Below are 115,343 nucleotides of genomic sequence, written 5' to 3'. Positions count from 1 at the left end.
GAATTAATTGGCGAAGATATTCCGGAAGGCCAGGTGATCATTCAGTCATTCGATAAATCCAGTTTATTGGAAGTAAAAGACCATGAACCATCGATTCCATTGATCAAACTATTAAATTACCGGGATGAAGAAGCAGTATTATCAGAGGAGGAATTGGATGAAATCAAAGGTTATGCGGTCGGCATTGGTGTAAACCATGCATCGTTAACGAAGGAGTTCGTAGAAAAAGTCCGGCGGGAAGGTCTGCTCATTCACCCCTATACCGTGAATGAGAAAGATGACATGGAGCGGCTTATAAGCTGGGGCGTCACAGGCATTTTTACCGATTATCCGGATCGTTTGGAAACAATGCTTGAAAACTACCGCAGCCGGGAAGATTAAAGCAGAAAATAAGGAATGGTTTTATTAAGGTTCAGCCTAAGAGCAATAAACAGCCTGATTATAATACAGGGCAGGCTGCCGGCTAACCGCGGGCCTTACCCTGCCATTCAAGGAGTGATCCTTTGAGTTTATATTTCCAAATCTGTTCAAGTGTGCTCAAAAAGAACTTCATGTTAGCCGTAATGGCAGCGGTGTTATTAGTGATAACCTTCTTTATCTGGGCTGGAGTACCTTTTTTTATAATTGGGAGTACAGTGGCAGAATTAACCTCTAATTTAGCCATCATCCATCTTAGTATTTCCTTTTCAGGAGGACTCCTGTTTTCTTTGTATTTCGTACCCATCAATCTAAAAGTTGCGAAAAAGATTGCTGATTTAAAACAGCGAAGTGTAATGCATTACTTTATACGTATAGAATTAATGGGGGTATTGCTGTGTTCTTCTATTTTTCAAATCATATTAAGTATTTTGATACAACTATAGAATTTAATAGTAGAAATCTTTTATTTGCATTGCTGCACTCCCCTGATGCTGCTCTTATACGCTAAAGAAAAGACCGGTCTTACAGATTATTCAATATATCACCAATGGCTTCTTCGCCAAATTCCTGCCATTTGCTCTTATCACGGATATAGCCGTCCTTATCCAGCGGTTTCTGGAATTGATTCAGTCCGCCGGCTGCAGTGAGCAGGGAATGTTCATCCGTATCCAGCCCTTCATTAACTACATGTTTGATAACAAAAGGCTTTTTAAATTCAATCCATGCATCTCTTCTGTCCAGTTCTCCTTCAAGCACATGAAAAGGCATCCGGATATAATAGGTTTCTCCGCCTTCCCGATGCATCACCCCATCAAACATGCCCCTGTCATAATCCCAATTTCCGCCAATATGAAAACCAAACTTTTTTAATGTCTCCAGGGCATAGCCAAAAGACATTTGCTTTCCTTCCATATCTGTATCCAAATGCAGCATAAAATCGCTCCTTTACCTGTTTTTTCATAGTATAAACAATAATTGGGAATACATACATTCTTATCAATAAAAAATGGAATGGAGCCACTGAAGGAAGCTGTAAAGCAGCGGAATGGTCACCAGGCAAAGCAGGGTTGTAAGCATCACGCCAAATGAAGCAAAGGAAGCATCTCCACCATACTTTTTTGCATAAACAGAGATGGTGGGAGCACTCGGCATGGCAGCTGTCAGCACAGCAACAACAATTAAAGGGTATGGAACAGGGAGAAAGAAAAAAACAAACAAAAATGACGGGAGGATAAGTAATTTACAGGCCGCTGCTATCCATACATATACGTGTTTACTGTATTGCTGAAAAACATGCCAGCGGATTTCCGCCAGGAGGCTGCCGATCAATATCATGGATAAGGGAATCGTCATTTTTCCGACATCTTCAAATGTGTTCAGCAGCGGTAGAGGCCAATCAAACGGAAGAAACAGCATGCATAGGCCGATCAGCGTCGATAAAATGCCTGGATTAAGAAACAGGGCTTTCCAGTTTGTACTTGATTCATTTTTGGTAAAAAGAAAGATCCCATATGACCAAATCAATATTAAGTAACAAACATTAAACAAGGTTAAGTACATAATTCCTTGTTCTGCCATTAAAATATAACTGATGGCAAAACCGATAAAACCCTGGTTCCCGAAAATGATCAAGCTTTCGTATACACTTTTTTGCTTTACAGGCAGTTTGGCTCTTCGCCTGAGCAAAAAACCGGCTAAAACCGATATGCTAAGTATGAAGATGGACATGGCAACCAGCCAGGCGAAATCTGTTAGAATATCACGGGAAAGGGTGGTGTTCAATGAATATAAAATCAATGCCGGTAAAGTGATATACAGCAAGAGCTGGGTAATAACCTGTGTGGCGCTCGAAGGAAGTATTCTCATTTTTCTGCTGGCAAAACCAATGATTGCCATAATAAAAAGGGGGATCATTGCTTGTAAAAATGCACCAGTGGACAACAATGGCCTTCTCTCCTTTCCATAATCAGGGTATGATTCAGAAGCGGAGATGGTACCATATTGACAGGCGATCCACATTTTTGAAGCCTTAGTAAAAACAATGATAGTTCCGGAAGTACCATACCAGTTAAATTGCAAATTGGGCCGCATGCAAGCAGTTCCCATGGGACACAGCCGGATAATGATGATGGCGAAACACGGTCATCTGCCTGTTTGGCGGACCCGGAAAATATAATGGAAAGGTAAGGTAGAAGAAAATGCTTTTTCGATGCATCCGGTTTTTCTAGGAACCTATGGTTTATATTATATAAAAATACCCATAATGCTAAGGAATATATATAAAGGTGGTTATAATAATATGGGTATTTCCGAATTGCTCTTAAGAATTACAATCGGCTTCGTCGTCCTGTTTGTGCTTACCCGTATAATGGGGAGAAAAGAGATCAGCCAAATGACCTTTGTTAACTTTGTATCAGCGATTTCGATCGGTTCGATCACTGCGAACCTTGTCGTCAATCAAAATCTCAGTATACTAAATGGCGTCATCGCATTAACGGGCTGGACTGTTTTCACCTTAGTCCTTGCATTTGTCGAAATTTTTTCGATAAAAGGAAGAAAGGTTGTCAGCGGTGATCCGGTGATAGTCATCAAAGACGGGAAAATTGCGGAAAAAGCATTGCGGATCCATCGGCTTGACCTGGATACTTTAACTTCCATGCTGAGACAAAAAAATATATTTTCCATTTCCGTTGTGGATTATGCGATATTCGAGACAAATGGCAGGTTAACTGTATTGCTGAAAGAGAACAAACAGCCGGTAACGAAGTCGGATATGAATATTTCTTCGGAAAGCAAAGTATATCCCATTCCAACTGAGATCATTGTGGATGGAAAGGTTCTTCCTGATAGTCTGGAAAAACTGGACCTTGATATTGATTGGGTAAACAGTGAGTTGAAGCAGCATGGAGCAGACTCGGCTGCAGAGGTGTTTTTTGGCCAGGTTCAGACTGACGGTTCTTTATTCATTGACAAAAAAGAAGGAAGCCGGGGAACTTCCTCCTAGACTTCCACCTCACTCATTAAGGCGTGTGTATTTTCTTCTGAGTCCTTGAAAAAGGCCATCCATGTTTCGGTTTGCTCCATCTTTGCCACAAGATGCGGCTCAACGGGAAAGAAGACACCTTTTCCTTTTAAAGCAAGGTATACCTCCTGAATATCCTCCACTTGAAAATAGATTACGGAACTGGCATGGGCAAATTCTTCTCTTTCCGGGAGGCTTAACATAATACGCAATCCTTCACATTTAAAAAAAGCCATCGTTTTTGTGCTGAAAAGCATAGGAAGCCCCAGTTTTTCCTTATAGAAATTTGCAGCTCTTTCAAGGTCTCTTACCGGCACCCCGATTTGTCCGATCTTTTTAATCATGTTTTTCCCCTTCCTTTGAAATATGAACTTTTTCTAAGGAGCAGTAACATGCTGTTATAAAGCATTTTATCACAATAATAAATAAACCGGTTAAGGGATTACAGGACAATTATGGTAAAATATAAAGAAACACTATTTGCGGGGGAAGCAGGGTTCACATGGAAATAGCAGGATTAATCGTAATAGTTCTAGTTGCTTCTATACTCCAAACAAGTACAGGGTTTGGTTTTTCTATTATTGCTGCTCCTTTCCTTCTATTGATTTTTGAACCCGCTGAGGCCATTCAAATAAATCTGATTTTGTCTCTTGTGATTTCTATTGTATTAATCAGGAAAATCAGCAAAGATATAGATGTCGGGGTTCTGAAAAGATTGATAGCAGGAAGTTTAGCAGGTTTGCCGATAGGTATTGTCATCTTCCTGTTCATTGATATAGAAAAATTAAAGCTGATTGTTAGTCTTATAATTCTGGTGTTGACGGTCATGCTTATTTTCAGGTTTAAAATCAGTCAAAATAAACGCCGGGACCTGGGAGCAGGCGGATTATCAGGAGTGTTAACCATAAGCATGGGAATGCCCGGACCGCCACTGTTATTATATTTTTCCGGGACAGCTGTGCTGAAAGCAAAATTAAGGGGTACAACACTTGCTTTCTATCTTTTTATTTATTTTATGAGTCTACTTATCCAAACTGTATTTACGGGAACAAATAAAATAACTTGGATTTCAAGTGGTCTGGCTTTGCCGCTCGTATTTATCGGCTTATTTTTGGGGCAAATTTTGTTTAAAAGGATTGATCAAAATACCTTTAGAATCGTTATCTACTGTCTATTAATATTTACAGGCATCTATTTATTTGTCGATAGCTTGATACTCAATTAAGATAGCAGTCGCAAATGTGCTGTCCGGTTAAAATCTTTTATCTTCCATTTTTCATTTTCAAAATGGATGTTGCTGATACAGCCGTTCATCAGCCTGTCTCCCTCCAGGATATTATCATTGCCTGAAAAGGCTTTTAGGATTGCTTTGATGACAGCACCATGATTAATGAGCAGGACCTTCTGGCCGGGATACAATTCGGTAACTTTTTGAAGACCCATCATGATTCTGTTGTGAAAATCTTCTTCCCTCTCCTGGCCCGGGTAATTTTTTTCCGGATATACGGCCCGCCGCGCTTCATAGGTCATGCCTTCCGCAGCACCAAAGGCACGCTCTTGAAACTCGCTCATCGTGTGAAATGGCAGTCCGAGCTTTTGATTAATAATTTCCGCTGTTTGTTTTGCCCGTTTCAGCGGACTCGAAATGAGAACATCATAGCTGGATGATGCAAGATAAACACTGCATGCCTCTGCCTGTTTTACTCCCTTGGCATTCAATGGTATATCTGTTGTACCCTGCAATATGCCTGCAGCATTCCATTCCGTTTCCCCGTGCCGAATTAAACAAATGGTTGTCATGGTAGTCCTCCCGGTTTTTCTTTTTTTATATCCTATTGTACCTGAGAATGCATTACAGTGTGAAGCAGCATACCTATTATTAATGCATAATACAATACTGATAATAATTATTCAGCAATGGATACATTAATGGAGTGGGAGCAAACAAAAAGCCGATTTCCCAACGTAAAGGAAAGCGACTTTTCAGATCAGCTTTCTTGCCTGATTATAAAGGTTTGACATTAGATTTCTTTGATGAATTGAACGGAAGCTCAATAAAGCCGTGCTTTTATTCATTAGTGGTAAAAAGTTAAAAATAATAATTCTCCAAGCTTTTTAAATAAGATTGGTGAAATGCCTTATGTTTGCTTGAGTGAATTTACTCCCCCAATCTAAAGTCTTTATAAGTTGGTGCTGCAAAAAACCACGTCTTACAATGCCTTATATGCCTTCTGTATCTCCTGAATATTAATTTTTTTCATTTTAAGCACTGCTTTGTTTACCCGATCAACCTGTTCCGGTGTGCTATTCGCGATTATCTCATGCATTTCCCTTGATACAATCTGCCAGGACACGCCAAATTTATCTTTCAGCCAGCCGCATTGCTCTGCATCAGGAACTGCAGACAGCTTGGTCCAGTAGTAATCAATCTCTTCCTGTGTGTTGCAATAAACCATAAAGGATATTGCCTCGTTAAAACCAAAGTCATGTTCTTGTCCGCTGTCGTTGGCGACAAACCACTGATTTTCAAGCATGAAATCAGAAAACATGATAGTGCCTTCTTTGTCCGGCTCCATATTTTTTGGATAGCGGGCTACTTCACCCGGCCTGGCGTTCTTAAATACGGATAAATAAAAATTCATCGCTTCTTCTGCTTTGCCGCATTGCTCGCCGACAAACAGAAATGAAGGCATTATTTCCGGCCGCTTTTCCCCTTCCGGATCGGTAAGGATCAGCTGCCAGGTTAAACCATATTTATCCTGAATCCATCCATATTTTTCACTGAATGGGTATTTATCAAAAGGCATTAACACGGTGCCGCCATCGGATAACTTGTTCCAAACCTCTTTTATTTTTTCCGCCGCATCTTTATCCCGTGACGGATCAAAATTAACCATAAAAGACACGGCCGGAGTAAATTTGAAAAGCGGACCTCCATTGATCCCCATAAATTTCGTCCCCCACAATTCAAAGGATACTGCATCAGCATCACCTGATGGTGTATCTTTGATTGTCGTTATGCTGGAAACCATTGATTCCGGAAATACGGAAGTATAAAATCCGGCTGCTTCAATCGCTTCATTGTCAAACCATAAATGCGGTACAATGCTTTGGTTTTTACTGGACATTCCTGTTCCTCCCTCTTACTTTTTTTATATTTTACCATTTTGTTCCCTTGTTGATTTCTTCTAAATTGCTATTAATTTTCTTATATTTTATGTGTTTCTTTATTTTGAGCATTTCTATTGTAAATAAATAAAGGTATAGTATACTCATATATGTACATATTCAAATATCTTGATATGTTATTATTTTATTTTTTATAAAAGGGAATGATTCCGTTGTGGAATGACTTACAGCAATTCAAAGCTGATTTTTTCAAAGCCTTGGCACACCCTCTTCGAATTCGTATTCTCGAGGTGCTGGCGGAAGGAGAAAAAAGTGTAAATGAAATTCAGAGGACGCTGGGAAGTGAAGGATCCGCAGTCTCACAGCAATTAAGTGTTTTGCGTAATAAAAATATCGTCGTTGGCGTTAAGAATGGAAAAAACGTGATGTATACACTCCGGGATCCGGCGATTACAGAATTGCTGGGTGTAGCACAGGCGATTTTTAACAACCATCTCATTGATACCTATTCCATGCTGGAAGAACTGGATAACGAGGAAAAGAAGGGGTAGAGGAATAATTGAAAAAGCGATTTTGGACAGGAAGATTTGAAGGATACTCCTGGGAGTACTTTCAAAAGGACCTGCTGTCAGGGGTAATTGTGGGGATTATAGCGATTCCGCTTGGGATGGCTTTTGCAGTTGCTTCTGGGGTGAACCCGGAATATGGTATTTATACCACGATTATTGCGGGTATTTTAATTTCATTATTTGGAGGTTCCAGATTTCAAATTGGCGGACCTACCGGTGCGTTCATCCCAATTCTTTTAGGAATTGTGATTACTTACGGTTATGCCGATTTATTGCTGGCGGGATTTATGGCCGGGATTATGCTTGTTCTGATGGGGATTTTTAAATTGGGAACGCTGATAAAATATATGCCCAGGCCGGTAACAATTGGATTCACTTCTGGAATAGCCGTCATTATTTTCACCGGGCAAATAGGGAACTTTTTAGGATTGTCCGATTTGGAAAAACATGAAAAATTTCTGGCAAATATGAGAGAGATATTTTTGCATATTGATTCAGTTAGTCTATACAGCATTATTACGGCAGTCGTTTGTCTGATCGCGATTTTGCTGACACCAAAATTAATGCCCGGGGTACCTGGTCCACTTGTAGGATTGGTAGTATCCACGGTGGTTGCTGCTTTATTTTTCTCTGGGAATATTCCGACGATCGGCACTGTTTTTGGAGAGATAGCCAGCGGGTTTCCGGCTTTTCAAATGCCGGAAATCACATTGGAACGGGTTTTGCGGCTGCTGGTGCCTGCATTTACGATCGCCATGCTGGGAGGTATTGAGTCACTTTTATCCGCTGTGGTTGCTGACGGGATGACCAATAGTAAGCATAACAGCAATCGGGAGCTGGTGGGCCAGGGGGTTGCGAATATTGTTACTCCTTTATTTGGAGGAATTCCGGCCACAGGGGCAATTGCCCGGACAGCGACGAATATCAAGAGTGGTGCCTATTCGCCAATGTCGGGAATCATCCACGGCATTTTTGTTTTGACAACGTTATTACTGCTGGCTCCGTATGCTTCTCACATCCCACTGGCAAGTATGGCGCCGGTTTTGATGGTTGTTGCCTGGAATATGAGTGAACGGAAACAATTTGCACATGTTCTTAAAATGAAATCAGGCGATTCACTGGTCTTATTGGCAACTTTCTTACTGACTGTTTTTACAAGTATTACGACAGCAGTGGTGGCCGGGATTATTTTAGCCATTATTTTATTTGCCAAGCGGATGAGCAGCATGCTCGTTATTTCAAAAGTTTTTCCGGATGAGACGCCAAAAGAGGAAACGGCTAAATTGCGTGTCCTCCATCAGCTGAAGGACTATCCGGAAATTAGCATTTATACAATTGAAGGGCCATTGTTCTTTGGAGCCGCGCAGGTTTTTGAGCAAAGGGTTTTAAAGACAATTAATTACAGGCCAAAAGTGCTCATATTGCATATGGGAAGGGTTCCGTTTATGGATTCCACAGGCGCAGCACATTTTAAAAACATCTTGGACCATTTCAAAAGCCATGGCGGGGTTCTCCTTGTTGCCGGAGTCGCTCCCTCTTTAAAGGAAACGTTAAAAAAGTCCGGCCTGTATGAGGAAATCGGCGGAGGAAACGTTTTTGATGACGCAGAGGATGCGGTGGCGTATGCCAAGTCACTGGCGGGATCCGCGGCTGCAGAAAAAAGAGGAGCAATCAAGGGAACAGAGCAGTTTGTTTAGTATCCATAGCCGAAAAGATGTATGATGAGCATCTCATTCGGCTTTTTTTTGCATAAATTTATTCCCAGGACTCAAGTTAAGATAAGGAGGTGTTTCATATGGGAAGAGATCGTCAGGAAAAAAAGCTGAAACAAAGTGGAAAAGTGGAATCAGATCGTGACACAGGCCTGCGCTATAAAGGGTCAGCAAAAATGTCAGGTCCCGAAGAAGCAAGAAGGTTGAATGATGGCAGGAAATAGAGGGTAGTGGAAGCGGTGACCATTGGCATGATAAATGCAAGCGTATAAAGTGCCCAAATAATGCACTGGTCCCCTGTAAAATTTGGCATTTTTTAAATCATGCGGTATAATGAAGAAAGTAAAAACTTCATAGATTTATTTTGGTTCATTTACACAGGTAAATGATTAAAAAGGAATCAGGTGAAAATCCTGAACGGTCCGGCCACTGTGAATGGAAATTTTACTCCATATGCCACTGGGCATTCCCCGGGAAGGCGGAGTAATGACAGCCATGAGTCAGGAGACTTGCCAGAATAAAATGCACATCAACCTTCCGGGAAAAGGGGATGCACGATTATTCCATTTTTTAATTGGGGTTATCTGTAAACTCTCAGCCTGTTGAAGGAGAGAGTTTTTTTAATGCGCAAAATAGCTTGCAGTTACAATGAAGTAACGCGAACCGTATATAACTAGCTACAATGACGTAGCTTGATGCATGTGATCAATTACAATGGGGTAATGAGTTCACGTACTGCAACAAAGACGGAAACAGCTTTTCTGTCTTTGTTGCATTTATGTCAGCGAATATTTTTTTAATAATCGGGAAAACCAAGGTGCAGCACTTTTGATATTGATTGACACCCCTTTTCCCTGAATAGTATAATAAGCTTAGACACAACGGCGTGTAGCATGAATGAAAGCAAAGGAGCTTTACAGAAGGGGATTCTTCTGTAAAGCTCCTTTTTTGTTCATGATACCTGGTTCTCCATTTACCCTGAAGCAGGCACTCATTGCAGGCAGGCGGGTCAACTATCCATCAAAAAAGGAGGAAGATGAATTTGGAAAAGATATCACTCAGTACGATGATTTACTCCGGAGAAAAAGCCCTTGATCACTTGAAAAGCTATGAAAAAAAGCGAATATTTATTGTTGCCGATCCGTTTATAATGGAATCCAGAATGATTGATCATATTGAAGGGCGGCTGGTGAAGGGGCAAAACGAATGGGAATTATTCAGTGATATTGTTCCGGATCCGCCGGTTGAAAATGTAGTTGCCGGCGTAAAGGAAATAGAAGCATTTAAACCCGATCTCATCATAGCTGTCGGCGGGGGCTCGGCGATTGATGCAGCCAAAGCGATGAAGGAATTTGCCATGAAAATTTATGACTTTGAATCACTGCCGCTTACCGCCATTCCAACAACGAGCGGTACAGGCTCAGAAGTCACTTCTTTTTCCATTATTACGGATACAAGCAAAGGAATTAAGTATCCGCTCGTTGCCGATGCATTAATACCTGAAGAAGCAATTCTTGATACAGACCTGGTAAAAACTGTGCCGCCTTCAATAACAGCCGATACAGGAATGGATGCACTGACCCATGCCATTGAGGCATATGTGGCTGCTGATGCAAATGATTTTTCTGATGCAATGGCAGAAAAGGCCATCCGCCTGATTTTTCAATATCTAAAGGATGCTTATCATGATGGGGAAAACATCGCTGCCAGGGAAAAAATGCATCATGCCTCCACGATGGCAGGCATCGCTTTTAATATCGCAGGCCTGGGGATCAATCATAGCATTGCCCATGCATGCGGGGCAAAATTTCACATACCCCATGGCCGGTTAAATGCGATTTTATTGCCGAAAGTCATTGCTTATAATGCGGGTGTAAAAGGTTACAGCAATGCGGATTTAAAGCCTGCCGCCGATAAATATGCATATCTTGCCGGCATGCTGGGACTTCCTGCTACAAACAGTGCCAGTGGAACAAGAAGTCTGATCAAGGAAATTGAAAAATTGCGGACGGCATTGGATATGCCTGCAGATTTCAAAACCTATGATATAGAATACACAGACGGGATAAAAGAAGATATCGCAAAAGCAGCCCTGGATGACAGCTGTACCGATACAAATCCTTTAGAACCGAATAAGGAAGATATTATAGCTATTTTAACACAGTTGAAGTGACCTTCCGTCTTCCATGATTGATATGAAAAAGCTTCCGTGTGCTTTGTTTCCAAAAGCCACTTTGCCAGTTTCATGATGTCCGGACTGTATATCTGTCCGGGATGCATAAATAAATAAATCTTTGTATATTATTTCACTTGCAAGAAAACGTTTGCGGTATTATAATACATGTATGGGCACAAAGGCGTGCTTTCGTAATGATGCTATTTAAAAATCAAACGATAATGGCAAAGCAAAGGGGCTTTGGAAAAGAAACTGTCTTTCTTTTTCAGGGTCCCTTTGTGCTTTTTACACTTAAAATAATGAAAATGATGCGAAGGGATGGATGCCGTAAAAAGGGATAAAGCACCTGTTTGGTTATCTTTTCTGTTTGGTAAAAATCAGGGTATAAAAATGAAATCAAGGTTGATAATAGGTGAAGCAATGTTTAAAAAGGGAATAAAGCATAATTAGGTTACTTCAGGGGAATTAGCGGGAAGCATATAATTTCTAAGGAGCGTAGTCATGGAAAAAAGAATTGTGATAGTCGATGACGAACCTATTACAAAAATGGATTTACAAGAACTGTTGGAAGAAGCTGGCTACAAAGTAGTAGGACAGGCTTCGGATGGTTTTGAAGCAATAGATGTTTGCAAGGAGCAAGGTCCGGATCTGGTTATTATGGATATTAAAATGCCGGTGCTTGATGGATTGAAAGCAAGCAAGAAAATTATGCATGACCGCATTGCAGGCGGGGTTCTATTATTAACAGCCTTTTATGATGAAGAATTTATTAAAAAGGCAAAAGAAGTAGGAGCATTAGGATACTTAGTAAAACCCTTGGATGAAAAGTCTTTCATACCTACTGTAGAGATGTGCATTTCCAGAGCGGAGAAAATACAAAGCCTGGAAAAGCAAGTGGAAAAGGTCTCCAAGAAATTGGAAGATAGAAAGATCATTGATATTGCCAAAGGTCTGTTAATGAAAGAAAGGAACCTGGATGAGCAGGAGGCGTACACTCTATTGCGCAAAATGAGCATGGATGGCCGTACGTCGATCAGCGAGATTGCGAGGACGATTACCATTGTCTACGATTAAAAAAACGAAGATAGTGGATTTATGCAGGAAATACACCAATATGACGGAGCAGGAAATAGATTTTATCCTGAAAAAGGCCGAGGCCGTGGATGAACTGGCTGAAGTTTTTGACTGTGATGTATTTATTGATGTTCCGCTGAAGAACAGCACAGCGTCCATTGTAGTATATCACGTATATCCTGTCACAAAGCAGTCATTATACGAGAAATCCCCAGTTGGTCAGCCTGCGTTAAAAATGAATGAGCCCGGTGTCTGGAAAGTTTCCCGCACAGGCGGCACATTAAAAGGATATAAGGCATTCACTCAGGAAAACGTATTCATCAGGCAAAATATTCACGCCATTAATTATGGAGAAAAGGTGCTTGGCACTTATATTCTCGAAACAGCTTTTCATGAAGTGCAGGAAACGGCAGAAGATAAAAATGATTATATGACGATGACAGCAAAGCTAAATAATTATATAGACGATGCCATCTATTTTTTCGATGCTTCAGGCAAGCTGATATTTCAAAATGATAAGGCAGACAGCTTTTCGAATAACTTGTCAGAAGAAGGCGTGCATTACAACCATTTGTTTGGGGATCAGGTGAATTTTAGTGATCTGATTTTAAATGACCATAAACAATTACAATGGGAAATCTGTCTGGACGGGAAATATTATTTAATGAAACGGATTCTTCTGGAAGATGATCAGCTGAAATTTGCTATTATTCTAAGGGATATTACCCAGCTGAAGGATAAAGAGGCAGAGATTTTTTCCAAAACGGAGGCCATCCGGGAAACCCATCACCGGATAAAAAATAATCTGCAGACGATGGGGTCCCTTTTAAGAATGGAAAGAAGAAGGAGCAGCAATGAAGAAGTCAAGCATATACTGACAGACAATATGAACCGGGTTATTTCCATAGCGGCGACCCATGATATTCTGGCAAGACAGCTTGGAGATAAGGTGGAATTAGGTGAAGTATTGGAATTTATTGTGAATAACCTGCAAAGAAGCTATTCCCTTCTGGAAAATATTGAATTGGCCCTTGATTTGGAAGAATCGATCATTGTGCCAAGTGATGTGGCAACTTCAGTTTCCCTGATAGTTAATGAGCTTGTTCAAAATTGCTATAACCATGCATTTCCAAATGGAGCGGAAGGCAGGATTATTGTTTTTTTGAAAAAAGTAGAAGAGGAAGTTGTGATATCTGTTACCGATAATGGCGTCGGTTTTGACATCGATCACATTAAAGGAAACAGCAGCCTCGGATTATTTATTGTAAAAAATTATGTGAAAGATAAATTAAAAGGAACAATACAATTTGATAAAAGAAAAAAAGGAATGGAAATTACATTCCGATTCAACTAGATAAGGCTTTTACAATGGGGTATAAGCTGATCCGAAAGCAATGAAGCTTAAGGTATAAAATGCTGCAGGTATTTGTGTGCATTTTTGTACTTTAAGCTTTTTTGCTTTCTATAGACAGGACATTTGACTGGAGGTGATAAGTTTGGCGGAAAAAATGTTAAGTGTTGGCATAGATATCGGGACATCCACCACTCAGTTAGTGTTTTCGGATTTGACTATTGAAAATGTAGCCTCTGCTTTTAATGTACCCCGCATCATTATCACGGATAAAGAAGTTATTTATAAAAGCGATATTATCAACACCCCGCTTTTAGAGGGGACCAGGGTGGACCAGAACCGAATCCAGACATTTGTAGAAGCAGAATATAAGAAAGCAGGCATTGAAAAAGCGAGGATTCAAACAGGTGCCGTTATTATAACCGGAGAAACAGCCAGAAAAGAAAACGCAGAGGAAGTGCTGCAGGGATTAAGCGGTTTTGCCGGAGATTTTGTTGTAGCGACAGCAGGACCGGATCTGGAGAGTATTATTGCTGCCAAAGGTGCAGGGATGCACACATTCTCGAAGGATCACTCCGCGAAGATTGTCAATTTGGATATCGGCGGAGGCACGAGCAATCTGGCAGTCATGAACAGGGGACGGGTAGTGGATACAGGGTGCCTGGATATTGGCGGCCGTCTCATTAAAGTGAATAAAGAAACGAAGAAAATTGAGTATATTTCCGAGAAAATACAGAGACTGATAAAAGAAAATGGCTGGTCCATACAAATTGGGCAGACAGCTACGAAAGAACACCTGCAGCCTGTGGTGGACAAAATGGCGGCATTGCTGGAGGAAAGTGTCGGGGCGCGGACACCAACGAGTCAGCTGGAAATGATAGCTACTCATAAAACGATTACAGATACAGACGATATCACACATATTTCTTTTACAGGAGGTGTTGCCGAGGCGATATATAAGCCTGCAGATCAGGAAGATGTTTTTAAATATGGAGATATCGGTTTAATGCTCGGCACGGCAATAGCAAATTCATCTATTTCCCATCAATTCAGTCTCGTGGAGCCAACCGAACTGATCCGGGCAACCGTAGTAGGAGCCGGTTCCCACACAACAGAAATAAGCGGAAGCACCATTACGTATTCCGAAAATCAATTTCCTGTAAAAAACATTCCGGTAATCAAGCTCCTGGATGAGGAAATTAAAGAAACCGGCAACTTTGCTGAAATTATTAAAGAGAAACTGAAATGGTTTGAAATTAAGAAAAACAGGCAAAAAGTAGCCATTTCATTTACCGGCAATCAGCATGCAAGCTTTTCCGAAATTGTGGACATTGCTGAAGAAATTATAACCGGAGTGAAAGAATATACAGATTTGGGGCTGCCGTTAATAATCATTACCGAAAACGATATAGCGAAGGTGCTGGGACAGACACTCATGGCAAAAATGGGCAGAGATCAAGAACTGATTTGTATTGACAGTGTATTTGTCAAAGATGGCGATTATATCGATATCGGACAGCCTGTTGCAAGTGGAAGCGTGCTTCCAGTAGTAATCAAAACATTGGTATTTAATTAATATATTCCGGGAGGAGGATATGAATGAAATTAAGCACTGCATTATCAGGAGAAACGTATCAGTTTAATTCAGTTAAAGAAGTGCTGGCGAAAGCGAGCGAAGAAAAATCCGGAGACAAGATGGCCGGGATCCGGGCTGCGTCTTCCCTTGAAAGGATGGCCGCTAAACTAACATTAAGTGAACTCCAATTGAAAGATATTTATGAGAATCCGGTGATCCCGTATGAGCATGATGAGGTAACACGCATTATTTATGATGACATCAGTCAGTTTATATATAAAGAAATCTCCGGCTGGACGGTTGGAGAACTCAGAAATTATATACTATCTCATCGGACGACTTCCGAGGATCTAAAGAGAATCAGCAGAGGGCTGACAAGTGAAATGATATCAGGTGTTTCCAAACTAATGTCAAGCATGGATCTGGTATCAGCTTCACAGAAAATGAGATACCAGGCACATTGCAATACCACGATTGGTGAACCGGGAAGGCTGGCATTTCGTGCTCAGGCCAACCACCCAATAGACAATCCCAATGGAATCATTGCTTCCGTAAAGGAAGGATTATCCTACGGTTCCGGAGATGCTGTTATAGGCATTAATCCAAACAATGAAAGTGTAGACTCGGTTTCTAAAATTCTCCATATCACTTACGACCTTATGGATAAATGGGAAATACCCACCCAAAACTGTGTGTTATCCCATGTAACGACACAAATGGATGCACTCAGAAAAGGTGCCCCTGTTGGATTAATGTTTCAAAGTCTGGCAGGTACCCAAAAAGCAAATGAAGATTTTGGTGTTTCCGAGGAAATTCTGGATGAGGGATATGCATTAATGAAAGAGAAATCCTACTCCGCAGGTCCAAACTTTTATTATTTTGAAACGGGACAAGGGTCAGAAGTTTCTCTAAGTGCGCATGAAGGGGTAGATATGCAGACTTTGGAAGCGAGAACCCATGGGTATGCAAGACACTGGAATCCATTCATGGTAAATAATGTATCAGGTTTTATCGGACCGGAAATATTATTCGATGGCAGACAGGTAATCCGGGCAGATCTTGAGGACCTCTTTATGGGAAAACTGCATGGTCTTCCGATGGGAATTGCCCCAACTTACACTAACCATACAATTGCTGACCAAAATGATCAGGAAATAGGCGGTATGCTTACTGCACTGGGAGGAGCCAATTTCTATATGGGTGTGCCAGGCGGAGATGACGTCATGCTGAGCTATCAGGATACAAGCTATCATGATGATGCCACACTCAGAGAAATGTTTGGATACAGGCCATTGGCCGAGTTCGAAAAATGGATGGAAAAAATGGGTCTTATGGAAAACGGAAAATTAACAAGCAGAGCAGGAGATCTTTCTGTATTTGATTAATGAGAGGAGGAAAAGTATGGATGTCGAAAATATTGTAAAAGAAGTATTGAAGGAACTGGAGGGAAGGCTGGGACAGGAAAATAAAACCGGCAATCCCGAAAAGGAAAAGAGCAATATAGAAAAACACGTGGAGTACATTAAAGAGAAAAAAGTGTCCGTAGATAATCCAATTAACGTGGAAACCATTCGAAGTGCCCAGGAAATAACCCCCGCGAGAATAGGGATCGGACGGACAGGTACCAGAATGAAGACAGCAAATTACCTTGATTTTCTCATAGACCATGCAGCTGCACAGGATGCTGTTTTTAAAGATGTAGATGAATCCGTTTTAAAAGAGTTGAACCTGCCGGTGCTGAACTCTACTGCCAAGGATCAGGAAGAATATTTGATGAACCTTGATGCAGGAAGAAAACTGGATGAAGCATCTGTTGAATGGTTAAAGCAAAATGCCGAAAAAGGGAAACAGGTTCAAATTATCGTTTCGGATGGTTTAAGTTCTACAGGGACCCCCGAAACAGTGCCTGATTTAATGTCAGCACTCATACAAGGACTTAAACTGAAAAACATTACCATTGGCACGCCGGTTTTCATTAAGAGAAGCAGAGTATGGATACAGGATGAAGTAGCTAAGCTGGTTGATTGCGACGTGGTGATTTCTTTAATTGGAGAAAGGCCGGGACTGGCTACTTCCAAAAGTATTAGTGCCTACATTATTTATCGTCCGAATGAAAAATCGGTGGAAGCAGACCGAACGGTTTTTTCCAATATCCATGAAGGCGGTGTGCCTCCCGCAGAAGCAGGTGCACATTTAGCGGATACTATTTCTGAAATGCTGAAATTTAAGAGCAGTGGCGTAAAATTTGCACAACGCCTTGAATAAAACTCCTATGCATTTTGCAGATGGATAGGATTAAGGCAATATACAGTTCTCCATTTCTCAAGTACTTGCCTGGCAAAAATAACCATTAAAAAAACAGCAGAGAAGACATGTATATCGAAAATGCGCCCGGTTCCAACTAAGTATAAAACTTTCTTAATGCAAGTCCTTGGATCTTAACCTTTGAGGTACTAAGGCTGCCGCCTAAAGGCCAGGTACAGCAAGTTTTCTAAAAAGGAGGATTTACATGATATTAAGCACCACATTATTTGGAAGGACATATCAATTTAATTCAGTCAATGAAGTAATGGCAAAAGCAAACGAGGAGAAATCCGGTGATATTATGGCCGGGATAGCTGCCGAATCCGCAGAAGAACGTGTAGCAGCAAAAGTAGTTTTGGCTAATCTTACCTTGGAGGATCTGTATAATAATCCGGCAATTCCCTATGAAACAGATGAAGTCACACGGATTATCCAGGATAACGTAAATGAAAAAATATATCAATCCATCAAAAATTGGACTGTGGAGGAGCTGAGGGAGAAGATCCTTGATTCAGATACCTCCAGTAACGATATCAGGAGAATTTCCCGCGGACTGACATCAGAAATGGTGGCAGCTGTAGCGAAATTAATGTCTAATCTTGATTTAATCTATGGGGCCAGGAAAATTACAGTAACAGCCCACTGCAATACAACCATTGGTCTGGAAGGGACACTATCTACACGGCTGCAGCCGAATCACCCTACCGATAACGAAGACGGGATAGTTGCTTCCATTTTAGAAGGGCTGGCTTACGGTGCCGGGGATGCAGTAATTGGCCTGAACCCGGTGGATGATACGGTGGAAAGCGTGGTCCGAATGTTTAAGAAGCTGGAAGAAATAAAAAATAAATTTAAAATCCCGACCCAAACCAGTGTGCTCGCACATGTGACTACACAAATGGAAGCGATCAGACAAGGTGCACCAGCTGATTTGATATTCCAATCTATTGCGGGATCGGAAAAAGGGAACACTGCTTTTGGTATCAGCGGAGATTTGATTGCAGAGGCGAAGGACCTGGCGTTGCGCCAGGGAACAGCTGCAGGACCGAATGTGATGTATTTTGAAACAGGTCAAGGGGCTGAACTATCATCCAACGCCCACCATGGTGTGGACCAGCTGACCTTGGAAGCCCGCTGCTATGGTTTTGCAAAAAAATATGATCCGTTCCTCGTTAATACTGTTGTTGGCTTTATCGGGCCGGAATATTTATACGATGCAAAACAGGTAATCCGCGCCGGCCTGGAGGACCATTTCATGGGTAAATTATCAGGCATTTCCATGGGAGTGGATGTGTGCTACACCAACCACATGAAAGCAGATCAGGATGACATGGAAAACCTAGGTGTGCTGCTGACACAGGCAGGTGTTAACTTCCTGATCACCGCACCGCACGCCGATGATGTCATGTTAAACTATCAAAGCCTCGGCTATCACGAAGCACAGTCACTGCGTGAGCTGACCGGCTTAAGCCCGATTAAGGAATTTGATGAGTGGCTTCAGAAAATGGAAGTACTGGATAACAAAAGCCGGCTGACGAAAAAAGCAGGGGACGCTTCATTATTCTTAGTGTAAAGGAGGAGACCATATGGTAAATGAAAAAGAATTAAAATCGCTGATAGAAAATATTCTACATGAAATGGTTGAAGGCACTTCATCCAAAACACAAAAAAATGTATTAAAAGGCAATGAGCGGGGACAAGCTGCCGGCGGCGAGTCCAAAATAACCATTCCGGATATATCCGAAGTGGAAATCAGAAAAGATCTGCTCGTTCCTGACCCTTATGACAAAGAAGGTTATATGGAAATGAAAGAGAAGACGCCGGCAAGGATTGGTGTCTGGCATGCAGGCCCGCGCTATATGACTTCGACTTCACTAAGATTCAAAGCGGACCATGCAGCAGCACAGGATGCAGTATTTTCTTATGTGGATGAAGACTTTGTAGAAAAAAATAACCTGTATCCAACCGCAACAGTTTGTAAGGACAAAGATGAATATATCACCCGCCCTGACCTGGGAAGACAATTTTCCGACGAAGAAAAGGAAAAAATTAAACAGCATTGCGGAAATCCAAAAGTGCAAATCATGGTTGGCGATGGGCTCAGTTCGGCATCCATTGAAGCTAATCTGGAAGATACACTCCCTGCAATTAAACAAGGTTTAAAAGTGCATGGAATTGATACGGAAAATGATTTATTTGTAAAACATTGCCGTGTGCCTGCAATGGATGTCATTGGCGAAGTAACCGATGCAGATGTCGTTTGTCTGCTCGTTGGAGAGAGACCGGGACTGGTAACCGCTGAATCCATGAGTGCATATATCGCTTACAAGCCAACAGTGGACATGCCGGAAGCAAGGCGTACGGTAGTTTCCAACATTCATCAGGGAGGCACCCCTCCGGCAGAAGCGGGCGCCCACATTGCAGAGCTGATTAAAAGAATGATTGACAAGAAAGCTTCAGGACTGGATTTAAATAAAGCTTAATGGAGCTTTTAATATATTATTCAGAGGAATGGAGGAAAGAAGATGAAGCACGATCGAATCTATGCTGAGGTACTGGGAGTAAAGCTGATCTCCAATGTCAGTCCCGATCTGGCAAAGGAATTCAAGCTTAACTCCAGCCAAAGAAGCTTAGGCATCATCACAGGGGATATAGATGATGTCGTGTACGCCGGTCTGGATGAAGCGACAAAGAAAGCGGATGTGGAAGTGGTGTATGCCGAATCCATGTATGCCGGTGCAGATAATGCTGCGACAAAACTTACCGGCGAAGTAATCGGTGTGTTAGCCGGGGATAATCCGGAAGAGGTAAGAAGCGGGCTGGATGCAGCAATCAGCTATATAGAAAATGATGCGTTTTTTGTAAGTGCAAATGAGGATGATTCCATTAATTATTTTGCCCATCTCATTTCAAGAACAGGTACGTTTCTTTCCAAAGAAGCAAACATCCGGGAAGGGGAAGCGCTGGCTTATCTGATCGCACCGCCGATCGAAGCTGTTTATGCCCTGGATGCAGCCTTGAAAGCAGCAGATGTAAAGCTTGTTACTTTTTATGGCCCGCCTTCTGAAACAAACTATGGTGGAGCCCTCTTGACAGGAAGTCAATCAGCAGCTAAAGCTGCCTGTGATGCTTTTGCAGCAGCCGTAAACCATGTCGCGGATAATCCGAAGGGATACTAGGTGATGTTTATGGAAGCACTTGGATTAATCGAAAATAGAAGTTACCTCAGTTCCATTGTTGCTGCAGATACGGCTTTAAAAGCGGCAGATGTTAACTTGATTGATGTGGAAATAATCAAAGGCGGGTACGTCACGGTAAAACTGATTGGTGATGTTGCAGCAGTCAGGGCTGCTGTGGATTCTGGAACTGCAGCAGTGGAGCCATTTGGTACATTGATATCCAGCCATGTGATTCCGAGAATGCACAGGGAAACACATCAGCTGATCGAAAAATTGCCGCAGCAATCAGACCAGGATGACCCGGAAAAGTTGTCCGAGCAGGCCGAACCTAAAAATCAGTCCGGAGAACAGGCAGAAGGTGAGAAGGAAATCGTGGTAAGGGAGGAAGCTCCTGAAGCCTTGGAAAAAGACGATGTGCAGGTTGATGACCATGCCGCAGAGGATACACCTGATCCTGAGCAGGGGAAGAAAGCACCAGTCCTTTATCGGAAAGACCTTGAAAAAATGACAGTAAGTAAATTGCGTCAGCTTGCCCGGGAAAGGGATGTAATGCCTGCAAATACAAAGAATATTAAGTATGCAAGGAAGGCAGAACTGATCAGCAGCCTCATCGATGATGATGGAATGTATGATAATGAAGTAAAAGGTTAAGGAGCTTACATCTGCTGCTCCCGGTGTGATTCCCGGGAGCGCTGAAACCAGCTGTAATAAGATTGTTAACCAGGTATTAATATCAAATCATATAAATTTTATAACTATTTTAAGGAGGAATTTATAATGGCAACGAATGCATTGGGAATGGTGGAAACAAAAGGATTAGTAGGTTCTATAGAAGCAGCAGATGCAATGGTGAAAGCAGCAAACGTTACACTGATTGGAAAAGAGCAGATTGGTGCGGGACTCGTAACAGTACTTGTAAGTGGAGACGTAGGTGCAGTTAAAGCTGCTACAGACGCAGGAGCAGCAGCGGCAGACCGAGTAGGCGAATTGATTTCCGTACATGTTATCCCGCGTCCGCATACTGAAGTAGGTGCCATTCTGCCAAAACAGTCGGGCGAAACTGAGTAATCACCAATGCAGGAAAATAAGATAGAGGCAACACGTTTACCTCTATCTTATTTTTCCCTCAAGGATTGCGGGGAAAGGAAGTGAAGCCATGGCTGTGCTGACAGAAAGCCTGCTGCGAAGCCGGTTTTTGAATAAACAATTAAATGAACCTGTTTTAGAGCTTCCTATGGGAACCATATTAACCCCTTCTGCGAAAAGCTATCTTCAGGAAAAAAGAATTGATTTTACATTTGTAGAAAAAAATAAGGCAGAGGAAAATAAAGCTGCTGAAGCAACAGTATATGAGCAGCCGAAAAAAAGTGATTCTCCCATGAAATACCGAGTGATACAAGGCGGATATCTGGATGAAAAACCGGAGCACATGACTGCACTTCATTCCAACCTGCTCGTTTACAAGGATCATCCACGGATTATTTTTCGCGGCAAGCTTGATTCACTCGAAGCGAAGATGATCGAAGCACAGTGGAATATAGCAGAGAATAACTATTCCAGCCTGGCGGATGACTTATCAGAAGTATTGGGATTTGTACGGGAAATTCTTCGTGCAGAAGTACTGGAAGAAGATCTTGGTGAATTCCGGCTGCTCCATATGGATGAAAAGGAGATCCGAGAAATGTCCCATCATCCGGAAAAGTATTTTGGCATCGGAGATTTTACACCGGATTTTCAAATGGGAGCAGGAATTGTTGCCTTAAACGCTGTACGGACAGCAGTGAGGGAGACTGAACTGGCAGCTTATCAGGCTTTTAAAAAAGAAGATGGCACCACAGCCAGGGACGATATTATTTTGGCATTAAACCGATTGTCCTCCCTTTGCTATTGTTTGATGGTGAAATTCAGGGCAGGCCATTATAAAGCGGAAAAAAGGAGGTGAGGGGCTTGAACCAGCTTCTTGCAGAAACGATCACCAACACGGTAAAAAAAGTCATGCTGGAAGAGTCTTTCGTGGAAGTGGAGGCATCCGGCAGACATGTTCACTTAAGCAGGGAAGCCATCGATTTTTTATTCGGTGAAGGATACGAGCTGACGAAAGCAAAACCACTTTCCCAGCCTGGACAATTTGCCTGCAAAGAGCGAATTACAGTCGCCGGACCAAAAGGAAAACTCGAAAATGTTGTTATTCTGGGACCTGAGCGAAAAGCATCCCAGGTGGAAGTGTCATTGACAGATGCAGTCGCTTTGGGCAAGCAGATCCCTGTCAGGGAAAGCGGAGATATAGAAGGAACGCCAGGGATTACATTAATTCACAATGACCGCCAGCTGGAACTGGATAAAGGGCTAATTGTTGCAAAACGGCATATCCATGTTTCTCCCGAGGATGCAGAAATACTTCAAGTGGAGAATAAGGAACTCGTGCAGGTAAAAGTTTTCGGTGAGCGATCATTGACTTTTGATGAAGTAGTTATTCGCATTCATCCTAACTACAGGACATACATGCATATCGACTTTGATGAAGCAAATGCATGCGGCTTTAGGAAAGGTGTCCTGGGAAAAATCATAAAAAAATCGCCTGGCAGCCAACCGGGCGGGAGCCGGAAAGCAGCACCATTACAGCATACTCCAGCAGAAACCGAGCTGGGAAAGATGACAGAGCTAAACCAAAAGATTATTACGGAAAATGATTTGCAAAAACTATTTTTACAACAAATCACGAAAGTAAAAATCCCTGCCGGCAGCATCATCACCCCTCTTGCTAATGATTATGTACGCAAGCATAAATTGGAAATATTAAGACGTGAGGAGAATAAGGGATGATAATTGGGGATGTAATTGGCTCAGTATGGGCCACTCGCAAGGATGAAAAACTGAACGGGCTGAAACTCCTTGTTGTCCGGCCAAAATACACGGATGATTTAAGGGCTTCCTTTGTAGCTGCCGATACAGCAAGCGCCGGCGTCGGCGATACCGTGCTTGTAACAAAGGGAAGCAGTGCAAGGAGTGCTTTCGGCAGGGAAAGGATTCCCGTCGATTCCGTCATTGTCGGTGTCGTTGATTCTATAGATATCAAGGAGGATTGAGTATTTTCATCTTTCAGGACTAGGAGGAAAAGGTATGGGAATAAATGAAATAGTAATTTATATCATGGTCATTTTCATGATCATTGGTGCAATAGATAAAATGTTTAAAAACAAGCTTGGTCTGGGCCAGCATTTTGATGAAGGTCTGATGGCCATGGGTTCCCTGGCATTGGCTATGATTGGGATTATCGTCATGGCCCCGGTAATTGCCGATGTGTTAAGCCCGGTTATTGTTCCTGTTTATACAGCGCTTGGAGCAGATCCGGCCATGTTTGCCGGTAGCCTCTTGGCCATAGACATGGGTGGTCTGCAATTGGCACAGGAAATGGCGCTTAATGATGATGCAGCTATGTTTTCAGGGGTAATACTTGGAGCCATGATGGGGGCAACCATTGTATTCTCTATTCCTGTATCACTGGGGATTATCAGAAAAGAAGATCAGCGTTACCTGGCTACAGGAATGCTTGCCGGATTTATCGCTATTCCCGTTGGAGCCATCGTCGGCGGATTGGTTGCAGGCTATTCCTTTGGCATGGTTATAACCAACCTGATTCCAATATTCATCCTGGCTGCACTTGTGATCCTGGGGTTATGGAAAATTCCGGAAAAAATGATTAGAGGATTTACGGTCTTTGGTCATGGTGTCGTTGTCGTGGCAACCGGTGGCCTGGCTATAGGTATTATTGATGTCCTTACAGGAATTACAGTTATTCCCGGAATTGCGCCTCTTTCAGATGGTATTGAAGTTGTGGGAAGTATTGCCATTGTACTGGCAGGTGCATTTGTAATGGTGGAAGTAATCACAAGAGTTTTCAAAAAGCCATTAATGCGCGTCGGCAAACTTCTTGGAATGAATGAGGTTTCCGCGGCAGGAATGGTAGCAACACTTGCAAACAATATTGCCATGTTCAATCTGATGAAGGATATGGATAATCGCGGAAAAATTATTAACGTAGCTTTTTCAGTTCCGGCTGCCTTCGTACTTGGAGATCATTTGGGATTTGCCGCAGGTGTCGCCAGGGATATGATTTTTCCTATGATTGCCGGTAAGCTTGTTGGCGGTATAGCTGCGGTGTTCATTGCAATCCTTATTGCAAATATGATTTTGGGAAAGGCAGATAAAAAGCCTGCAGTTCGATAAATATTTGGGCTGAATCGAAATGAATCGAGGATACCCTTCAATCAGTTGTAAGGAAAGTAGTGATTAATTATGGAGGAAGATAAAAAACGGTTTATACAGGAGTTTGTCCCAGGCAAACAGATTACTTTAAGCCATTTAATTGCAAACCCTGATGAAGATATGTTTGAAAAATTAGGTGTACAGCAGGCCGGGGCACTGGGCGTGCTCACTCTTACTCCGAGTGAATCAGTCATTATAGCAGGAGACCGTGCAACAAAGGCGGCAAACGTAAGTATAGGCTTTTTGGATCGTTTTACCGGCAGCCTGGTACTTGTAGGAACTGTTTCCGAAGTAGAAACAGCGCTTCAGGAAGTAAATGAATTTTTAAAAGAAGTGCTCTCGTTTACCCCGGCGAATATAACGAAATCCTGATGGAATGGAGGGCTGGTAATGCAGAAAAAAAACCGAGCCATGATTCTTGGAGGGATTGATGCAGGAAAAACAACCCTGACGGATGCATTATTGGGCAATGATCGGAAGCCCAGTAAAGTAAAGACGCAATCCTTAAACTATGTTGACTGGATTGTGGATACACCGGGGGAATATACGGAAAACCCGCTTCACTACAGGAGCATTATGGCAACTTCCATGGAAATTACCCATGTGCTGTTTGTCCAGGATGCCACTAATGAAAAATCAATATTTGCGCCGGGTTTCAGCTCTGGCATCAACAAGTTATCCATCGGGGCGGTGACAAAAGCAGATCACGAAAATGCGGATATTGACAGGGCTGTCTGGTTATTGAAAAAGGCGATGGTTAGCGGACCGATTGTTATCACATCGGCTTACACGGGACAGGGCATCAGCAGCATTTTGGATCTGGTCAGACTAAATTCCATGAGGGAAATGAAAGAGTATGCGGAAGATACTGATGCTGAACATATCATCTTTCATGAAACAGTCAGATAAGATTTCTCCCTCAGCTTTAGAGAGGTTGGAGGTGTATACATGGACAAGGAATTTGTGGAGAAGGTAACGAGAATGGTAATTTCCTCACTCGAAGAAATGAAAGGAAACGGGATTTTTTCCAATCAGCAAGCTGTGAAAATCTGGCCTCATAAAAGCCCGCTGCCTGATCCAGTTGTCCTGACACATGTGAAGGCAGAAAAGCCGGAAAACGGAAAAAGCATCGTAACGTTTTCTCCTTATGTATAGGAATTTAATAAAGTGTGCAGAAAGGAGCATTTGATTTGAAATTAGACAAGGATTTACTATCCGTACAGGAAATGAGAGACGCGGTACAAAAAGCAAAAGAAGCCCAGGAAGAATTCATGCAGTTTTCCCAGTGGAAAATTGATTCCATTGTAGAAGCCGTAGCTAAGGCTGCTTATAACAAGTCACAGGAATTAGCTAAGCTTGCTGTTGAGGAAACGGGTATGGGCGTAGTGGAGCATAAAGTAATGAAAAACCATGTCGGCTCGATGGATGTGTACAATTCCATAAAAAATGAGAAGACGGTTGGGGTCATTAATGAAGACACGACAAACAAGGTGAAAGAAATCGCTTATCCATTTGGTGTCATCGCGGCCATTATTCCAACAACGAACCCGACTTCAACTGCTATGTTTAAAACAATCATTTCCCTGAAAGCGGGGAATGCCATTGTAGTAAGCCCTCATCCGCGTGCAAAAAGATGTACTGTTGAAACACTGAAAGTCTGCAGGCAGGCAGCCATTGATGCAGGGGCTCCGGATGGGCTGATCGGCTGGATCACTGAGCCGAGCATGGAAGCAACGAACCAATTAATGACCCATAGAGATGTGGATCTCATTTTATCCACCGGGGGAGGCGGACTGGTAAAAGCTGCTTACAGTTCCGGCAAACCTGCTTATGGCGTCGGTCCGGGAAATGTCCCTGTATATATCGAAAAGTCGGCTGATGTGAAAAAATCGGTGAAAATGATTGTAGACAGTAAAACATTTGATAATGGAACGATCTGTGCCACAGAGCAAGCCATTATCGTAGACAGCAGCATTAAAGACACGGCAGTCCGGGAATTTAAAAATAATGGCTCTTATTTCCTGAATAAGGAAGAAAAAGAGAAGATGGAGAAGGTTATTTCTCCGGGAGCCGGGAAAATTAATCCTGACATCGTAGGTAAAGCAGCAGTAAACATTGCAAAAATGGCCGGAGTCAGTGTGCCGTCAGACACCAGGCTGCTCATTGCGGAAGAAGACCAGGTTGGGAAGGAAGTTCCTTTCTCTCTGGAAAAACTCGCACCGGTATTTGCAATGTATACAGCAAATACACAGGAAGATGCAAAAGCAAGATCACTGGAACTGCTGAACCTTGGAGGAAGAGGGCACAGCTTTGCCCTTCATACGCATGATGACAAGGTCGTAGAGGAATTCAGCGCTGTAGTGCCGGTTTCCCGTGTCCTTGTAAATACCTTGTCTTCCATTGGGGCAGTAGGTGCCACAACTGGGCTTGCTCCTTCTATGACACTCGGCTGCGGCGGTTACGGAGGAAATATCAGCTCCGACAATATCACTGCCCGTCACTTGATTAACGTAAAAAGAGTGGCTCACGCCATTAAGGATGTTGAGGTGCCCAAGCCGGGAAGTGGCAGCAGGACAAATTCAGGGCAAATAAATAACCTGAACAGCATGGTAAAAGATGCATTTATTAACTCCAGTGCAGCTGGCAATGAAGCAATTGATACAAATAAAATAGAAATGCTTGTAAAACAGGTATTAAGGGAATACCAAAACCAATAATTAAGGAGGAATTTTAAATGGCTAACGTAAATGGTGCTTTAGGAATGGTGGAAACAAAAGGGTTGGTAGGATCTATCGAAGCAGCAGACGCCATGGTAAAGGCAGCAAATGTGAATTTAATCGGCAAAGAACAAATTGGCGCAGGACTGGTAACTGTACTTGTCAGTGGAGATGTGGGAGCAGTAAAAGCAGCAACAGAAGCAGGCAGTGAAGCAGCCCGCCGTGTCGGAGAACTGGTATCTGTCCATGTCATTCCTCGTCCTCACAACGAATTGGGCAGTATCCTCCCTGAGTAATTTTTGGTAAGATGACACCGGTAAGAAAGTAAAAAAGCTGGAAAGCCGGGGCTGCAGCATGCACTCCCGGCCAGGAATTAAAAAGGAGGAGAAGCATGTCCATTTTTAAGAGAAGAAAATTTGCAGTAATTGGCGCAGGGTTTACCGGCACGACTACAGCATTTTTACTCGCACAAAAGGAAATGGGTGATGTCGTACTGGTCGATATTCCCGACCAGGAAAACCCGACAAAAGGGAAGGCGCTCGATATGCTCGAGGCTGGCCCCGTGGAAAAATTTAACGGCAATGTAGTTGGCACCTCGGATTATGCAGATATTAAAGATGCCGACATGGTCATCATTACCGCAGGCGTTGCCAGAAAACCTGGCATGAGCCGGGATGATCTTGTTGCGATAAACTCCGATATTATGAAGGATGTATCGCAAAAAATTGTAAAGTATGCACCGGAAAGCTATATTCTTGTATTAAGCAACCCGGTGGATGCGATGACCTATACATGTTTTAAAACAACAGGATTTCCGAAAAACCGGGTCATCGGACAATCCGGTGTATTGGATACAGCCCGTTTTAACACGTTTGTAGCCCAGGAACTGAACATTGCAGCTGAAGACGTGACCGGATTTGTACTTGGCGGCCATGGCGACAGCATGGTCCCGCTCATCCGCTACTCCAACGCAGGCGGCATTCCGATCAGCAATTTACTGCCTGAAGAAAAAGTGGATGCGATCGTAGAACGGACCCGCAAAGGCGGGGGAGAAATCGTCAATCTGCTCGGCAATGGCAGTGCCTATTACGCTCCAGCCGCATCCCTGGTGGAAATGGCAGAAGCAATTGTGTATGATAAAAAGCGGATCCTTCCGTCCATTGCCTACCTGGAAGGTGAATACGGTTATCAAGATATCTATCTGGGCGTCCCAACCATCCTTGGTGCAGGCGGAATTGAAAGTGTTATAGAACTTCCATTGACCGAGGATGAACAGCAGCAGCTCGATCGATCCGCTGATGATGTAAAGAATGTGATCAGTAAGCTATCGTTGGGTTAATGCTAATTGGATATTTAATGGATTATATAATAAGCAAGCATGGAGATTTACAGCTTTCCATGCTTGCTTTTTTAGTCAGTAGTTAAAGGGGTGCCGGCAGTAAGCTTTCTCTGGTATGTGAAGCCGCGGAAGTTGTCCGATGACCACCCTGATCGCCTTGCCCGGGGTGGCCAAGGGTCCGAAAGATTTTAGTGACCACCCTGATCGTCTTGCTCGGGGCGGTCAAGAATCCAACCGATTAGCAAGACCACCCTGATCGCCTTGCTCGGGGTGGTCAAGGCTCCAACCGAGCAGCATGACCACCCTGAGAGTCTTTCTCGGGGTGGTCAAGGCCCCAACTGAGTCGCATGACCACCCTGATCATCTTTCTCGGGGTGGCCAAGGCCCCAACCGAGCTGCATGACCACCCTGACAGCCCTTCTCGGGGTGGTCAAGGCCCCGACCGAGTATCAAGACCACCCTGACCGCCTTGCTCGGGGTGGTCAAGGCTCCAACCGAGCTGCATGACCACCCTGATCATCTTTCTCGGGGTGGTCAAGGCCCCGACCGAGTATCAAGGCCGCCCTGACAGTCTAGCTCGGGTTGGTCAAGGCTCCAACTGAGTCGCATGACCACCCTGATCATCTTTCTCGGAGTGGTCAAGGCTCCAACTGAGTCGCATGACCACCCTGATCATCTTTCTCGGAGTGGTCAAGGCTCCAACCGAGCTGCCTGACCGCCCTGACCGCCCTTCTCGGGTTGGTCAAGGCTCCAACTGAGTCGCATGACCACCCTGAGAGCCCTTCTCGGGTTGGTCAAGGCCCCGACCGAGAATCAAGACCGCCCTGATCGCCTTGCTCGGGTTGGTCAAGGATCCCAACGTGCTCAATGACCGCCCTGACCGCCTTGCTCGGGGTGGCCAAGGCCCCAACCGAGTATCAAGGCCGCCCCGATAGTTATCTCCCCAAATGTTAAAAAGAAAAATCCCGTTCGTTCTCACTTATGCCTCCAAATGCATTCATTCTTTTCTGTATCATGTCCTCCACATTATTCGTAGTAAATCCAACGATTGTTGCCTCTTGCTGTAAAATGCTGAGAAAGTATATTGGATATTGTCTTTTTTAATTTAATTTCCCGGCACCAATCATGAATAATATTGGAAGTTATATTTTCTTCAGGGAAAAGCAGCTGGAATTCCCTTACTGACCGAATTACTGCTTCAGCTATTAGTTCCTCATGCCCACATTCCTCACATGCAGCTTTTAATCTTTTAATATGAATGGAAAATGAATGGCATTTCCGGCAGGTAATCCCTTTTTGAAGTTGTTCATAATTGTAAGCTGGAATTTGTTTATAAGGCGGATCGGTAATGTGAAGGGATTGCAGTTTTTCTGCTAATAAAAAGTGGTGCCTGCTTAACGGAGCAGATATTGCATTCAGATTTTTGAAATGTTTTTTAAGCTGACTTAGAAAGATAATGGGTTCGTCAGGAGGGGCCTGATATAGTGTAAATTCATCATTGATAAAAACCACTGCCCCTTTCGTGGGGGTATTGAATCCATGCTTGGGCAGCAATTGATTCAGCAGGGATTCACATCTTTCCAGTTGATGTAAAGGGTTAATTATTTCCTGCTTAGATTTTATGAAAAAGAATTTATTTGTCCGGGGGTCAAAAATGTAGTCCCCCTCAAAGTTTTTCACTTCATAGAGGTACGTTTTGTCTGCTGTGATGATTAAAGCATCAATTTGGAAAGTCGTGTTATTTACCTTTAGCAGTAAATCATTTAATATGATGCACTCACATTGAAGATTTTCAGTCCATAAATCAAATTTCTTTTCTCCCTCATATCCTTTTTTCAAGGATATATAATAATGCTTGTCCTTTGGTGAAAGGCTCATTCTGGTATTGAGGTATTCTAAAGTGAGCAACTCGGAGGATTTTTTTCGGGGTTTAAATAATAGCATATTCCACTTCCTTTCTAACTCCTAAGTATACACAAAAATTAGAAAAACGCAATTTAAAAAACCTTCTAACCTCTTTTATTAATCCATACTGAATGTTAATATTTAATTAATATTTTGGCATCCCATGTAAATCACAGATATAACCTTATTCGAGGCGGGTATTTTGATAAAAAAAGGATAATTTAATTGGATAGCAGGTGCCTGCGCTCCACAAGAGCAGGGCAGCAAAGTAAACGAACTTGGATATCGTTAAAAAGGTCAACTACATCTTCTGGGGAGGAGTTTTGCTCATGAAAAAAGTTATTTTATTGCTGTTGTTTTTCATATTCATAAGTGCATGTACTGACAATGGAGAAGTTACGGAACATAAATATTTATTTACAGGAGAAGGGGAATATTGGTCGGCCGAACTGGAGTACGAAGCAGAAGAAATTTGGGATAAGGACGCCGATGATGTAAACACCTATGCAAATGAGAGCGACTATATATTTACATTAACCTATAAAGGAGATCTGGAAGAATTGGCACCAATGGAGCAACTGGAATATCAATATGAAAAAGGGACAGTGGGTAGCGGAAGTTCTTCGTTTACGTTTGATGAACCTGTGTCTGATAAGAAATTCACTTCGAGAGGCGGGGGCTCAGGAGCGGTGATGAGGGAGGATATGGTCGTTCATGTCGATGTGAGATGGGATGAACAAGAAGAATCCTTTGAATTAATTGTAAAGGAGTAGTGCTTTTTTAAATTCTCCATTAAAAATGATTCCGATACAGGGAAAAATCAACCAGAGGAGAAATGAGGAATATGGTTACACCAGCTTGTTTTGACTATATAAAATTAAGAGCCGTATCATGGTGATAAATAAATGCCGGCATTAATATTTGCCAAGCTTTTGCGATAGCTGTGTTTAGCAGAAACGATATCCATACTCCTCCTTATTTGCCGTCAACAGAAAAAGTTAAGCCATAGAACATCCGACTTTTCTTAAAACCGTTTCATAGTAAGCTTTAAATGCCTTTTCCGGATGATCACTGCGCAAAAAAGACATGTGTGCACAGCTATTAAATCCCCAGGTATAAAAATCTCTTATCCCGTTTTTCCACCCAATTTCCACTGCACTGCAAATATCACTTTCTTTCCCTCCAGGAATACGGAAATTCTGGATATATAACTGCGGCTTTGTTCCTGTCCTTCCCGCAATATCCATGGCTGCTTTAACATAAAAATCAACAAATTCTTCAGCTGCAAACTTTGATCCCGCCCAGTAAGGATCTGTGGCAAATGTCTCCACGGCTTCAAGCCCCGCCGCCTTTTCCCACTCGGGCGGAACGATCAGTTTCTCCCGGTTTGGAAAAAAACAAACAATATTTTTCACGCCAAGCCCAAATGCATACTTGGACAGCTCATCCAAAAAATCAATCATCACATCCTTGCGAAATTGTTCAATATCCTCATTCCATTCTGCAGGCATATCGCATCCAAACGCTTTTATAAAAGAATCCCGGCAAGCCTCACACCGGCAGGTCCATTCATTCTGTCCGATAAAATACCAGCCGCCTTGCCCGGCCCAATGGGGCTCATCCCAAAGAATATAATCTGCACCCATCCCACTGACTGCATCCGCCCATTTCTTCATAAATCCGCGAAAAACCGGGTGATTAAAACAAGCTTGCGGCAGTCTTTTCCCTTCCTGTGTCACCTGGCATGCTTCCGGGTGATGAATATGAAATTCCGAAAATGCTTCCCCGCCAAATACCAAACCAATTGACCATGGACTGACGGTTACAGTAAAACCGATCTCTTTGGAAAGCTGAATAATCTCCTCCATGGTGCCCCGGTAAAATTTTAAATCATTTTCGGAAACAGTGTGCAAAATGTCGGTGAATCCCTTCGCTTTCAGCTCTTTTAAATCTCTTTCCACATGCTGGATCATGCGGTTGCCAAAATAGCTCACACCCATTGTTGCCATGCCGTTCACCTCCATTATTTTTTCAGCTTCTCCAATGATAAATCTTTTATTGAAAGGTCTCCTCCGGGAACGCCGATTTTCAGCCTTTTAACGCGCCAGCTGTTAACCCTTTGATAAAATGTTTGGAAGCAATTAAATAGAAAATAAGCGGCGGCAGAATGGCGATCGTCAGCGCAGCAAATGCTGTCGGCCAGTCAGACTGATACTGGCCAAAGAAAGTTGCCAAACCAAGCGGCAATGGTTTTAAATGGTCACTGCTGATAAATATCAGCGGGAAGAAAAATTCATTCCAAATCGGAATAAAGTTAAAAATTGCCACCGTCGCAAGGGCTGGCCGCAGAAGCGGAACCCATATCGAAAAAAGAATCCGGGAGTCGGATGCCCCGTCCATATGGGCGGATTCCTCTAGCTCCCTGGGCAATTCAGCCATAAACCCGGCGATGATAAATACAGAAATAGGAATTGTCATCGCAATGTATATAAATATTAAGGCCCAAAGCGTGTCAAATAACCCCAAACCATTTATCACCTGATACAGATTTACTGTAGCCAGTCTGGTAGGAAGCATAGCACCAATTATAAAATAGAAATATACCATCCGGTTTCCGAAGAAGGAGAATCTGGATAAAGGATAACTTGCCATTACCGTTACAAGCAGCAGGACAAACAACGAAACAAGGGTAATAAAAATGCTGTTTCGGAAAAATATCGGAAAGTCCCCTGTCCGGAGCACATACTTATACCCTTCAAAATTAAGCTCAGTCGGCAGTCCAAACGGATTGACGAGCACCTCCATATTTGTTTTCAAGGAGGTAATAATCATGACAAACAGGGGGTAAATGACGACAATCGCTGCAATAATCAGCAAAAGGTAAGCGAACAAATCCAGCACTCTGTCTTTTTTTCCCTTAACCATATCAGTTTTCCCCCTTTTTTCTTACATGGGACAGGTATAAAAATGCGCCAATGGCAAAGGCAATAAACAGAAACGTCATTGTGGCAATGGTTGCCCCGAGCCCCATTTGCGGCATTTGTCCGCCGGCTCCGCCAAACGCGGTCCGGTAAAAAAATGTCCCCAATACATCGACTGCATAATTTGGTCCCCCCGTGGAGCCTACCATCGCATAAACAAGGTCAAATTGGTTGAAAACACCCATATACGTCATGATTGTGACAATACCAATGACCGGCACCAGCGGCGGCAAAATAATATCTTTAAAAACGCTCCATGCGTTGGCTCCGTCAATTTTGGCAGATTCAAACTGCTCCTCGGGAATGCTCTGGATACCCGCAACAAATAACATCACCATCAACCCTGTATACTGCCACGCGTTCACAAGGGCAACAGTCGGCAGCGCAAGGGATTCAGAACCAAGCCAGGCACGTGTCCAGTTTTCCAAACCAATCGCACTCAGTATTTCATTAAGCACTCCAATATTCGGGTTAAGCATGATGGACCATACAAACCCGATCATCAGCAGCGATAAAGTGACCGGAATAAAAATGACAGTACGGAAAAAGCCGGTCATTTTCAATCCCCGTGTTAAGGCAAGTGCCAATAAAAGTGCCGTCACATTCTGAAAAACCATCGTATAGGCAAAAAACTCAAAAGTATTCCCCACGGCATTAAAGAACCGCTCATTGTAAGGCGCTTCAAAAAGCAGGCGGTAGAAGTTATCAAACCCGATAAAGGCCATGTCTCCTATCCCGGAAAATTCATAAAAAGATACTCTCATTGACAAAATGAGGGGGATAAGCATAAATCCTGAATAAATTAAAAATGCCGGCACAATAAACCATAATAATTTCTTCCTGAATTTCATGGAGCTCCCCCTTTAAGTCTAATATGTCAGCGTAGGGCTGATTCCCCGGGGGACGGCTAATCACCGAACAAGCCTTTCCCCCTTTAATGTATGGACGGATAATGCCAGTTCCTGCTGCAGTGCACTTTATCCAACTTTACTGAAAAGGTTCATACCAGGATGATAAGCCTTCCTGCATATTCTCCGCAGCCTCTTCCGGACTCAAGGCTCCTTGTAAAACCTGGGATATGTTTTCCATCTGGAGGGTCCCCATCGTCGGATCCCCTGCGTTTAAACCTTCAAAGGCCAGCCCGACAGCATAATTCTCATTATTTTCTCCACCGGCTTCCAGCCATTTCCTGTTTGTTGGATCTTCAATTTGGTCCACGGGAATATCGCCGGGAGGAAATTGGCCGGGCAGCAAGTTCAGCGTCAAAGCCTGCGCATCCTCACTCATAAGCCAATTCAGAAAAATTCTTGCTTCCTCCTGGTGCTCCGATGCTGCATTAATGCCAAGACCGGCACCGCCATTAAAGCCTACCCATCTTTGATCCCCGCTGTTTTCAACGGGAGAAGCGAACATATCAATATCAAATGTAATTTCATCCTGATCCAGATCCGTCAGTGCCCAGGAACCGGTTACCCAGATAGCGGCATTTTCCGCCATGAACATTTGCAGCGCATCCACATAACCGATCCCTTCCAGGTTATCCGGCATATATTCACTCCACCGGGTAAGGTTTTCCAGAAAAGCAACATACTCCGGATCTGTTAAACTATTTTCTCCGGCCAGCAGTCCCTCTCTCCATGCTTCACCGCCGACAAAGCTCGGATAAAATCCGCTTCCGACGATTTCATCCACAACCCAATCATCTGCCGTGCCCAGTGCCAGCGGGGTCACCCCTTCCTGGCTAATATCATCAAGAAGTGCATAAAATTCCTCCCATGTTTCCGGTTCTTCCCAGCCATTTTCCTCAAACATCGTTTTATTATAGAGGAAACCATAGGAAACAAAATTAAAAGGCAATGCATACAGTTCATCTGTTTCACCGGATGTATATATATCCTTTTGAATGTCATCGACTACAGCAAGATTTTCAATGTCCGTCTCAGTAATCACTTCCAGATGTCCTGCATCATAAATGTTTTCCCCAAGGGCAAAGGGCCTAACAAAGAAAATATCTGCAGCCGTGCCTGTACTTAGCTGTGTGTTTAATGCCGAATCATATTCCGGGGCAGTAGTAGGCTCAAAATTGATATGGATATCCGGATATTCCTCATTAAATGCAGCGATAATTTCGTCAAATTCCTCTGTATCCCCGCTCCGCCAGCTGAAAATATCCAAGGTAACTTCCTCATCGCTTCCTGCTTCCGTATCGTCATCAGTCCCATTTTTGGATTCGGCACCAGTATCTTCTCCATTGCTGCAGGCGGCAAAAACGAATAGGCCAGCCAGCAGAAAGAACAATAATTTCTTCATAAATGTAAACCCCCTCTTATAATAAACATCCTAAATTAACTGTCTTCGAAAAAAGTTTTCAAATGAGGCTTGTTCGCCTCAAACAAGTCATGCATCACCCTGTCCGCCTTTTCGAACGAACCGATCAGCGGGTGCAGGGTTAAGGCCTGGATGGCTTTCCCCCTGTCACCGTGAACAGCTGCCTCTACTGTCAGCTCCTCATAAGCATTGACTGCCTGCAAAAGGCCTCTTATTTGCGGGGAAATCTTCCGCTCCTCCACTTGTAAAGGAACAATACGGTGTTTTTCCACCATACAATTCACTTCCACACATGCATCATCAGGCAGGCAGGAAATAGCCCCATTGTTTCGCACATTGACGGTATGAATATTTCCTGTGTTTAAATAAATGGATGTAATCAGATTTACGGCCGCTTCCGAATAGAAAGCACCCCCTCTTTTTTCCAAGGATTCCGGCTTTTCTTCCAGTTTTGTATCGGCATATGTCTGAAAGAGCTCCTTCTCAAGCTTCATCACCTCATCTGCCCGGGTTGTCCCTTTTTTGAGCTCTTCTTTTTGTTTGTGCAAGATCATATCTTTCTGGTAATAATAACGGTGATATCCGGATGGGATTGCCCCCAGGCTTTGCAGAAATCCGGAATCCCAATCAAAAGCCGGAATATTTTCTGCCTGATACGTTTTTTTCCTGCCTGATAACACGTCCTGCAATTTCGATTCACCGTTTATAAAAAAGTCTACAATCCAATTCAAATGGTTAATCCCGGCAAAATCGATACTGACGGCATCCATGGATACTCCGTAGTATTGAGCGAATGTTTTATAAAAATTAATGGGGTTATTGCACAAGCCGACCGTTTTTACATTGCTGTACTTTAATGATGCCTCCGTAATAATGCCTGCAGGGTTGGTGAAGTGAAGCAGCCATGCATCTGGTGCCAGTTCTTCTATGTCCCTGCATATATCTAGTATTACAGGAATTGTCCGGAGCGCTTTCATGAAGCCGCCTGCCCCGGTTGTTTCCTGGCCGATTAAGCCGTGCCTGATCGGAATGTATTCATCCTGTTTTCTCATTTGCAGCTGTCCAACGCGAATCTGAGTAATAACAAAATCAGCATTTTCAATGGCCTTCCTTCTGTCAAAAGTGGCAAATACTTTAAAAGGACGGCCTGCCTTTTTCACCATTCTATTCGCTAAATAATAAATAATATCCATTTTTTCTTTGCCTTCTTCAATGTCACACAGCCAGACTTCTTCCAAAGAGAGATGGGTGGCATGTGAAATTAATCCTTCTATTAGTTCAGGCGTATACGAAGAGCCGCCGCCAATTACGGCAATTTTCGTTTTATCCATCCAAATCACTGCCTTTCATAGCTGAGTGTAATGATTGCATCAGGTGTTGTTTTACTTTCCCATTATCGGCATTTTTCCCAATGGCCAGTAACGCCGAGCCGATGACCGGTTCTGTTTTCAACTTTGTTACATTTGCATTTAGATGTGAATGACGGAGCTTGGACAAAAAGGCATGATACATGAGATCCCTTTTTGACTTGGTGATGACGCTGCCGGCCAGCACTAAAGTGAACGGTTTTGCTGACAGCTTCATTTTCCCGGCCAGCGCTTCCGCGGATAAAACGAGTTCAGCTGCCTGTTTTTCTATTAAACGTATGGCAGGTTCATCACCTTGCTCTCCTGCTTCAAAAAGCAGGGGCGTCAAATGGACAGGAATACTTTTCTTGTTTATAAGATAGTATTCATACATTTCACTGATATGCTTAAAACCGAGTTCATTTAAGACAAGGTCTGACAGCAATGTTTTTGGCTCTCTGCCTTCTGCACTGCGAATAACCAGTCTGAAAATTTCTTTGGATAAATGATGTCCGCCGCCAAAATCCCCAAAATTATAACCAAACCCGCCCACTTGATGAATATTTCCTTCATGATCTCTGCCGATCGCATTTGTTGCTGTTCCGCAAATAAGCGTCATACCAAAAAAGGAAGCATCTGCTGCTTTAAGGGCAATTAATCCGTCATTGTAAATCATGCAGTTTTCAAATCCCAATTTGCGAAGGATGGATTTTATTATAACAATGTCTTGGGTGGTATCTGCTCCAGCCAGACCAAAACAGGAGCTGGAAAGCATGCTTTGTTCTATCCCGGAAGAGAGGAGCGCTTCATCTGTTGCTTTCTTTAATGCTGCCTCTGCATTTTCCCGGCTGATTTGGTGGTTGCTGTTTCCACCCGCCCCAACCCCGATTACCATGCCATATTCATCGGTAACGATTGCCAGTGTTTTTGTTCCTCCTCCGTCAACGCCAAGATAGTAGGACACTTCTTCACCTCTTTCTATTATTTTGTAAAACTATTTATAGATGTTCTGAAATCCCAATGGGCAGAATATACTTGTCATGACTTTTTAATAGGGTGGTGTGAAATTGTCCGTGATAGATTCCAGGTTTTATAAAATATTGGATGAAATAACAAGTATAGTTATTTTGCAGTTTCTTTGGATGGCTGCCTGTCTGCCTGTTATTACAATTATTCCTTCCACTGTTGCTTTATTCGCATGTATAAGAGGAAAATTCTTTAGAGGGTCTGACAGCCTGATCCGCAGGTTTTTTAAAGAAATTAAAAAGGAGTTCTGGAGATCAAATCTGGCGGGTATACCTTTAATTATTATTTTCATCAGCCTGTCCCAGTATTATTTCATTTCCGGTTCTTCCGTTTTGGAGCTTCTTGTTTTCGCAGCTGTAAGCATGATGCTGACGATATATATACTGTTTCTGCTTCATTTGACTGCAGTTCATGTTCATATGACATTTAATGGAAAGGAGCTCTTCAAAAACAGCTTTCTGCTCGTCTTTTTTCAGCCGTTAAAGTCTATAGCCGTAATGCTTGTTATTGTATGCATTCTGCTGTTGTCATTCTACTTGCCTATTTTGTTCTTTCTTTGCACGGTGTCACTGATCGGGTATGTATCCGTCTATTTCATTTTAAGCAAATTACATGGATTAAAATTAAATCAGGAAGCGGATTGATCTGCCGGAATGGCTTATGTTCAGAAAGGGTAGAGTACTATGATTTCCGGACTATTCTCCTAAGATATTTCCGGGAGGTCCTATGTATCTTTAATACTTTATTACTGTTTTTCCAGTATGTTACTGATTCACCTTTTTTTCGCCATAAAGTGATGTTATAATTTTATATACAATTTGACAGTGGAAACAACTTAGAAATTCACATTATTATCCTGAATTTTACAAGCGTAAGGTGGTGAAGGGTAAGGGTGAATTTTTTTATTTCATGGATAATATAGGGATCGGATCATTAACAGGAAATATAAATGCGACTTAATTTCAGAATATTAAAACCTGGATGGCGAAGTGAATAAATCCTGGTGTGTTAATGGTTCAGGCAAAAGATCATGCAATGACTGTCATCACAGCATAGAATCTGCTTCCGGAATGCAACCTGCCGCGGGGCTGAGGGGTCTTAAGCGTTATTCGAAAAAAATGGCGGAGGAGTGTTTTATGTGAGAACGTGGAAGACTGTCATGATAGTTTCACTGGTAATGGTATTTTTTGTACTTGCTGTTTCGTCTTCAGAGACAAGCTCGAATGCAACGGACAATAATAAAAATCAGGGTAATAAAGGAAATCAGCGCGTGACCCCGGGAATCGAAGTATTAATGAATGATCATCTCGATTGGGTTGAGGGCAAACAGGTCGGGCTGGTAACCAATATGACCGGTGTATCAACGGAACTCAAAAGCAGCATTGATCTGCTGTACGACCATCCTGATGTAGAGCTGACGGCATTATATGGTCCCGAGCACGGAATAAGAGGAGACCGTGAGGCAGGAGAATATGTAGAATCGTATGTAGATGAAGAGACAGGCCTGCCTGTATACAGCCTATATGGTCCTACCTGGGTGCCGACGGAAGAGATGCTTGAGGACGTGGATGTACTGTTATATGATATCCAGGACATTGGATCGAATGTGTACACCTATATTTATACGCTTGGATTCGTCATGGAAGCGGCGGCAGCGCATGATAAAGAAGTAATTGTGCTTGACAGGCCGAACCCTATCGGCGGATCAAGGGTGGAAGGGCCGGTACGTTCTGAAGACACAGTAAGCTTTATGGGGAGGTTTTTGCTGCCTGTCAGACATGGGATGACAGTTGGTGAACTGGCTGTCATGTGGAATCATGAATACAGCATGGGCGTTAATTTGAAAGTAGCTGAAATGGATGGATGGAAACGCGATATGCATTTTGAGGACACAGAACTGCCCTGGGTGCTGACTTCGCCTAACATTCCAACGAAAGAAACAGCCTACTTATATGCCGGAACGGAACTGGTGGATGATACATCATTATCTACCGGGCTTGGCACAACCAAGCCATTCGAATTGCTTGGTGCTCCTTGGATCCAGGGAGAGACTCTGGCAGCAGAAATGAATAATCGTGAAATAGATGGTGTAAAGTTCAGGTCAGCTTATTTCACTCCAATGTTTAGTAAATATGAAGGTGAATTGGTCGGCGGAGTGCAGGTTCATATCGACGATCCTGCCGAAATAGACCTCGTGGAGCTGGGTCTGAATCTAGTAGATGCCATGCGGGATCAAAACCCGGAAGAGTTTGAAATGACACCTAGTTATGCAAACCTGATTGGCGATCCGGAGGTCCCGGACATGATCATGGATGACGTGCCGGTGGACGAGATTATCGCCTCCTGGGAGGATGAGCTAGATACCTGGGTAGATGAGGTGCGGAATCAATATTTAATGTATCCGCCATATGACAGCGGAGCACAGCCATATCAGCCGGATGGCGTACTGGGTATTCTGCCATTGGATCTGACGGCTTCTGTCGGACAGGAAGTTGATTTAACGGTAAAGGGTTATGACCAGCACGGTGAAGCGCTGGATATCGATCCTTCCGAAATCGAATGGACAGTATCCAATGATATTGGCTATGTGGAAGATGGCGTGTTTCATGGCGAAAATGAAGGGACAGGTACAGTTACTGCTGTATATGGTGATTTTGAAGCCAGCAGGGAAGTGGAAGTTTCCGCTACCTACGTGGAAAACATACGCTACGGCATCCATCCGGGATATACAAGAATAGTTTTGGATTTAAACAAAACGATTAATAATCATGAAATTACGGAAGAGGAAGGCAATCTAAGGGTGGAAATCCCATACGGTGAAATTGCCGGTGATCTGGATGAAGAAGGAGGAACCATTGAAATTGCAAATAGTCCGGCCATATCATCGGTGGATTATGCCGAGGAAGACGATATGTTTGTTGCCGTATTAAACCTGGAACAGGATAATATAGAATATGAAACACCGGATTTCTCTTCAAGAATAGTGATTGATGTAATGCATTGATAAAAAGGAAAAGCACACGCCCTCATACCATGCGGTTATGAGGGCTTTTTCCTGTGAAATTTATTAAATCTTTTAATCGGGTATTTACCGGACAGTATAGGGAAAAGTGGTGCCGCTCAAGCTTTGCTGCAGGATTTTAACTGGCTGCATGTATGGCAGAACGGAAAATTTGTACTCTTTTGGCGGGCAATGCTGGGAAAACCACAGCGTATGGAACGCGGCTATGCAAAAATGACAAGGAGATTTATATGGTTATTTCAGTAGATTTAAAATACTATTACAGTCCCTGGAAAATCCTGCTTTTCTTTTTTCCTGCAAGAGGGGAATGGTATAATAGCCTATAAAATCAGATCAGCAAAATATGGATAAAGGTGTTGAAAGTATGGCGGAGAACAAAGCGAAAACAAATTATTGGGCCATTGCAGGGTTGATTCTGGGTGCCATCTCTACATTTATTATAGAAGCACCAATTACACCACTTTTAGCTGCCGGCGCATTGGTGATTTCCGCCGCCGGGATCTATGAGGCGAGGAAAACGGAGCAGGGACTTGCCTATGCGGCAGTTGGTTTTATTTTAGGGTTGTTTGTCCTGGTATATTACTTTTATGCAGGGTAGATTTCAGTAAAAGTGCAAAAACATTTAGACTGGGGGAGAGGTAAAATGAAAGCGGTTGTGCTGAAAGATAAAGTGCAGTTCGGTGAGGACAGAAAAGCGCCTTTATATGTGGAAGAAGTGGAAACACCCCAACCCCGTAAAGGAGAAGTGCTCATCCGTCTGCGTAACGCGGCTTTAAACAGAAGAGATGTATTTATCCGGTATGGTGCCTATCCGGGCATTGAAGTGCCATCTATTCCGGGAAGCGACGGAGCGGGCATCGTGGAAGCAGTGGGAGAAGGTGTACAGGGATTTGAAAAAGGAAATAAAGTGGTAGTCAATCCGCAGATGGACTGGGGGGATAATCCGGATTTTCCCTCAAAAAAACAATCCATATTGGGTGTCCCAAGGAATGGTACCTTTGCCCAGTATGTGACAGTTCCCGCAGAGAATGTGTTTCCGAAACCGGAGCATCTTTCCTTTGAGGAAGCTGCTGCACTGCCGCTTGGAGGATTGACAGCTTACCGGGCGGTAGTTACGAAAGGAAAAGTGAAGGAGGGCGACACCGTCATTATTCCGGGTATTGGCGGCGGGGTAGCGAACTTTGCCCTGCAGATAGCTGCTGCCAAAGGGGCGAAGGTGTACGTCACATCGAGCAGTGATGCAAAAATTGAAAATGCTGTAAAGGATGGGGCTTTCGGGGGAGTGAATTACACATCGGACAACTGGGTGAAAGAACTAAAAGAGTTGTCAGGCGGAGCGGACGTGAGCATTGATAGTATTGGCGGAGAAACGTTTAACGATTTAATCAGCCTTGCCAAACCCGCCAGTAAGATTGTTTCCTTTGGTGCTACACGCGGGCCTGTCAACAATGTGGTCATGCCGCGGATTTTCTTTAAACAAATGGAGATCCATGGGACAACGATGGGGAACCCGGCAGAGTTTAAGGATATGTTATCCTTTTACAGCAACCATAAACTAAAACCTAAAATTGATAGTGTTTTTCCGCTGGAGAAGATCGAGGAAGCCAGTGATAAAATGGACCAGGGGAGTTTATCGGGGAAAATTGTGATATCCATACCGGAATAATCATTTGAGGCAGGTTCATTAGCATAAATAGGGAATCAATATCCAGGATGGTATAGCTTATCCTGGTTCTGAAAAACGTTGGTCGGTAAAATGATCGCAAATAAGTATGCCCCCTTCCACTAAAAAGAGTTATTGGAGCGGTCAGCGAGGGAATGCCTGTGCTTGAAGTCTCCTGGACAGATTGTCGGGACGGTCAACAGTTGGATTTTGTACCTTGACCTACTTGAGCCGCGCTCTCAGGGTGTTCAACGCAGGTTTTATGTTGTATGACCACCCTGAGCCACGCTCTCGAGTCTGTCAACGCGGGTTTTCTGTATCATGACCACCCTGAGCGGTGCTCTCGAGTCTGTCAACGCGGGTTTTCTGTATCATGACCGACCTGAGCCGCGCGCTCAGGTCGGTCAACGCAGCAATTTCTGTTCATGACCACCCTGAGCGGTGCTCTCGGGTCTGTCAACGCGGGTTTTCTGTATCATGACCACCTTGATCGACGCTCTCGAGTCGGTCAACGCGGGTTTTCTGTATCATGACCACCCTGAGCGGTGCTCTCGGGTCGGTCAACGCAGCTATTATGTATCATGACCACCCTGAGCCACGCTCTCAGGTCGGTCATCGCAGTACTTCTGTTGCATGACGTCCTTGAGCCAATTTCTCAGGACGGTCAACAACGAAGAATCGCTTTTTGAGATATCCGAGACTGGTTACAACCAGGTGCCAGCACCTGATAAAATCAAAACATATCAGAAAAAAATTGCCGCGATTACAACAGAGGTTTTGCTGATTCAATGATAAGTATTCCTGACCATTTACAGCGGCAGCCAATAAAAAGTGATCGGTAAGCAAGAATTTAATGATGCGAAAAAGCCCCATCCCATCTCCATACCTGCCAAGAAGGTAAAATGGTATCAGGTACCACTGTTGGGGAATAATGTGAAGAAGGAAATTATCGTCTTGCTGAAAGGTTGATATGAAAATGAAACGGTTATTGAATTGTACGGCGTCTGATTTTGCAAATATGAATGGGACGCAGTTGAGACAAGCAATTGAGGCTTCGGAAGGAAGGGTTATGCTGTCTGAGGTAATTTGTTCTACAAGACCATATTTTCCGGAGTTGTCGAATGCGGAATTTGCGGCTGCATTTGGAGCTGATATGATTTTATTAAATGTATTTAATGTGGATGACCCGAAGATTGAAGGAATACCTTCAGATCATCCGCAGCATGTTATCAAGAACCTGAAAAAACTGGTTGGCCGCCCTGTCGGTATCAATCTGGAGCCGGTTGATCCGGAAGCAGACAATGCAGAGGTGCTGGAGGAAATCCCAAAAGGACGTACCGCAAACCGTGAATCACTGGAAAAAGCAAAACAACTCGGCGCAGATTTCATCTGCCTGACCGGTAATCCGAAAACAGGTGTCACCAATTCAGCTATTATAGAATCAGTCAAGCTGACGAAAGAAATTTTTCAGGACGACATCCTCATCATTGCCGGGAAAATGCATGGGGCAGGAGTGAAGAATGAGGCAGGAAGTGGTCTGGTTAATGCAGAAGTGGCGACGGATCTTGTTCAGGCAGGTGCTGATGTGGTGCTGCTCCCGGGTGCGGGCACTGTTCCGGGTACGACGCTGGAAAAGGTAGAACAGCTGGTGCAGATGGCCCATGAACAAGGTGCCCTGGCTCTAACGGCGATTGGTACAAGCCAGGAAGGCGCAGCAAAAGAAACGGTTCAGCAAATGGCCTTAATGAATAAAATGGCAGGAGCGGATATTCATCATATCGGTGACGCCGGAGAACATGGCATTGCCGTGCCGGAGAACATTATGGACTACTCCATAGCCATTCGCGGGAAACGGCATACGTACGTACGAATGGCTGCATCTGTGAATCGGTAAGTAAATGGACAGAAATGACAAGTAATGGGGAAAAGGACTGAACTGTATTAATATTAGCGTATTTAGCGCTGGTCCATCAGGATGCTTGATCATTCCCCGGCCGAACAGGTAAGGATATTGCTGACTATCCTATAGCGATAACCGATGCCACAGAAAAAAGAGGCTGCAAGCAGAAACAGCCTCTTTTTTCCATATGAAGAAGGGGGTTGAAAGTACTGGTATTTTAGGTTCATCCAAACTTACCTGATTTTCGTCAAAATGTTGTTTTTACTTTGCTGAAAATAAACATCACATCCGCTTCCTCTACACCTGACATTTTATTCGATTTCGTTTCAATCTTCATTCTGAATGAGTTCCGATAGTAAATCATCTGCAATAAGAATCCGTAATTTTACATAAATTAACCGGAAAATTTAAAAATGAGCAAAAATACACATTGACCTTAAAAATTTGAATTGTTAAGATTGAGGTAATTTCAAATGGATCACATGTTACTGATTCGACCAGGCATGGTGGTAAATAAAAGGTTCTTCGGTTCCTTTTCATACCCCCATGCTTTTTTGTCGGCTCATGTGCTGCAAATGAAAGGTGGTGAGTTTGGTTATAAGTTCTCTGTAGCAGGTATTTTGTTCTGCATATTTTGAATGGAAATAATGACAAAGCAGAGCACAAAGCAGGCAAAGTACAAGAAAACGGTCATTCAATTTTGGGAAGCGATTACGATGAGGAGGTTGAAGGGTGAAATAAAGCCTTCATATTCTGCTAAAGCATGAGTGTAACGCTATAAGATCCTAATAATGAAGTGTTGCAGCAGGATTCCTAAATAGACAGGGCAGGTCTTCGTCACTTCCCATACGGATTAAACCTGGATGAGCTTGAAGAGTGTGCAATATTACTGAAGGAGGATAACTTTTGTTGACTATAGATAGAGTAAAATATAAGGAAAACCTAAAGAAATCTTTGTTCGTTCTTTTAATCTTTTTTTTAACCCCGGCAGGTGTGAGTGCTGCATTTTCGCAGGAAAACAATCTCAATATCAATCCGACGCCACAGAATCTTGATGTATTTGGAGAAGGATTCTCTTTATCTGATGAGGTTGGGATTGTGCTGGGTGAAAATACGGATGAAGCTGCAGTCCGTGAAGTGGAACAAGCTTTAACAAGTACTGGGGTAGATCGTATTGTTCGGGAGAGTGCAGGAGAGCCAGCACCTGATACTCCGGTGACCATTTGGATTGGCGGCCCTTCAGAAAACAAAGACGCACTCCCAGTTTTGCAGCAGCTTGGAATAGAAGGAACAGAGGATTTGAAAGAAGAAGGATATGTTCTGGCCGCCAAAGAAAATGAAGAAAAACAGATCGTCCTTGCTGGTAAGGACAGGAGGGGTACCTATTATGCGGCTCAGACGTTTGCCAATCTGATTCAAGAAAAACAGGGCAGCAGCTGGATTCCATCCGTTGAAATTCGCGACTGGCCGGATATGCCGCTGCGCGGATCTATTGAAGGATTTTACGGTCCGCCGTGGACACATGAAGACCGGCTAAATCAGATAGAATTTTACGGTGATAATAAAATGAATACTTACATTTATGCACCTAAAGATGATCCCTATCATCGCGACCAATGGCGTGAACCTTATCCGGAAGAAGCATTAAATGAACTCAAGGAGCTGATTGATAAATCTGAGGATAACCATGTCGATTTCACATTCTCTCTCTCGCCTGGAAATACCATTTGTTATACAAATGATAATGATTTCGAGTTATTAATGGAGAAAATGGATGAAATGTGGGATTTAGGCGTGCGTTCGTATGCGGTGTTTCTTGACGATATTCCCTATGAACTCCATTGTGAACAGGATGAAGACAGGTTTGAGGATGACCCTAATCCTGTGGCTGCCGCTCACGCCTATTTTTTAAACCGTTTTCATAATGAGTTTCTGGAAGGAAAAGAAGATGCAGAACGATTGATTACAGTGCCAACAGATTATGCCGGAGTAAATGAAAGCGAATACCGAAAGCGTTTCGCTGAATTATTAGACGATGAAGTCATCGTTATGTGGACTGGCCCGGATGTTGTTCCCGAGGAAATCACCTCAGAACAGGCCAAAAAAGCATCGGAATCTTTTCAACAGCATGATTTATTACTATGGGATAACTTCCCTGTAAATGACATTGATAGAAATCGCCTATTTCTTGGGCCGCTGGTGCAACGGGACGCTGATTTGATTGATAACGGGGTGATTGGCCTAACCTCAAATCCGATGAATGAGGCAGAAGCTTCTAAAATTCCATTATTTACGATTGCTGATTATGCATGGAATCCATATAGCTATGATCCTGAAGAGTCATGGGATCGGAGTATTGAGTCTTTTGGCGGTGACGAAGCAGATTCCTTAAGAACCTTCGCAGAAAACTCTTATTCTACACAACTGAACGAACATGAATCATTAACCATAAAACCGTTAATTGAAGATTTTTGGCAGGCATTAGAGTTTAATAATGTATCCCGGGAAGATGAAAATCTGAAAAATGAATTTGAAAATCTGCAAATTGCAGTAGAGAACCTGCAGGAAAACTTGGATAATAAAAAATTCTTAGATGAGGCTGACCCCTATTTAAACAAACTTTCCTTATATGGGAAAGCAGGTGTTACAGCTGTCGATCTGTTGATGGCAAGTAAAGCAGGTCAAACAGAAAAGGAAGAGCAGTACAGGGAAAAACTTATCGCCCAGATAAGTCAACTCGATGAAATCTCTGAAAAAATGGGAGAATCTGTAATCGATCCTTTCCTGACACAGGCGGTTTATGGAGAGTATGTTTATGTAAGAAAGTTGGATGGAGTTAATACCGTCCGCGGCGCAGGATACCTTGTCCAATACACGCCGGAGCATGGGGATACCACTGGAACGAATGAATACGGTTATGAAGTAATTGTAGAAGATGGAATTATAGTAAGCAAAGGGGGGAACAATTCACAAATTCCTGATAACGGTTATGTGCTAAGCATTCATGGCAGTGATTGGCTTCTGGAAAATGCATTGATTGGTGAAGAAGTCAGTATACAGTACGGGTATGTATTTATTACTGGAGACTATATAACTCAACCAGAAAATGCTGACGATATAAAAGCGCTTATTGAACACTATGATGAAAAAGGGGAATTTGCTGATGCTCAGGCTGTGCGACATCTGCAAACCCATTTGACTTCAGTCAGCCAATACGAAGACCAAGAAGAAATAGACAAAGTCATCCAGCATTTGGGAGGTTTTAAACACCTGCTTGCTTACCAGTCAGATAATGAGTTAATTACTGAAGAAGTATATGACAGTCTCGTTATGCAAACAGATGCCTTGATATCCGAGTACAATGAAAGGTAGATAACATCTGCCTATGGCGGGTTATATCCTGCCATAGGCGGAATACGCCTGAATTTAAAACAGAGCGAATATGATATAGGAGGAGATATACATGAAAAAATTGTTTTCTTTTATCATGATCCTATTGCTGATGGCAAGTATGGGAATCCCGCACTTACACGCTCAAAAGAAAGAAATTGATTTCCATCCGGCATCCGAAAATGAAAAAAGAGAGGCGGCTGAACAGATTATTGATAATATGAACGACAGGGAGAAGATAGGACAGTTAGTTATGGCTGCGAATGACCATGCAGATAATGGGATGCCGAATGAATTTATGAGGCAGATGATTCAGGAGTACTATGTCGGATCTGTTATTGTGTACGGGAAAAGAGATGCAGTATCACAGGCTGAATACAATAATAAGGTGCAGGAATATGCTGCGGATACTCGAATGAATATTCCTTTATTCACATCGGCGGACCTGGAAAACGGGGCTGCCCAGCGGGTTCCTGATGATGCAACTACACTTCCCCGGCAAATGGGAGTAGGCGCGACGCATAGTTTAACAGCTGCAGATGAATACGCAAAAATCGCAGCAAAAGAGGTCAAGGCATTAGGTTTTAACTGGTCATATTCTCCTGTGGCAGATGTCAATAATAACCCATTAAATCCTGTAATTGGTGTTCGCTCCTTTAGTGAGAACACAGAATTGGTTTCCGAAATGACAGTAACTCAAGTGGCCAGGTATCAAGAAGAAGACGTAATTGCTACAGCGAAGCACTTTCCGGGTCATGGTGATACCGAGACCGACTCTCATTATGGTTTACCAATCGTAACATATGACCGGGAAATACTTGATGAAGTACATTTACCGCCTTTTCAGGAAGCGATTGATGCAGGGATTGATTCGATCATGACATCTCATATCATTATTGAAGCAATTGACCCTGAACTTCCAGCTACTTTATCAAAAGATGTATTAACAGGACTTCTGCGTGAAGAAATGGGCTTTGATGGTTTAATTGTCACAGATGCCATGGAAATGCGGGCGATCACAGACAATTGGGGAGCCGGAGAAGCCGCAGTAATGGCCATACAGGCAGGTGCAGACATTGTTATGGCAGTAGGCAGTCAAGCAGCCCAGGTGGAAACTCTTGAAGCACTTTATGATGCTTATCAATCAGGTGAATTGACAGAGGAACGGGTCCAGGAATCTCTAGAGCGGATTCTGATGAAAAAATTGGAATATGATCTCTTTGAACAGCGATTTGTTGATCCTTCCGATGCAGAAGAAGTTGTCGGCAACCAGGAACATAGAAATACAGCTGATGAAATAGCACGCGACTCTATCACATTAGTCAAAAATGAAGGAATTTTACCTTTTGATGAAGATAGTGAAGAGACCACCTTTGTGGCAGGTGTCACAGAAGTAAATGCCATTGCAGATCGTGTAGAACAAAGAAGCAGTGGAAATGTCGTCTCTTGGCAAGCTAGTAGTCACGATCCTTCCAGTGAGGAAATAGAAGAAGCTATGGCGCAGGCAGAGGAAGCAGATCGTATTCTCGTTGCAACGTTTGCAATCGCCGAGCTGCCGGAAGGGCAAAGAAATCTGGTAGAGGCATTAAAGGAAACAGGAAAACCGGCCGCAGCTGTATCAGTGGGACTTCCTTATGATTTGCAAAGTTATCCGGAAGTCGATGCATATATGGCATCCTATGCGCTTGACAATTGGCAGCTCGCTAATCCGACTTCCATTAATGCAGCTGTGGATGTAGTGTTTGGTGAGGAACCCGGAGGAAAACTGCCGATTACGATAGAAGGCCAATATCCTTTTGGACATGGATTAAAATATTCATCAAACAGCGCTATGGAAATCCAGAACATTCTTAAACAATACGCAGAAGATGGAGAATTTACAAGTGATGAAGCTGTTCGTGCTCTAGAGCTTCATTTAATTGCTGTCGGTCAGTACGAAAATCAGGAAAATGGAGATAAAGTTGTTCGGCATATGGAAGGGTTTAAGATTTTGCTGAATCACCAGCTGGATCATAACCTGATATCTTTAGAAGCCTTTAATAGCCTTCAAACTCATGCAGATGATTTGATCGGAAAATGGCAGCAGAATTAGAAATAAGACATTGAAAATACAACATTGCTAATGTGATAGCCATCAGAAAGTTTATAAGGGACAGATACAGCCTTTCGTTCAAAATAAGGGGAGCCGAAGTGGTGAGGAAAAAAAAGCTTATTGAAAAAACCCGGAGTATAATATAATCCAGCCGTTCAAAAAATATAATTTCGAGAATGTACACTGGGTTCAAACTTTAAGTAAATTAGTACAATCCTGTCCTGGCATCCAGATGAAACTTCTGCTTAATAAGTAAAAATAAAAAGTGCATTATAAAGGTAAAAAAACCAAACCACCCTTTCGTTGGTTTTGGGATTAATGAACCAGTGCGAAAAGGTGGTTTGGAGTTTTTATTGCTGTTTGTCGTATTATGCTTCCCTGGTGCTAGGCAACGATTGGATAACCGAGCTTTTCAATTGTTTCTTCAATTTCATCCTTGCTTACTTTATCCTCATCAAAAGTTGCTTTTACTTTGCTGGAATTAAACATGACCTTCGCTTCGTCAACGCCCTTCATTTTTCCCAGTTTTGTTTCGATTTTTTTAATACATGACGGGCAAGTTAATGGTTCTAATTGTATTTTTACTGTTCTCATTATGAATCTCTCCTTTATTTATCTTCTATCTTTATTATAAAATACGATTGAGTTTCAATCCTTGACCTGAGTCAAAATTTATAAAGTTTCTATATAATTTTTTGGATGGCGCGGCCTTGGAGACTAGGGACCCGTATGCAGCTGCTTTTATTTTTATGCCGGTTTTACTTCCAAATCTTTTTCCTGTACTTTGCCATTTTTGCGGTTGAATCGGATGAGTCTCATGGCGTTCAGAATTACAGCTAGGACACTTGCTTCGTGAATAAGCATGCCGGATGCCAGGTTAACGACTCCGCCAAGCACTCCCGCCAACAAAACGAATACAATGCCGACTGCTATAAATGTGTTTTGTCTCATATTGCGGATGGTGGCTTTGGATAAAGAGTATGCATGAGAGAACTGGGACAGTTTATCTGCCATCAGGACAACATCCGCTGTTTCCATAGAGACATCCGTTCCGCCTTCCCCCATGGCAAGGCCAATGTCAGCTGTGGCGATAGCTGGTGCGTCGTTGATGCCGTCTCCCGCCATGGCAACTGTATACCCTTCTTCTTTCAGACGTTTTACATGGGTGACTTTATCTTCCGGCAAAAGTTCAGCATGAACTTTATCGATGCCAAGCTGTTCTGCGACAAGGTTTGCAGTGTGTCTGTTGTCTCCGGTGAGCATCACAATTTTTTTGATGCCGTTTTTTCTCATCTCTGCCAGGGAGCTTGCTGCATCTTCCCTGATTTGGTCTGCGATGGAGAAAATACCGGCGATTTTTCCGTCAATTGCTGCGTAAATGGCTGTATTGCCCGCTTTTTCACGATTTTCCTGATAGGCGGCAACATCTTCCGGAATGGAAATGTCTTCTGCTTTCATCAATTTACTGTTGCCGATGGCTAATACATGACCGTCAAGGGCGGCTTTTATCCCGTTTCCTTTAATGACTTCACTGTTTTCAGGTTCGCGATCTAATTTAAGATTGCGTGACACCGCTTCTTTCACAATGGTTTGACCGAGGTGGTGTTCGGAAATCGTTTCCGCTTCAGCAACCAATTTCAGTACAGCTGCTTCATCATAGTTATTAAATGTTTTAATGTCAGTCACTTCCGGTTTACCTTTAGTGAGTGTCCCGGTTTTATCAAAAACCAATGTGTCCACTTTAGAGAAGTTATCCATAACTTCCCCGCCTTTGACAAGCACGCCCTGTTTCGCGCCATTGCCGATACCGGCTACGTTGGATACCGGAGCACCGATGACGAGGGCACCCGGACAAGCGACAACTAAGAACGTAATTGCTAAGTGCAGGTTATTTGTAATGAAGTAAACGAGAACGGATAAAATAACTACTGCTGGTGTGTAATAGTTCGCAAATCGGTCCAGGAATTTTTGCGTTTTTGACTTGGATTCCTGTGCTTCTTCAACTAGCTCAATGATTTTCGCGAATGTTGTATCATCACCTACTTTTTCCGCAACCATTTCAATATATCCATTATCAACAATCGTTCCGCTGAATAATTTATCATTCAGGTTTTTTGAAACCGGAACAGATTCTCCGGTAACGGCAGCCTCATTGATGGAAGCGTGGCCTGAGATAACACTGCCGTCCACCGGAACTTTTCCGCCGGAGCGGATGATGATGCGGTCACCTTCTGCAACATCTTCCACCGGAATTGTTTCTGTTTCTCCATGATCACGAATCACGGTTGCTTCCTGTGGCGCCATGTCAACTAATTCTTTTAAAGAAGAACGTGTTTTTTGCAGTGTACGTGCTTCCAGGTAATCCCCGAATAGAAATAGGAACGTAACCACGGAGGATTCAACGTATTCCCCGATATAGAGCGCGCCGATCACGGCGATCGTTACTAAGAGTTCAATACTGAATGCTTTCATCCGGGCGGATTGATAAGCCTTTATGAAAATCGGCACCCCAGCGATAATCGTGGCAAGAATTAAAATGAACTGCCGTGCTTCATAGTAGCCTGTGTAATTGGCGATCAGCGCCAGGATTAATAATGCACCGGCAAAAAACGTAATCTGTTTTTTATACTTATTTATCCATCGTATAAACATGGTTCTCTCTCCTTCTGGAATTTTATTTGATGTTCATTCTTGCTGCATTTCTTCCTTCTGTTTTTATCATAAGTCATTTCCGGGTTTATTAAATTGACGGGTGTCAAGATTCGGGAAAAACTTCAGGTTTTTTGGGAAGGTTGATTCAGTCTCTTTACTTTACAGGTTCATACGCCGAATAATATTGTTTACAAAATAAAATAAAATGTATAAACGCACATAAAAAACCTGCTGATTTCTATCAGCAGTCATGAATGATTATCCTCTTTTAAAAGTGATTTATCATTTACGGAAGCAAAATCGGAAAGCTTTGAACAGCTCTGCCGATCTGCAGAGGAAATTCATAAGACAGCTCCTCATCTCCGTTATTATACGTAATTTCTACATCATATACTTTCCCTTGGAATCCCAGCTGGTTTCCAAAGATGTTAAGGTGATAGTTCCCATCCTGACCGAGTTGACGGATGTCATTATATTGGCCGCCTTCAGTGAAAGATGCAAACTCTTTGTCGCCGTCATAAATGGTTACACGAACATCTTCCATATTTTCCTGGCTGCCGTCCTCTGTTAAGGTAGCAAACCGAAGAGGGATGGTGCTGCTTGTACCCCAGCTGTCACGTACCGTTACGGCTCCTTTTAATTCCACTACAGGCTGCAGTTCAATATCTACCGTTTCCGCTTGTCCAAAACCGTCGATATCAACCTCTACCTGTTGTTCGTATCTTCCCGGTGAGGTCACTGTTATATTATAAGGGTCACTATCCAACTCAGGTTTTTCACTTGGCAGTACGGTCCATTCGAAAGCACCTTCAGCCTCAATAGAACCATGCTGTGTTTCTTCCACAGTCTGCCCTTCCCATGCTCCGGTTAATGGAACATCAAAAGTTGATTCAAATTCAAGCTCTGCTTTCACTGCTTCTCCGGTAAGCTTGTCCGTAACATTTCCCTGAATGATGCTGCCATGTTCTTTTGCCTGTTCTATGCTATACATAAATGCAGGCAGGTTTCTCTCATACAGTTCATCTATTCCGTCACCCTGGAACGCATCAGGCGTTAAAGCAGCTGTTATTTCTTCACCATCATCAATGGCATTTAACATGCTCAAGCCTGATGATCTTTCCACCCCGATTACCGGGATATTCACACCGTCAGCACCAAGTGTACCTTCAATAAATCCGGAGGTGTTATTGTAAAAAATTACACCAATTGCCCGGGCCTCTTGAGCATTTAGCGCCTTTTCCCTGAAAGTGCCCTCGCCGCGTTCAATTAGCGCAATATTTCCATCGACTTCCTCTGGAAAATCTGCTGCATCTGTTCCTAGCCCGCTATCTACTACAAGACCCTCCTGGCCGTTGAGTTCAGGTGAAAAAGTCAACAGACGGCCTTCAAATGCATTGTTATCTGTTTGGACGCCCGGATAACTATATCCCTCATATGGCGGGATGAATTCGGTGGCGCTTTCAAATGTAAAACTGATGCCGCGCATTGTGCCATACATCCAATCCAGGTAATCGCCGCTTTGCGGGTATAAGCCCATCGCCGGAATATCGGAATACCCATTAAAGTCAGACATTGCGGCTGCCATAGTTTCAATTTCCGGATCAGGCACTACGTCAAATTTATGTGACCATGGGTAGAGAATAAGCTCGCCGTGCGTATGGCTTGTGATCGTGGTAATCACATTCCGTTCCAGGAAGAAATCACGCAATGCTGCTGTTTCCGGTTCACTGAAAGGTGCTGTTCCGCGATACGTATTAGAGTCAGTATTTCCGGAAGAGCCATTATCACTGCCCCACAGGTATGAATGGTTTCTGTTCAGGTCCACTCCAAAGGTGCCGTCCCCGTTATCCATACGATTTTTACGCCACATACGGTAATCTTCATACGAATGAATAAAACCGTCCGGGTTTACCACAGGGATGATCCACGTTTTAATATCATCGACCACTTGGGTTACCTGATCATTTTCGCCGTATCCATCGGTAAGGTGGTGAGCCAGATTCATTGCCATCTCACCTGTTGGCCATTCTCTGGCATGATAAAGTGCCATATGCACACTTTCCGGCTCCCCGGTTTCGCCAAGCGAGTCACTGATTTCCAAGGCATAAATAGGATTACCTTCATGAGATTCGCCAATCACATGCAATTCGGCTATATCCGGGTATTGTTCGGCAATCTGATGCAGTTCTTGTTCATAATCCGCAAATGAGCGATAATCTGCATCAGAAGAAAGCGCATTCATTCCGGCGCGGGGAGTTTCTGCATTTAAATTTTCCACTAAGATGTCATACTCCATGTTTTGTTCTGATAAATAATCTTTTTCAAAATCATGCAAGACGATTTGGGCTTCCTTGTTAACCGGGTCATAATTCGTAACATCCACTCCGGCTTCCACCAATTCCTGCATTTGTTCCTCATCATCCAAATACACGACTACAAGCGGAACTTCTGATTCAACTGCTGCACCTTCACTTTGCGCAAATACGGTGACAGGAATTAAAAGCGATAGTACCAGTAGAATGCTTAAAAATTTCTTCAAAATAACCTCTCCTTTGATTTCCATAATTAATACAATCTCAAATCGCTTCCCCCGCTTTCCCTGTTCTGAATGTTGAAAATACCGCTCATGTAAGTTTCGGGAATTCGTCTTGAAAATATTGTTGTTCTTTAAAACAATCCTCCTTCCATTAGCAGATATATATGTGTTAACGGATCTTCCTTGGGAAACGGAAGATGCGCTATCACCAATTTCCATTGGAGACTGCTGTTTTATTTATAAACCAATGAATCCGGCTTTTTTAAAAAGAGTGCGCCTGGCCGTGCAAAGCGCACTCTGTATTATTTGCTACTCCCAATATCCGGTAATGGTATCACTGTCAGCTTTCAGGAAGTGATATGCCTTTTCAGAAATCAGTCCCTGGTCCAGCTGATAATCAAGCAGCTGGTCAAAGCTTTCCATATGGCGAATTACTTTAGCAGCCTCTCCCCGGTTTTCGTATTGATCTACCGCTGTCAGATGTGTTTTTAGCTGACGGGCGCTGGTCTCATTTTCCATTTCGCCTTCGTTTTCAAAACGCTCTATATGCGTAATCATGCTGTCAGCTGTTACAGGAATGCGGTAGGCGCGGATAATTTCCTGTTCAATGCTGTTACCGTCTGTATCCCATGCCTCGATTTTTAAGGAGACAAAACCATTGCTTTCAGGGACGTTATCATGGTTGAGTACCGCATTAAACGATCCGTCACCCAAATGCGCTGCATCTTGTAATTCCGTCCAGTTTTCTCCATCATCATAGGAAATGGAAACCACTGCATCCTCAATGGCAGCAGGTTCTGCCCCGGCCTGATGGTTCACTGCAAAGTTCAGGTTATGCTCATCATCACGGACTGCTGCGTTGTTCATATTCAGGTTCAAGTCGTAATCAATGAACAGTATTGGTGCAGTCTCCTGTTCTTCCGCCTCGGGTTCTTCCACGTTAAAGGTCCAGTTTGTCAGCGTGTAGGAAGAATAAGGCGACCATGCTTTGTCAGCGTCCATTTCAAGTTCAAGTCTGATTTCAGATGAATCCGAGTCCAGCGGGAAAGTTCCTCTTGGCCGGTCAGTTTCTTCCACCAGCTCCTCATTTTCGTAAACCCGGAAAACAGGATTGGCATCGGGTGCCCCTGTAGAATAATGGCCGTCTGCATCTGTATACTCATACAGGAAAACTTCCAGATTGCCGTCTTCCCGGTAGACTGGTGAGCTTCCCGGTATAATACCCGGCTGCATTGCCTGTTTATACCAGTTTCTTTCATGCAGTCCAACCTCGAACTCCGTTATATCATGTCTTAACTCAACACCGCCGGGCCATTCATCGCTTGGTGCTATCGTTGAGCGGTATCTCGTATCATCGCCTACAAAATACTCCATTCTTTCCTGAGGAAGATCCATACGTTTGCTTGCAGCAAAAGATGCAAACTCATATGGTCTCCATTTATGCTGGAACCTGGAATAGGTATCCCCCGGCTGCTGTGCATAATATTTCGTGTCAAACTGGGCAAGTTCGTCATTTGCAATATCATAGTGCGTATCTGACACAATGGCATCCTCGAGCACTAAATTATAGTAAGCATCAGGTGAGAGAAACTCCCATTGCGTATAGAAACCGAATTCTCCCAAACTGATTGGTTCTGTTGGTGTATAGGCAAATACATCAAAGTCTGCACCGCCGATAAAACTGTAGCTGCTTGTGATGGAACCAAGTTCTTCTGCAGACCGGTGGTATGCCAGACTGAAACTATCCAGTTCAGCTTCATCCTCTACTTCTGCAGTAACCGGGAATGCATCACTGCCATCCAATGTTATTTTCGTATCTTCATAGACTTCCACCATTGGTTCGTTGATCATGGCCACTTCACTCGTAACCGTTGGGTCATCAGCAGATTCGTACGTATACAGCATACTGTTTATATTGTACGTGCCTGCCTCCACCCGGAAAGTGATCTCTCCTTCATCCTGCTCCGTGAAAGTAACATTGTAATCACTGAAGACAGTAGAATCTATGGCATTCATGACACTCACCCGGCTTGGTCCTAATGGAACCTGGTCATTTCTGGTTATCCCTTCTATCGTCAAATCATAGGATTCCGGTTCTTTGTAAAAACCAAGCGGTGTATGGATCAGCGTTTCATCATCCGCTGATGATGCTGTAATATAACCGCCATACAGACCAAGTTCTCCTAAAGAAGGATTAACGGTGACTTCAAGTTCCGCAGTCTCTCCTGCTTCTACTGTGATTTCTTCATCGGAAATTTCGATCATATCTTCAGGAAGGGTAAACTCATCCGGTGCTTGGACATCCACAGAAAATTCCAGTGTTACATCCTCATCTGCGGCATTTTGATAGACAATCGTATCTGTGACAGGTTCCAGATCCTCATGCGGATACTCGAAAAAGCCCATATCGAGTGTGGCTGTTTGAGCAAATACATCCTGTGTCAATGCGCGTTCTGCATTAATAAGGCCGCCGCCCTGTTCGAAGACGGTGTACTCATCATTTGGCCCGGCTGTGGAAACGAGGGCAGACTTTACCAATTCAGCATTAAAGTCTCCTGCTTCCTGCTGCTTTTGGGCGTATAATGCTGCCACACCGGCCACATGCGGAGCAGCCATGGATGTGCCGTTCGCTGCCGTGTAGTAATCATCAATCGGTGTACCCATAGAGGTTCCTTCAGCCCGTGCTGCCTGAATGGCTACACCGGGAGCGGCAATATGCGGTGTAATTGCATAGTCCCCTGTTCTGGGTCCCCGGCTGGAAAAACTGGCCAGTTCTCCCTCTTTGTCAAAGGCAGCAACTGTCAAAGCATCATCCGCTGCCCCCGGAGTAGTTACCGATTCATTTCCAGGCCCGGAGTTGCCTGCTGAAATAACAAACAGGACATTATATTCTTCGCTGATAGAGTTGACTGCCAGACTCATAGGGTCCGTTCCGTCAGTAACCCCTCCGCCTAAACTCATATTAAGAATGGATGCACCTTCCTGAGCTGCCCATTCCATTCCTTCAATAATATCGGAAATAGCACCGCTTCCAGCTGAGTTCAGCACCTTTGCATTGATGAGGTCTGCTCCTGGTGCCACACCCTGACGCAGTCCGTCTGAAGCATCGCCGCTTCCGGCAACCGTTGCAGCAACGTGAGTACCATGCCCATGCAGGTCGTCGGTTGTCTCATCAGAGGAAAAGTTTTCTTCCGCTACAACTTTTCCCTCGAGATCCGGATGATTTGCATCAATACCGGAGTCAAGTACAGCTACTGTCATCCCGGTGCCGTCATATCCGGCATCCCAAGCTTCAGGGGCACCAATTTGCGGAACGCTGTCCTCCAGCTCCACCTCCACTTTCTGATCCAGGTGGATTTTATCGATATTGCTGAAAAGACTTGTACTTTGCAGTGTATTCTCGCTGCTCGTTGTAAATAAAGCTTTATGGAGTGATTCAGTCTCCTCTTTGGAAACCTCTGCTGCCACCCCATTAATGCTTGGCAGATTGCTTGTTTCACTTAAAGACGTGTCCATGGAACGCATGCTTTGATTTACTGCGCGATCTTCCATGGTAATGATGATTGGAATATTGTCCGAATTCGCATCATCATACTCCTGATCTATTAATCTGGTAATATTAAAAAGCTCCCGATCCAGCTTATCAGGAATATATTGAAGCACATCGTCGGGAATGATATATAAATCTTCCCCATCGACCTCCATCTTCTCGAAGTTTGCTTCATATCCATCCCGTTCTGCCGGTTCGATATTAACTTCCTGCTTTCCATTCTCATGCTCATGCACTGTAACCTGATCTCCCGTTATTAACGTAACAGTGTAGCTCTCTCCTGCAGCTTGCGAAGCAGAAGAATCTTCTATTGCTGTTGTTTGGAAAGAGTCAGACAGTGTAAAGCCAACTATCAGTGACAAAATCAGCGTTAATACACCAGCACCTACGACCGTTTTCCATTTCATCGCAGAAAACCTCCTCATAGATTTTAACTTGCTTAAAATCTTCCCGGGGTTCAACTATCTACGGGCTTGTCCGTCCTTTCAATACAGACGATGCGTTTGCAGGAAAGGACAAATGCTAAGACATTTAAACGAAGATATCCACCTCCACATGCCTTATTTGTTCTTCCTCAAAACCGCTGCCTATGTCGAATCGTGATGCTCTTTTAAGTATATAAGAAAAAAATGGTAAAAAAAATCCGACAGAGGATTCATTTTTAAAAGTTCAGAAAACGGAATGAAAGTCCTGAATTAATATACAAATTAGTTAATAAAAACCATTTTTGGTAAAGCTTTAGGGCTAGGCAATAGAGATTTGATTACTTTTGCAGGATGGGCTGTGGGTATATTGGATGCAGGAAGATGGTTGGAAAGAAAAGTCGGCTTTATTAAAGAGACAAATCAATAATAGATCTCTTTTTAAAATCCTGGAGCAGGTTAATAAAATCACAATAAATAGATGGAAATCAAAAAATAGCTTGACAACGTTTTCAGTTATTAATTATAATGTAAGCAATAATTAATATAAAACACTGTTTTAATAGTTAAAAAATTAGGGGGAGAAAATGACAAATAAGTCGCTGAGGAATTCATCTGCTGTAAAATTGCTTAGGATTTTAGAATCAGTAGCTGAGCAGGAAGGAGGTTTGGGAGTTACAGAACTGGCAAATAGACTTGACATTAATAAGAGTACAATATACCGGTTTGTAGCAACATTGGAAGAAGAAGGGTATTTAAAGAAAAACCAATCAACACAACAGTATCAATTTGGATTGGGAATGTTTGAACTGGCTTCAAAGGTAGTAAATCAAAAAAATTGGATAAGCGACATTCGTCCTTATCTGGTAGATTTAAAAGACAGGATCCAGGAAACAGTCCATTTGGGTGTCGAGGACAGCGGAGAAGTAGTTTACATTGACAAGGTTGATTGCGACCGTTCGGTTCGTATGTATTCAAAAGTAGGAAGGCGGTCCCCTCTGTATTGTACAGGAATCGGGAAGGCGATTTTAGCCCATATGCCGGAAGAACAGCGTGAACGGATTCTTCCGCAAATTGATTTTCACCCATATACGGATCAGACAATAACCAATATAGATGACTTGCAAATTGAATTAAAGAAAATTCGTGCACAGGGTTATTCGTTTGATCTGGAAGAACATGAATCAGGGGTGAAGTGTACGGCAGCTCCCATTTTTAACTTTAAAGGGTCTGTAGTAGGAGCGATCAGTATTGCGGGTCCAGCATCCAGAATTGATAAGTTATCATTATTTGATTTAGCTGTAGAGATAAAAGAAACAGCTCAATTAATTTCGAGGCGATTAGGCAGCCTCTAATTTTTTCACCCATATATAAAACGGTGTTTTAATAATTAAAACATATAAGTTATTCCAACAGAAAACATGAATAGAACCCAACATCTGGATAAATAATATCCGTAATTGTGAAAATAAGAGTGAAAAACCTTAAAAGGGATAATATTTTAGGAGTGAGCATATGAGTAAAATCGAACAGAAACTGAAAGAGCTGGGCATTGAACTGCCTGAAGCGCCAAAACCGGCAGCCGTTTATGTTCCTGCCAAACGTTTCAGCAACAATCTGGTATATGTGTCAGGCCAGGACTGCCGTGATAACGGTACATTGATCTATGAAGGGAAAGTAGGATCAGATTTAACGGTAGAACAAGGATACGAAGCTTCCCGTCAGGCCATGATCAATACACTGGCAGTATTGAAAGCGGAAATTGGGGACCTTGATAAGATAAAGCATTTTGTGAAATTATTAGGATTTGTAAATTCGGCAGATGGTTTTGTCGAACATCCATATGTTATAAACGGAGCTTCGGAACTGCTGGAAGAAGTATTCGGCGAAAAAGGCAAGCATTCCCGTTCCGCACTTTCAGCAAATGAACTGCCTTTTAATACACCGGTGGAAATAGAAACAATTGTAGAATTGGAACAGGAATAGGAGTTTTAACATGGACGTGCTGACTTTTGGGGAATCAATGGTGGCTTTCTCTACAATCAACGATGAGTCGATTGTTCGTACAAGCCAGGCTTCTGTTTCTATAGCAGGAGCAGAGTCTAATGTTGCAACAGCACTTGCCCGCCTCAATCATAAAGTGAAATGGGTAAGCCGGGTTGGGGAGGACGTCTTCGGTCAAAAAATTTTGCATACTTTAAGGGCAGAAGGTATAGATACGGAGGGTGTAACCAGAGATCCTGCAAATCAAACGGGATTGATGTTTAAGCAGAAAAGGTCTTTATTAAATACGGAAGTACTATATTACCGGGAGAAATCTGCTGCCTCTGCACTCTCCGCAGAAGATATTGACCCGGCGTGGATCGAACAATGTAAAATCATCCATATTACAGGAATTACGCCGTCATTAAGCGATAGCTGCAAAAAACTTGTGACAGAAGTGGTCCGTCTTGGAAAGAAATATAATAAGCTTATCAGTTTCGATCCAAATGTGAGACTTAAATTATGGAATATTGAGGAAGCCAGGGAAACATTGCTGCCCATTATTAAAGAGAGTGATATCTTTCTTCCCGGAAAAGATGAATTAAAAATGCTATTAGGCTTAGAGACTTTACAGGACATTGAAAAATTTGCACTTGAATGGAAAATTCCTGCCATGGTCGTGAAAGACGGAGCTAAAGGTGCCTGGTTAATAGAGGATGGACATACGGAATTCGTTAAATCATTTGAGATCAACAATGTCATTGATGAAGTAGGGGCCGGCGATGCTTTTGCGGCAGGTTTTCTCCATGGTTACTTAAACGGTAAAACAAGAGTGGAGTCGATTGTATATGGACATGCTTTAGCTGCCTTTGCCATAAGTACAGAAGGAGATACCGGCGGTTTGCCGACACAGAAAGAATTACAATCTTTTCTGAAAGAAGATAGTGAAACCATAAGATAGAGGTGAATTTTATGATAGAAAGCATTAAGAGACAGAAGATACTGCCGATCCTTAGGGGCGTTCCCGAAGAAGAAGCCTATTTCCTTGTGGAATGTTTACTGGAAACAGATATAAGTATTTTAGAAATATCTGTAAACCAGCCGGGCAGTTTTGACTTAATAAACGGACTAAATCAAAAGTTTGGCCGTGATCTTACGGTGGGGGCTGGAACAGTAGTGGACACGCCAATTGCATATAAAGCTGCTGATTATGGTGCTGCCTTTTTCTTGAGCCCAAGCTTTTCGGCTGATGTAGCCAATACTTCAAGGCGGCTGAACATTCCTTATATACCGGGTGCATATTCGCCAACAGAAATACAGCAGGCATATGAAGCGGGAGCTGACTTGATTAAAGTTTTTCCTGTGAGACAAGTTGGTCCCGGATATATTAAGGATGTGCTGGCATCATTAAATCATGTGAACCTTATGGCAGTAGGCGGTGTAGGGCTGGACAACGTGAATTCCTGGTTTGAGGCAGGAGTGCAGGCTGTTGGAATAGGCAGCAGTCTCTTCCCGAAAGATTGGGTGCAAAAAAATGAAAAATCACTGATCGTTCAAAGGTTAAAAGAGTTTCAGCTTGAATCGCTTAAGAAGAAGGGGGAATAGTGATGGACTTAGGTAGTGTATTAATTTTAGGTTCTGTTGGTTTGTTTGCAATTGTATTAATCATAGGAACGATTATGGAACTGCGCGGAAAAATTCTATTCGAAAAACAGGAAAAGTCACCAAAAATAAAAGGGCGTTATGGAATGGGGATTATGTATTTTGGTTTAGCTCTATTCGTCGTCGCTTTATTATTCCGGCCAGGATTCACTTCTGAACAGGTGTCACCTTTTGTCTGGTGGGGATACGGACTTTGGATCTTTGGCGGATTGATTGCCGTCGCCAGAAATGAAATGCTGAAAATGATGGTATCTAAAGAAGAACGAGAAGGGGAATAAGAAAAGGGGTAAAAAATATGGATTATACTGTATCTGGAATTGATATATCGATTGTTATTATTTTTGTAATCGTTACATTATTTATCGGTTGGTGGGTTTCCCGCGGGGTAGGAGAATTTGAAGATTTTTCTGTTGCCGGACGGACCTTTGGCCCCTTTATGCTGGTAGCTACTTTTAGTGCAACAAACTTCTCCTCATGGAGTTTAGTAGGGAAGCCGGGGGTTGTATATGATGCAGGTATATCTGTTTCATGGATTGCATTAAATGCCATGGCCTGTGTGCTTGCTGCTGTTATTTTTATTCCTATTTATCGAAAACTCCGTTACAATACGATGTCCGAAATTTTTGAAGACAGGTATGACGGACGTGTCCGTGGGATCATTAGTGTTATTTGGATTATTGCGGATACTTTAAACCGCTACGGAGTAACCGTATATGCGGCAGCAGTTATTTTGGGTATTTTATTTGGAGTAGATATTACTTGGCTGGTATTGGGAATTGCAGTTATCGTTGTGATTTATACTTACCTGGGCGGACTCAGGTCTGTTGCAATAACTGACTCATTAATGTTTGTTATCATGTTTGCCGGATTGTTCCTCGGCGGTTTTTATATCTTTAATGAATTGGGCGGTTGGTCCGGAGTGGTGGAATCGGTGCCATCCAACTTAACAGAGTGGGTGCCTTCTGCGGAAAGTGCAAATGGCTGGCCTTGGATTCTTGCCATGACGTTACTTGGTTTTCCATACTTTATTACAAGCCAATTTGTCATGCAGCGCGGTTTGGCAGCAAAATCTGTTAATGTTGCCCGCTGGGGTTTAATCTTTACAGCGATCGTTGCCATTCCGGTTGCCATTCTGGAAGTGCTGCCTGGTCTTGCAGCCAGATCATTGCTTTCACCGGAAGTAGTGGCATCGTTGAATCCGGATATGGTAGGCCCTGCAGTATATGTGGAATTGCTTCCTGTAGGACTTTTGGGGATTTTCTTTGCGGCTATATTATCAGCCGGTATATCGACTGCTGACTCCGCATTATTAGCTTCATCCTCTTTATTTACAGAGGACTTTTATAAAAAATGGAAGCCAAAAGAATCAGAAAAGCATTATTTAAAGGTTTCCCGTATTACAACGATTGTGCTGGCGGTTATCGGTACTTCATGGGCACTCATTACACCATTATTGGGCGGTGCGGTTGATGCCATATTAAACGTCATTGCCATTACCGATATGCCAATATTTGTTATCGTATGTCTGGCCATTTTCTGGAGAAGAATGAAAGCGACTGCAGCGGTTATCTCTATTCTCTCCGGTACTATTTTAGGCTTTGTTGTTTCCATTCTGGGAGTGGGCGGCATTCAGGGATTGGCTGCTACTACCGCGACAAGTACACTAGTTACACTAATAGTAGGGGTAATTCTCAGTTACATGATTCCAGCTACTAATAAACATGAAGAGAAAGTAAATAAATTCCTGGAAAGAATCGGAAGCAAAGAAACAAGTGAAGAAGGTTAAATACTTCTCAGACGGAGGAATTCATGTTGTACAAAGAAGGAAAAAGTATGAACATTGGAGTGATTGGAGCGGGAGTGTTTGGATTGGAGCATATCCAAACACTCCAATCCATGAGAGGGGTGAACCTGTTTGGCATTTGTGACCTGAATGAAGAGCAATTATCCCATGCCGCCAATAGGTTCCATATTAAAAACACGTATACGGATGCGGCGGAATTATTAAAAGAAAAAGAACTTGACGGGGTAATTATAGCTACAGATGAGAAGAGTCATGAGCCTCTTGCCAGACTGGCAGCATCCTATGGGAAACACGTATTATTGGAAAAGCCCGTTGCAACCAGTATCGAAACTGCAGAAAATCTTGTAAAGCTTGAGAAGGAATCAGAGAGCATTATCATGCCTGGGCATATGCTTCGTTTTGATCCCGGCTATGCCAGGGTGAAAGAAGCTTTAAATGAGCAAAAAGGTAATTTGAAATCATTAAAGGTGAAGCGGAATGTGCCGGTGGAACGCTTTAATTTACATTCCAGAACACACCCGGTTTTTATGGCCCTTTCCCATGATATAGACCAAATCATCTGGAATACATCCAGTTTGCCGAAGCGGATGTATGCCATGCAGAGACAAATTGATTCCAATAACGAGACGCCTGGAATATTATTAGGGCTGATAGAATTTGAAGATGGATTGCTTTGCTCACTGGAGACCCAGTGGTGCCTGCCCAATGAATATGGCCAATATTTAGATGTGGAATTTGAAGCGATGATGGATGAAGGCCATCTGAAGTTCCGTTATCCCGGAGATAATATTCACATCATGAGAAATGGCCAGCTATCACAGCCTGACATACAGCTCACTCCTGCAGTGCATGGAGTGGTATCCGGGGCATTGCGCAATGAACTGGAACATTTCCTGCGTTTGATGGAAGGAAGCGCAGCTCCGGTTATCACCATGGAAGAAGCTGCGGTAGGTGTGAAAATCTCTGAAGGGTTAATTCGTTCTGCCAGTGAAAAAAGGGAAATACAATGGAAGGAGTTATAGTCCATGCAATTAACAGAAAAAGTACATTTAATAGGCAGCGGAGAAATTGGTCTTTCCAACCGCTATGATTGCCATGTATATTTGGTCGATGGCGGTGATGATGCTGTCATCATTGACAGTGGTGTAGGTATAGAGCCGGAACGGTTAAAGCAGAACGTTGAAAAAGTGATGGACTGGAACAAGGTTTCCCGTATCATCTGTACACATTCTCATGCCGATCATGGAGGAGGCAGCCAGTTTTTTCAGCAGGAAGGTAAGGAAGTCTGGCTCTCCGATGTCGAAAATGAATGGATGCAAAATAACAGGGATGAAGTGGAGCTTGCCCTGGAGTTGGCTATTAATGCGGGAGGGTATCCACAAGGCTACCAATTTAAATATTTTCAGCCGGACTTTCTAATGAAGGAAGAAGAAGCGGTCAAATGCGGTTCTCTCACATTACAGCCAATTCATGTAAAGGGTCACAGCCCGGGAATGTTCTGTTTTTATATGGAAGCGAAAGATAAAAATGTTCTCTTTTCCGGAGACACTGTATTTGTGAACGGGGAAATTGGATTATTAAATGCACCAGGTTCCAGCCTGCATGATTTCAGAGAGGATATGGGGAAGCTGGCGGACTTGAAAACAGATGCTTTGTTCCCCGGCCACCGTTTATTCGTGCTAAGCAACGGGCAGGACCATGTGCAAATGGGAATTGATCAAATGAGTAAAGTATTTACCCCGAGAACATTTTAATTGAAAAGCCAAAAGCAAACGCAAAAATAATAAAAAGAAGGTATTTAACATGGATTGGAAGGCGGAAGCTTATCATTTACTATCCCGCTTGGTTGCGATACCAAGTATAAACCCCGGGGAACAAAGTGATTATGGAGTGGAGTATGGGGAAAAGGAAGCCGGGGATTATCTATTTGATTATTTGCAGCAGCAAATGCCTTATATGAAGGTGGAGAAAAAAGAAGTATTGCCTGACCGGAATAATATTATTGCTGCTTACCACCGAGGGGAAAACTTTCCAACTATATTATTGGAAACCCATTTGGATACCGTAGATGTACAGGGGATGGAAATTGATCCTTTTCAGCTGGTGGAAAAAGACGGCAAGTGGTACGGGCGCGGCGCGAATGATGCAAAAGGGCAAATTACCGCCATGCTTCTTGGGCTGCAAAAAGCATTTCATGAAGAAGGCGGGGAATTGCCTTTAAACATCCTATTTGCTGCAACCGCAGATGAGGAACATCGCCACCGGGGTGTAGATGCCCTAGTAGAAGACGATAACTTAAAGGCAGACTTGGCCATTGTCGGAGAGCCTACGGAATTAAAAGCAGGGGCATTTCATAAAGGAAGTATCCGATTTAAAGTTACTTCCCGCGGAATAAATGCACATTCCTCCACACCCTGGGAGGGAGAAAATGCGATTGATAAAATGGCTGATGTTATTCAAATTTTAAAAAGCACTGTTCGTGAAGAAGTGGAAGAAGTGACGCATCCATTTTGCGGAAAGAGTGCGATCAGCCAAAATTTAATCCATGGCGGGGAGCAGGTTAATATTATACCTGGAGAGTGTACTATCCATGTAGACAGACGTTTAAACCCGCAGGAAGATTGGCAGTCAGCTTATGCGCATATTAAAGATACCGTTCATAAGGAACTCGCCGAAGAGACAAGCCGGGATATTACCTGGCATCAGCCTTATTTAATTGATCCTCCGCTTTCCAATGATCTTAACGGTGCCAGCTTAATGAAACTGAAAGATATTATGAAAAATAGGGACAGCGACTTTGACTATATAGGATTGCAATTTGGATGTGATGCAAGTAAGATTGCACCAAAAAATATTCCTACGGTCGTATTTGGGCCGGGAAGCATCAGACAAGCTCATACTACTGATGAGTGGATTGATCCTGCGGAGTTAATCGAAGCTATAAACATATATGCCCAAATATTTCGCAATTTTTCTGAAGAAGCAGGTGGCAACAATGAATAAAGCCGATATCAATCAATTTCGAAGCGGTATGCAAATTACAGGAACAAATAAACTATACCTGGACCATGCGGCTATGTCCCCATTACATGATGCAGTTGTAAGCAAGATTACCAGTTTTCATAGCTACCGTCAGCAAGAAGGAGCAGATTTTAGCAATTGGTGGACAGAGGTAGAAGAAACGAGGGCAGTCATTGGGAAATGGATCCAGGCTGATCCAAAGCAGATAGCCTTTTTATGGAATACTTCAGCAGGGATCAACCTGGCTGCAATGGGATTACCTATAAAAGAAGGCGATGAGATCATAATTACTGATCTGGATTTCCCTTCCAATGTATACCCTTGGATTCATGCGGCCCGCGAGAAGAGTGCAGCAGTGAAAACAGTAAAACATAAAGATCACTGCTTATCAGCAGATGACATTATACATGCGGTCAGCGAACGTACAAAAGTGATCAGCATCAGCTGGGTCAACGCCACAAATGGAAACAAACTGGATGTGGAGAAGCTGGGCTCATTTTGCAGAGAAAATAATATATATTTCGTGATAGATGCAATTCAGGGGTTCGGCACCGATGATTTAAACTTAATGAAAGTATATGCGGATATTGTCGTAAGCGGGTTCTTTAAATGGCTGATGGGCCCTGACGGACTCTCGTTTGTGTATGTCAGCGAACGGGCGTTACAGGAGATGCAGCCACCGTGGATCGGCTGGGCCAGTATGGAGGATAAGTTTAATTACGAAGACATGATATATAATCCATCTCAAGCTGCAAGCCGTTTTGAAACCGGAAATATGAACTTTTCCGCCATCACCGGAGCACATGAAGCCTTAAAGCAGTTATATCCTATTCGGAAAGATATTTATAACCGGATAACCTTGCTGACAAAAAGACTTCGAAGCGGGTTGGATTCAATTCCAAATGTAACGGTGAAGTCTCCTGAAAAAACCATCTCGGGCATCACCCTTTTTACCGGAAGAGATAAATCTTTTTACGACGATTTGCAGATAGCGGTTAATTACCGTTCCGGAATCCGGGTGTCTCCTCATTTTTATAATACTGAGGAGGAAGTGGATAGGTTTTTGAATTTGACGGAAGGGTAAGCGTACTTAATCATTTTGGGAGCATCTATGACTAGGTCATTATTATTTTTGTATAAGTTAACCCCTATTTAGGTATGATTAACAGGGGGTTAGGTGTAAGTAAAAGATAGTTTGTTTGCATGGAACAGATGCTAGTTTCAATACCTTTTTAGTTAACAGGGTTGGAATAGAATGCATTTGAATTGTTAAGGGCTGTCCGATTGGCCAGCCTTTTTGCTAGTTTCTTCTTTCACGCAATTATCGTAAGTAATAGAATGAAGGTCTAACAAACCGCATAGCATCGCACTTGCCGGAAAAAGAACTGGAGTGGAGAAAGAAATACATTTTTCCAAGAAGTTTCGGAATTTTTATGCAACTACTGTCTGTTAATTCCAGTGTTTCCTTAAAATAGTAAATAAATGGGAAAAAATACCAGGAAACTCTGGGTTTTCTATTATAGCAAAGGGGCTGTTCCCCTCGGTGTGGACGAGTAGTACAAGTTACCGAAAATTTCCTGCGCCTTCATCGGCTGCACCAAGCTTCAGTCCGCTTGATAAAAGTTTTCTCAGTGAACAAAGAGTGGAAAAACGGATGGATGGATTCGATAGACTTTGTCTGTTTCAATACGACCCTAAGTTAAATATTAACATTGGTGGGTCTCGGACCAATATATTTTTCCACTCGCTTTTTTAAAATTTTGTACTACTCTTTCGAGGTTTTTCTCCTATCTGTTATAAAAGAAAAAACGTAAAAGTTCTATATGTCTTTTTCATTAGAAAATGTAATATTCAACAGTCAGTTTACCGCTAACTAAACGAAATATCCTTGTTAACCATAACCCATCACCATTAAGCCTATACTTCATTTATTTAACTCTAGATGATAGTCTGGGACCTCTTTTTCCTTATGGTCTTTCTTTCGGTGCACCACTGCAACCTATACGTACAAATGCAAAACTACACACTAATATTCATTCCTAACTCTCCGTCTTTAAAATATACAAGGTCATGAAATACTAAATATTTAAAACAACCTTTAACTAAACCTAATTTTTAAATGGTTGAGGAACCTTTTCTATTTATGTCGAAACTAATTTTTTGTTTTCAATTGATTGAAAATCTACACTGTTTTCTATTGCTTCCACCATGTTTCTTGCTATTGCTTCAACTACTGGTACTGCAACAGAATTCCCGAATTGTCTATACGCCTGCGTATCGGAAACAGGAATAATAAAGTTTTCTGGAAACCCTTGTAATCTAGCACATTCTCTTGGAGTCAACTTTCTAGGGTTTTTATTAAGTCCCTGATCTATCAAAATTTCACTACCATCTTTATAGTACCTAGCACTTAGTGTGTTTGTATAAGGACTATTTTTGTTAAACAAGGAAAATCCAAATCCATTTCCCTTTTTCATGTGTTCTTTTTTTCTGCGAAGATGCCCATGGTATAATCGGTCCGAAATTGTGTACTTCGGATCGACTTTTTCTTCTAAAATATTTCCAACTCTAGTAGGTTTAAATGTTGGTAAAGGGAAATTGAAAGGAACATCTTGACCACCAAGAGGGTTATAAAACCCTGCTATATAGATCCGCTCTCTATTTTGCGGTAAACCAAAATCAGCAGCCCTAAGTACTTTAACATGTACAGTGTAATCTAGATCATTTTCAAGAACCTTCAAAATAGTTTTTAATGTATTTCCTTTATCGTGTCCTCTTAATTGCTTAACATTTTCTAACAGGAAAGCCTGAGGTTTTCTGGATTCCAAGATTCGTGCAATATCAAAAAACAATGTCCCTCTAGTATCTTCGAAACCTCGTTTTAATCCTGCTTGAGAAAAAGGCTGACAAGGAAATCCAGCCAATAAAATATTATGTTTAGGGATTTCATCCACAGACACTGATGTTATATCCCCAACCGGTATTTCACCAAAATTCATTTTATAAGTTTTAACTGCGAATTTATCCCATTCCGCAGCGAAAACAGAAGTTCCACCGTGTTTTTGAAATGCTAATCGAATGCCACCTATACCTGCAAACAAATCAATAATTTTAAATTTAGGTTTTTCAGGGTTTATAAATGGAGGTTTTTCAGGAAAATTCAAAATAGCTTTATATTCTAGTTCTGAACAATTACATTCCCCATTTTCCCATCTTCTTAGGGTTCTATCTCCATTCTTCCCTAAACCTAAAGCATCAGCAAACTCTTTTTGTGTTAGCCCTAATCTTTCCCGTTTTTCTTTTATTTTTTTTGATTTCATAATGAACGTGTCTCCTTAAGGTCATTTTGTCCTCTATCTGACACAAATTATACCGAACATTTATTTGGCTGTCTAACTTTTTTATTTTTTTATTACTAAAAAGATAAAAGTTATTAATTATGGTATCTTAGTAGGATAGAGGTATAAATTTTGAAAATACCCTTCTTTCAAGAATTAATAAGAAAGTATCTAGTGTCTAGTATATACCCAAACCATGATTAATAGTTTATGAAGCACTAGAGCATCGCCTTGACTTACTTCCTGAAAGTTTATTCAAATTAGCAAGTAAAACGTTTGGGTTGTCGGTAACTACATCATTACTTTCATCACTTTATGGTTTAGATAGACATTATATTTTCATTACCAAAGGTTTATCATAATATTTATTATAACTAATTAATTACATGTACAAAACTTTAACTAAAGAAAAAACAAATAAGTGAAAGGATCTGAAAAAAACATGGGACTTGAGGACTTGAATAAGTTAGCTAATGATTCCAAAGCTAACTTTAATAAAAATTTTACGAATGAAGATTTTCAGTTAAGCACCACTTTTAAGGATAGGTTTTCTCTATTATTAAAAAATAAGGGTAGTGAGGTTCAATATTATAGTTACTCTGCAGAAATTACTACATCATCAAATAATAAGATATATTGTCCGAATCAATGGTTTTATATAGCAACATTTGTTGTTGAATTTGTTTCTGAATTAATAAATTATAAACAGGTTTTGGAAAATATGGCTGAATCTAATAGCAATAATCTTACGAGATCACAGTTTTTTAATAAAATAAAGGAGTTAAAAGGAAGAGACCCTGACGATATCCCAAGTGAGATAAAACAAGAAATTGATGATTATTTTGATAAAGACACTAATAGTGCAGATTACTTAAGTAGATTTATTACTGATTATGATTGGTGGTATGGTAACAAGACAATAGATCGGGGAGATTATTTTGTTTCCCCAACTTTAAATTTATTAGGGCTTGTTAATGTAAGTCAATCATACGTGGCAGATATTGCCAACTACTTAGCTTCAGATACAGAACTGATGGATAGCGCCTTAAAACTTCAAGCAGAAGAAATTAAGCGAACTAACACTAGCAGCCACATTTCGGAGAATCTTATTGTATATGGGGCTCCAGGAACTGGTAAAAGTAAATACATAGAAGACAATTATTTCAATATTACTAGAGTGGTTTTCCATTCAGAGTATTCATATTATGATTTTATAGGTAATTATAAACCGTCCCCTTTATACAAAGAAACAAATGATAAACTTTATAATTTACTTGGAAAAGAATTTAAACTTGGAGAGCCAGTAATTAATTACGAGTTTATACCTGGTCCTTTTATTAGTACCTTAATTGCAGCAATTAATGATCCGGAAAAACCTTTTACATTACTAATTGAGGAATTAAATAGAGCAAACGCACCTGCTGTTTTTGGAGATGTATTCCAATTGTTAGATAGAAATAAACACGGCTATAGTCAGTATAAGATCCAGCCAAATAAAGACCTATACAATTATTTAACATCTTTAGAAGGCTTAGGTGACAAGTTTGAAGACGGATTATATATACCCAATAATCTAAATATAGTTGCTACAATGAATAGTGCAGATCAAGGAGTTTTTATGTTAGACTCTGCGTTTAAAAGAAGATGGAAATTTAAATATATGCCGATTCAAGAAAAAGGATTTGTTCATGAAAAAGTTAAAATAGAGTACGCCGGTGACTCCTATGAATGGAGAATATTACTTAACACAATTAACGAGAAACTCAAAATGATAGGAATTAATGAAGACCGTTTAATTGGACCTTATTTCCTAGCTCCACAAGAAATAACAGACAATAGTAGCTTCACCTCAAAATTATTAATTTACTTATGGGATGATGTTGTAAGATATAAAAGACAAGAGTTATTCAATAATGACTTTAAGACTTATTCAGACGTAGTAATAAACTTTGCAAGTGGTGTGGATGTATTAGGCATTAAGGATAAGCTTGATGAAAAAAAGGAAATTGAAGAAGAAAACAAAGACAAAGAGTAAATTAGACTTTGGAAGGTGGTGTGGAAAATGAATAATGTTTTTCTTAAAATAGAGCAGGTTGAATACGAAAAAAACCTTTCAAGCGAGTTTTTAAATGAACTTATTTTAAATCGAATATGCACAATAACAACAGATAACAAGGTTGTTTTTAAAGCTTCCGGATTTGTCGTGTACAAAAATGATGTATATATAATTTTCCCCAAAAATTATATTAAATTCCATAATGAAAAGCATAATAATGAATACATTAAGGTCCTGTTTAAAACTTTAATGAAGTATAAGAATGAAAAGATCTTGGATCCTTTCGAATCAGAATTACTAGGTGGAAGTATTGGTAACAAAAATGAAAATATCACCACTGCCTTTATGTTAATTAATGATTTTGTCACAAATGGTCTTCTAATAAAGGAGATAACTCGTAGAACAACTGCCTACGGTGGAAATATTGACTGGGGAAACACAGTTAATAAAAAAGATCCTATTATCTCAGGGAAAAATATTATTTATCATGATAAATTAATAAGGAAGAAGACCTTGGATTCAACAAACTTATTAATTCAGCTGCAAAAGTTCTGTTTATATAAGAGCATTGAAAAATATGGCTGGTTATTCGATTTTGAAATTGATAAAAATCTTTTTGAGATAAGTGAATTAAATTTTGAGATTTCTTTTGCAATCAACTTTTTAGAGCAACAATTAAATAGCACTTATGTAGAAAGAGATATCTTTGTTATAAATCTTATAAAGGATTTCTTAATTGGTATTCAACATCAGCAAATAGAAGAAAAAATAGAAACTTTAATGACTCCTTATTTTCATAATGTATGGGAGTCTATTTGCAGTAATATTTTTGGAAATCAATATAATAGTTTAAAACAAATTGTACCTAGACTAAAATGGGGATTAGATAATAATGCTATAGTTCAACCGCAAAGACCGGACATTATGTTAATAAAAAATAAAGAATTATACATACTTGATGCTAAATATTATGATGTTTATAAAAATCTTCCAGGCTGGAAAGATATAGTCAAACAGTTCTATTATGCAGAAACAATTAGGAATCATATTAATTCACCTGCTTTTTTAAAAAACAGGGTTGATACACAGAAAATAAATAACATAAAAAATATACGAAACATCTTTCTTTTTCCTTCTAATGAAGATAAACCAATAATATATATAGGTAACGTAACTATTGAAAATAACAGTTCCCTTGGTGTTATTAAATCATATAAAATCAATACATTTTATGCTATGAAAATATATATAGGAGAAGAAGCGAATAAGTTATTCGTTGAAAATTTATTATAGCTTTTCCTTATTACTTAAATAGTTTATAAGTAAGGAACCTTCCTGTAATCAAGGGTGTTAATACATTGGCAACGAAATTTATAAATACTAAGGGGGGACTCAATAAGAATCATAATCAAAATCACAAACTATCGCAAATCACACATGAAACGTTAAATTTAGGAATTGGCATTGCTAAAGACAAACACATAGTACGTGTGCAAGATGATTGAAGTTTTGAAAGTGGGAAAAGGCTGGTCTTTGACACGGATACACTGCTTTGAACAATTACTGGGCGGGGGTTTCTGGACTTCAGAGGGAAAATAACAAACATCACGTCACTTTTGGTGCGGAGCCTCCAGCAATTTATGAGTATGGCAGGCTTATCGTTATGTGAACAAAGCTCTTGGAAATTCAAAGGTCGAACCAAAATAACGAAACGCGAGCCGACTGCGAAAAACCTTATATTTAACAGTAAGACCATTGGTGTCCAAAACCCCACGTTTAAAGCGTTGAATAAATATTATACCACTCGCCCCAACAACCCATTGAAGAAATAGCAATACTTATATGCATTTTGCAGAAAACTGTTACGTACACTGTTTGTAATAGGCAAGCAAAAACATTACAGGCAGCTTAAACTTTACGAACAAAATGGATTAATAAATACACTTGGGATTCTGAAATGAAAAAACACCAACATTGCAGAGTCATAGCTTATTTATTCAATTAGGGAATATGACACCAGTTCAGAAGGGGGAGATAAAGTATTGTTATGGAACAAGTTATGAACGCAATTCACAAACGGAATTAAAGCAATACAAGAACATAATTTTGAAGAGTTTCATGCAATCCACGGTAAGGATTCTATAAAAACATATCAAATTAAACCCATAAACATAATAGAAAACCTAACTGAAATAACTCCTCGAACTGATTTAATGTCATTATGTGTAATTTGCCACCGCATGATTTATAGACAAAAAAGGTGCAACAATCTAACAAAAATTAAAATCTTAATAAAAAATAACTTTAAAAATAGAGTAAGGATAAAAAAAGAATGAAGTGTGTATGGCAAACTAATAATGTAGGGTTTGGCATTTAATTTATGTATGGCCCTACGGGCCATACATAAATTAAATGCGCCACTTGCCAACTCCCCAAAATAACTTTAAACTCCTCGTTGGACCAACAACGTTCGACAGGAGGATATTAGGAGATGTTAGCAGTGGCACAAATTGATTATATCAGACATGAGGTAAATCAAAAAGGTGAGAGTTATGCAGAGGTCGCAAGGAGAATGGAAGTTGACCCGCGTACGGTAAGTAAATATGCAAATCAGGAAGAGTTCAAAAGAAAGAGAAAACAAAAACGTAAAGCACGGGTGATGGATCCGGTTAAACCCATCATAGATAAGTGGATTAAAGAAGATCTGAAGAAGAAAAAGAAGTATCACCGAACTGCCAAAAGAATGTATGAACAATTAAGGGACTTTCATAGCTATACCGGTTCAGACCGTACGATACGTGATTATGTGTCTAAGAGAAAGAAAGAATTAAAGGAGTCGATGACAGAAGCATCTTTACCACTTGAATCTATACCAGGTACTGCCCAGGTTGACTTCGCTACCGGTCCCTTTAAATATGATTCTGAAACAATTGATTTACCGTATTTGGTAATGTCTTTTCCCTACAGTAACAGCTTTTATTTTCAGGTCTTTCCTTCGGAAAATACAGAATGCTTATTAGAAGGATTACAGCGCATGTTCCAACATATGGGCAGGGTTCCTAAGACTATACGCTTTGATAATTTATCCCCTGCAGTGAACAAAATATTCTCTAAGGGGGAGCGTGAACTAACAGATACATTTGAGCGTTTTGTACTGCATTACGGTTTTCAGTATGAGTTTTGTAATCCAGGTAAAGGAAATGAAAAAGGCCATGTAGAAGCAATGGTTAAATATGTGAGACAACTTTCTATTGCCCGAAAACAGAATTATAAATATCGACGATTTCAATGAAAACTTATGGGAAATGGCTGAAAAAGATCGAGATCGTTTGCATTACGATAAAAAGATTCTTCAGTCAAAATTATTTGAAGAGGATTTTAACAGTTTTATTATGTTGCCTGAGAAGACATTTGAATGTGCTCGATATGAAAAATTCAAATCAGACAAGTCTGGGATTGTGAGCATAGATAACAAACAATATTCGACTTCCCCCAGATTTGCACAGCAAAATGTTAGAGTCCGTATTACTTATAATGAAATTACCATTTTGAATGAAGATCAGGAAGTGATTGCCAAACACGACAGACTCTACGGCATAAAGCGCAGATCTATGATATGGCAGCCTTATCTGAATTTATTGTCCAGGCGGCCAAGGGCCATCAAGTATTCAAGTATCTATAATCAGTTCCCCTCAATTTGGACGGCTTATTTAAAGAGCTGCACAGAAGAAGAACAGAAGAATGTATTACGCCTTCTTGGGGAACTTCTCAAGAATGACGACTTTTCATTACTTAATGAAGCTCTCGCGATGGCTTCTTCTCATGGCCATCCGAGTGCAGATCAAATAAAGCATTGTTTTTACACGATAGTAAATCAAGGTCATACACATAAAGAAATTAGACCGACTATCAATCTACCAGATATGCCTGCCGCGACTAGAGGGCTTTCCCATTATGATAATTTACTTCATAGCGGAGGTGTATCTGGATGAAAGAGAAAATCGAGGCATACGCAAAGCGCCTGAAGTTGAGCTGGATCAGGGAGCACTATCATGAAATCGAAGCTGATAATAATTATGATTATCTTCTTCAGTTGTTTGAAAGAGAAATAGAGAATAGAGAAGAAAGAAAAGTGAACTTATTACTAAAGCAGGCACAATTGCCAAAGACAGGTGACCAGCCCTATCAATGGGAGCATATTCAAATCCCACAAGGGATTGACCGGGATAGTATTCTACAAGGAGAATTCATTAATAAAAAGGAGAATTTGATTTTATATGGCGGTGTGGGTACGGGCAAAACATATTTGGCAACATTAATCGGCTTAAATGCCATACACAGGTATGGCACAAAAGTGAAGTTCTTTACCTTGGCATCTTTGGCAAATAAGTTAATTGAGGCGAACCAGAATGGTTCCCTCCCCAGGCTAATCAAGCAACTTGAAAAATTGGAACTCTTAATATTGGATGAACTGGGCTACATTCCTCTCCATAAAGAAGGTGCGGAGTTATTGTTTCAAGTCATTTCTATGTGCTACGAGAATAAAAGCCTGGTGATTACTACAAACCTTCAATTCGGACAATGGAATCATGTTTTCGGAGATCCGATCTTAACAGAAGCAGTGATCGATCGACTGATTCATCATTCTCATTTACTTCTTTTTAATGGAGAGAGCTTCCGTTATAAAGAGTCTTTAATACAGCAATAATCGAGGCGGTAAGTGGCATGCATTTTTAATTGCCATTTCATGCATTTATTACTTGCCAAATACAATGAAGGGGATTTACTTGTGATGCCCCCTAAGCTGGAGCATCAAATGAAAGTCGGAAACAGGACTTCCACCTACCATTTTGAAAAGCAAATATGGATAACAGTTATCCGTAAAACAAGTGGTAAGGTCACACGAAGGATCGGTCATGGCAGGGATAAATGAAGGTAACCGAGTAAAGGATAATTATCTGATTATTTCGCAGTTGGGATTCTCAAGTTAGAGATGTATTATGGTGAAGAATTAATGCCTTGTGAAAATCTAAATAGAAAAATTGGAGGGTATACTGATTACTATAATAATAAGCGAATCACGATAAAATTTGCTGGTTTAAGTCCGGTACAATACCGAACTCAAATCAGTTATATAATAAGGACTCTAAATTTGTAGTGTCACTACCGATACGTTAATGATTAGTTTCTTTTAACTTTGCTTTCCTTATAAACTGCATTATTTTTTGGATCACTCGGTCCAAATCATCTTTAACTTCATGTTCCCAAATCCGCAGGATATTCCAGTTTCTCTTTTTATAATAATGGTTTACTTCTTTGTCACGTTCTATATTTCTGTTCAGTTTTTTGCGCCAGAATGTTGTATTCGTTGAAGGCATGTTTCCATGATAAGGGCATTGGTGAAAGAAACAGGAGTCTATAAATATAACTATTTTATATTTTTTTATGGAGATATCAGGTTTTCCGAAAAGGTTTTTCGTGTTCCTTCTAAATCTGAAACCGTTTTTCCAAAGTTCTCGTGACACCATACTTTCCAGTTTGGACACAGACCTGATTGATTTCATGTTTTTTCTCCTTTGCTCAGGTGTTAATACATCAGCCATTGCTCTTCCTCCCTTTATAGAATAACAAATAGGTTAATATTAATTATACACGAATTTTCATTAAAAACACTCTCTCAAGGAATATTCCTCTAAATTATAGATTAGTAAATATGTTACCAAAACCATAAATCTAATAGTTATCATCATGAAAAAATCTTATAAGGTGAAACGTAGGTAATTGTAGTTTTGATTATCATTATTGTGTTAACTTAATAGAAAGTAAAGCAAAAGCAGGTGAATCAATTGGCCATCTATTACAAATTAGATGAAAATGAATTACAGGTAATCTACGGTACCGCTGAAAAATGGAAAAATAATTGCTTATTGGATGACAAATCATTGATATGGGAAGGGGAATCTATTTGGACAAATGAAAACATGAATAGGTTTAGAACGGTTTTTATTGAGAATCCGGATGAATCAGGTGATTCCTTTGATGATAAATTAAAAAAGCAATTAAGGAATGAATCAGAAGATGTTTATAAATTAGTCATTGAATTAATGTTCATTTACTACTTGTTTCCATCTAAAAAAGCATTCAGTTCTAACACAAAGATGCGTAAACTTAAAACAATTGCTTCTTGGAAAGGTATCGAAATTGATACTTCTTTGCCTGTATTTCATGCTTTTAAAAGCGGCGTAGGGATGCCTGGTATTTTCTACAATACGAGTAAATACTTTGAAGTATCCTTCTTGTTTTTTTTAGCAGAATATTTGAGGTACAGCCGAGAGAGAAACGAAAAGTGATTTTAGAGCAGCCGGAGCAGATAAAAGAAGTGGCAGAAGAGGTTCGAAAACAGATTGGAAAAAGGGTGCAGATGCAGCATATTATTCTTCACCTTTTATTGCCGGAATACTTCGAGCGTATTGCTAGTTGGGGTCATAAAAAAAGAATAGTGAAGGCATACGCAAACTTGATTGAAGATAATCAGACTAAAGATATGGATAAACAATTAAACATAATTCGTGAAAAGTTAGCGCATGAATATGAAAGTAATCAAATAGACTTTTATGAGACTCCCGGAATAGCTGAAACCTGGAATCCCCCTCCTGCACAAGATAAAAATGCGGAGAGCAAAAATAAAGATACAGCATTAATTAAGATAGGGGTAAGTTATAAAGAGGAGATGCCTGCGAAAGAATTATATAATGCCACAAGATCAGCCTGGATTATCGACGAAAAAAAGCTGGAATCCGGTCAACTTAAATATTTTTGTGCGGTTTATAACAACCAAATCAAAGAGATATATGAATTAAAAGATTATAAAAAGAATAAAGAAGGTCGGTATGTTTTAGAGGGGAAGCTGGCTGATGAACAATTAAGGAATAAATTAATTCATTTGGATGTTAGCAGAGTACATACAAGCAGGGGAAATCCCATTAAGTACACAAGCATTCAACGACTATTAGATCAGGTAGTTTATGATGCCGAAGAGGTTAAAGAGAGTGCATTGGATAATAGGGTTCAAATTCCTTCTGTTGATTTTAAAGTAGAATCGCTGGAAGATGGTTTGGTATTTGAAAACATCGATGTACTCATGGACCAGATAAAAACGGCACTGCAAAATGGCAAACATATTATCCTCACTGGTCCGCCGGGCACTGGAAAGTCGAAACTGGCAGGAAGAATATGCAAAATGTATAATGTAGACTTTACCATGGTTACAGCGGCATCAAACTGGTCCACTTATGAAACAATAGGGGGGTATTTTCCGGACAGGGATGGAAATTTGTACTTTAATGAGGGTATTTTCTTGAAGTGTGTAAAGGATAAAGAAACTAACAGCCCAAAGAATAACTGGCTTATAATAGATGAAATCAACAGAGCAGATATTGATAAGGCATTCGGGTCATTGTTTTCCGTATTAACAGGAGATAAAATTACATTGCCTTTTGAATCAAAGGGTGGTGAATTGATAAATATGAAACCACAGGGAACAAAAATTGCTATAGAACCCAATGACCATGAATATATTATTCCGAATGACTGGCGGATTATTGGGACGATGAACACGATAGATAAAGCTTCCCTGTATGAGATGAGCTATGCATTCATGCGGCGTTTTGCATTTATTCCGGTGGGTATCCCAAAATCAATTACTACAGACTTGGTTGAAGAGTATCTGGAAGTATGGGATATGGAGACCTATCCGAATGTAGAAACATTGACATCCATCTGGAAACTTATTAATGTTTACCGGAAAATTGGACCGGCGATTATTAAAGATATCGCTATGCATACACAAGATAACGATGATTTCACTTCTGCCATTATACTCTATGTTTTACCACAGTTTGAGGGTCTGTCCGTTCACAAAATAAAAGAGTTTATTGCACAGGTGATAGAGGAGACAGATGCAGTAATTGAAAAAAGTTATCTTGAAGAGTTTATGTATGATTTCTTTGATGCAGGTGCATTTGAATGAAAATGGATGAAGAGGAAGTACTTGAGGAGATTTCCGGTTATCTGCACGGTTATTTAAAATCAGGTCAAATAAGGATTAATTCATTTTTATCAAAAATAAATGTGAATATCGCAAACCTTGAACAATTGCTGATTCTCCGTTTTTTGCTTAGAACAGAAACGAAAGATTTTGTAAGGAATCTACCTGTTTTGCTTAAACGTTTCAAGACAACAACCAATATGAAAACAGAAACATATATGGGAGAAGTAAGAGGTCAGATTGATTGGGATCATACTATAAAAGAACGATTGGTACGAAACTATAAGGATAAAACTATATTTTCGACCAATGAACATGTCCGCTCGTACAATATCCCGGAAAACCAGATCTTGAAAGAATTATTAGGCGTATTTTACAGTTGTTTATTTAAGAATGACTATATTGCTGGGTTCGGAAAAACATCCTGGTTTAGTGAGTGGCAGAAATTAAAACAAAACATTCTTCATGCTTATAAGAGAAATATTTACATACAACGTGTAGATGAATTACGTGTTCCCGATAGAGTTGTTCAACAAAAGGTTAATCATCGCAACAAGCTTTACCGCCAAGCGGCAGCTTTGCTATTAGCTTATCGAAGACTAGTGGATGGACATTATAGTGAAGAGGATATCAGATTGCTGCTCCGCGAGACATTTATCGCACCTGACAATAAAGATGTTTTAATGGAGTTATATTGGGTAATCCAGTTGATAAAACAAAATACAATGGAAAGTCAGTTATATCTTATGGATGGAACAAAAAATAAAAGCTTGGTAGCTTCCTGGAATAAAAAAAGTTATGTTTATCGGCTCTATCATGATTCTGTTGGTTCTGATAAAGTAGCTTTCCGTATTACCGGTAGTGAGATTAAAGAAAGTAATAATCCCTACCTTAAGCAAAAGTATCAATCTGTGCAAACGGCTAACAAAATAACGGAAAGGCTATTCGGTAAAAAGAAATCAGATGATATATGGCGAGGGAGACCGGACTTTTTTCTGGAAATTGTTGATGGAAGAACGAGTGAGCTTGTCAAAATAGTCATTGGTGAAGTGAAAAATACTACCCGTAAAGAATATGCCATTAAAGGATTGGAGGAGCTCCTGGATTATCTCCATTTTGTAAAAGATAGCAAGGGAGAGTATATGCTGCATGGCGAAATTGAGGTAAGAGGTATACTCTGTGTTGGTGGTATGGAGATGAAGGGAGATGCAGAAATGAATATAGTACAAGTTGTAAAACTGGGAGATCTTTTAGATCTGAAAATAGAAGTAGCTGAACAGAGCTCATAAAATTTTTCCAAAAAACTATCCCCGACAAAATAGAATTGTCTTTTCAACCCTATGCTAATGAATTGAACATAAATTATTTAAAATAGCCCCTGTGACAATCTATATTGTGTCACAGGGGCTGTTTATGCTATTACTCAAATTTAATTATCCAATTGACTTCCTATAAACTCCACATACTCCACTAAAATATCAGCAGCCATCCCGGAAACATCTCCTTGCTCCTCAAAATGACCAACCAGCAAGTTTAACGCATCCAAATGGTTGGCAACTTTTTCACTGTCGCCTTGCTGTTCAAACGTTACCAACGCTGTCACATGCAATTGCAATTGACGAAGGGCGGTGTCGTCAGCAATTTCGCCTTCTTCATTCAGTTGATCGACGAGTATTTGCAGGCTCTCCATGGTGCCGTCAAATGCTACAACGCCGCGAACACTTGAAGAAGCTTGTTTAGCATCAGTTTCCGATGCTGCTGTGAAAGTAAGCTCTGTTGATTTCATGTCAGATTCGGGAATTTGGACATATACCGGTACATCCACTGTTTCACCCGGGTCAACTTCAACAAAGTTATTTAATACTTTCACGTCTGCATCTGCTTCTGCGAATGCGTTCACACGGAAAATATCTGTCTCTTCCCCGGTGTTTGTCACGCTAAAGTTGTACGTGCCGACATTTCCCGGTGCTGCATGTTCCGGTGAACCAGCGTCAACGGAAACACCGCGCTCATATGGTCCGGAACCATCCATGTGGCGAACAGCTACACGGTAGGAAAGTGCTCCGTCTTCGGCAACGATTTTATCCAAAATGTAGAAGTGCAGCCGGTTATGCTCGTCGACATACTCGTTGACTACGCCTTCATCTGTACCAGCTTTAAACGTTGCATCGACCAGTTGTTCCAGTGATCCTTTGGAATATTTTGCTTCTGATCCGTCAGGGCGGGTGAAGTCAACAACATCTATATCCTCTGGATGGGAGTCAATCACCCAGATGTTTGGAGCTGCTTCGCTATTTTTTGTTTTAGCCATTAATACTCCGCTATCATGCGTGAAAGAGTCATAGCCTACCCGGTCTACAACTTCAATGGTGTAGTTGTTGTACCACTCTGCACCTCGGAACATATCCGCACGCCAGTCATCTTCAATCGAGTTCGGCGGTGTATGGTCGACCATTTCGATATTGATGCCGTAAATTCCTTCACGTCCGAATTCCTCTCCTGTTGGAACAGAGCGGCTTAATATATCAGCAAAAATCGGTCCGGTTTCTTCAAGGTCATCACGGTTCACGTTGATATATTGATCCTCATCCAGAAAGCCTTGCTTGATTTTGTTCCGTAACATATGGTGCGGTGGTACGGAACCGCCTTGTGTTGCCGGGATCATCCAGCGGGTGTGTCCGCCGCCGGGACCGTTGAAACTTCCGCTGCTCATTAATTCCCAGGAGCCGGCATATGTCCGGATTGGCGGGTCTGCCTGCGGATTATTATAATTGTCCCGAAGTCCCATCAGGTGGCCAAATTCATGTGCGTACGTAGCCATTCCGTTACTTGATCCCTGAATGGAAGTGTTGCCGCTCGCACTGGACCAGATGGATTTTGCAGCAAACCAGGAAGTCCACGGCACATAGCGGGTGGTCACCCAGTTTTCTTCCAGGCCAAATTCTGCCGGCGGTCCAAATTCGTCGGTAACATCCTCAGGACCCATAAACATCATTTCACCAAACTCCTGCCATACGCCTGTTTCCGCATAGCCGGAATGCAGGATGAATATAAAGTCATAATCTATTCCGGAAGCATCCAGATCAGGCCGGGCCTTCGCGACTGCCTCGGGACGCAGACTCTTTGGATCGTATCCATCAGGCAGAAAGGATTGTTGGCCAAATTCATTCATCCCGTATTGGAATTCATTATGATCCATACGGTAAACGCCATACCCATCAAGCTCTACTTGCCATTTGCCATAAGAATTTTCCGTCCAGAAGTCGCTGATCGTACGATAATTATTTAGTTCTTGTGGTGTATTTAAGTAGTCCAGCCAAAAGTCAACAACCTCATCTTCAGGAACATTGCCGATTTGCGGGTTGCCGGCTGGATCTGTACCCGGCTCATTAAGTACCTGGAACTGCAGGTCAGGGAAGTCTACCAATACAAGTGCCCCTTTGAGTACCCTTTCCGGTTCTGCGTCTACTTCATCCCAGCCTTTTCCCGGCAGTTCGTTAAAGTCTTCCCATGTTTGATCGCGTGGAAGCATCCAGGTTTCCTCATCGATCGACTCAGGGAATTCCGGTAAGCCAGGTTGTCCTGCTGCACCTTCCGTGGATGCAAATGCAGTAGCTGGAGAAAAAAGGATAAGCGCACTTAGCAATAAAATAATCATTCTTTTTCCTAGTTTCATAGAGTCAGCCTCCAATTATTTTTTTTAGACTTAAAAACTTCTTTGCTGCTTTAACAGCGGGAATAGGAAATACAATGCAGCAGATGTTTTGCTGTACGTGCCTTAAAGCAAACCTTTGCAAGAAAAAGTGATTTAGACACAAAAAATCGATACTCATGCTGTCGGTGGCGCAGGAGTAAAGTGGTATCTTAAGCACAATTTCTATATCTCTGTTCAATCCAACTGACACCCTTTTGTCTGCAAGCAGATGGAGAAATATGGAGAAATATCCGTTATCGTCACCTCCTGATTTTCCAGCAGGAAGAAAATACAAAAACTTTCCTGCTGATAAGGGAAACTCAGTTTGTCACCTTATTTACGCGGTGATAGACTGGCATTTTTTCATTTAAATAATAGCAGAAAAGGATAGAATTTTGTTCAAAAAAGTAGAAATTGAATATATAGTCACACTTTTTGTAAATCCATTCCTGCAAAGCTGCATATTTAAGGGTTTATAGTGCTATAGCACCTGAGACGGGGGTGAATTATAGACCACATATCACGATTACGCTGTAAAAAGACCGTGTTAAACGAAAAAGATCAGAATATTCAACTCCTATTCCTGTTGGCTATTTTAAAAAATAAGGTAAAAGTCCCGGGCTGAAAAGGCCGCTGTACTGCCTGTAACCGTGTATGATATAAACTAATTTAAGGAAGCGTACCGACAAAAAGATAGAATAATAGCAAGTGCGGGGAAAGTCTCTATTCTGTCATCGGTTGTATTTTAGCTACCGTTCCTTCCTCCTGAAAATTTTGTACTAAAAAAACTTCCGGACAAATGGTACAATGGCTATTATGAAAGTATATATACATAGGAAGGGGATACATATGAAAGATCAATTTGGCAGGCAAAAGCGGTTCAGTGAAATTCTGGACCATACTTTTCAACTGTTAAAAAGCAATTTTTCAACTTTTTTTCTTGTTTGCTTAATTTTGCTTGGGCCAATCTATTTGATTGAGGCATTATTATTATTAAATTCAGGTGTAAGTTTCTTTAGAGAGATTGGGACGAGCGGCGGCAGCTGGTTTGAGGATGTAATGTCAGGTTTTGAAGAGGGGGTAGGTGTGAGTGTCGGGATGAATAATGTGATGGGACTTCTCATGATTTTTTTGGGACCTGTTGCAGCAGCTTCCATTTTATTTGGGGTACATCGCATTAAGAACGGGGAAACATTTACAGCCGGCAGTTTAATTAAACAGGCATTTGCCAGATTTGTGCCTCTGGTTGGCAGTTCTTTTATTTTGGGGGCTATATTTGTTGCCATTTTTATTGCAGTTTTTATCGTTTTTACGATCGCAGTCGGCATCATGTTTACGGATCCGGTGAGCGCATTATTCGGTGTGCTTATTCTTCTGTTTGGTATTTTCCTTGGCTTTGTGCTGCTTTTCACCCGCTGGGGCTTTTACATGGCTTCTGTCGCTTTCAAGGAAGGCTTTCCGGGCATTCCGCAAAGCTGGCGCCTGACAAAAAATAATACGTGGAGAGTATTTGGGCTGTTTCTTGTCATATTTCTAATTACGGGGATTATTTATGCAGCAATAGATGGAGTCACTGCCCTTCTCCTTGGAAACAGTGTCCTGTATATGATTATTATTAACCTGGCGACCATCCTTATCACGGTAATTAATGCAGTTGCCTATTCCGTGATTTACTTTGATCTGAAGGTTAGACAGGATGGGGATGACCTGAAAGAAATGATTGATGAGTACCAAAAAAATTAATCGGGTGATAACGTATGAGTAATCCGGATAAGGCCAGGGAAAGACTGGAAGAGATTTTAAGTCAAAGGGAATACCAGGTTTATTACGAGGAGAATAGAAACTTTATTCAGATTTTATGGGATCGTATCACTGAATGGTTCTATGAGCTGCTGGCCGAATGGTTCTCGGATCTGGATCCATCAAATGCCTTCGCAGATACATTGCTTGTCATTTTGATTGGCGTGGTCATTTTACTTGCAGTCGTCGTTATCTTTTTTGTTGTGCGTTCGTTGAGAAGAAAACAGGCGGCTCAGGCATACCAGCCATTTCAATCTGCTGATGAATTGGCGTGGTCAGTGGAAAGGCATGTAAAGGAAGCGGAAAAACAGGCAGATGCCGGGAACTATTCGCTTGGTATCAGGCACCAGTTTTTGGCGCTGCTGCTATATTTTCATGATTTGGAACTGTTAAAAGCACATATCTGGAAAACAAACTGGGATTATTTTGCCGAGCTTCAAAAGAGAGATAAACAGAGGGCGGAGGCTTTTTACGAGCTTGCCCGCACTTTTGATGAAGCTGTGTATGGTGAACAGCAAATGACTAAAGAGGAATATGAACATTACAGGGAAAATGTAAGTGAGTGGATGCAGAAAACCGCGGAAAAAGAAATGCAGGAAGTGTAAGAGGAGGCTTGGGGAGTGCAATCATCAAATAAAAAAACATGGATATGGCTGGGCATTTTGCTGGTGATGTTTATTGCAGCCGGTTATTTCCTGTCATCAGGGCATCCGCAGGAATATCCGGGTTACGTTTCCGAGTCTCCTTCCCCATCAGGAACGAAGGCATTCTATACATATTTGAATGAAAATGCCGGGGTACAGAGGTGGGAACATGAACCGGAAATGCTGCCGGGGGACGATCGTGATGAATTGCTTGTCATGATAGAGCCATTTTTTGTGCCGGATCAGCAGCAGATGGATGAATACAGCCGTTATATGGAAGCAGGGAACACGATTTTGCTGTTTAAGAATAATCCGAAAGCGATGTTTGATCTGGCTGCAATTCCGGGATGGGCAGCAGATGATGCAATAACGGTAAAAAATCAGCATGGTGATGAATACGAGGCAGCGGTTCAGTCACAAATGCGGATAGAGGAAGAAAATACGGATGAAGTGCTGCTGGAGGATGGTGCCGGTGTGATTGCACTTAAGCGATCCGTCGGGGATGGCAGCCTGATTGCCGTAAATTCTCCTGCCTGGCTTGCAAACGATAATGTAATGGATGAAGACCATCTTGAGCTTATATTCTTTCTCATGCAGCAGACGGAATACAGCAGTATCTTTTTCGATGAATATATTCATGGTGCAGGAAGCGGGCCCAATGCGGCCACACTGTATCCGCAATGGATGCTGGTTTTGGCATTGCAGCTGTCCGTGCTGACAATATTATGGCTATGGTACCAGGGAAAGCGGTTTGGCCCGGTGCGAACGCCGCGGGAAGAGGTAGTGCGTTTCAGCAATGAACAGACAGCGGCACTTGCAGCATGGTACCAGCGGGGACGCCGCTATCAGGATTCCCTGAAGCTGCAGGCGGACTATGTGAAACTTCTGCTCCAGGAAAAGTGGGGGGTTCCCTACCGGAAAACCTGGCAGGAATCGACGGAGCTGCTGAAAAGGAAGGTTGATGAAATGCCGGCGGAAGAAGTCGGTATGTTTACGCTGGAACTTACAAAACTGCTAAACAAGGAATCTGTTAATAAACAGGAATACTTGGCCTGGTCGAAAAAACTCGACCGGCTGCAACGAGAGGTGGAAGAGGAATGAACAATCAGCTAAGCCCCCTGATCAAGGCATATGAAGAACGAATTCTTGGCCAGACAACGAATCTGAGATTGCTGCTTGCAGCTATATTGTCCGGCGGGCATGTGTTAATCGAAGGGGTTCCCGGGACAGGGAAAACGCAAATGGTACGTACATTATCCAATTTGATCGGCGGGGAATTTAACCGGATTCAGTTTACCCCGGATTTATTGCCGTCGGATATTACGGGAAGCACTATTTTTAATATGAAGGAAAATACATTTCAGACCGTGAAGGGTCCTATTTTTGCCAATATTGTGCTGGCAGACGAAATCAACCGGACTCCTGCCAAAACACAGGCAGCACTCCTCGAGGCAATGGAGGAAAAGCAGGTGACGATTCAGGGGGAGACATACCCGCTGCCTGACGTGTTTTTTGTCGTAGCGACGCAGAACCCGATTGAATTCGAAGGAACATACCCGCTTCCTGAGGCCCAGCAGGACCGGTTTTTATTTAAGCTGACGATTGATTTTCCGGAGCTGGAGGAAGAGACGGCTGTGCTGAAACAGGTGCTGGGACGCTGGAATACGGATGAATCAACAGATGCTGTACTTGATCTGGCAGGATTTCGGGCGATTCAGGAGGAAATGGAAGCTATTACGATCAGTGATGATATTTTAAGCTATATTATGCAGATTGTCAGGAAGACCCGGGATAGCGAATCGATCCGGTTTGGCGCAAGTACGAGAGCTGCCATTGCGATTGCAAAAACGGCCAAGGCGTGGGCTTATTTGCTGGAAAGGGATTATGTAACGCCGGATGATGTGAAAGTAGTTGCTAAACCGGCACTGAGACACCGGATACAAATAACGCCGCAAATGGAACTGGAGGGAGTGGGCCTTGACCAGATCATCGAAGAGCTTGTGGGCCAGGTTACTGTTCCTAGATAAGGGTATCCTCCCTTCGCGCAGGCTTCTCACCATCTATTTGCTGCTGTCCGCGGCATTATTAATCTTAACTTTTACGGAAGTTTCCTGGATGTTTCTTATTTCGGTGAATGTATTATTTATCCTCGCATCTTTTCTTGATTTATTTTTCGTGCCGGGGCGGAAAGAATTGCAGGCGGCCCGGCATTTCCCGGATGAAGTGGAACGCGGTTTAGGAGTGAAGGCAGAGGTGGAAATAAAAAATGCCTCGGCATATCCGTGCACATTTCGCTTTGTGGATGATTTGCCGCAGTCTTTTGAAGCGCGTTTTCCGGTGAGAGGAATGGCTGAAGCGGGAACACTCAGCCGGATTACCTATGAAACGCGTGCAGCTGTCAGAGGAAAGTATGAGCTGAAAAAACTGTACCTCCGTTATGCAAGCAGGTTTGGCCTTTGGGAAAAACAAATGGCTGTGGAGCAGCATGATACAGTAAAAGTGATCCCGGACTTGACGGAAACGAGGAATTTTTTGGAAAACGCCCAGCAATTTTTGCTGTATGAAGGCATGAAAATCCGGAGGAATCAAAGCGGCACAGGGGAATTTTCCCGGGTAAGAAATTATGTTGTTGGTGATGACCCGAGGAAAATTAACTGGCGGCAGACGGCAAAATTGCAGGAAGTGATGACAAATGAGTATGAACCGGAGCACGGAAAATATATTACAATACTCATTGATTGTGGACGAATGATGGGAGCGGAGCTGAAAACGGGCAACCGGCTGGAAAAGGCGCTGGAAGCTTCCATTACGGTGGCAGCGGCAGCCCTTAAAAATGGGGATTATGTCGGAGTGCTGGCATTTTCCAATGATATTAAAGTCTATGTCCCCCCTGAAAAGGGGATGAATCAACTGCAGAAGATCCTGCAGTCCATTTACCATCTGCAGGCGGATGCAAAGGAATCCAATTATGCCGGGGTGATGAGTTATTTGCAGACTGTGCAAAAAAAACGGAGCCTGATTTTACTGTTTAGCGATATTCATACATTTTTACACGAAGAAAGCACACTGAATTATTTACGGCGCCTGCGGCAAAAGCATCTCTTTCTGATGATCGGAATAGAGGATGAGGTGCTGGAAAAACAGGCAAAGCAGCCTCCGGAAAATGTCCGGCTGGCAATGCGAAAGTCCATTGCCCAGCAGCAGATCCAGGTGAAGAAACGGGAGAAAGTAAAGTGGGAAGCACAAGGGCTTGTTATGATAGAAGCGAAAGAAGAAAGACTCGCAACAGAGGCAGTCTCCCAATACATCCACTGGATGAACCAGGGAATGCTTTAACAGTGCCCGGGCCGGCGCAGCATATCCTTCCCGCCGTAAAGGGTTGTCCTGCCCGGAGTTTGTGGAGCGATGTTGAAGGGTTTTGCGGGGCCTGAAGAGGAAGAGGGTGATAAAATGAACATGAGACAGTTTGTGAAGCGGCACCGGGAAGAATGGAAGCAGCTGGAAGGGTATACCGTCCATATGCAGAAAAGAGGAAGAAAGGTTACGGGTAAAGATATTTCTGCATTCCAGCGGCTTTATCAAAAGGCTGCGCAGCATTTATCATACAGCCGGACTTATTTTCCCGGGGAAGAGGTTACCGTCTATTTAAATGGGCTTGTGTCCAAATCCCATAATATATTGTATAAGGATCAGGTTACGAGCTTCCAGCAGATGAGGTATTTTTTCAGTACAAAGTTTGTCGGGCTTTTGTTGGAACAATGGAAATTTATTATCGTTGCCATGCTGCTGTTTATGTTTGGTCTGCTGGCGGCTTTCCTTGCAGTTGCAGATGATCCGCTCGCGTTTTATACGGTCATGCCGGATGAAATGGCTGGGGGTGTAGATCCGCAGCAGCTTGGGGAGGGCCTGGATTCGATCGACTCTTCCCTGTTTTCCGCGCAGATTATGACGAACAATATCCAAGTAGCGATTTTGGCATTTGCCAGCGGGATTACGCTTGGCCTTGGCACGATATTCATCCTCGTTTATAATGGGCTGATTGTTGGCGGTTTGGCCGCTGTTTATTGGCATGCCGGCATGTCTTATGATTTTTGGGCTTTCATTGTACCGCATGGTATGGTGGAACTCGCAGCTATTTTTATTGCCGGCGGTGCAGGGCTTTTAATGGGCTACAAGCTTTTTGTTCCTGGAGCGTACACGAGAAGCTATCAGTTAAAGGAGAATGCCAAACGGTCCGTTCAGCTTTTTCTCGGAACCATACCTTTGTTCATTATTGCCGGCGTGATTGAAGGCTTTATTACACCGGCTGAACTTTCGCTGGAAATGAAGTATATTGTGGCGCTTGTTACTGTGATCGGGTTATTACTGTATATTATTTGGGGTAAAATGTTATTGGATAAGAGAAGATCGAAGGAAAGTTGGGGAGAAGTGCATGAAACAGGAACAGATAGATATTAAGACACCGGAATATGTTTCCCTCGAATTCAGCCTTGCCGGCCTGGGATCACGATCGGCGGCGATGATCATAGATCAGGTGATTGTAACACTTGCTAATTTTGCACTTGCTTTATTGCTTATTTTTTCGACGAGTAATAATATATGGGTGTTATTGGATTCCGGCTGGCTGGTGGCTATTTTTCTCATTGTGCTTTTCATCATCAATTGGGGTTACTTTTTTGCAGCTGAATATTTTTTTAACGGGAAAACGATTGGGAAAAATATCATTGGAATCCGTGTTATTCAGGAAAATGGGCACAGTATTACACTGCTGTCAGCGCTGATCCGCAATCTGCTTCGGATCATTGATATGCTGCCGACGAGTTATTTTCTTGGCATTATTCTTGTTTTTTTCCATTCGAAGCATAAACGGCTTGGCGATATGGCCGCCGGAACAGTTGTCGTGCTTGAAGAAGGCAGGAAACAGCAGAAAAAGAAAACAGCGCTGGAAAAGGAAATAGAACAGCGCGGACTGAATAAAAACAGTCTATATATAGATGATGTCGCTTATAATACACTTGGGTCAAAGGAATATAATCTGCTGAGGACGTACAGTTCAAAGCTATTGGAGCTGCGTGATGCCCAGCGGAGCCAGCTCACCATAGAGATGGCAGAAATACTGCTGCCGAAAGTAGGCCTGGAAACAAAAAGCAAATCCGTCTATGATCTCGAAAATGCCTTGCTTGTGCTTTACTTAAAAATGAGAGAGGACTGGGAGTTCGAGTTGTAGAAGTGCCCGGTACTTCTGAGAATATCCCAACTGGATTGTAAAAATGCCACTGCTGATAATTTTCTCTATTTAAGTGATACTTCCATACTAAAAGGGTAAGTTATATATGAAACTTATTATGGAGGAGGCTAATTATGAGTGAGTGGTTAACGGATTTAAGAACAAGTACACCACAGGAAGGGTTTGAACTGGCTCTTACTTTGGCGAAGAAAGGGGCAACCTATACGCAGAAGGATAAAGAGGTAAGAGACGAGCTGCGTGAAGATTATACAGAAAATGCAGATAGCCTTACACTTGCTTCACAAGTAGCGGCGATTCACTTTCAGACCATTGCAGCAGCAAATAACTATTGGAAATAGAAATGGGGACAGCCCCCGGGAAGCAGTGGAACCAGCTCTCCGGGACTGTCCCCTCATTTTTACACAGATGCTTCATAGATGGATTTTACAGCTTTCTCCAGTTCCGCATTAAATTCTTCATCGGATTGGTTCACGTTCAGATCCTGGCTCAAGGCTCTGGAAAAGCTGGCGATCAATCCGTCATTTTCTTTCAGTTTTTCATTTGCCGCATCAGTGGAATATCCGCCTGAAAGGGCAACAACGCGTATCACTCTTGGATGGTCAATCAGCTCTTTGTACAGGTTTGCCTCTGACGGAATCGTTAGTTTCAACATAACATTTTCATCATCGTTGAGACTGTTTAAATGAGTAATCAGCTCGTTTTTCAGGTACTCCTCGCACTTTTCCTTTTCCGGACTGTTAATATCTACTTCCGGTTCAATGATCGGAACCAGACCGGCGGCTAAAATCTGTCTGCCGATTTCGAATTGCTGATTCACTACAGCTGTAATACCTTCAGGGTTGGCACTTTTAATAACAGAGCGCATTTTAGTTCCAAAAATATTACGCTCATTTGCACGTTTCAGCGTTTCGTCCAGATCCGGCATCGGCTTCATCATTTGTACGCCTTCCTGTTCATCCGCAAGGCCTTTATCGACTTTTAAAAATGGAACAATCCCCTTCTTTTCAGCCAGATAGTCTCCTGTATACATTCCTTCAATTTCGCGGTCCATCGTTTGCTCAAACAAAATAGCACCGAGAATATGGTCAGCATTAAAAGCAGGGGACGTAATAATTCTTGTCCGCATTTCGTGTACCAGGTCGAACATTTCCTCTTCGTTGGCGTACTGATCTTTTTCAACGCCATATAAAGCAAGTGCTTTCGGTGTGCTTCCACCGCTCTGATCCAATGCTGCAATAAATCCTTTTCCGTTTTTAATTTTTTCAAATTGCTGTTGATTCATACTTTCCACTCCTTTATTGTAATTGCCAAGGTTCATCTGCATAGCAAAATATTATTTGAAGCAAGAATCATAACTCCATTGTAGCATTTTTGAAGAAAAGGTAATAGTCAAGTGTTAAAAAGGACGAAGGGTATACGCTTTGGGCTATATCATTACTGGTAAACTGCAAATATTTTATTCGGCGGGTAAAGTATGAAAGCTTTAACTTATATCTGAATGAATCATTATTATAGCACTCACTTAGAGATAATAAATTGCTTTAAAAAAAGCTGTTCCAATGAATAATTTCAGATTTCCGGATAAGACTAAAAGAAATTGATTAGAGGGGGTTTCTTTATGAAGCGTAAAAAAGAATCAACCAATAGGAATGATAAACTAACGGCTGCTGAAATGGGGAAACTCTGGGCAACATACACGGGAAACAGCATGGCTGTTCGTGTTCTTGAATATTATTTAGCGCATACAGAGGATGAGGATATCAAAAGGGTTGTAAGAAGTGCTTTTAATTTAAGTAAATCAATGGTTCAGGATATAAAAGATATATTCATCCGGGAGGATTTCCCTGTGCCGATTGGTTTTACAGAGGAAGATGTCAACACCGGGGCTCCAAGGTTATTTTCCGATGAATTTTATCTTCATTATCTTAAGTATACAAGTAAAGCGGGGATGAGTCTCTATTCGATTGCCATACCTCTCATGATTCGAAAAGATGTCAGGGACTTTTATATTCATGTACTTAATTCCACCATTAAGCTTGTAACGGAAGTTAACGAGGTTTCAGCAGCCAAAGGTTTTTTAGTAAAACCACCCTTCATTCCTGTTCCGGAAGAGGTTAACATTGTGAAACAGCAAAAATTTTTGAATGGGTTTTTGGGCGATGTCAGGCCGCTTCATGCACTCGAAGTGGCACATCTGTATGACAGTACGGAAAATGATGCTACCAGTAAAGCGTTATTAATTGGGTTCAGTCAAGTAGCTAAAATGGAAAAGGTAAAAGACTTTTTTGTGCGTGGAAAAGAAATCACAAATAAACATATTAAAACGGCTTCACAAGAGCTGAATAGAGATAATTTGCCGGCACCTCAATTAGTGGATGACCTTGTTACTGCATCTACTATTCCTCCTTTTTCGGATAAAATAATGTTATGGCATAAAATCGATATGTTTTCCATGAAAATCAGGTCATATGCAAACAGTATGTCGCTTAATGGAAGGCGGGACCTTGGAACAATTTATGCTAAATTCGTGATGGACATTGGTTTATATTTAGAGGATGGTGCCAATATTATGATCGATCAGGGGTGGATGGAACAGCCTCCGGAGGCAGCCGATCGCAAGGAATTGGCAAAAGATTAAAATGATGTGCTGGATGGGCATGGTGGCTGGGAAAGCAGCAATCAACGGAACGAAATGTAAATAATTAATGTATGAAAAACAGCAAGTAATCCTGCCGGGGTTCTTGCTTTATTTTATAAGGAATTTACCCGGATTGAACCCATAACCGCACCAGCACACCGACAATAATGCCAAAGACACCATGGCCTGCTGTCCAATGCAGCCATGCATAACCATCCGTGGATTTGGGCGGAGTTTTTGTCAGTGCACTTAAGAAAAATAGTAAAGCACTCCCGGCAGTGTATACAATTACATAAGGAAAAATATAATGCTCCCATGACATGAGCCGGAGCAGGTAGAACAGCACAACCACGCTTGCTATACAGGTCACAAAATGAAATGCCAGCCCCATCCCCCGAATATGACTCCATTTCTTCAAGACAGGCATGTAATCCAAGTTGTAAAGCAGTATAGAAGCCGGATTGCCGGTGAGTATCCGGACAAGTTCCATGAAAAGGGATAAACCGATTCCGGCAATAATGCCAATGATTATTAATAGTGTAAACTCCGACATACTGTTATCCCCCCGGTTTTTTCTGGTTTTCACTTTTCCCTGCCGGGGTTATTGGTAAACGCTAAAGTGTAATGGAGATATAGGGATAGGAATAAGGAGTGTGGTGAATAAGCGGCAGCAGGTATCCTGCGTAGAAGGGTTAATTCATGGGTGAAATCTTAGTGCAATCAGCAGTCAATATAGATTAAAATTATTTTCTGGGCTGTCTTGATTATTATGAAAAAGGGGAGGCAGGTGAATCTGGTTTAAAGATGTTTGCAGCTTGTAAAGATTTTATATTGGAAAATCTGGCTTGCCGGGAACCTTAGTTAACAAAAAGGCCGGCTGCCCAACGAGGAGCAGACCAGCCTTGCTGCTATTCCAATTTTTTAATTAATCTGCCTGCATACCGCCATCCACATTATAAAGCGAGCCGGTAACAAAGGAAGAATGATCGGATGCAAGGAAATAAACAACCTGAGCAACTTCATCCGGTGCCCCAAACCGGCCTAGAGGAATTCCCTGTCTAATTGCTTCTGCGGATGTTTCCGGATCACCTGGTGATGTATTGTTTTGAATGTCAGTGAGCATTTGCGTGTCAATGGCCGCCGGGGCTACTGCATTTACACGTACGCCATGTTCGGCGGATTCCAGTGCAGCTGTTTTAGTTAGCCCTGCTACGGCGTGTTTGGATGCAATATATGCGGGCATTCCTGCTGAACCAATATAGGCTGCGTTGGAGGCTGTATTGATAATGCTGCCATGTCCTTGTGTTTCCATTTGTTTAATGACATGCTTTAGACCGAGAAATACTCCGGTAACATTAATCCCCATTACCTGTTCGAATTTTTCTTTTTCCAAATCTTTTATATTGGCAAAAGGTCCATTTACGCCTGCATTATTAAAGAATACATCAATTTTGCCGAATGCATCTACAGTTTCTTTTACGTAGTTCTTCACATCCTCTTCATTGGTGACATCTGCCTGTACAACTTTAATATTATTCTTATCCCCGTTTAAGTTATTTTTGGCGTTATTCAGTGCTTCCTGATTGATATCAACGAGAACAACTTTAGCACCGTTATCAAGAAACAGTTGTGCCGTGGCTTGTCCAATACCGCCGGCACCGCCGGTAATTAAAGCAATTTTGTTATTCATGCTGCATTTCCTCCTTTTAGTAATTCAGTTACCATAAGTAACTATAGTTTTATTATAGCTATAAAAGTAACCATTTTCAAAGTATCTGCTCAATCCTGGAATTTATGCAAAAGACAGTTTGTGCAGTGTTCTATGGCCCATCATGGCTTGTTTGTATATCATCATAGGCAGGACAGCATATGTTTTTTGGAAATACCCCGTGGAATTGCCCGCGGTTGAGATTTTCCAGCTGGGAAAATTTAAGGAATTACAGGGTCAGGATAAATATCTGTTTATCGTATAGAATCTATTAACAGGTCCGTCCGTTGTATCATATATGGAAATTGCCGAATATTTGTCAGCCATACTTGGTAAATCAGTAAAATATAACGCGGTAAAACAGGAAGCATTTTATCAGCGGCAGCGCTTAAAAGGAATTCCCGAATGGCGGGCTTATGATCTGGCGTATATTGCTGATGCCTATCCGGGAAAAAGAAAAGAAAGAATAACAAATGATATATATAACATACTTGGAAGGCCTGCAAGGAGTATGGATACATTTTTAAGAGATTACCGGGATAAATTCAATTGACAAACCTTTCGTGCGTAAAACTTAAAGTAGCAGTAATATAATTCCATCCCCGCTTCAACATGGGAAAAAACATGTTGAGCCTAATTTCCTGCTTAGTCTGAGAAAGTTAAGTATTAAATAAGCAATGTGCTGTAAATTAAGATAGAATGAAGTTAAATGGTGAATATTTCCGGTTACTTTATTAATTGATCCGTCAGAAGGAGGAGGAAAGGATGAACAAAGGACAAACACCGAGGCGGCCGATTATATATTATGTTCTGTTCGCTGTCATTATCATATTAGCCCTAAATGCTTTTGTCGCACCTTTTTTTCAGCAGCAGCAGCTGGAGGATGTCGATTATGGCACGTTTCTTTCCATGCTTGAAGAAGGAAATGTAGATGAAGTTGAAATGACCGAAACGAGTATATTGTATACATTGTCGGGAGAAGAAAATATGGTTTACCAGACCGGACGTGTCGAAGATCCGGGGCTGGTGAACCGGTTATATGAAGCTGGTGCTGAATTTACCCAGGAAATTCCAACAGAAGTATCTCCGTTTTTTACCATCTTTCTGTTTATGATTTTGCCCGTGTTGATTTTTATCATAATAGGTATCTTTCTTTCCCGCAGTCTGCGTAAAAGAATGGGTGGAGACAGCAGTCCCATGTCTTTTGGGAAAAGCAAAGCAAAAATATATGCAGAATCCAAATCCGATGTCAATTTTGGCGATGTTGCCGGTCAGGATGAAGCCAAGGAAGCACTAACTGAAATAATAGACTTTTTGCACGACCCAAAAAAGTTTCAGGAAATCGGAGCTAAACTGCCGAAAGGAGCTTTGCTAGTCGGACCGCCGGGAACAGGGAAAACGCTGATGGCCCGCGCGGTGGCCGGGGAGGCAAAAGTTCCATTCTTTATCATATCCGGCTCAGAATTTGTGGAAATGTTTGTCGGAATGGGTGCATCCCGGGTGCGCGACCTGTTCAAGCAGGCGCAGGAAAAAGCACCGTGTATCGTATTTATCGATGAAATCGACGCAATCGGCAAGGCCAGGGACAGCCGGGGTGTGATGGGCAATGATGAAAGAGAGCAGACACTGAACCAGCTGCTGAATGAAATGGATGGTTTTGATGCAAGCAAAGGCGTCGTTATTCTTGCAGCAACAAACCGGCCTGAAGTACTGGATAAAGCATTGCTGAGAGCCGGCAGATTTGACAGGCAGATTCCAGTGGAACTGCCGGATGTGAATGGAAGGAAAGCAATATTGCAGGTGCATGCCAAAAATATTCGTTTGGAACAGGGTATTGACTTCGATGTCATTGCAAGGTCCACAGCCGGGGCATCTGGGGCTGAACTTGAGAATATTGTCAATGAAGCTGCATTAAGAGCAGTGAAAATGGGGCGCAGCAAAGTCGCGCAGGAAGATCTGGAAGCTTCGGTAGATGTAGTGGTGGCCGGATATGAAAGGAAAAGCGCGGTTATTTCCACCCATGAGAAGCTGGTGATTTCCTACCATGAAATAGGACATGCCCTGGTAGCAGTTAATCTGGAGGGTACCGCCCCGGTGCAGAAAATAACGATTATTCCAAGGACTTCCGGCGCCTTAGGTTTTACAATGCAGGTGGAAGAAGCAGAGAAATTCTTATACTCCAAAGAAGATTTGCTGAATAAAATTACTGTCTTAACCGGCGGGCGGGCTGCAGAAGAGATTATTTTCAATTCGATTACCACAGGAGCGTCCAATGATATCGAGCAGGCGACAAAACTCGCCCGGCAGATGGTAACGCGTTTTGGCATGAGTGATAACTTCGGCATGATGGGGATGGAAACAGTAACGAATCCCTATTTAGGTGAAGATACAGTGATGCAGGCTTCTTCAGAGACATCAGCAAAAGTAGATGCAGAAGTGCAGCGAATTATTAAAAAGGCCCATGAACAAGCCAGGCAAATTCTCAAAAGCAATATGGACAAACTGCATGAGTCGGCAAAATATCTATTGGAAAAAGAAACGATTACCGGCGACGAATTTATGAAAATCGTATATGACAAGAAAGTGTGAGCTAAAAAGGCGCCCTGGTGTGAAAGGGCGCCTTTTAAATTGATATGCGGGTCTAGGGCTCCGAGTGAGGGACCTCCCATGAATAAGGGATACAGTTCATATTGCTCTCCAATCAGTTATAAATAATACAATACATCAACCGAACAATAGGGTACAGCCGGAAATAAATTTTTTAAAGTGCTTTTTTTAACGGCAGACTTGCTCTTGACAATGCCATCTTATTTTTAATATATCTTTTTGAATGCTTTTCCAATTGGATAAATAGCTTTGCATGGTAAACGTTTCAATAAAAGAAACGTCATTATATTTACATTAATAGAATTTTAAGATATAATTTATGTGATCTAATGACAGACTTTTCCTGTTATTATAAAAAAAAACAATCTTATTAGGGGGAATAATTTTGACAAAAAAGGCATTAATCCGACTGTTTGCCCTTGCCGTGCTTATATTTATGCTGGCAGCTTGTTCGGATGAACCTGAAGAAGCGGGAACAGACACGAGTGACACGGGAACAGAAGAAAATGGAGAGACAGAGACAGAAACGGCTGAAGGCTCTGAAGGCGGAGATTTAGTAATTGCAGCCTTGTCAGATGCGACTATTTTAGATCCGCACATTTCCAGTGATGTGCCGTCCGGAAATGTGCAAATTAATATTTATGAAACGTTGACAAAATTTGATGAGAACCTGGAACTGCAGCCATTGCTTGCAGAGAGCTGGGAAGCGATTGATGAAACAGTATGGGAGTTTAAACTGCGGGAGGGTGTCACATTTACCGATGGTGCCGAGTTTAACGCAGAAGCTGTAAAAACAAACCTGGACAGACTGCTTGATGAGGATCTTGCATCCCCAAGAGCTATCTTATTCAATGACATTGATGAAGTCGTAGTAGTTGATGAATTTACAGTACAAATGGTGACGGAATATCCATTTGCCCCGCTTCCTTCACACTTTGCTCATTACGCATCAAGCATGATCAGCCCGGAAGTGATTCAGGCGGATTATGATGAGGTAGAAGCCGGCGGAGACTTTGGTACATATGTGAATGAGAATCCGGTTGGGACAGGCACTTTTACGTATAATAACTGGGAGCCGGGAGTGGAAATTGTGCTTGAACGCAACGATGACTACTGGGGCGAACCGGCGAAGGTAGATTCAGTTACCTTTAGGGTCGTGGCTGAAGACTTGACTCGTATTGCCGATTTGGAAACCGGCGGGGCACATATTATTGACCCTGTCATGGCCCCCCATGTAGAACAATTGGAGAATACGGAAGGGGTACACCCTTACATTACAGAGGGAGCTACCATCACGTACATGGGATTTAATGTGGAAAAAGAGCCGTTTGATGACCCGCGGGTACGCCGTGCTATAGCAATGGCGCTGAATAAGCAGGAAATGGTGGATGGTATACTTGAAGGAACCGGAGAAGTTGCCGTAGGGCCGATTAATAGTACCCAGTTTGGTTTCAGTGATGAAGTGGACGCAATTGAGTATGATATTGAGGCTGCAAAAGAATTGCTTGCTGAAGCGGGGTATGAGGATGGCTTTGAAACAACCATCTGGACCAATGACAGTCAGGAACGTATTGATATTGCTACCTATACCCAGGAGGGTCTGACTGAAATTGGTGTGGATGTGGAAATTGAAGTTGTGGAGTGGGGTGCTTATCTTGATGCCACTGCAAATGGGGAACATGAAATCTTTATTCTCGGCTTGTCGCTTGGGACGATGGATGCAGACTACCCAATGCATATGATGTTCCACTCTGAAAACGTAGGTGCCACAGGCAACCGTACGTTTATGCAAAGTGAAGAGTTCGACCAAATGCTCTATGAGGCACGGATTGAACAGGATGAAGATACCCGCCTGCAAATGTATATTGAGGCAACAAATTGGCTGAATGAGGAGTCACCGATGGCATTTTTATATCACCCTGCCCAAATCATGGGATATGCAGAAGGGGTGAATGGATTCTGGGCTGATGGTTCCGGGTTGTATCAGCTGCGTGATGTAACGATAGATTAATTAGAGATACTAGTTAGAGGACTCGCTCCTATGTGGGCGGGTCTTTTTATGTTATGGCGGAAAGGGAATCCAAATAGTGGTAAGGGAGAATTACAATTTTAAACCGCCTTAAGGCTGAACTTCGAAAAACAGGTAAAGAAATCTGCCGTTTATGCTGAAGGATTTAATTAAATAGGTGAATGGCTGAATTTTTATTGGTAAAAGAAATAATATCCGACGGCGAGTGTATAAAAGGCCGCAGTTCATAAATTTGATACATAGGCTCTATGGGCGGAATGCCTTTTCATGTATAATGTATATAAATCTTATAGGGGGTTTTTACATGGGTCTATTTGATGGGATAATTGGAAATGCTTCGGAAGTGGACGCTGCCAAGGTAGAGAAAGAAGTGTCGGAACTATTAACTGCCAGTGAAAAGGTGGAACATGCATACAAACTGATTCGGGACCTTTTCATATTTACGAATAAGCGATTAATTCTTGTAGATAAGCAAGGAGTTTCCGGCAAGAAGACAGAATACCATTCACTGCCTTATAAGAGCATCACCCACTTTGCGGTTGAAACTGCAGGTACATTTGATTTGGATGCTGAGCTGAAAATATGGGTGTCCGGCGGTTCTGCACCAATAGAAAAGACATTTAATAAACAGCTCAATATTTATGATGTACAGGCAGTATTGGCATCGTATGTTTGTTAAGGATGCTATTTCAGTAGTTTTTGACAAACTTTTACCGCATGTTTTGCCAATGCAAAAAAATACACGCAGCTCCTTTTAACTTAAGGAGACTGCGTGTATTTTTTTCTGTATCTCTTAATTAAGTACAAATCTTCGTCCAGATCTTCAATATATTAAAGCTGTCCTTCTTTTCTAAACGCTCCTCAAATGTTCTCCATTTTTTGATCATTATTCCGGACGAAACTAATTCCCGGTCCAGGCAGCATACATGGTTCCATATTACTATTTTCAGAGAAAATATTGACAATAAAAGAAGCCCGGCTGTGAGACGGGGGAGTAAACAGTCAGCAGCCAATTTAAACAGTTTAAATTCACCGAGTATAATACTTCCTAAAAGAAATATACTTTGTTAGATAAAGTCGGGTTTTCCTCAATGATCCCGGCTTTAATTTTTTGCATACTCAAATGAGAGGCCTATTCTCCCCTCAAACCGGAGAACCGTCCCGGTGCTGCAACTTGTACACATGATTTTTCCTCTGGATGAATAGTTATAGTAAGAGAAGGTTTTGTGTAGGGGGAGAAAGAATGGCGGAGTTTATTCTCGGAATATTTGCAAGTGAGGAAAAGGTACAGGCTATACTGGCAAATCCACTTATTGAGCTTATTTTTACGGTGTTGTTTGTTGCTTTTTTTATCGCGGTTTTTGTACATCTATTTCTTTTTACAAAATTACGTAAGATAAGGAATTATTTGCGGGATACAAAACGCATGGATATTGAGCCTGTTTCTGTCTTGAAGGAGGAATTTGAACGCAAGCAGGAAACAGAAGGCTTAAAGGTGGAAACATTTGTCCAGGAGAAGTTTTCAAGCTGGAAAGTTTTTCAGATCCCCGTGGTAAGCTTGATTAAAATGATTCAGATGACTGTTTCGGTTTTTATTTTGCTTGGAGTTCTGGGGACGTTTATCGGACTGACCATGTCGCTGGGCAGCATTAATATAACCGGCGGCGATCAGCTGGTGGAAGATGTGGCAGCCGTATTGGCAGGAATTGATGTTGCGTTCTACACGAGTATTGCCGGGATGGGTTTTTCCCTGTTTATGACAATCATGATCCGGCTGTTAAATACGGAATTTATACTGACGGATATTATGCTGATAACCGAATCCAATTTAGAAAGTGAAGAGAAAAATGGGTTCAACCGGCTGATTGATGTTTCAGAAACGATTAATCAGTCCATTCTTGGTTTACAGGAAACGAACCAGGCATCCCTGCAAAGCATTGAAAAAGCATTTCATGGTTTTCAGAAATATACGACAGGTCTCGAGCAGTCGGCGAAAGATTTGGTTTTATTCAATGAAGGTCTGCATGAAAACCTGCAGGAATTTCAGGAGTTATTCCAGAATATGAGAGCAGCAACAGACGGATTTGCTGAAGGGACTGCCAGTCTGAATAAGAATTTTGACAGCTTATTTTCTTACTTTAAAAAGATGGATGGCCGCAATGAACGGATGACGAAAGCTTTTGAGCAGACATATGAAAAGATAAACGAAACTTCTGCTGCGCAGCTGAAAACACTTAGCCAATTTGAGGAGTCAGTTGAAGAAGTGAAGAGCTTCACTTCTTCTCTGCTGGAGGAACAGCAATCAATACAGAATGTCTTTGAAAAAATAGAGAAAAAAGTGACCACTTTAGCTGAGCAGATGGGAACACATAACAAGGAGTTCAAAAAGATTTTCGGGGAGGATGTAACAGGGAAACTGACAGGAGTGATCACCTATTTGCGTGAGCTTTCCGGTGATTTTGATAAAATGGGATCCTCTTTGACAAAGCTGCCGGATGCGCTCGATGTCATTAACCAGACACAGGCAGAATATAAACATTTGCTGTCGGAGCGCTTTCAGGAGCTCAAGGAGTTTAACCGGACATTCAACAATCATCTGCAAAGCCATGCCCAGGATTCGAGAAATTTTGAAAGGAATATGCAGGAAGCTACCCGCAGCTACGAGCAAATCGGGATGAAAAACAGCGAGCTGATTCAGGATATGAATGCTGTGATTGCGCAAATGGGTCACACATTTAACCAGCGGGAAAATCACTTGGAGACGAGTGTTGGCATATTAAAGGATACACTCTCCAATTATGTGTCCAGCCTGGAAGGAAATGTGGGCAATAAATTGGACCAGTTTGGCCGCTCGATGACAGATTATATCCAGCAAATGAACGAAGGGATGCGCAGTGAGTTTATGGAATTAAACCGGATCACGGAAACGAGTCAGCAAAGTAACGCCCGGTTTATTCAGCAGACATTGCAGGAGCTGAACAGGGAAATCCAGATGCTGAATCAGCAGCGGAACAGCATCATTCAGCAGCCGCCTCCAAGGAACCGTATTGGGATGAATCAAAATGAATACTAAGTACCAGCGTCTGTTTCGGCAACAGGGGGGAGGGGGATATTTTTGGCCTTCATTTACTGACCTTTTAACGACCATCCTTTTATGTTTTATACTGATTTTTATCAGTCTGATGGTCATCAAGTCGCTGCAGATTGAAGAAATGGAACGTACACTGGACCAGATTATGGGGGTGCGCGCCATGCTTGTCAGTGATCTGGAGGAGGAATTCAGTGATTCGAACCTGGGAGTGGAGGTGGATGGTCAAACCGGCGCGATCATTTTTAATACCGATATTTTATTCGAGTATAACGATGACGAATTAAATCCTGATTCATTTGCGTTTCTGGATGAATTTGTCCCGGTCTATTTGGATATCTTGCTGCAGGAAGGCTATGAAGAATATATCGCCGAAATTATTATAGAAGGACATACAGACCAGGATGGCAGCTATTTGTATAATTTGCAGCTTGCCCAGGATAGGGCATACAGTGTAGCATCCTATATTTTAGGAGAGGATTTTCCCTATAAAAATATTCAGTCCCATCTGGAAGACAAACTCACGGTGAATAGTAAATCCTATACGGATGCCCGGACGGATGAAGATGGGAATTACAGTGCAGCGGCTTCCCGCCGGGTGGAATTTAAATTTCGGCTGAAGGATGAAGAGATCCTGGACAAAACGAAGGAGATACTGGATGGGGCACAGGGATCTGAGCGCTAGTGTGATCCCTGTTCCGTTCATCTCCCTGTCTGCCGCATTTAAAAAGGTATGAAAAAACGAAGGACAGATACAATATGTATAGTCCTTTTTATTGTTTCAGCCATTCTCAATTATTCGATGGTGCCGGCCTGTTTTTTCCAAAGCATCAGGAGCGGAAACAGGAACTGTGCTCCATTCTTTTTCAAGGAAAATTGTGTTTCATGAAGCATATGCCAATATTTCTGTGAATTTTTGGGCTGGGTTACGAAAATGGACTGCCATTCATTTAAAGTCGTTTATTTGGTATTTTTTCCAAATTTACTGGGGGATGTTGTTTACGTATAATTTTATGTGCTTAAAAAGGTGCAACAGGGCTTATCAAAATATATGCCTTTTTAAATTTTGGAGGAGGTTCTGAATTGAAAAATGCAAAGTTTATTGTTTTAACGCTTTTCTTATCCATTTCTATGCTGCTGGCTGCCTGCGGCGGAGAAGACGATACACAGGATAACGATGGTGATAACGGTGATACGAATGGAGATGCTACAGAAGAAACAGTGAATTATAGTGAAGAAGTAGATTATACGATCATTGGCATTGAGCCAGGTGCAGGAGCAACAGGGCTTACAAATACGGCCTTGGAGGAATATGAAAACCTGGCGGGCTGGGAACAAGTGGAAGGTTCCACTGCAGGAATGCTAACGGAGCTGGATGAGGCAATCCGTAATGAAGAACCAATTATTGTCGTGGGCTGGAATCCCCATTATATGTTTGCTCAGCATGAGCTGAAATACTTAGATGATCCAAAAGGCTCCTATGGTGAAGAGGAACAGATACACACCATCGCAAGGATGGGCCTGGAAGAGGACATGCCTGAAGCTTATGAAATACTTGATCGTTTCTACTGGGAAGTAGAAGATATGGAAGGAGTCATGCTTGAAGCGCTGGATTCATCTGTTGAAGAAGCAGCAAGTACTTGGGTAGAAGAGAATCAGGACTTGGTAAGTGAATGGACTGAGGGAACAGAGCCTGTAGATGGGGAAACAATTGAACTGGTAATCACCCCTTGGGATTCAGAGCGTGCTTCTGGTGAAGTAATAAAACTTGTATTGGAAGAACAAGGATATGAGGTAACAATTACACCTGTTGACCCTGCAATAGTCTTCCAGGCCATTGCCAACGGTGAAGCGGACGCGTCGCTCGCACCATGGCTGCCTATTACACACGGTGCTTTTGCTGAAGAATATCAGGATGACTATATTGATTTGGGTCCAAACTTAGATGGTACCATCATTGGCTTGACTGTACCTGAATATATGGATATTGATTCCATTGAAGATTTAGAACCGAATAATTAATGATAGAAGGACAGATCCCCTCAAGTGCACAGAGGTGTTCAAGGGACCTGTCCTTTTTAATATCGGGTAATTTATAGAAAAGGATGCTGCCGGCCTGGTTTTTATCATTATTCAAAAGTCACTTCAGCTTCCCCAATTCCGCTGAAAACGGCTTTATACGTCCCTTTCTTCACTTTTATCGGGGAAATGAATGTCCCGGAAGATATCACCATTCCTTTTTTTAGTGTCTTGTTTCGCCCGGCAAGTTTATTCACAAGCCAGGCAACGGCAGAAACCGGGTTTTCCAGAACAGCCGCTCCTGATCCTTCCCCCTGTTTTTCTCCGTTGTGAAAAAGCTGCATCATTACTTCCGGCAAGTCGTCTCTGTTCGGGACATCCACCGGTTCACCCATAACAACCTTTCCGGTTACGGCATTATCACAAATTAGGTCCACCAGTGAGAAATTCGGGAACCAATCTTCATAACGGGAATCGGGAATCTCCAATCCCGGTGCAATTTTGCTTTTTGCTAAAATTTCTTCTTCATCTGCTTCTGATGACAGGTCATCTGTGAGTACAAACATCAATTCCGGCTCAGCGAGCGGGGCATTCATTTCTTCCAAATTCAGCCGTGCCTTCGTTTTTATCATGCTGGATGTCGTTAATGTTCCGTATGCGGGTTCGTTGGTATCGGCAAGTGCTTGTGTTTCCGGGCTGGTCATGCTGATTTTATAGCCGGAGATCTCCTCCCCGTATTCCGCGCACTTTTTTCTGACAAATGCCTCCTGCACTTCATAGGAGGCAGCTTCATCAAGAGAATAGGCATTTCGTATAAAATCAATTGGTTTTCTTGTTTTGTAGGAAGTCATCAGGTTTTCGGTAATTTCCTCGATTTCTTTTGACATTACAATCATCCTTCCATACTTTTAATAACAGCATAGGGGATATGAACACGACTGTAAAATAATTGAAATTCGGCTAAGATAAACAAGTTCAGTCTTTCACTATTTCCCGCTTTATCGTATAATTGATTCATATAATACAAAATGGGGACAAACAGAGAATTACTCTGCCGCACAGGAGTGTACAAGATGCTGAAAACGATTACGGTAAATAAATTAGTGAAGGAATTTAAGCTGGAAGTGCTGGCTGGGAAAGAAAAGCTGGATCAGGAAATTACAAAGCCGCATACCCATCGGCCGGGCCTTGAGTTTATTGGCTATTTTGAATTTTTCCCGATGGAACGGGTACAAATACTCGGAAAAAAAGAAATTACGTATTTGCAGCAGCTGAATGAAGCTGAAAGACGGAAGCGGATCGGAAACATCGTTAATTACCATCCCCCCTGTTTTATTGTAACGGCAGGGCAAAGCGGTTTAACCTATTTAAAGCTATTTTGCGCCGAAGAAAACATTCCGCTTTTGCGTACAACAGAAGACACGAGTGATTTTATTGCAAAAGCCGATGCATATTTGACACGGGTCATGGCCCCGGAAATTGCAATTCATGGTGTTTGCATTAATGTTTTCGGGATTGGTATTTTGCTGCGCGGGGAATCCGGTGTCGGAAAAAGTGAAATTGCTCATACATTAATCGGAAGAGGCCACCGTCTGGTTGCTGATGATATAGTGGTGCTGAAAAAGTTAAGCCACCGGACTATCCTCGGTACCCATAATGAGAAAAATAAAGAATTCCTGGCATTGCGCAGTATAGGCCTTCTGAATGTAGTACGCGTCTATGGAAGAAAAGCTTTTCAGGAAGAAACAAGAATTACCCTCGATATTAAACTGACAAAGTGGGAGAAGGATTCTTTGAATAACGAACTTGAGGTGGAAGAGGAAACAACAGATTATTTGGATGTGCCCGTTCCCCATATTGAAATTCAGCTGCAGCCGGGACGTGATGTGGCCGGACTGATTGAAGCCGCAGCAAATAACTGGTATCTGCAGCAGCAGGGCTACAGTGCGGCGGAAGATTTTCTAAGCCGGATTGAAGAAAATGATTCATAGTTTCCGTGCAGGGAAGAATACGCTTTAGCAGTTGAAGGGAGGTTTTCGATGCCTGAATGTAAAAACTGCGGGAGAAAATGGAAATGGAGCGAAGCAATAAAGCGGATATTTTCACTGGGCACAGCTATTATATGCCCCTATTGTGAGGAAAAACAGTACCTGACAAATCAATCAAGACGAAAAATGGGTATCCTGCATATGCTTTTGCCACTTTTGCTATTGCTTCCGCTTATATTGAATATATCCTTTGCAGTGGGATTCACCATATTTGCAATAGCTGCCCTTGTAATTTTCTCAATGTATCCTTTCATTATGGAGCTGACAAACGAGGACGAAATACCGTTTGGGAAAGAATAAAATTCCGTATCATCATGATGACGATACGGAATTTATCTTTATAAATCCGGAAATATAATTTTCGCAGGGAAGATCTGTGAGTTCTTTGCATGATGAGATAACGAACGAGCAAAAATATTTCCCATTCGTTGACTGTTCAGGCGAATGAGTCAACGAACGGGCGAGGATGTCTCTCATTCGTTGGTTGATCAGGCGAATGAGTCAACGAACGGGCAAGTATGTCTCTCATTCGTTGGTTGATCAGGCGAATGAGTCAACGAACGGTTAGGAATGTCTCCCATTCATTGACTGATCAGCCGATTGAAACTCACCATATAAAAGCTTTTTCTCCTGTCAGGAGAAAAAGTTTTATTTAGTCTCGTTATTTACGATTTCAAGTGCTTCATTAAATTCACGGTCAATTTCAGGATTCGGTTTGTATGTCATATTACTTACGACTATACCTACAATGAGACAAAGCAGGAATCCCGGCACGATTTCATAGAGGTAGCCGGAAAGATTGGAGCTTCCCCAGACAAATACGGTTACTGCACCAACAATCATCCCCCATAATGCACCTTGGCCAGTAAATTTTTTCCAGTAAAGTGCTAATAAAATTACCGGGCCGAACGCGGCTCCGAATCCCGCCCAAGCAAAGGATACAAGGCCGAGAATTGTATCATTTTGCTGCCATGCAAAAATCAAGGCAATGATAGAAACGGCTAAAACTGCAATACGGCTCAGGCTTACAAGCTGCTTTTGTGATGCATCTGTTCGCAATACAGCTTTGTAGATATCCTCTACCAGGGCAGATGCCGTGACAAGCAGCTGAGAAGAAACTGTACTCATGATGGCTGCCAGTACTGCAGCAAGCATAAGTCCTGCAATAAACGGATGGAAGAAGACTTGCCCTAATGCGATAAAGACAGCTTCTGGATCTGTTAGTGTGACATCAGGATTTTGCGTGAAGTAAGCAACCCCGACCAATGCAGTTGCAACTGCACCTAATAAAGAAAGCAGCATCCAGCCAATACCTATCCTTCTTGCATTTTTCGTTTCCTTGACAGAAGATATAGCCATAAATCGGATAATAATATGCGGCTGTCCAAAATATCCAAGACCCCAAGCCAGAGAAGAAATAATTCCGCTTGCTGTTGCAGTTGCAAACAGACTCATTAAAGCAGGGTCCACTGACTGGATAGTACTTGTTGTTTCACCAAATCCGCCGGTAGCAAATACTCCGATAATCGGAACCAAAAGCAGTGCCAGGAACATCATAGTTCCCTGTACGACATCAGTGAAACTGACGGCAAGAAATCCGCCAATAAAAGTATAAGTAATCGTTACCAATGCTACGATAATAAGGCCGGTATGATAACTGTAATCGAAAGAACTTTGGAAGAAAATACCGCCTGCCACCATGCCGGATGAGACGTAAAAGGTAAAATACACCAAAATAATAATACCCGAAACAATCCTTAGTATTTTTGAATTGTTTTTAAAACGGCTGTCCAGGAAGCTTGGAATTGTAATGGAATTATTGGAAACCTCGGTATAAGCCCGGAGTCTGGGTGCGACAAATATCCAGTTCAGCCATGCCCCGATAAGCAAGCCGATCGCAATCCATGCTTCTACTAAACCGGATACATAAATAGCACCTGGAAGTCCCATTAATAACCACTGGGACATATCCGAAGCCCCCGCACTCAGTGCAGACGTTAACGAATTCAGTTTTCGTCCGCCAAGCATGTAGTCGTCCAGATTAGTTGTTCTTTTATATCCATAGAGCCCAATCCCGATCATACCAAGCAAATAAAGAATAATCGCTATAAGTTGAAACGTGGTATCCATCTTTCTTTTCCCCCTTTTTATTAATATATTCCTCGTGCTGTACATCAAGTTGTTTTAATATCTTCAGGGTCGGCAGTACATTGTCGGCATAAGAAAATGGAAGCAGGAATTTTGTACATGTTGGATGGAGGATATGGGCAGGAAAGATTCATGTTGAAGTTTCCTGCTGTTCAAAAAATTAAAGATAAAAAGTTCATTTGAGAAACATCATTGCATTTCCGCCATCAGTCTTTGTTTTTTTTCTTATTTCTTCTCCACAGTGCAAACAATCCGATTGCGGCTGCCCCAGCAACGATTGGTGTTTTTTTCAATTTATTGTCTTCTGTATAAAATGTATCCTTCATCACCAGCTGCAAGTTTTGTGGTCTTTCCGCCAGCCTGCGCATGAAGTACCCAAACCAGTCATTGCCGAATGGGATATACGTACAGAAGTTATAACCTTCTTCAGCAAGCCCATGCTGCATTTCCACCCGGAAACCGTAAAGCATTTGAAATTCAAAGTTATCCTTTGGCACATTATTTTCTTTGACGAATTTCTTTAGCCTGTTGATAATATGATGGTCATGGGTTGCAATTGATGTAAAAGTGTCTCCCAGCAGCCTGGTCTCACAAGCTTTGATGAAATTGGCATCAATATCTTCTTTTGATTGAAAAGCTACCTCTTCACTTTCTTTGTAAGCACCTTTCACTAAGCGGAGCCGTACATCCTTTAAATCTTCCAGATCATCCATTGTCCGGTATAAATACGATTGCATCACCGTTCCAACATTGCTGAAGTCTTTTCGTAATATGGCCAGCACATCTAAAGTTTTTTGATAGTGTTCGTACTTTTCCATATCAATATTTACGAATATATCGTAGTTTGCCGCAGCAGATAAAATTTCTGACATGTTACTGATGCAAAAGTTCTGGTCAATGTCCAAACCAAGCTGGGTCATCTTTACGGAAACATGGCAATCAAGATTTTCCTCATGTATCTTTTCAATCATTTCCAAAATGTCATCTTTTGCCTGGGTTGCCTCTGATTCTTCAAATACGAATTCCCCGAGGTTATCCAGTGTACAGCTGATCCCTTTGTTGTTAAGTTCTTTCACTACACTGACCACACTGTCAATATCAGTTCCTGCTACAAATTTATCTGCCCCGAGACGAAAACCCCACTTCTTGGCATTTGTATTTAAAAATTGATTATTTGATAATGCGATAAAAAAATCTCTGGTTAAGTTTGCCATTGTTGCAGCTCCTTTATTATATGCAGGGCTGGGACAAAAAATTTAATAAACAGAAATCCGAGCATCCTTAAACGTGCAATTAAAATCTGCTCCGGAAATATACCTCGCTTCCAATCAAACTCCCTTTGGCCGTTTTTCCGGGGGAGGCTTTGGCGCGGGCGGATGTGCAATGCCTTCCTGTGCTGCCTTTCAGCAAGGAAAGGTTGCTGTCTTGTCTTTAGAGATCTCGTGATGCTTTGCGCCCGCTGGAGTCTGTGTATATTTCCGGAGCTAATACGTGTTAGTTTGTTCGTCTTCTCAGCACTTATTCAGTGTTCTGTCCCAACCCTTATTAAAAATTAAAATGCTTCTGTTACTGTTTTTGCGTTTAAGAAGTGATGCAGATAATCAGGACCTCCGGCTTTTGAATCAGTACCGGACATTTTGAATCCGCCAAATGGCTGGTAACCGACAATGGCTGCTGTACAGCCGCGGTTGAAGTACAGGTTCCCTACCTGGAATTCCGTGCGTGCGCGATTCAAATGTTCACGGTTATCGGAAATCACCGCACCTGTCAGCCCATATTCTGTATTATTTGCAATTTCCAGTAATTCATCAAAATCATTGGCTTTGGCAAATCCTACAACAGGTCCAAAGATCTCTTCCTGCATAATTCTGCCTTCAGGATCCATATCCTTGAAGATTGTCGGGTAAACAAAGAAGCCTTTGGAGTCGTCAGTTTTTCCGCCGTAAGCGAGCTCTCCTTCTTGTTTGCCGACTTCAATATAGTCTTTAATTTTGTCAAATTGCTTCCGGTTTACAACCGCGCCCATATACACATTTTCTTCGGCAGGGTTGCCGACAGTCAGCTCTTTCGTAAGCTCAATGGATTTCTCCAGTACTTCATCGTATACATCTTTATGGACAATGGCTCTGGAGCAGGCGGAACACTTTTGTCCTGAAAAACCAAATGCAGAGTCCACAATGGATTGTGCTGCCAAATCAAGATCAGCTTCTTTGTCAACGATAATCGTATCTTTACCGCCCATTTCCGCTACAACTGTTTTCAATTGCTGCTGTCCTTCATGGACTTTGGCTGCACGCTCATAAATTCGTGTACCTGTTGCGCGGGACCCAGTAAAGTTGATAAAGTGTGTATCTATGTGGTCCACCAGGTAATCACCGATTTCTGCAGGATCGCCAGGCACAAAGTTCAATACACCTTTAGGAAGACCGGCTTCTTCCAGTACTTCCACAAGTTTATAAGCAATCACCGGTGTATTTTCCGATGGTTTCATGAGTACCGTATTTCCTGCTACTATCGGAGCAACCGTTGTTCCAGCCACGATAGCAAACGCAAAGTTCCATGGCGGAATAACCACACCCGGCCCCATTGCCTGATACGTGTAGGCATTATGCTCGTTTACACGGTGGTTCAGTTCTTTTCCTTCACCAAGTTCAATCATCTGGCGGGCGTAATACTCCAGAAAATCAATTCCTTCTGCTGTATCACCGTCTGCCTGGTTCCATGGTTTGCCTGCATCATAAGCCAGCCATGCCGAAAACTCATGTTTGCGGCGGCGGATTTTAGCAGCAGCACGGAACAGAATATCTGCCCGCTCTTTTGGCGACCAGGTGCTCCATGTTTTAAATGCTTCCTTCGCACTTTCCATTGCCTGCTCAATATGCTCTTTTGTCGCTTTGGATACTTTACCTACTACTTCATCTTTGTTCCCGGGGTTATAGGAAGTCAGTTTATCATCCGTAAAGATTTTTTCTCCGTTTATAACTATTGGATATTCTTGCCCCAGCTCACCCTTCACTTTGTTCAGTGCGGCTTCGAATTCCTTCTTGTTGACTTCATCATTAAAATCCGTAAACGGTTCATGCTTAAATGGTAAAACCACAAGAAAACCTCCTTCAATGTATTTACAGCTATCTCCAAGGATAACCATCTATCATTCTATCAAACATGCAAAAACCATGCCAAGTTTTATGAATTTCTTCAGAAAGCTTAGCGTAATCGTTTTCAAATAAATTTTTATCATAGCCATATTATCCTAAGATCGTGCAAAGTATGTACAGTTGTTTTACAGAAGTGTATACTTAATTTACATATAAGTTTACACTTGGGAGGTGTAAATATGTCCAATGAACTATACTACTTAAATGCCATTTTGAAAATGGAGGATGATGCCATTACCATTGTCAATAAAGAAAAGGAAGTGATTTTTTGGAATGAGGCAGCAGTCAGAACATATAACATTACGCAGGAAGAGATACTTCATAAACAGATCACTGATTACTTTTACACCGAAGATCTTGTTGTACTGCAGGTGCTAAAATCCCGGGAAGAAGTATGGAATGAGTACCACCGTCCAAGAGAGGACAAACATGTAGTCATTAATGCAGTGCCGATTTACAATGAAGAAAAGGAACTGGTTGCAGCGGTTTCCATTGAGCGGGACATCACACAGATTGTAAAGTTAAATGCCAATCTGGAGAGTACTTCTGCGGAGTTAAATGAGCTGCGTCAAAAGGTGAACTTAAATAATGAAGAAAATCCATTTGTAAATTTAAGGGGAAAGAGCAGCATCCTGAAACAAACAATTCAAATGGCGAGAAAAGCTGCAAAAACAAATGCAACGACATTAATTCTCGGGGAAAGCGGCACAGGTAAGGAAATCTGCGCCCGTGCCATTCACGACGCAAGCGGCCGCAACGATGGGCCGTTCATTCCGGTTAACTGTGGTGCTATTCCTCAGGCATTATTCGAAAGTGAATTATTTGGTTACGAGGGCGGTACATTTACCGGTGCAGAGAAGAATGGGAAGGCAGGTAAGCTGGAGCTAGCCGATGGGGGGACCCTGTTTCTGGATGAGGTAGGAGAGCTGCCGCTGGAGATGCAGGTTAAACTTCTC

Annotated in this window: 100 protein-coding genes, 4 pseudogenes and 1 riboswitch (2 of these 105 cut by a window edge); of the genes and pseudogenes, 76 read left to right on the top strand and 28 right to left on the bottom strand. The window is 42.0% G+C overall.

The annotated features are described in order from the left end of the window. Window positions 1-381: the 3' end of a glycerophosphodiester phosphodiesterase gene (locus tag GHD25_RS02970; RefSeq protein WP_164214853.1), read on the top strand. The gene continues 558 nt to the left of window position 1, outside the view; the window shows 381 of its 939 coding nt (coding positions 559-939); its start codon lies off the left edge, out of view; the stop codon is at window positions 379-381. A gap of 82 nt (window positions 382-463) precedes the next feature. Here the strand turns inward: GHD25_RS02970 and GHD25_RS02965 are convergent, their stop codons facing one another. The 3 genes from GHD25_RS02965 to GHD25_RS02955 all read right to left on the bottom strand — a co-directional run bounded on the left by GHD25_RS02965 (window position 464) and on the right by GHD25_RS02955 (window position 2,499). Next, window positions 464-724, bottom strand: coding sequence for a hypothetical protein (locus tag GHD25_RS02965; RefSeq protein ID WP_164214852.1), 261 nt, complete (start codon window positions 722-724; stop codon window positions 464-466). Between the two features lie 218 nt (window positions 725-942). After that, window positions 943-1,353 (bottom strand): YugN family protein, encoded by a 411-nt coding sequence (locus GHD25_RS02960; protein WP_164214851.1) that lies wholly within the window; start codon window positions 1,351-1,353, stop codon window positions 943-945. 63 nt (window positions 1,354-1,416) lie between these two features. Next, window positions 1,417-2,499, bottom strand: a complete 1,083-nt coding sequence (locus GHD25_RS02955) for an AEC family transporter (protein WP_240452196.1) — start codon at window positions 2,497-2,499, stop codon at window positions 1,417-1,419. Window positions 2,500-2,719: 220 nt separating this feature from the next. On the opposite strand from GHD25_RS02955, the gene GHD25_RS02950 reads away from it, so the two are divergent. Further along, entirely contained in the window at window positions 2,720-3,424 is a 705-nt protein-coding gene (locus tag GHD25_RS02950; protein WP_164214850.1) for a DUF421 domain-containing protein, read from the top strand. Here GHD25_RS02950 and GHD25_RS02945 read toward each other — a convergent pair. Continuing rightward, window positions 3,421-3,786 (bottom strand): VOC family protein, encoded by a 366-nt coding sequence (locus tag GHD25_RS02945; protein ID WP_164214849.1) that lies wholly within the window; start codon window positions 3,784-3,786, stop codon window positions 3,421-3,423. The genes GHD25_RS02950 and GHD25_RS02945 overlap by 4 nt on opposite strands. A gap of 158 nt (window positions 3,787-3,944) precedes the next feature. Between GHD25_RS02945 and GHD25_RS02940 the strand changes: the two genes are divergently transcribed. After that, on the top strand, window positions 3,945-4,667 hold the full coding sequence (locus GHD25_RS02940; RefSeq protein WP_164214848.1) for a sulfite exporter TauE/SafE family protein: 723 nt from the start codon (window positions 3,945-3,947) through the stop codon (window positions 4,665-4,667). Here the strand turns inward: GHD25_RS02940 and GHD25_RS02935 are convergent. Beyond that, window positions 4,664-5,242, bottom strand: coding sequence for a histidine phosphatase family protein (locus tag GHD25_RS02935; protein ID WP_164214847.1), 579 nt, complete (start codon window positions 5,240-5,242; stop codon window positions 4,664-4,666). The two genes, GHD25_RS02940 and GHD25_RS02935, sit on opposite strands and share 4 nt — an antisense overlap. Window positions 5,243-5,652: 410 nt before the next feature. Further along, a complete protein-coding gene (locus GHD25_RS02930) occupies window positions 5,653-6,570 on the bottom strand; it encodes a VOC family protein (RefSeq protein WP_164214846.1) in 918 nt (305 codons plus the stop codon). Window positions 6,571-6,783: 213 nt separating this feature from the next. On the opposite strand from GHD25_RS02930, the gene GHD25_RS02925 reads away from it, so the two are divergent. From GHD25_RS02925 to mdh, 25 genes and pseudogenes are all read left to right on the top strand, one after another. Beyond that, window positions 6,784-7,122 (top strand): ArsR/SmtB family transcription factor, encoded by a 339-nt coding sequence (locus GHD25_RS02925; RefSeq protein WP_164214845.1) that lies wholly within the window; start codon window positions 6,784-6,786, stop codon window positions 7,120-7,122. A gap of 8 nt (window positions 7,123-7,130) precedes the next feature. Then, the gene (locus GHD25_RS02920) at window positions 7,131-8,837 is read left to right on the top strand and encodes a SulP family inorganic anion transporter (RefSeq protein ID WP_164214844.1); all 1,707 of its coding nucleotides are present in this window, start codon (window positions 7,131-7,133) and stop codon (window positions 8,835-8,837) included. A 98-nt stretch (window positions 8,838-8,935) separates the two neighbouring features. Then, window positions 8,936-9,076, top strand: a complete 141-nt coding sequence (locus GHD25_RS02915) for a YpzI family protein (RefSeq protein WP_164214843.1) — start codon at window positions 8,936-8,938, stop codon at window positions 9,074-9,076. A 124-nt stretch (window positions 9,077-9,200) separates the two neighbouring features. Further along, a riboswitch (cobalamin riboswitch) is annotated at window positions 9,201-9,383 on the top strand. Window positions 9,384-9,749: 366 nt separating this feature from the next. Then, a complete protein-coding gene (locus tag GHD25_RS02910) occupies window positions 9,750-9,947 on the top strand; it encodes a hypothetical protein (RefSeq protein WP_164214842.1) in 198 nt (65 codons plus the stop codon). Further along, window positions 9,895-11,025 carry a 1-propanol dehydrogenase PduQ gene (locus GHD25_RS02905; protein ID WP_164214841.1) on the top strand — a complete coding sequence of 377 codons (1,131 nt, stop codon included), beginning with the start codon at window positions 9,895-9,897 and terminating at the stop codon, window positions 11,023-11,025. The genes GHD25_RS02910 and GHD25_RS02905 overlap by 53 nt, the downstream gene beginning before the upstream one ends. Before the next feature lie 504 nt (window positions 11,026-11,529). Continuing rightward, a complete protein-coding gene (locus tag GHD25_RS02900) occupies window positions 11,530-12,102 on the top strand; it encodes an ANTAR domain-containing response regulator (protein ID WP_164214840.1) in 573 nt (190 codons plus the stop codon). Next, the gene (locus tag GHD25_RS02895; protein WP_164214839.1) at window positions 12,089-13,456 is read left to right on the top strand and encodes a histidine kinase N-terminal domain-containing protein; all 1,368 of its coding nucleotides are present in this window, start codon (window positions 12,089-12,091) and stop codon (window positions 13,454-13,456) included. The genes GHD25_RS02900 and GHD25_RS02895 overlap by 14 nt, the downstream gene beginning before the upstream one ends. Before the next feature lie 142 nt (window positions 13,457-13,598). Beyond that, window positions 13,599-15,029: an ethanolamine ammonia-lyase reactivating factor EutA gene (gene eutA, locus GHD25_RS02890; protein WP_164214838.1), complete on the top strand. Its 1,431-nt coding sequence runs from the start codon at window positions 13,599-13,601 to the stop codon at window positions 15,027-15,029. A gap of 23 nt (window positions 15,030-15,052) precedes the next feature. Continuing rightward, complete coding sequence (locus GHD25_RS02885) at window positions 15,053-16,414, top strand: ethanolamine ammonia-lyase subunit EutB (protein ID WP_164214837.1); 1,362 nt, start codon at window positions 15,053-15,055, stop codon at window positions 16,412-16,414. Between the two features lie 16 nt (window positions 16,415-16,430). Next, window positions 16,431-17,294, top strand: coding sequence for an ethanolamine ammonia-lyase subunit EutC (gene eutC / locus GHD25_RS02880; protein WP_164214836.1), 864 nt, complete (start codon window positions 16,431-16,433; stop codon window positions 17,292-17,294). A 244-nt stretch (window positions 17,295-17,538) separates the two neighbouring features. Beyond that, window positions 17,539-18,906 carry an ethanolamine ammonia-lyase subunit EutB gene (locus GHD25_RS02875; protein ID WP_164214835.1) on the top strand — a complete coding sequence of 456 codons (1,368 nt, stop codon included), beginning with the start codon at window positions 17,539-17,541 and terminating at the stop codon, window positions 18,904-18,906. A gap of 13 nt (window positions 18,907-18,919) precedes the next feature. Then, window positions 18,920-19,816: an ethanolamine ammonia-lyase subunit EutC gene (gene eutC / locus GHD25_RS02870; RefSeq protein WP_164214834.1), complete on the top strand. Its 897-nt coding sequence runs from the start codon at window positions 18,920-18,922 to the stop codon at window positions 19,814-19,816. Between the two features lie 42 nt (window positions 19,817-19,858). Beyond that, on the top strand, window positions 19,859-20,512 hold the full coding sequence (eutL, locus tag GHD25_RS02865; RefSeq protein ID WP_164214833.1) for an ethanolamine utilization microcompartment protein EutL: 654 nt from the start codon (window positions 19,859-19,861) through the stop codon (window positions 20,510-20,512). Between the two features lie 3 nt (window positions 20,513-20,515). Next, a complete protein-coding gene (locus GHD25_RS02860; RefSeq protein WP_164214832.1) occupies window positions 20,516-21,163 on the top strand; it encodes a BMC domain-containing protein in 648 nt (215 codons plus the stop codon). Between the two features lie 126 nt (window positions 21,164-21,289). After that, a complete protein-coding gene (locus GHD25_RS02855; protein WP_164214831.1) occupies window positions 21,290-21,580 on the top strand; it encodes a BMC domain-containing protein in 291 nt (96 codons plus the stop codon). A gap of 88 nt (window positions 21,581-21,668) precedes the next feature. Further along, window positions 21,669-22,454, top strand: coding sequence for a cobalamin adenosyltransferase (locus GHD25_RS02850; RefSeq protein WP_164214830.1), 786 nt, complete (start codon window positions 21,669-21,671; stop codon window positions 22,452-22,454). A 5-nt stretch (window positions 22,455-22,459) separates the two neighbouring features. Then, window positions 22,460-23,098 (top strand): annotated as a pseudogene (gene eutD, locus GHD25_RS02845) (ethanolamine utilization phosphate acetyltransferase EutD); the annotation flags it as partial. Window positions 23,099-23,331: 233 nt separating this feature from the next. Beyond that, on the top strand, window positions 23,332-23,598 hold the full coding sequence (locus GHD25_RS02840; protein WP_164214829.1) for a EutN/CcmL family microcompartment protein: 267 nt from the start codon (window positions 23,332-23,334) through the stop codon (window positions 23,596-23,598). 34 nt (window positions 23,599-23,632) lie between these two features. Then, window positions 23,633-24,739: an ethanolamine utilization protein EutH gene (gene eutH, locus GHD25_RS02835; protein WP_164214828.1), complete on the top strand. Its 1,107-nt coding sequence runs from the start codon at window positions 23,633-23,635 to the stop codon at window positions 24,737-24,739. Between the two features lie 69 nt (window positions 24,740-24,808). Continuing rightward, a complete protein-coding gene (gene eutS / locus GHD25_RS02830) occupies window positions 24,809-25,150 on the top strand; it encodes an ethanolamine utilization microcompartment protein EutS (protein WP_164214827.1) in 342 nt (113 codons plus the stop codon). Between the two features lie 18 nt (window positions 25,151-25,168). Next, entirely contained in the window at window positions 25,169-25,687 is a 519-nt protein-coding gene (locus tag GHD25_RS02825) for a EutP/PduV family microcompartment system protein (protein WP_164214826.1), read from the top strand. A 39-nt stretch (window positions 25,688-25,726) separates the two neighbouring features. After that, window positions 25,727-25,933: a hypothetical protein gene (locus GHD25_RS02820; protein WP_164214825.1), complete on the top strand. Its 207-nt coding sequence runs from the start codon at window positions 25,727-25,729 to the stop codon at window positions 25,931-25,933. Between the two features lie 35 nt (window positions 25,934-25,968). Beyond that, complete coding sequence (locus tag GHD25_RS02815) at window positions 25,969-27,495, top strand: aldehyde dehydrogenase family protein (protein ID WP_240452195.1); 1,527 nt, start codon at window positions 25,969-25,971, stop codon at window positions 27,493-27,495. Window positions 27,496-27,512: 17 nt separating this feature from the next. Beyond that, window positions 27,513-27,791, top strand: coding sequence for a BMC domain-containing protein (locus tag GHD25_RS02810; protein ID WP_164214824.1), 279 nt, complete (start codon window positions 27,513-27,515; stop codon window positions 27,789-27,791). Window positions 27,792-27,886: 95 nt separating this feature from the next. Further along, the gene (gene mdh, locus GHD25_RS02805) at window positions 27,887-28,834 is read left to right on the top strand and encodes a malate dehydrogenase (RefSeq protein WP_164214823.1); all 948 of its coding nucleotides are present in this window, start codon (window positions 27,887-27,889) and stop codon (window positions 28,832-28,834) included. Window positions 28,835-29,860: 1,026 nt separating this feature from the next. Here mdh and GHD25_RS02800 read toward each other — a convergent pair. Continuing rightward, window positions 29,861-30,673, bottom strand: coding sequence for a nuclease-related domain-containing protein (locus GHD25_RS02800; protein WP_346426765.1), 813 nt, complete (start codon window positions 30,671-30,673; stop codon window positions 29,861-29,863). A 395-nt stretch (window positions 30,674-31,068) separates the two neighbouring features. Between GHD25_RS02800 and GHD25_RS02795 the strand changes: the two genes are divergently transcribed. Continuing rightward, the gene (locus GHD25_RS02795; RefSeq protein WP_164214821.1) at window positions 31,069-31,512 is read left to right on the top strand and encodes a hypothetical protein; all 444 of its coding nucleotides are present in this window, start codon (window positions 31,069-31,071) and stop codon (window positions 31,510-31,512) included. Window positions 31,513-31,737: 225 nt separating this feature from the next. Here GHD25_RS02795 and GHD25_RS02790 read toward each other — a convergent pair whose 3' ends face one another. The 6 genes from GHD25_RS02790 to GHD25_RS02765 all read right to left on the bottom strand — a co-directional run bounded on the left by GHD25_RS02790 (window position 31,738) and on the right by GHD25_RS02765 (window position 38,358). After that, on the bottom strand, window positions 31,738-32,748 hold the full coding sequence (locus GHD25_RS02790) for a hypothetical protein (RefSeq protein WP_164214820.1): 1,011 nt from the start codon (window positions 32,746-32,748) through the stop codon (window positions 31,738-31,740). Window positions 32,749-32,827: 79 nt separating this feature from the next. Continuing rightward, complete coding sequence (locus tag GHD25_RS02785; protein ID WP_164214819.1) at window positions 32,828-33,664, bottom strand: carbohydrate ABC transporter permease; 837 nt, start codon at window positions 33,662-33,664, stop codon at window positions 32,828-32,830. Window position 33,665: 1 nt separating this feature from the next. Continuing rightward, on the bottom strand, window positions 33,666-34,571 hold the full coding sequence (locus GHD25_RS02780) for a carbohydrate ABC transporter permease (protein WP_164214818.1): 906 nt from the start codon (window positions 34,569-34,571) through the stop codon (window positions 33,666-33,668). A gap of 136 nt (window positions 34,572-34,707) precedes the next feature. After that, window positions 34,708-36,030 carry an ABC transporter substrate-binding protein gene (locus tag GHD25_RS02775; protein WP_164214817.1) on the bottom strand — a complete coding sequence of 441 codons (1,323 nt, stop codon included), beginning with the start codon at window positions 36,028-36,030 and terminating at the stop codon, window positions 34,708-34,710. Window positions 36,031-36,065: 35 nt separating this feature from the next. Beyond that, complete coding sequence (locus GHD25_RS02770) at window positions 36,066-37,379, bottom strand: 6-phospho-beta-glucosidase (protein WP_164214816.1); 1,314 nt, start codon at window positions 37,377-37,379, stop codon at window positions 36,066-36,068. Then, window positions 37,372-38,358: a BadF/BadG/BcrA/BcrD ATPase family protein gene (locus GHD25_RS02765; RefSeq protein WP_164214815.1), complete on the bottom strand. Its 987-nt coding sequence runs from the start codon at window positions 38,356-38,358 to the stop codon at window positions 37,372-37,374. Before GHD25_RS02765 ends, GHD25_RS02770 begins: the two co-directional genes overlap by 8 nt. 109 nt (window positions 38,359-38,467) lie before the next feature. On the opposite strand from GHD25_RS02765, the gene GHD25_RS02760 reads away from it, so the two are divergent. From GHD25_RS02760 to GHD25_RS02725, 8 genes are all read left to right on the top strand, one after another. Next, entirely contained in the window at window positions 38,468-39,064 is a 597-nt protein-coding gene (locus tag GHD25_RS02760) for a YesL family protein (RefSeq protein WP_240452202.1), read from the top strand. Window positions 39,065-39,558: 494 nt separating this feature from the next. Further along, window positions 39,559-41,424 carry an exo-beta-N-acetylmuramidase NamZ family protein gene (locus GHD25_RS02755; protein WP_240452194.1) on the top strand — a complete coding sequence of 622 codons (1,866 nt, stop codon included), beginning with the start codon at window positions 39,559-39,561 and terminating at the stop codon, window positions 41,422-41,424. A gap of 361 nt (window positions 41,425-41,785) precedes the next feature. Beyond that, window positions 41,786-42,040 (top strand): hypothetical protein, encoded by a 255-nt coding sequence (locus tag GHD25_RS02750; RefSeq protein WP_164214813.1) that lies wholly within the window; start codon window positions 41,786-41,788, stop codon window positions 42,038-42,040. A gap of 45 nt (window positions 42,041-42,085) precedes the next feature. Then, the gene (locus GHD25_RS02745) at window positions 42,086-43,108 is read left to right on the top strand and encodes a zinc-binding dehydrogenase (protein WP_164214812.1); all 1,023 of its coding nucleotides are present in this window, start codon (window positions 42,086-42,088) and stop codon (window positions 43,106-43,108) included. Window positions 43,109-43,936: 828 nt separating this feature from the next. Next, window positions 43,937-44,074 (top strand): hypothetical protein, encoded by a 138-nt coding sequence (locus tag GHD25_RS02740; RefSeq protein ID WP_164214811.1) that lies wholly within the window; start codon window positions 43,937-43,939, stop codon window positions 44,072-44,074. 7 nt (window positions 44,075-44,081) lie between these two features. After that, on the top strand, window positions 44,082-44,999 hold the full coding sequence (locus GHD25_RS02735) for a DUF7916 family protein (RefSeq protein WP_164214810.1): 918 nt from the start codon (window positions 44,082-44,084) through the stop codon (window positions 44,997-44,999). 915 nt (window positions 45,000-45,914) lie between these two features. After that, entirely contained in the window at window positions 45,915-48,377 is a 2,463-nt protein-coding gene (locus GHD25_RS02730) for a beta-N-acetylhexosaminidase family protein (RefSeq protein ID WP_240452193.1), read from the top strand. A gap of 91 nt (window positions 48,378-48,468) precedes the next feature. Further along, window positions 48,469-50,487: a glycoside hydrolase family 3 protein gene (locus GHD25_RS02725; protein WP_164214809.1), complete on the top strand. Its 2,019-nt coding sequence runs from the start codon at window positions 48,469-48,471 to the stop codon at window positions 50,485-50,487. A gap of 384 nt (window positions 50,488-50,871) precedes the next feature. Here the strand turns inward: GHD25_RS02725 and GHD25_RS02720 are convergent, their stop codons facing one another. The 4 genes from GHD25_RS02720 to GHD25_RS02705 form a co-directional block, all read right to left on the bottom strand. Continuing rightward, window positions 50,872-51,081, bottom strand: a complete 210-nt coding sequence (locus tag GHD25_RS02720; RefSeq protein WP_164214808.1) for a heavy-metal-associated domain-containing protein — start codon at window positions 51,079-51,081, stop codon at window positions 50,872-50,874. 153 nt (window positions 51,082-51,234) lie between these two features. Next, window positions 51,235-53,139: a heavy metal translocating P-type ATPase gene (locus GHD25_RS02715; RefSeq protein WP_164214807.1), complete on the bottom strand. Its 1,905-nt coding sequence runs from the start codon at window positions 53,137-53,139 to the stop codon at window positions 51,235-51,237. A 286-nt stretch (window positions 53,140-53,425) separates the two neighbouring features. Beyond that, the gene (locus tag GHD25_RS19890) at window positions 53,426-55,702 is read right to left on the bottom strand and encodes a M14 family zinc carboxypeptidase (RefSeq protein WP_164214806.1); all 2,277 of its coding nucleotides are present in this window, start codon (window positions 55,700-55,702) and stop codon (window positions 53,426-53,428) included. Between the two features lie 282 nt (window positions 55,703-55,984). After that, window positions 55,985-59,632 carry a S8 family peptidase gene (locus GHD25_RS02705; protein WP_164214805.1) on the bottom strand — a complete coding sequence of 1,216 codons (3,648 nt, stop codon included), beginning with the start codon at window positions 59,630-59,632 and terminating at the stop codon, window positions 55,985-55,987. Window positions 59,633-60,234: 602 nt separating this feature from the next. Between GHD25_RS02705 and GHD25_RS02700 the strand changes: the two genes are divergently transcribed. The 10 genes from GHD25_RS02700 to GHD25_RS02655 all read left to right on the top strand — a co-directional run bounded on the left by GHD25_RS02700 (window position 60,235) and on the right by GHD25_RS02655 (window position 69,201). Beyond that, complete coding sequence (locus tag GHD25_RS02700; RefSeq protein WP_164214804.1) at window positions 60,235-61,002, top strand: IclR family transcriptional regulator; 768 nt, start codon at window positions 60,235-60,237, stop codon at window positions 61,000-61,002. 160 nt (window positions 61,003-61,162) lie between these two features. Further along, entirely contained in the window at window positions 61,163-61,633 is a 471-nt protein-coding gene (locus GHD25_RS02695) for a RidA family protein (protein WP_164214803.1), read from the top strand. Window positions 61,634-61,643: 10 nt separating this feature from the next. Then, window positions 61,644-62,591 carry a sugar kinase gene (locus tag GHD25_RS02690; RefSeq protein ID WP_164214802.1) on the top strand — a complete coding sequence of 316 codons (948 nt, stop codon included), beginning with the start codon at window positions 61,644-61,646 and terminating at the stop codon, window positions 62,589-62,591. Window positions 62,592-62,602: 11 nt separating this feature from the next. Further along, window positions 62,603-63,235 (top strand): bifunctional 4-hydroxy-2-oxoglutarate aldolase/2-dehydro-3-deoxy-phosphogluconate aldolase, encoded by a 633-nt coding sequence (locus tag GHD25_RS02685; RefSeq protein WP_164214801.1) that lies wholly within the window; start codon window positions 62,603-62,605, stop codon window positions 63,233-63,235. A gap of 2 nt (window positions 63,236-63,237) precedes the next feature. Beyond that, window positions 63,238-63,570 (top strand): hypothetical protein, encoded by a 333-nt coding sequence (locus GHD25_RS02680; protein WP_164214800.1) that lies wholly within the window; start codon window positions 63,238-63,240, stop codon window positions 63,568-63,570. Between the two features lie 17 nt (window positions 63,571-63,587). Beyond that, window positions 63,588-65,078: an SLC5 family protein gene (locus GHD25_RS02675; RefSeq protein ID WP_164214799.1), complete on the top strand. Its 1,491-nt coding sequence runs from the start codon at window positions 63,588-63,590 to the stop codon at window positions 65,076-65,078. A gap of 47 nt (window positions 65,079-65,125) precedes the next feature. After that, complete coding sequence (locus GHD25_RS02670; RefSeq protein WP_164214798.1) at window positions 65,126-66,118, top strand: Gfo/Idh/MocA family protein; 993 nt, start codon at window positions 65,126-65,128, stop codon at window positions 66,116-66,118. A 3-nt stretch (window positions 66,119-66,121) separates the two neighbouring features. After that, entirely contained in the window at window positions 66,122-66,850 is a 729-nt protein-coding gene (locus GHD25_RS02665; RefSeq protein ID WP_164214797.1) for an MBL fold metallo-hydrolase, read from the top strand. Between the two features lie 49 nt (window positions 66,851-66,899). After that, entirely contained in the window at window positions 66,900-68,099 is a 1,200-nt protein-coding gene (locus GHD25_RS02660) for a M20 family metallopeptidase (protein WP_164214796.1), read from the top strand. Then, window positions 68,092-69,201 carry an aminotransferase class V-fold PLP-dependent enzyme gene (locus tag GHD25_RS02655; protein ID WP_164214795.1) on the top strand — a complete coding sequence of 370 codons (1,110 nt, stop codon included), beginning with the start codon at window positions 68,092-68,094 and terminating at the stop codon, window positions 69,199-69,201. Before GHD25_RS02660 ends, GHD25_RS02655 begins: the two co-directional genes overlap by 8 nt. A 1,057-nt stretch (window positions 69,202-70,258) precedes the next feature. On the opposite strand, the gene dcm is transcribed toward GHD25_RS02655, so the two are convergent. Continuing rightward, window positions 70,259-71,437: a DNA (cytosine-5-)-methyltransferase gene (gene dcm / locus GHD25_RS02650; RefSeq protein WP_164214794.1), complete on the bottom strand. Its 1,179-nt coding sequence runs from the start codon at window positions 71,435-71,437 to the stop codon at window positions 70,259-70,261. 439 nt (window positions 71,438-71,876) lie between these two features. Between dcm and GHD25_RS02645 the strand changes: the two genes are divergently transcribed. The 7 genes and pseudogenes from GHD25_RS02645 to GHD25_RS02620 form a co-directional block, all read left to right on the top strand. After that, complete coding sequence (locus tag GHD25_RS02645) at window positions 71,877-73,490, top strand: AAA family ATPase (protein WP_164214793.1); 1,614 nt, start codon at window positions 71,877-71,879, stop codon at window positions 73,488-73,490. A 27-nt stretch (window positions 73,491-73,517) separates the two neighbouring features. Then, window positions 73,518-74,804 (top strand): LlaJI family restriction endonuclease, encoded by a 1,287-nt coding sequence (locus tag GHD25_RS02640; protein WP_164214792.1) that lies wholly within the window; start codon window positions 73,518-73,520, stop codon window positions 74,802-74,804. Window positions 74,805-74,869: 65 nt separating this feature from the next. Next, entirely contained in the window at window positions 74,870-75,016 is a 147-nt protein-coding gene (locus tag GHD25_RS02635) for a hypothetical protein (RefSeq protein ID WP_164214666.1), read from the top strand. Window positions 75,017-75,142: 126 nt separating this feature from the next. Beyond that, window positions 75,143-75,472: pseudogene (locus GHD25_RS20355) on the top strand (transposase); the annotation flags it as partial. Between the two features lie 530 nt (window positions 75,473-76,002). Beyond that, window positions 76,003-77,503 (top strand): annotated as a pseudogene (istA, locus tag GHD25_RS02630) (IS21 family transposase). Continuing rightward, entirely contained in the window at window positions 77,500-78,219 is a 720-nt protein-coding gene (gene istB / locus GHD25_RS02625) for an IS21-like element helper ATPase IstB (protein ID WP_164214791.1), read from the top strand. Before istA ends, istB begins: the two are co-directional and overlap by 4 nt. A gap of 267 nt (window positions 78,220-78,486) precedes the next feature. Then, window positions 78,487-78,669, top strand: a pseudogene (locus GHD25_RS02620) (IS3 family transposase); the annotation flags it as partial. A 16-nt stretch (window positions 78,670-78,685) separates the two neighbouring features. On the opposite strand, the gene GHD25_RS02615 reads toward GHD25_RS02620, so the two are convergent. Then, the gene (locus GHD25_RS02615) at window positions 78,686-79,114 is read right to left on the bottom strand and encodes a very short patch repair endonuclease (RefSeq protein ID WP_164214789.1); all 429 of its coding nucleotides are present in this window, start codon (window positions 79,112-79,114) and stop codon (window positions 78,686-78,688) included. Window positions 79,115-79,357: 243 nt separating this feature from the next. Between GHD25_RS02615 and GHD25_RS02610 the strand changes: the two genes are divergently transcribed. The 3 genes from GHD25_RS02610 to GHD25_RS02600 are packed head-to-tail and all read left to right on the top strand — an operon-like array spanning window position 79,358 to window position 82,847. After that, complete coding sequence (locus GHD25_RS02610) at window positions 79,358-79,861, top strand: hypothetical protein (RefSeq protein WP_164214788.1); 504 nt, start codon at window positions 79,358-79,360, stop codon at window positions 79,859-79,861. Beyond that, a complete protein-coding gene (locus tag GHD25_RS02605) occupies window positions 79,858-81,540 on the top strand; it encodes an AAA family ATPase (protein ID WP_164214787.1) in 1,683 nt (560 codons plus the stop codon). Before GHD25_RS02610 ends, GHD25_RS02605 begins: the two co-directional genes overlap by 4 nt. After that, the gene (locus tag GHD25_RS02600; RefSeq protein WP_164214786.1) at window positions 81,537-82,847 is read left to right on the top strand and encodes a hypothetical protein; all 1,311 of its coding nucleotides are present in this window, start codon (window positions 81,537-81,539) and stop codon (window positions 82,845-82,847) included. Before GHD25_RS02605 ends, GHD25_RS02600 begins: the two co-directional genes overlap by 4 nt. A 140-nt stretch (window positions 82,848-82,987) precedes the next feature. Here GHD25_RS02600 and GHD25_RS02595 read toward each other — a convergent pair whose 3' ends face one another. Continuing rightward, the gene (locus GHD25_RS02595; RefSeq protein ID WP_164214785.1) at window positions 82,988-85,234 is read right to left on the bottom strand and encodes an FIMAH domain-containing protein; all 2,247 of its coding nucleotides are present in this window, start codon (window positions 85,232-85,234) and stop codon (window positions 82,988-82,990) included. 867 nt (window positions 85,235-86,101) lie between these two features. Between GHD25_RS02595 and GHD25_RS02590 the strand changes: the two genes are divergently transcribed. The 8 genes from GHD25_RS02590 to GHD25_RS02555 all read left to right on the top strand — a co-directional run bounded on the left by GHD25_RS02590 (window position 86,102) and on the right by GHD25_RS02555 (window position 93,282). Next, window positions 86,102-86,995 carry a hypothetical protein gene (locus GHD25_RS02590; RefSeq protein WP_164214784.1) on the top strand — a complete coding sequence of 298 codons (894 nt, stop codon included), beginning with the start codon at window positions 86,102-86,104 and terminating at the stop codon, window positions 86,993-86,995. A gap of 14 nt (window positions 86,996-87,009) precedes the next feature. Beyond that, a complete protein-coding gene (locus GHD25_RS02585; protein WP_164214783.1) occupies window positions 87,010-87,657 on the top strand; it encodes a DUF4129 domain-containing protein in 648 nt (215 codons plus the stop codon). A gap of 15 nt (window positions 87,658-87,672) precedes the next feature. Continuing rightward, the gene (locus GHD25_RS02580) at window positions 87,673-88,797 is read left to right on the top strand and encodes a DUF4350 domain-containing protein (RefSeq protein WP_240452192.1); all 1,125 of its coding nucleotides are present in this window, start codon (window positions 87,673-87,675) and stop codon (window positions 88,795-88,797) included. Beyond that, entirely contained in the window at window positions 88,794-89,723 is a 930-nt protein-coding gene (locus tag GHD25_RS02575) for an AAA family ATPase (protein WP_164214782.1), read from the top strand. Before GHD25_RS02580 ends, GHD25_RS02575 begins: the two co-directional genes overlap by 4 nt. Before the next feature lie 103 nt (window positions 89,724-89,826). Then, on the top strand, window positions 89,827-91,032 hold the full coding sequence (locus GHD25_RS02570; protein WP_240452191.1) for a DUF58 domain-containing protein: 1,206 nt from the start codon (window positions 89,827-89,829) through the stop codon (window positions 91,030-91,032). 114 nt (window positions 91,033-91,146) lie between these two features. Further along, on the top strand, window positions 91,147-92,154 hold the full coding sequence (locus GHD25_RS02565) for a stage II sporulation protein M (RefSeq protein WP_164214896.1): 1,008 nt from the start codon (window positions 91,147-91,149) through the stop codon (window positions 92,152-92,154). After that, window positions 92,129-92,923, top strand: a complete 795-nt coding sequence (locus GHD25_RS02560; protein WP_164214780.1) for an RDD family protein — start codon at window positions 92,129-92,131, stop codon at window positions 92,921-92,923. Before GHD25_RS02565 ends, GHD25_RS02560 begins: the two co-directional genes overlap by 26 nt. Window positions 92,924-93,057: 134 nt before the next feature. Beyond that, window positions 93,058-93,282 (top strand): hexameric tyrosine-coordinated heme protein, encoded by a 225-nt coding sequence (locus GHD25_RS02555; protein WP_205601315.1) that lies wholly within the window; start codon window positions 93,058-93,060, stop codon window positions 93,280-93,282. A gap of 59 nt (window positions 93,283-93,341) precedes the next feature. On the opposite strand, the gene GHD25_RS02550 is transcribed toward GHD25_RS02555, so the two are convergent. Continuing rightward, window positions 93,342-94,226 (bottom strand): fructose bisphosphate aldolase, encoded by an 885-nt coding sequence (locus GHD25_RS02550; protein WP_164214779.1) that lies wholly within the window; start codon window positions 94,224-94,226, stop codon window positions 93,342-93,344. Window positions 94,227-94,562: 336 nt separating this feature from the next. Here GHD25_RS02550 and GHD25_RS02545 point away from each other — a divergent pair, with 336 nt between their 5' ends. Beyond that, window positions 94,563-95,582: a DUF3231 family protein gene (locus tag GHD25_RS02545; protein WP_164214778.1), complete on the top strand. Its 1,020-nt coding sequence runs from the start codon at window positions 94,563-94,565 to the stop codon at window positions 95,580-95,582. 124 nt (window positions 95,583-95,706) lie between these two features. On the opposite strand, the gene GHD25_RS02540 is transcribed toward GHD25_RS02545, so the two are convergent. Next, window positions 95,707-96,135 carry a hypothetical protein gene (locus tag GHD25_RS02540; RefSeq protein ID WP_164214777.1) on the bottom strand — a complete coding sequence of 143 codons (429 nt, stop codon included), beginning with the start codon at window positions 96,133-96,135 and terminating at the stop codon, window positions 95,707-95,709. A gap of 372 nt (window positions 96,136-96,507) precedes the next feature. Then, the gene (locus GHD25_RS02535; RefSeq protein ID WP_164214776.1) at window positions 96,508-97,272 is read right to left on the bottom strand and encodes an SDR family NAD(P)-dependent oxidoreductase; all 765 of its coding nucleotides are present in this window, start codon (window positions 97,270-97,272) and stop codon (window positions 96,508-96,510) included. 316 nt (window positions 97,273-97,588) lie between these two features. Here GHD25_RS02535 and GHD25_RS02530 point away from each other — a divergent pair, with 316 nt between their 5' ends. From GHD25_RS02530 to GHD25_RS02500, 7 genes are all read left to right on the top strand, one after another. Next, entirely contained in the window at window positions 97,589-97,843 is a 255-nt protein-coding gene (locus GHD25_RS02530; protein ID WP_164214775.1) for a Rossmann-fold NAD(P)-binding domain-containing protein, read from the top strand. A gap of 212 nt (window positions 97,844-98,055) precedes the next feature. Beyond that, the gene (ftsH, locus tag GHD25_RS02525) at window positions 98,056-99,879 is read left to right on the top strand and encodes an ATP-dependent zinc metalloprotease FtsH (RefSeq protein WP_164214774.1); all 1,824 of its coding nucleotides are present in this window, start codon (window positions 98,056-98,058) and stop codon (window positions 99,877-99,879) included. A gap of 403 nt (window positions 99,880-100,282) precedes the next feature. Continuing rightward, a complete protein-coding gene (locus GHD25_RS02520) occupies window positions 100,283-101,908 on the top strand; it encodes a glutathione ABC transporter substrate-binding protein (protein WP_346426764.1) in 1,626 nt (541 codons plus the stop codon). Window positions 101,909-102,230: 322 nt separating this feature from the next. Next, window positions 102,231-102,605 carry a PH domain-containing protein gene (locus tag GHD25_RS02515; RefSeq protein ID WP_164214773.1) on the top strand — a complete coding sequence of 125 codons (375 nt, stop codon included), beginning with the start codon at window positions 102,231-102,233 and terminating at the stop codon, window positions 102,603-102,605. 564 nt (window positions 102,606-103,169) lie between these two features. Then, a complete protein-coding gene (locus GHD25_RS02510; RefSeq protein ID WP_164214772.1) occupies window positions 103,170-104,999 on the top strand; it encodes a MotA/TolQ/ExbB proton channel family protein in 1,830 nt (609 codons plus the stop codon). Next, entirely contained in the window at window positions 104,989-105,699 is a 711-nt protein-coding gene (locus GHD25_RS02505) for an OmpA family protein (RefSeq protein ID WP_164214771.1), read from the top strand. Before GHD25_RS02510 ends, GHD25_RS02505 begins: the two co-directional genes overlap by 11 nt. A 398-nt stretch (window positions 105,700-106,097) precedes the next feature. Beyond that, complete coding sequence (locus GHD25_RS02500) at window positions 106,098-107,036, top strand: glycine betaine ABC transporter substrate-binding protein (RefSeq protein ID WP_164214770.1); 939 nt, start codon at window positions 106,098-106,100, stop codon at window positions 107,034-107,036. Between the two features lie 107 nt (window positions 107,037-107,143). Here the strand turns inward: GHD25_RS02500 and GHD25_RS02495 are convergent, their stop codons facing one another. Both GHD25_RS02495 and GHD25_RS20125 read right to left on the bottom strand, forming a co-directional pair. After that, window positions 107,144-107,920 (bottom strand): 2-keto-4-pentenoate hydratase, encoded by a 777-nt coding sequence (locus GHD25_RS02495; protein WP_164214769.1) that lies wholly within the window; start codon window positions 107,918-107,920, stop codon window positions 107,144-107,146. A gap of 5 nt (window positions 107,921-107,925) precedes the next feature. Next, complete coding sequence (locus GHD25_RS20125) at window positions 107,926-108,051, bottom strand: hypothetical protein (RefSeq protein WP_276207786.1); 126 nt, start codon at window positions 108,049-108,051, stop codon at window positions 107,926-107,928. 58 nt (window positions 108,052-108,109) lie between these two features. Between GHD25_RS20125 and hprK the strand changes: the two genes are divergently transcribed. Next, a complete protein-coding gene (gene hprK / locus GHD25_RS02490; RefSeq protein WP_164214893.1) occupies window positions 108,110-109,024 on the top strand; it encodes an HPr(Ser) kinase/phosphatase in 915 nt (304 codons plus the stop codon). A 48-nt stretch (window positions 109,025-109,072) separates the two neighbouring features. Then, entirely contained in the window at window positions 109,073-109,381 is a 309-nt protein-coding gene (locus GHD25_RS02485) for a TIGR04104 family putative zinc finger protein (RefSeq protein ID WP_164214768.1), read from the top strand. Window positions 109,382-109,729: 348 nt separating this feature from the next. Here the strand turns inward: GHD25_RS02485 and putP are convergent, their stop codons facing one another. From putP to pruA, 3 genes are all read right to left on the bottom strand, one after another. Continuing rightward, on the bottom strand, window positions 109,730-111,211 hold the full coding sequence (gene putP / locus GHD25_RS02480) for a sodium/proline symporter PutP (RefSeq protein ID WP_164214767.1): 1,482 nt from the start codon (window positions 111,209-111,211) through the stop codon (window positions 109,730-109,732). Window positions 111,212-111,435: 224 nt separating this feature from the next. Beyond that, window positions 111,436-112,443 (bottom strand): proline dehydrogenase family protein, encoded by a 1,008-nt coding sequence (locus GHD25_RS02475; RefSeq protein ID WP_164214766.1) that lies wholly within the window; start codon window positions 112,441-112,443, stop codon window positions 111,436-111,438. Between the two features lie 338 nt (window positions 112,444-112,781). Further along, window positions 112,782-114,329: an L-glutamate gamma-semialdehyde dehydrogenase gene (pruA, locus tag GHD25_RS02470; RefSeq protein ID WP_164214765.1), complete on the bottom strand. Its 1,548-nt coding sequence runs from the start codon at window positions 114,327-114,329 to the stop codon at window positions 112,782-112,784. A gap of 237 nt (window positions 114,330-114,566) precedes the next feature. Between pruA and GHD25_RS02465 the strand changes: the two genes are divergently transcribed. Beyond that, window positions 114,567-115,343 carry the 5' portion of a sigma-54 interaction domain-containing protein gene (locus tag GHD25_RS02465; RefSeq protein WP_164214764.1) on the top strand. Its footprint extends 600 nt past the window's final position, so the window shows 777 of its 1,377 coding nt (coding positions 1-777); its start codon is at window positions 114,567-114,569; the stop codon falls past the right edge of the window.

It is taken from the genome of Virgibacillus aidingensis (assembly GCF_010994035.1).
In the GTDB taxonomy this organism is placed as follows: Bacteria; Bacillota; Bacilli; order Bacillales; family Amphibacillaceae; genus Virgibacillus_N.
The sequence above is the reverse complement of the archived record's forward strand: the minus strand, read 5'-3'. Positions and strand labels throughout refer to the sequence as shown.

Coding starts and splice junctions, on each gene's coding strand:
- GHD25_RS19890 (WP_164214806.1), bottom strand. CDS start 55,702: ATGGAAATCAAAGGAGAGGTTATTTTGAAGAAATTTTTAAGCATTCTA.
- GHD25_RS02735 (WP_164214810.1), top strand. CDS start 44,082: ATGAAACGGTTATTGAATTGTACGGCGTCTGATTTTGCAAATATGAAT.
- GHD25_RS02540 (WP_164214777.1), bottom strand. CDS start 96,135: ATGTCGGAGTTTACACTATTAATAATCATTGGCATTATTGCCGGAATC.
- GHD25_RS02515 (WP_164214773.1), top strand. CDS start 102,231: ATGGGTCTATTTGATGGGATAATTGGAAATGCTTCGGAAGTGGACGCT.
- GHD25_RS02725 (WP_164214809.1), top strand. CDS start 48,469: ATGAAAAAATTGTTTTCTTTTATCATGATCCTATTGCTGATGGCAAGT.
- eutC (WP_164214836.1), top strand. CDS start 16,431: ATGGATGTCGAAAATATTGTAAAAGAAGTATTGAAGGAACTGGAGGGA.
- GHD25_RS02940 (WP_164214848.1), top strand. CDS start 3,945: ATGGAAATAGCAGGATTAATCGTAATAGTTCTAGTTGCTTCTATACTC.
- GHD25_RS02720 (WP_164214808.1), bottom strand. CDS start 51,081: ATGAGAACAGTAAAAATACAATTAGAACCATTAACTTGCCCGTCATGT.
- GHD25_RS02560 (WP_164214780.1), top strand. CDS start 92,129: ATGAAACAGGAACAGATAGATATTAAGACACCGGAATATGTTTCCCTC.
- GHD25_RS02585 (WP_164214783.1), top strand. CDS start 87,010: ATGAGTAATCCGGATAAGGCCAGGGAAAGACTGGAAGAGATTTTAAGT.
- GHD25_RS02855 (WP_164214831.1), top strand. CDS start 21,290: ATGGCAACGAATGCATTGGGAATGGTGGAAACAAAAGGATTAGTAGGT.
- GHD25_RS02505 (WP_164214771.1), top strand. CDS start 104,989: ATGAATACTAAGTACCAGCGTCTGTTTCGGCAACAGGGGGGAGGGGGA.
- GHD25_RS02565 (WP_164214896.1), top strand. CDS start 91,147: ATGAACATGAGACAGTTTGTGAAGCGGCACCGGGAAGAATGGAAGCAG.
- GHD25_RS02885 (WP_164214837.1), top strand. CDS start 15,053: ATGAAATTAAGCACTGCATTATCAGGAGAAACGTATCAGTTTAATTCA.
- GHD25_RS02690 (WP_164214802.1), top strand. CDS start 61,644: ATGGACGTGCTGACTTTTGGGGAATCAATGGTGGCTTTCTCTACAATC.
- GHD25_RS02545 (WP_164214778.1), top strand. CDS start 94,563: ATGAAGCGTAAAAAAGAATCAACCAATAGGAATGATAAACTAACGGCT.
- istB (WP_164214791.1), top strand. CDS start 77,500: ATGAAAGAGAAAATCGAGGCATACGCAAAGCGCCTGAAGTTGAGCTGG.
- GHD25_RS02930 (WP_164214846.1), bottom strand. CDS start 6,570: ATGTCCAGTAAAAACCAAAGCATTGTACCGCATTTATGGTTTGACAAT.
- eutH (WP_164214828.1), top strand. CDS start 23,633: ATGGGAATAAATGAAATAGTAATTTATATCATGGTCATTTTCATGATC.
- ftsH (WP_164214774.1), top strand. CDS start 98,056: ATGAACAAAGGACAAACACCGAGGCGGCCGATTATATATTATGTTCTG.
- GHD25_RS02665 (WP_164214797.1), top strand. CDS start 66,122: ATGCAATTAACAGAAAAAGTACATTTAATAGGCAGCGGAGAAATTGGT.
- GHD25_RS02600 (WP_164214786.1), top strand. CDS start 81,537: ATGAAAATGGATGAAGAGGAAGTACTTGAGGAGATTTCCGGTTATCTG.
- GHD25_RS02700 (WP_164214804.1), top strand. CDS start 60,235: ATGACAAATAAGTCGCTGAGGAATTCATCTGCTGTAAAATTGCTTAGG.
- GHD25_RS02495 (WP_164214769.1), bottom strand. CDS start 107,920: ATGTCAAAAGAAATCGAGGAAATTACCGAAAACCTGATGACTTCCTAC.
- GHD25_RS02575 (WP_164214782.1), top strand. CDS start 88,794: ATGAACAATCAGCTAAGCCCCCTGATCAAGGCATATGAAGAACGAATT.
- GHD25_RS02655 (WP_164214795.1), top strand. CDS start 68,092: ATGAATAAAGCCGATATCAATCAATTTCGAAGCGGTATGCAAATTACA.
- GHD25_RS02715 (WP_164214807.1), bottom strand. CDS start 53,139: ATGTTTATACGATGGATAAATAAGTATAAAAAACAGATTACGTTTTTT.
- GHD25_RS02555 (WP_205601315.1), top strand. CDS start 93,058: ATGAGTGAGTGGTTAACGGATTTAAGAACAAGTACACCACAGGAAGGG.
- GHD25_RS02550 (WP_164214779.1), bottom strand. CDS start 94,226: ATGAATCAACAGCAATTTGAAAAAATTAAAAACGGAAAAGGATTTATT.
- GHD25_RS02860 (WP_164214832.1), top strand. CDS start 20,516: ATGTTTATGGAAGCACTTGGATTAATCGAAAATAGAAGTTACCTCAGT.
- GHD25_RS02675 (WP_164214799.1), top strand. CDS start 63,588: ATGGATTATACTGTATCTGGAATTGATATATCGATTGTTATTATTTTT.
- GHD25_RS02475 (WP_164214766.1), bottom strand. CDS start 112,443: ATGGCAAACTTAACCAGAGATTTTTTTATCGCATTATCAAATAATCAA.
- GHD25_RS02945 (WP_164214849.1), bottom strand. CDS start 3,786: ATGATTAAAAAGATCGGACAAATCGGGGTGCCGGTAAGAGACCTTGAA.
- GHD25_RS20125 (WP_276207786.1), bottom strand. CDS start 108,051: ATGAATCAATTATACGATAAAGCGGGAAATAGTGAAAGACTGAACTTG.
- GHD25_RS02685 (WP_164214801.1), top strand. CDS start 62,603: ATGATAGAAAGCATTAAGAGACAGAAGATACTGCCGATCCTTAGGGGC.
- GHD25_RS02875 (WP_164214835.1), top strand. CDS start 17,539: ATGATATTAAGCACCACATTATTTGGAAGGACATATCAATTTAATTCA.
- GHD25_RS02785 (WP_164214819.1), bottom strand. CDS start 33,664: ATGGTTAAGGGAAAAAAAGACAGAGTGCTGGATTTGTTCGCTTACCTT.
- GHD25_RS02680 (WP_164214800.1), top strand. CDS start 63,238: ATGGACTTAGGTAGTGTATTAATTTTAGGTTCTGTTGGTTTGTTTGCA.
- putP (WP_164214767.1), bottom strand. CDS start 111,211: ATGGATACCACGTTTCAACTTATAGCGATTATTCTTTATTTGCTTGGT.
- GHD25_RS02615 (WP_164214789.1), bottom strand. CDS start 79,114: ATGGCTGATGTATTAACACCTGAGCAAAGGAGAAAAAACATGAAATCA.
- GHD25_RS02695 (WP_164214803.1), top strand. CDS start 61,163: ATGAGTAAAATCGAACAGAAACTGAAAGAGCTGGGCATTGAACTGCCT.
- GHD25_RS02810 (WP_164214824.1), top strand. CDS start 27,513: ATGGCTAACGTAAATGGTGCTTTAGGAATGGTGGAAACAAAAGGGTTG.
- GHD25_RS02910 (WP_164214842.1), top strand. CDS start 9,750: ATGAAAGCAAAGGAGCTTTACAGAAGGGGATTCTTCTGTAAAGCTCCT.
- GHD25_RS02750 (WP_164214813.1), top strand. CDS start 41,786: ATGGATAAAGGTGTTGAAAGTATGGCGGAGAACAAAGCGAAAACAAAT.
- GHD25_RS02705 (WP_164214805.1), bottom strand. CDS start 59,632: ATGAAATGGAAAACGGTCGTAGGTGCTGGTGTATTAACGCTGATTTTG.
- GHD25_RS02530 (WP_164214775.1), top strand. CDS start 97,589: ATGGAAATTGCCGAATATTTGTCAGCCATACTTGGTAAATCAGTAAAA.
- GHD25_RS02660 (WP_164214796.1), top strand. CDS start 66,900: ATGGATTGGAAGGCGGAAGCTTATCATTTACTATCCCGCTTGGTTGCG.
- GHD25_RS02595 (WP_164214785.1), bottom strand. CDS start 85,234: ATGAAACTAGGAAAAAGAATGATTATTTTATTGCTAAGTGCGCTTATC.
- GHD25_RS02640 (WP_164214792.1), top strand. CDS start 73,518: ATGAATAATGTTTTTCTTAAAATAGAGCAGGTTGAATACGAAAAAAAC.
- GHD25_RS02485 (WP_164214768.1), top strand. CDS start 109,073: ATGCCTGAATGTAAAAACTGCGGGAGAAAATGGAAATGGAGCGAAGCA.
- GHD25_RS02935 (WP_164214847.1), bottom strand. CDS start 5,242: ATGACAACCATTTGTTTAATTCGGCACGGGGAAACGGAATGGAATGCT.
- GHD25_RS02670 (WP_164214798.1), top strand. CDS start 65,126: ATGAACATTGGAGTGATTGGAGCGGGAGTGTTTGGATTGGAGCATATC.
- GHD25_RS02535 (WP_164214776.1), bottom strand. CDS start 97,272: ATGAATAACAAAATTGCTTTAATTACCGGCGGTGCCGGCGGTATTGGA.
- GHD25_RS02950 (WP_164214850.1), top strand. CDS start 2,720: ATGGGTATTTCCGAATTGCTCTTAAGAATTACAATCGGCTTCGTCGTC.
- GHD25_RS02510 (WP_164214772.1), top strand. CDS start 103,170: ATGGCGGAGTTTATTCTCGGAATATTTGCAAGTGAGGAAAAGGTACAG.
- GHD25_RS02965 (WP_164214852.1), bottom strand. CDS start 724: ATGGGTACGAAATACAAAGAAAACAGGAGTCCTCCTGAAAAGGAAATA.
- dcm (WP_164214794.1), bottom strand. CDS start 71,437: ATGAAATCAAAAAAAATAAAAGAAAAACGGGAAAGATTAGGGCTAACA.
- mdh (WP_164214823.1), top strand. CDS start 27,887: ATGTCCATTTTTAAGAGAAGAAAATTTGCAGTAATTGGCGCAGGGTTT.
- eutL (WP_164214833.1), top strand. CDS start 19,859: ATGAAGCACGATCGAATCTATGCTGAGGTACTGGGAGTAAAGCTGATC.
- GHD25_RS02770 (WP_164214816.1), bottom strand. CDS start 37,379: ATGGATAAAACGAAAATTGCCGTAATTGGCGGCGGCTCTTCGTATACG.
- eutC (WP_164214834.1), top strand. CDS start 18,920: ATGGTAAATGAAAAAGAATTAAAATCGCTGATAGAAAATATTCTACAT.
- GHD25_RS02960 (WP_164214851.1), bottom strand. CDS start 1,353: ATGCTGCATTTGGATACAGATATGGAAGGAAAGCAAATGTCTTTTGGC.
- GHD25_RS02820 (WP_164214825.1), top strand. CDS start 25,727: ATGGACAAGGAATTTGTGGAGAAGGTAACGAGAATGGTAATTTCCTCA.
- GHD25_RS02590 (WP_164214784.1), top strand. CDS start 86,102: ATGAAAGATCAATTTGGCAGGCAAAAGCGGTTCAGTGAAATTCTGGAC.
- eutS (WP_164214827.1), top strand. CDS start 24,809: ATGGAGGAAGATAAAAAACGGTTTATACAGGAGTTTGTCCCAGGCAAA.
- GHD25_RS02825 (WP_164214826.1), top strand. CDS start 25,169: ATGCAGAAAAAAAACCGAGCCATGATTCTTGGAGGGATTGATGCAGGA.
- GHD25_RS02780 (WP_164214818.1), bottom strand. CDS start 34,571: ATGAAATTCAGGAAGAAATTATTATGGTTTATTGTGCCGGCATTTTTA.
- GHD25_RS02775 (WP_164214817.1), bottom strand. CDS start 36,030: ATGAAGAAATTATTGTTCTTTCTGCTGGCTGGCCTATTCGTTTTTGCC.
- GHD25_RS02915 (WP_164214843.1), top strand. CDS start 8,936: ATGGGAAGAGATCGTCAGGAAAAAAAGCTGAAACAAAGTGGAAAAGTG.
- GHD25_RS02900 (WP_164214840.1), top strand. CDS start 11,530: ATGGAAAAAAGAATTGTGATAGTCGATGACGAACCTATTACAAAAATG.
- GHD25_RS02745 (WP_164214812.1), top strand. CDS start 42,086: ATGAAAGCGGTTGTGCTGAAAGATAAAGTGCAGTTCGGTGAGGACAGA.
- GHD25_RS02790 (WP_164214820.1), bottom strand. CDS start 32,748: ATGGCAACAATGGGTGTGAGCTATTTTGGCAACCGCATGATCCAGCAT.
- GHD25_RS02795 (WP_164214821.1), top strand. CDS start 31,069: ATGAAAAAAGTTATTTTATTGCTGTTGTTTTTCATATTCATAAGTGCA.
- GHD25_RS02850 (WP_164214830.1), top strand. CDS start 21,669: ATGGCTGTGCTGACAGAAAGCCTGCTGCGAAGCCGGTTTTTGAATAAA.
- GHD25_RS02840 (WP_164214829.1), top strand. CDS start 23,332: ATGATAATTGGGGATGTAATTGGCTCAGTATGGGCCACTCGCAAGGAT.